General features: G+C 44.9%; 93 protein-coding genes and 1 tRNA gene (1 of these 94 only partly in view). 72 read left to right on the top strand and 22 right to left on the bottom strand.

Going from position 1 to position 115,343, the window contains the following annotated elements; genetic code table 11:
* From ACPFYS_RS02880 to ACPFYS_RS02685, 40 genes are all read left to right on the top strand, one after another.
* Nucleotides 1–2,853, top strand: the 3' portion of a protein-coding gene (locus ACPFYS_RS02880) for a hypothetical protein (protein WP_427875835.1). Its footprint begins 729 nt before the window's first position; only the last 2,853 of its 3,582 coding nucleotides appear in the window; the start codon falls outside the window, past its left edge; it ends in the stop codon at nt 2,851–2,853.
* A 437-nt stretch (nt 2,854–3,290) separates the two neighbouring features.
* Nucleotides 3,291–3,584, top strand: a complete 294-nt coding sequence (locus ACPFYS_RS02875) for a metal-sensitive transcriptional regulator (RefSeq protein WP_427875834.1) — start codon at nt 3,291–3,293, stop codon at nt 3,582–3,584.
* A 256-nt stretch (nt 3,585–3,840) separates the two neighbouring features.
* Nucleotides 3,841–4,491, top strand: a complete 651-nt coding sequence (locus ACPFYS_RS02870) for an IMPACT family protein (RefSeq protein ID WP_427877616.1) — start codon at nt 3,841–3,843, stop codon at nt 4,489–4,491.
* A 69-nt stretch (nt 4,492–4,560) separates the two neighbouring features.
* On the top strand, nt 4,561–5,217 hold the full coding sequence (locus ACPFYS_RS02865) for an AbrB family transcriptional regulator (protein WP_427877614.1): 657 nt from the start codon (nt 4,561–4,563) through the stop codon (nt 5,215–5,217).
* A gap of 26 nt (nt 5,218–5,243) precedes the next feature.
* Complete coding sequence (gene malQ / locus ACPFYS_RS02860) at nt 5,244–7,412, top strand: 4-alpha-glucanotransferase (RefSeq protein ID WP_427875833.1); 2,169 nt, start codon at nt 5,244–5,246, stop codon at nt 7,410–7,412.
* A gap of 267 nt (nt 7,413–7,679) precedes the next feature.
* Complete coding sequence (rplM, locus tag ACPFYS_RS02855) at nt 7,680–8,129, top strand: 50S ribosomal protein L13 (protein ID WP_427875832.1); 450 nt, start codon at nt 7,680–7,682, stop codon at nt 8,127–8,129.
* 18 nt (nt 8,130–8,147) lie between these two features.
* Nucleotides 8,148–8,636 carry a 30S ribosomal protein S9 gene (rpsI, locus tag ACPFYS_RS02850; RefSeq protein ID WP_427875831.1) on the top strand — a complete coding sequence of 163 codons (489 nt, stop codon included), beginning with the start codon at nt 8,148–8,150 and terminating at the stop codon, nt 8,634–8,636.
* A gap of 338 nt (nt 8,637–8,974) precedes the next feature.
* Complete coding sequence (gene adhE, locus ACPFYS_RS02845; RefSeq protein WP_427875830.1) at nt 8,975–11,683, top strand: bifunctional acetaldehyde-CoA/alcohol dehydrogenase; 2,709 nt, start codon at nt 8,975–8,977, stop codon at nt 11,681–11,683.
* A gap of 491 nt (nt 11,684–12,174) precedes the next feature.
* Nucleotides 12,175–12,483 carry a 30S ribosomal protein S10 gene (gene rpsJ / locus ACPFYS_RS02840; protein WP_003808013.1) on the top strand — a complete coding sequence of 103 codons (309 nt, stop codon included), beginning with the start codon at nt 12,175–12,177 and terminating at the stop codon, nt 12,481–12,483.
* A 16-nt stretch (nt 12,484–12,499) separates the two neighbouring features.
* The gene (gene rplC, locus ACPFYS_RS02835) at nt 12,500–13,150 is read left to right on the top strand and encodes a 50S ribosomal protein L3 (protein ID WP_427875829.1); all 651 of its coding nucleotides are present in this window, start codon (nt 12,500–12,502) and stop codon (nt 13,148–13,150) included.
* Between the two features lie 4 nt (nt 13,151–13,154).
* Complete coding sequence (rplD, locus tag ACPFYS_RS02830) at nt 13,155–13,820, top strand: 50S ribosomal protein L4 (protein ID WP_427875828.1); 666 nt, start codon at nt 13,155–13,157, stop codon at nt 13,818–13,820.
* A 5-nt stretch (nt 13,821–13,825) separates the two neighbouring features.
* On the top strand, nt 13,826–14,122 hold the full coding sequence (rplW, locus tag ACPFYS_RS02825; RefSeq protein WP_427875827.1) for a 50S ribosomal protein L23: 297 nt from the start codon (nt 13,826–13,828) through the stop codon (nt 14,120–14,122).
* Between the two features lie 35 nt (nt 14,123–14,157).
* On the top strand, nt 14,158–14,988 hold the full coding sequence (gene rplB, locus ACPFYS_RS02820) for a 50S ribosomal protein L2 (protein ID WP_427875826.1): 831 nt from the start codon (nt 14,158–14,160) through the stop codon (nt 14,986–14,988).
* Between the two features lie 15 nt (nt 14,989–15,003).
* Nucleotides 15,004–15,282, top strand: coding sequence for a 30S ribosomal protein S19 (rpsS, locus tag ACPFYS_RS02815; RefSeq protein WP_004114357.1), 279 nt, complete (start codon nt 15,004–15,006; stop codon nt 15,280–15,282).
* Between the two features lie 16 nt (nt 15,283–15,298).
* Nucleotides 15,299–15,658 (top strand): 50S ribosomal protein L22, encoded by a 360-nt coding sequence (rplV, locus tag ACPFYS_RS02810; RefSeq protein WP_427875825.1) that lies wholly within the window; start codon nt 15,299–15,301, stop codon nt 15,656–15,658.
* Nucleotides 15,659–15,660: 2 nt separating this feature from the next.
* Nucleotides 15,661–16,476 carry a 30S ribosomal protein S3 gene (gene rpsC / locus ACPFYS_RS02805; protein WP_427875824.1) on the top strand — a complete coding sequence of 272 codons (816 nt, stop codon included), beginning with the start codon at nt 15,661–15,663 and terminating at the stop codon, nt 16,474–16,476.
* 4 nt (nt 16,477–16,480) lie between these two features.
* Nucleotides 16,481–16,900: a 50S ribosomal protein L16 gene (gene rplP / locus ACPFYS_RS02800; protein ID WP_075523715.1), complete on the top strand. Its 420-nt coding sequence runs from the start codon at nt 16,481–16,483 to the stop codon at nt 16,898–16,900.
* Entirely contained in the window at nt 16,900–17,151 is a 252-nt protein-coding gene (gene rpmC / locus ACPFYS_RS02795) for a 50S ribosomal protein L29 (protein WP_004129054.1), read from the top strand. Before rplP ends, rpmC begins: the two co-directional genes overlap by 1 nt.
* A gap of 2 nt (nt 17,152–17,153) precedes the next feature.
* A complete protein-coding gene (rpsQ, locus tag ACPFYS_RS02790) occupies nt 17,154–17,420 on the top strand; it encodes a 30S ribosomal protein S17 (RefSeq protein WP_004114365.1) in 267 nt (88 codons plus the stop codon).
* A 92-nt stretch (nt 17,421–17,512) separates the two neighbouring features.
* Nucleotides 17,513–17,881 carry a 50S ribosomal protein L14 gene (gene rplN, locus ACPFYS_RS02785; RefSeq protein WP_004114366.1) on the top strand — a complete coding sequence of 123 codons (369 nt, stop codon included), beginning with the start codon at nt 17,513–17,515 and terminating at the stop codon, nt 17,879–17,881.
* Between the two features lies 1 nt (nt 17,882).
* Entirely contained in the window at nt 17,883–18,218 is a 336-nt protein-coding gene (gene rplX, locus ACPFYS_RS02780) for a 50S ribosomal protein L24 (protein WP_427875823.1), read from the top strand.
* Nucleotides 18,215–18,787 carry a 50S ribosomal protein L5 gene (gene rplE / locus ACPFYS_RS02775; RefSeq protein ID WP_427875822.1) on the top strand — a complete coding sequence of 191 codons (573 nt, stop codon included), beginning with the start codon at nt 18,215–18,217 and terminating at the stop codon, nt 18,785–18,787. Before rplX ends, rplE begins: the two co-directional genes overlap by 4 nt.
* A 1-nt stretch (nt 18,788) precedes the next feature.
* Nucleotides 18,789–18,974: a type Z 30S ribosomal protein S14 gene (locus ACPFYS_RS02770; RefSeq protein WP_004114370.1), complete on the top strand. Its 186-nt coding sequence runs from the start codon at nt 18,789–18,791 to the stop codon at nt 18,972–18,974.
* Nucleotides 18,975–19,061: 87 nt separating this feature from the next.
* The gene (gene rpsH, locus ACPFYS_RS02765) at nt 19,062–19,460 is read left to right on the top strand and encodes a 30S ribosomal protein S8 (protein WP_427875821.1); all 399 of its coding nucleotides are present in this window, start codon (nt 19,062–19,064) and stop codon (nt 19,458–19,460) included.
* A gap of 16 nt (nt 19,461–19,476) precedes the next feature.
* Nucleotides 19,477–20,016, top strand: coding sequence for a 50S ribosomal protein L6 (gene rplF / locus ACPFYS_RS02760; RefSeq protein WP_427875820.1), 540 nt, complete (start codon nt 19,477–19,479; stop codon nt 20,014–20,016).
* Nucleotide 20,017: 1 nt separating this feature from the next.
* The gene (gene rplR / locus ACPFYS_RS02755; RefSeq protein ID WP_427875819.1) at nt 20,018–20,389 is read left to right on the top strand and encodes a 50S ribosomal protein L18; all 372 of its coding nucleotides are present in this window, start codon (nt 20,018–20,020) and stop codon (nt 20,387–20,389) included.
* On the top strand, nt 20,386–21,114 hold the full coding sequence (rpsE, locus tag ACPFYS_RS02750) for a 30S ribosomal protein S5 (RefSeq protein WP_427875818.1): 729 nt from the start codon (nt 20,386–20,388) through the stop codon (nt 21,112–21,114). Before rplR ends, rpsE begins: the two co-directional genes overlap by 4 nt.
* Complete coding sequence (gene rpmD / locus ACPFYS_RS02745; RefSeq protein WP_427875817.1) at nt 21,114–21,296, top strand: 50S ribosomal protein L30; 183 nt, start codon at nt 21,114–21,116, stop codon at nt 21,294–21,296. The genes rpsE and rpmD overlap by 1 nt, the downstream gene beginning before the upstream one ends.
* Before the next feature lie 2 nt (nt 21,297–21,298).
* Nucleotides 21,299–21,754, top strand: coding sequence for a 50S ribosomal protein L15 (rplO, locus tag ACPFYS_RS02740; RefSeq protein ID WP_427875816.1), 456 nt, complete (start codon nt 21,299–21,301; stop codon nt 21,752–21,754).
* 201 nt (nt 21,755–21,955) lie between these two features.
* Entirely contained in the window at nt 21,956–23,296 is a 1,341-nt protein-coding gene (secY, locus tag ACPFYS_RS02735; protein WP_427875815.1) for a preprotein translocase subunit SecY, read from the top strand.
* A gap of 109 nt (nt 23,297–23,405) precedes the next feature.
* A complete protein-coding gene (locus ACPFYS_RS02730) occupies nt 23,406–23,966 on the top strand; it encodes an adenylate kinase (RefSeq protein ID WP_427875814.1) in 561 nt (186 codons plus the stop codon).
* A gap of 165 nt (nt 23,967–24,131) precedes the next feature.
* Nucleotides 24,132–24,350: a translation initiation factor IF-1 gene (infA, locus tag ACPFYS_RS02725; protein WP_004129021.1), complete on the top strand. Its 219-nt coding sequence runs from the start codon at nt 24,132–24,134 to the stop codon at nt 24,348–24,350.
* Nucleotides 24,351–24,371: 21 nt separating this feature from the next.
* Nucleotides 24,372–24,485, top strand: a complete 114-nt coding sequence (gene rpmJ, locus ACPFYS_RS02720) for a 50S ribosomal protein L36 (RefSeq protein WP_003842636.1) — start codon at nt 24,372–24,374, stop codon at nt 24,483–24,485.
* A 133-nt stretch (nt 24,486–24,618) separates the two neighbouring features.
* Nucleotides 24,619–24,996, top strand: coding sequence for a 30S ribosomal protein S13 (gene rpsM, locus ACPFYS_RS02715; protein ID WP_427875813.1), 378 nt, complete (start codon nt 24,619–24,621; stop codon nt 24,994–24,996).
* An 84-nt stretch (nt 24,997–25,080) separates the two neighbouring features.
* Entirely contained in the window at nt 25,081–25,479 is a 399-nt protein-coding gene (gene rpsK, locus ACPFYS_RS02710; protein ID WP_075523699.1) for a 30S ribosomal protein S11, read from the top strand.
* Nucleotides 25,480–25,558: 79 nt separating this feature from the next.
* Complete coding sequence (locus ACPFYS_RS02705; RefSeq protein WP_427875812.1) at nt 25,559–26,554, top strand: DNA-directed RNA polymerase subunit alpha; 996 nt, start codon at nt 25,559–25,561, stop codon at nt 26,552–26,554.
* A gap of 81 nt (nt 26,555–26,635) precedes the next feature.
* Nucleotides 26,636–27,070: a 50S ribosomal protein L17 gene (gene rplQ, locus ACPFYS_RS02700; RefSeq protein ID WP_427875811.1), complete on the top strand. Its 435-nt coding sequence runs from the start codon at nt 26,636–26,638 to the stop codon at nt 27,068–27,070.
* 239 nt (nt 27,071–27,309) lie between these two features.
* Nucleotides 27,310–28,689, top strand: a complete 1,380-nt coding sequence (locus tag ACPFYS_RS02695) for an Mbeg1-like protein (protein ID WP_427875810.1) — start codon at nt 27,310–27,312, stop codon at nt 28,687–28,689.
* A 67-nt stretch (nt 28,690–28,756) separates the two neighbouring features.
* Nucleotides 28,757–29,659 carry a tRNA pseudouridine(38-40) synthase TruA gene (gene truA / locus ACPFYS_RS02690; RefSeq protein ID WP_427877612.1) on the top strand — a complete coding sequence of 301 codons (903 nt, stop codon included), beginning with the start codon at nt 28,757–28,759 and terminating at the stop codon, nt 29,657–29,659.
* 91 nt (nt 29,660–29,750) lie between these two features.
* Nucleotides 29,751–29,836: transfer RNA gene (locus ACPFYS_RS02685), tRNA-Ser, on the top strand.
* A gap of 192 nt (nt 29,837–30,028) precedes the next feature.
* Here ACPFYS_RS02685 and ACPFYS_RS02680 read toward each other — a convergent pair.
* The 4 genes from ACPFYS_RS02680 to ACPFYS_RS02665 form a co-directional block, all read right to left on the bottom strand.
* The gene (locus ACPFYS_RS02680; RefSeq protein ID WP_427875809.1) at nt 30,029–31,291 is read right to left on the bottom strand and encodes an ATP-binding protein; all 1,263 of its coding nucleotides are present in this window, start codon (nt 31,289–31,291) and stop codon (nt 30,029–30,031) included.
* Nucleotides 31,292–31,790: 499 nt separating this feature from the next.
* Nucleotides 31,791–33,254, bottom strand: a complete 1,464-nt coding sequence (locus ACPFYS_RS02675) for a hypothetical protein (RefSeq protein WP_427875808.1) — start codon at nt 33,252–33,254, stop codon at nt 31,791–31,793.
* A 137-nt stretch (nt 33,255–33,391) separates the two neighbouring features.
* A complete protein-coding gene (locus tag ACPFYS_RS02670) occupies nt 33,392–34,519 on the bottom strand; it encodes an extracellular solute-binding protein (protein ID WP_427875807.1) in 1,128 nt (375 codons plus the stop codon).
* Nucleotides 34,520–34,880: 361 nt separating this feature from the next.
* The gene (locus ACPFYS_RS02665) at nt 34,881–35,801 is read right to left on the bottom strand and encodes a hypothetical protein (protein ID WP_427875806.1); all 921 of its coding nucleotides are present in this window, start codon (nt 35,799–35,801) and stop codon (nt 34,881–34,883) included.
* Between the two features lie 234 nt (nt 35,802–36,035).
* On the opposite strand from ACPFYS_RS02665, the gene nusA reads away from it, so the two are divergent.
* The 5 genes from nusA (at nt 36,036) to ribF (ending at nt 43,330) form a co-directional block, all read left to right on the top strand.
* Nucleotides 36,036–37,103 (top strand): transcription termination factor NusA, encoded by a 1,068-nt coding sequence (gene nusA / locus ACPFYS_RS02660; protein ID WP_427875805.1) that lies wholly within the window; start codon nt 36,036–36,038, stop codon nt 37,101–37,103.
* Nucleotides 37,104–37,446: 343 nt separating this feature from the next.
* Nucleotides 37,447–40,305 carry a translation initiation factor IF-2 gene (gene infB, locus ACPFYS_RS02655; protein WP_427877610.1) on the top strand — a complete coding sequence of 953 codons (2,859 nt, stop codon included), beginning with the start codon at nt 37,447–37,449 and terminating at the stop codon, nt 40,303–40,305.
* 2 nt (nt 40,306–40,307) lie between these two features.
* On the top strand, nt 40,308–40,844 hold the full coding sequence (gene rbfA / locus ACPFYS_RS02650; protein WP_427875804.1) for a 30S ribosome-binding factor RbfA: 537 nt from the start codon (nt 40,308–40,310) through the stop codon (nt 40,842–40,844).
* Between the two features lie 25 nt (nt 40,845–40,869).
* Entirely contained in the window at nt 40,870–42,051 is a 1,182-nt protein-coding gene (locus ACPFYS_RS02645) for a tRNA pseudouridine synthase B (protein ID WP_427875803.1), read from the top strand.
* A gap of 31 nt (nt 42,052–42,082) precedes the next feature.
* Nucleotides 42,083–43,330: a bifunctional riboflavin kinase/FMN adenylyltransferase gene (gene ribF, locus ACPFYS_RS02640; protein ID WP_427877608.1), complete on the top strand. Its 1,248-nt coding sequence runs from the start codon at nt 42,083–42,085 to the stop codon at nt 43,328–43,330.
* A gap of 99 nt (nt 43,331–43,429) precedes the next feature.
* Here the strand turns inward: ribF and ACPFYS_RS02635 are convergent, their stop codons facing one another.
* The 7 genes from ACPFYS_RS02635 to radA all read right to left on the bottom strand — a co-directional run bounded on the left by ACPFYS_RS02635 (nt 43,430) and on the right by radA (nt 51,902).
* On the bottom strand, nt 43,430–44,188 hold the full coding sequence (locus ACPFYS_RS02635) for an amino acid ABC transporter ATP-binding protein (protein WP_427877606.1): 759 nt from the start codon (nt 44,186–44,188) through the stop codon (nt 43,430–43,432).
* Between the two features lie 56 nt (nt 44,189–44,244).
* Complete coding sequence (locus tag ACPFYS_RS02630; protein ID WP_427877534.1) at nt 44,245–45,156, bottom strand: amino acid ABC transporter permease; 912 nt, start codon at nt 45,154–45,156, stop codon at nt 44,245–44,247.
* Between the two features lie 214 nt (nt 45,157–45,370).
* The gene (locus ACPFYS_RS02625) at nt 45,371–46,216 is read right to left on the bottom strand and encodes an ABC transporter substrate-binding protein (protein WP_427877533.1); all 846 of its coding nucleotides are present in this window, start codon (nt 46,214–46,216) and stop codon (nt 45,371–45,373) included.
* A 237-nt stretch (nt 46,217–46,453) separates the two neighbouring features.
* On the bottom strand, nt 46,454–47,005 hold the full coding sequence (locus ACPFYS_RS02620; RefSeq protein ID WP_427877531.1) for a cupin domain-containing protein: 552 nt from the start codon (nt 47,003–47,005) through the stop codon (nt 46,454–46,456).
* A 50-nt stretch (nt 47,006–47,055) separates the two neighbouring features.
* Nucleotides 47,056–48,471 (bottom strand): amidohydrolase family protein, encoded by a 1,416-nt coding sequence (locus tag ACPFYS_RS02615; protein WP_427877604.1) that lies wholly within the window; start codon nt 48,469–48,471, stop codon nt 47,056–47,058.
* A 142-nt stretch (nt 48,472–48,613) separates the two neighbouring features.
* Nucleotides 48,614–50,158: an adenosylhomocysteinase gene (locus ACPFYS_RS02610; protein ID WP_427877529.1), complete on the bottom strand. Its 1,545-nt coding sequence runs from the start codon at nt 50,156–50,158 to the stop codon at nt 48,614–48,616.
* 148 nt (nt 50,159–50,306) lie between these two features.
* Nucleotides 50,307–51,902, bottom strand: a complete 1,596-nt coding sequence (radA, locus tag ACPFYS_RS02605) for a DNA repair protein RadA (protein ID WP_427877527.1) — start codon at nt 51,900–51,902, stop codon at nt 50,307–50,309.
* A gap of 114 nt (nt 51,903–52,016) precedes the next feature.
* Here radA and ACPFYS_RS02600 point away from each other — a divergent pair, with 114 nt between their 5' ends.
* Nucleotides 52,017–52,628: a hypothetical protein gene (locus ACPFYS_RS02600; RefSeq protein ID WP_427877525.1), complete on the top strand. Its 612-nt coding sequence runs from the start codon at nt 52,017–52,019 to the stop codon at nt 52,626–52,628.
* A 127-nt stretch (nt 52,629–52,755) separates the two neighbouring features.
* Entirely contained in the window at nt 52,756–52,845 is a 90-nt protein-coding gene (locus tag ACPFYS_RS02595) for a 30S ribosomal protein bS22 (protein ID WP_004268639.1), read from the top strand.
* A gap of 427 nt (nt 52,846–53,272) precedes the next feature.
* Here the strand turns inward: ACPFYS_RS02595 and rpiA are convergent, their stop codons facing one another.
* The 4 genes from rpiA to ACPFYS_RS02575 form a co-directional block, all read right to left on the bottom strand.
* Entirely contained in the window at nt 53,273–53,971 is a 699-nt protein-coding gene (gene rpiA / locus ACPFYS_RS02590; RefSeq protein WP_427877522.1) for a ribose-5-phosphate isomerase RpiA, read from the bottom strand.
* A gap of 316 nt (nt 53,972–54,287) precedes the next feature.
* The gene (locus ACPFYS_RS02585) at nt 54,288–55,298 is read right to left on the bottom strand and encodes a ribonuclease H family protein (RefSeq protein ID WP_427877520.1); all 1,011 of its coding nucleotides are present in this window, start codon (nt 55,296–55,298) and stop codon (nt 54,288–54,290) included.
* Between the two features lie 34 nt (nt 55,299–55,332).
* Nucleotides 55,333–57,006 carry a phosphoglucomutase (alpha-D-glucose-1,6-bisphosphate-dependent) gene (gene pgm / locus ACPFYS_RS02580; protein WP_004121470.1) on the bottom strand — a complete coding sequence of 558 codons (1,674 nt, stop codon included), beginning with the start codon at nt 57,004–57,006 and terminating at the stop codon, nt 55,333–55,335.
* Between the two features lie 31 nt (nt 57,007–57,037).
* Nucleotides 57,038–58,135, bottom strand: a complete 1,098-nt coding sequence (locus ACPFYS_RS02575; RefSeq protein WP_427877518.1) for a diacylglycerol/lipid kinase family protein — start codon at nt 58,133–58,135, stop codon at nt 57,038–57,040.
* Nucleotides 58,136–58,364: 229 nt separating this feature from the next.
* Here ACPFYS_RS02575 and ACPFYS_RS02570 point away from each other — a divergent pair, with 229 nt between their 5' ends.
* From ACPFYS_RS02570 to ACPFYS_RS02550, 5 genes are all read left to right on the top strand, one after another.
* A complete protein-coding gene (locus ACPFYS_RS02570; RefSeq protein ID WP_427877516.1) occupies nt 58,365–59,321 on the top strand; it encodes an alpha/beta fold hydrolase in 957 nt (318 codons plus the stop codon).
* Between the two features lie 217 nt (nt 59,322–59,538).
* Entirely contained in the window at nt 59,539–61,290 is a 1,752-nt protein-coding gene (locus ACPFYS_RS02565) for a L,D-transpeptidase (RefSeq protein WP_427877514.1), read from the top strand.
* Nucleotides 61,290–62,699, top strand: a complete 1,410-nt coding sequence (locus ACPFYS_RS02560) for an App1 family protein (protein WP_427877512.1) — start codon at nt 61,290–61,292, stop codon at nt 62,697–62,699. The genes ACPFYS_RS02565 and ACPFYS_RS02560 overlap by 1 nt, the downstream gene beginning before the upstream one ends.
* A 168-nt stretch (nt 62,700–62,867) precedes the next feature.
* Nucleotides 62,868–63,587 (top strand): Crp/Fnr family transcriptional regulator, encoded by a 720-nt coding sequence (locus tag ACPFYS_RS02555; protein WP_427877511.1) that lies wholly within the window; start codon nt 62,868–62,870, stop codon nt 63,585–63,587.
* A gap of 24 nt (nt 63,588–63,611) precedes the next feature.
* The gene (locus ACPFYS_RS02550; RefSeq protein ID WP_427877509.1) at nt 63,612–65,984 is read left to right on the top strand and encodes a transglycosylase domain-containing protein; all 2,373 of its coding nucleotides are present in this window, start codon (nt 63,612–63,614) and stop codon (nt 65,982–65,984) included.
* A gap of 91 nt (nt 65,985–66,075) precedes the next feature.
* Here the strand turns inward: ACPFYS_RS02550 and ACPFYS_RS02545 are convergent, their stop codons facing one another.
* Nucleotides 66,076–67,233, bottom strand: coding sequence for a quinone-dependent dihydroorotate dehydrogenase (locus ACPFYS_RS02545; RefSeq protein ID WP_427877507.1), 1,158 nt, complete (start codon nt 67,231–67,233; stop codon nt 66,076–66,078).
* 209 nt (nt 67,234–67,442) lie between these two features.
* Here ACPFYS_RS02545 and rpmB point away from each other — a divergent pair, with 209 nt between their 5' ends.
* The 5 genes from rpmB (at nt 67,443) to ACPFYS_RS02520 (ending at nt 73,410) form a co-directional block, all read left to right on the top strand.
* Complete coding sequence (rpmB, locus tag ACPFYS_RS02540; protein ID WP_116439860.1) at nt 67,443–67,637, top strand: 50S ribosomal protein L28; 195 nt, start codon at nt 67,443–67,445, stop codon at nt 67,635–67,637.
* Between the two features lie 160 nt (nt 67,638–67,797).
* Nucleotides 67,798–70,188 carry an ATP-dependent DNA helicase RecG gene (locus ACPFYS_RS02535; RefSeq protein WP_427877505.1) on the top strand — a complete coding sequence of 797 codons (2,391 nt, stop codon included), beginning with the start codon at nt 67,798–67,800 and terminating at the stop codon, nt 70,186–70,188.
* A 109-nt stretch (nt 70,189–70,297) separates the two neighbouring features.
* Nucleotides 70,298–71,446 (top strand): PfkB family carbohydrate kinase, encoded by a 1,149-nt coding sequence (locus tag ACPFYS_RS02530; protein ID WP_427896797.1) that lies wholly within the window; start codon nt 70,298–70,300, stop codon nt 71,444–71,446.
* A gap of 210 nt (nt 71,447–71,656) precedes the next feature.
* Nucleotides 71,657–71,947, top strand: coding sequence for an ACT domain-containing protein (locus ACPFYS_RS02525; RefSeq protein ID WP_427877501.1), 291 nt, complete (start codon nt 71,657–71,659; stop codon nt 71,945–71,947).
* 98 nt (nt 71,948–72,045) lie between these two features.
* A complete protein-coding gene (locus ACPFYS_RS02520; RefSeq protein ID WP_427877499.1) occupies nt 72,046–73,410 on the top strand; it encodes a PFL family protein in 1,365 nt (454 codons plus the stop codon).
* Nucleotides 73,411–73,429: 19 nt separating this feature from the next.
* Here the strand turns inward: ACPFYS_RS02520 and ACPFYS_RS02515 are convergent, their stop codons facing one another.
* A complete protein-coding gene (locus ACPFYS_RS02515) occupies nt 73,430–74,170 on the bottom strand; it encodes a peptide ABC transporter permease (RefSeq protein WP_427877497.1) in 741 nt (246 codons plus the stop codon).
* Between the two features lie 163 nt (nt 74,171–74,333).
* Nucleotides 74,334–75,020: a tRNA (cytidine(34)-2'-O)-methyltransferase gene (locus tag ACPFYS_RS02510; RefSeq protein ID WP_427877602.1), complete on the bottom strand. Its 687-nt coding sequence runs from the start codon at nt 75,018–75,020 to the stop codon at nt 74,334–74,336.
* Nucleotides 75,021–75,494: 474 nt separating this feature from the next.
* On the opposite strand from ACPFYS_RS02510, the gene rpoB reads away from it, so the two are divergent.
* From rpoB to ACPFYS_RS02470, 8 genes are all read left to right on the top strand, one after another.
* A complete protein-coding gene (gene rpoB / locus ACPFYS_RS02505) occupies nt 75,495–79,061 on the top strand; it encodes a DNA-directed RNA polymerase subunit beta (protein WP_427877495.1) in 3,567 nt (1,188 codons plus the stop codon).
* 77 nt (nt 79,062–79,138) lie between these two features.
* Complete coding sequence (locus ACPFYS_RS02500; RefSeq protein ID WP_427877493.1) at nt 79,139–83,158, top strand: DNA-directed RNA polymerase subunit beta'; 4,020 nt, start codon at nt 79,139–79,141, stop codon at nt 83,156–83,158.
* A gap of 399 nt (nt 83,159–83,557) precedes the next feature.
* Entirely contained in the window at nt 83,558–84,832 is a 1,275-nt protein-coding gene (locus ACPFYS_RS02495; protein WP_427877491.1) for an AMP-dependent synthetase, read from the top strand.
* Nucleotides 84,833–86,078: 1,246 nt separating this feature from the next.
* Nucleotides 86,079–87,872 carry a SpaH/EbpB family LPXTG-anchored major pilin gene (locus ACPFYS_RS02490; protein ID WP_427877490.1) on the top strand — a complete coding sequence of 598 codons (1,794 nt, stop codon included), beginning with the start codon at nt 86,079–86,081 and terminating at the stop codon, nt 87,870–87,872.
* A 526-nt stretch (nt 87,873–88,398) separates the two neighbouring features.
* Nucleotides 88,399–90,003, top strand: a complete 1,605-nt coding sequence (locus ACPFYS_RS02485) for a class C sortase (RefSeq protein WP_427877488.1) — start codon at nt 88,399–88,401, stop codon at nt 90,001–90,003.
* 19 nt (nt 90,004–90,022) lie between these two features.
* Entirely contained in the window at nt 90,023–99,883 is a 9,861-nt protein-coding gene (locus ACPFYS_RS02480; RefSeq protein ID WP_427877486.1) for a hypothetical protein, read from the top strand.
* Nucleotides 99,884–100,288: 405 nt separating this feature from the next.
* Nucleotides 100,289–101,185, top strand: coding sequence for a bifunctional hydroxymethylpyrimidine kinase/phosphomethylpyrimidine kinase (gene thiD, locus ACPFYS_RS02475; RefSeq protein ID WP_427877484.1), 897 nt, complete (start codon nt 100,289–100,291; stop codon nt 101,183–101,185).
* Between the two features lie 272 nt (nt 101,186–101,457).
* Nucleotides 101,458–102,483, top strand: a complete 1,026-nt coding sequence (locus tag ACPFYS_RS02470) for a universal stress protein (RefSeq protein WP_427877483.1) — start codon at nt 101,458–101,460, stop codon at nt 102,481–102,483.
* A 288-nt stretch (nt 102,484–102,771) separates the two neighbouring features.
* Here the strand turns inward: ACPFYS_RS02470 and ACPFYS_RS02465 are convergent, their stop codons facing one another.
* Together ACPFYS_RS02465 and ACPFYS_RS02460 are read right to left on the bottom strand one after the other, a co-directional pair.
* Entirely contained in the window at nt 102,772–104,016 is a 1,245-nt protein-coding gene (locus ACPFYS_RS02465) for a glycosyltransferase (RefSeq protein ID WP_427877481.1), read from the bottom strand.
* A gap of 214 nt (nt 104,017–104,230) precedes the next feature.
* Complete coding sequence (locus ACPFYS_RS02460) at nt 104,231–104,650, bottom strand: OsmC family protein (protein WP_427896795.1); 420 nt, start codon at nt 104,648–104,650, stop codon at nt 104,231–104,233.
* Between the two features lie 373 nt (nt 104,651–105,023).
* Here ACPFYS_RS02460 and ACPFYS_RS02455 point away from each other — a divergent pair, with 373 nt between their 5' ends.
* From ACPFYS_RS02455 to ACPFYS_RS02445, 3 genes are all read left to right on the top strand, one after another.
* Nucleotides 105,024–105,896: a thymidylate synthase gene (locus tag ACPFYS_RS02455; RefSeq protein ID WP_103084893.1), complete on the top strand. Its 873-nt coding sequence runs from the start codon at nt 105,024–105,026 to the stop codon at nt 105,894–105,896.
* 106 nt (nt 105,897–106,002) lie between these two features.
* On the top strand, nt 106,003–106,653 hold the full coding sequence (locus ACPFYS_RS02450; protein WP_427877476.1) for a dihydrofolate reductase: 651 nt from the start codon (nt 106,003–106,005) through the stop codon (nt 106,651–106,653).
* A gap of 46 nt (nt 106,654–106,699) precedes the next feature.
* A complete protein-coding gene (locus ACPFYS_RS02445) occupies nt 106,700–107,248 on the top strand; it encodes a low molecular weight protein-tyrosine-phosphatase (RefSeq protein WP_427877474.1) in 549 nt (182 codons plus the stop codon).
* Between the two features lie 94 nt (nt 107,249–107,342).
* On the opposite strand, the gene ACPFYS_RS02440 is transcribed toward ACPFYS_RS02445, so the two are convergent.
* Entirely contained in the window at nt 107,343–108,710 is a 1,368-nt protein-coding gene (locus tag ACPFYS_RS02440) for a dipeptidase (protein ID WP_427877472.1), read from the bottom strand.
* Between the two features lie 264 nt (nt 108,711–108,974).
* Between ACPFYS_RS02440 and ACPFYS_RS02435 the strand changes: the two genes are divergently transcribed.
* Together ACPFYS_RS02435 and ACPFYS_RS02430 are read left to right on the top strand one after the other, a co-directional pair.
* Complete coding sequence (locus ACPFYS_RS02435) at nt 108,975–109,643, top strand: DUF3043 domain-containing protein (protein ID WP_427877470.1); 669 nt, start codon at nt 108,975–108,977, stop codon at nt 109,641–109,643.
* A gap of 190 nt (nt 109,644–109,833) precedes the next feature.
* On the top strand, nt 109,834–110,619 hold the full coding sequence (locus ACPFYS_RS02430) for a DUF4191 domain-containing protein (RefSeq protein WP_427877468.1): 786 nt from the start codon (nt 109,834–109,836) through the stop codon (nt 110,617–110,619).
* Nucleotides 110,620–110,686: 67 nt separating this feature from the next.
* Here ACPFYS_RS02430 and ACPFYS_RS02425 read toward each other — a convergent pair whose 3' ends face one another.
* Nucleotides 110,687–110,977 (bottom strand): hypothetical protein, encoded by a 291-nt coding sequence (locus ACPFYS_RS02425; protein ID WP_427877467.1) that lies wholly within the window; start codon nt 110,975–110,977, stop codon nt 110,687–110,689.
* A 540-nt stretch (nt 110,978–111,517) separates the two neighbouring features.
* Here ACPFYS_RS02425 and ACPFYS_RS02420 point away from each other — a divergent pair.
* Together ACPFYS_RS02420 and ACPFYS_RS02415 are read left to right on the top strand one after the other, a co-directional pair.
* The gene (locus ACPFYS_RS02420) at nt 111,518–112,129 is read left to right on the top strand and encodes an ECF transporter S component (RefSeq protein ID WP_427877466.1); all 612 of its coding nucleotides are present in this window, start codon (nt 111,518–111,520) and stop codon (nt 112,127–112,129) included.
* A gap of 80 nt (nt 112,130–112,209) precedes the next feature.
* Nucleotides 112,210–115,002 carry an ATP-binding cassette domain-containing protein gene (locus tag ACPFYS_RS02415; RefSeq protein WP_427877465.1) on the top strand — a complete coding sequence of 931 codons (2,793 nt, stop codon included), beginning with the start codon at nt 112,210–112,212 and terminating at the stop codon, nt 115,000–115,002.
* Nucleotides 115,003–115,343: the final 341 nt, after the last annotated feature.

Genomic DNA, 115,343 nt, shown 5'->3' with positions numbered 1-115,343 from the left:
GAGGTTAAAGAGCAAATTACTTTTGATGTAAGTAAAGATAGATTTAAGCCAACTATCGTTTCAAAAGTAAATAAACAAGAGTTAAATGTTGGAGATACTGTAAAAGCTGAAGTTACAGATCTTGTAACAGGAGATTTTAAAACCTGGGATAAAGATACGAAGATTAATGCTCAAGGTTATTTCTTTGTAGGTTCTCTAGATAAAATCATGAAAGCTGCTGAACGTGGGAATGGCGAATCTGCAGCAGATTATGTGAAGCGCATACGTGGTATAGAAGGATTAAAACAGGTAGCGACATCTCAAGCGAATTTCTCGAAAGATAGCGAAACTGTGTCTGTTGTAGCGCATAAATCTGCTGCCGACGCTGATGTTGATGACCCTAAAGCAGAACAATATAAAGTAGGAGCAAATGACGCAGGATTATTTGGATCCTGGGTTTGGGTAATTGACAGTTCTAAGCAGAGTGATAAAGGTAAAAAGCTATTAGAGAGTGATATAACTGGGAAATTAGGCTCTAAAGAATCTACAGTCGCGTATAAAGCTAAGCCAAAATATGTTTCTAAAGTAAAAGAAAATACTGTAGAAGTTGGAAAAGAAATTGTAAACACTATGACAATTTCTGGACTACCTCAAGATTATGGTGAATTTAAAGGCAATGCAGATTATGGGTTTAAATCAGATTCTCAGGCACATATTCGTGCATGGTGGGTTGGCGATGGTGGAACCAATCCTACGAAAGAAGCAAATAATAAGTACAATCCAGCTAGTGAAACTGATGAACCTAAGGCAGATGAACATCATCGCTTGATTAAAGAGTGGACAGTTCCAGCCATGAATGGCGAGTATAAAATCGGCAATGGTGGAATTTCATTCAAATGTAATTCTGAATCAGCTGGCTGTAAGATAAAATCTGCTATTCTTGAAGAAAATGTAAATATTTCTGCGAAAGATAACAGTGGATCTGGATGGTATGTATTTGTTTACGATTTGCCAGACTCGTCACGTGTATCTGCTTTGAAATCTAGGTATAACGATAAAGATAGTAGAGTTTATGTAGCTTCTGCGAATAATGGTTCGAGTGGTGGCGCTCAGTCTGGTGGTGCTCAGTCTGGTGGTGCTGGTACTAGCGGTGCTGGTGCTAGTGGTGCTGGTACTAGTGGTAATGCTGCTCCTGGCGGTACCACGTCTGGTACGCAAAATGGTGGTAATCAAAATGGTGGTTCGCAACCTGGTGGTGCTGTAAAGCCTGGAACTGGTTCTCAGAATGGTGGTTCTCAGAACGGTGGCACTCAGTCTGGTGGTGCTGTAAAGCCTGTGTCTGGTTCTCAGAATGGTGGTAATCAGAGTGGTGGCACTCAGTCTGGTGGAACTCAGTCTGGTGGTGCTCAGTCTGGTGGTGGATCTGCTGGGACTAAGCCTGGTACTACAAATCAGAATGGTGGTGCTCAGAGTGGTGGAGCTCAGTCTGGTGGCACTCAGTCTGGTGGTGGATCTGCTGGGACTAAGCCTGGTACTACAAATCAGAATGGTGGAGCTCAGTCTGGAGGTGCTCAGTCTGGTGGTGTAGCTGGAACTAAGCCTGGTACTGGTAATCAGAATGGTGGTAATGCTGGCAATGCTGCGTCTGGTACGCAGAATGGTGGTAATCAGAACGGTGGTTCTCAGAACGGTGGTTCTCAGTCTGGTGGTTCGCAACCTGGTGGTGCTGTAAAGCCTGGTACTACAAATCAGAATGGTGGTAATCAGACTGCTGGTAATCAGAATGCCGGTAATGTTCAAAATCTAGGCCCTGTTAGTGGCAACGGCAACAGCAACGCAAGTGGTAACACGAGCGGTAACGCAAGTGGTAGCACAAGCGGTAACGCAAGTGGTAACACAAGTGGTAACACAAATAATTCTGGTAGATATTCTTCGGATCAGCCAGATTCAGAAGATGAAAATGATTACGACTATGGCAAGATGAGTATTTATGACTTATTGCGAGAGTTTGAAAAGAGAAGCAAGAATAATCAAGGCAAACAAGATCCTCGTCATAAGAAAGTAAATAGTAATTCGCAAAACGGAGAGTCTCAGTATGGGGAAAACCAGGAAGGTGAAGCACAAAATGTTGCTAATCAGAATGGTGGCAGCCAAAATGGTGGATCGAGTTTAACTAATAATTCAAATAGTGGTAATCAGAGAGGCAATCAAAGCGAGAACCAGAGCGAGAATCAAAGCGAAAATCAGAAAAACTTTGATTTGAACAACGTTACTTTCAACGATATATTGCGCTCGATGGCAGAAACACTGTACAAGTCCGAAAATGCTGAAAATGGTAAATCGTCTAATAAGCATAATTTTGGCAATCGTACCAATTCTGAAATCGCAGCAGAAAATACGTCAAAAGAAGATAACGATAAATCTGGTAAGCGCATAGAAGAAGATTCAGTAAGTGATTCTGAAGATTCTGGTATTGCTATAAATTCTGGTAAATCTTCTGGCGCTAATAAAAATTCTGGTTCCGTAAAGACTGTGAATTCTGTAAAAGCAAATAATAATCAGGACGGTAACTATGCTCAGGATGATGTAAACGATAAGTTTATAGATTCTAATACTAATAATTTTGCGCACGCTTCCAAGCTTGCAACAACTGGTAGTAGCAGTATTGTATTTGTTATGCTCGCAGTAGCATCGTTTGCAATTGCAGCTATTTTGTCAGCAAGTCGAGCAGGTCATTCTAGTCGCGGCAATGTGAGTAGAGGACTACACAGCGGTTCTCGCAATACGTCACACGCTGCTACTCGTCTTAAAAATTGCACAAATGGATTGACATCCGTACGTTGCGCAATGAATAGAGTTATGAATTGCAAATGAATCAGGTAAATAATTTATAAATAGAAATTTCGGCGCTAGTGTACTTAAGTAAATTTATATATTTGCTTAACAGCTGGCGCCGATTGTTTCATATATTAAATTAGTAAGTGTAATTAATTAGTATTCAATAGTGCAAAGTGCAAAGTGCAAATTTCAAATAAAAGAGTAAGAGTCCTCGCTAAAAATTATCTTAAGTAAAATTAAATTCTTTAGGAAAAATATAAAAATAAGAAAAATTTACTGAATTTTATGCTTAGACTCGCAGAAACTGTAATTATTACTATTTTCTTGTAAATAGTAGTATATTTCTGTTCTGCATAGTGTTAAAATATGCAAAAATTGTTATGCATATTGCGCGGCTATAAACAAGGGGGTCGTGTAATTGTATAACATGCAGAACGAACTATATTATTCATAACATTTTATAGAGGAATTAAATGAGTGAGTGCGACGTGGATATTGATAATTTGTTAGTGCGCGTTCATCGTGTGCGAGGACAAATTAATGCTATTGAAGCTATGCTCAATGATGAAGCGTATTGCAATGATGTTCTTATGCAGCTTTCTGCAGCTACAGCAGCTTTACGTTCGATAGCTGTTATAGTTGCCAGGAAGCAAATTGAGACTTGTGTAAAAGATGCAGTAAACGCTAATGATGAAAAGAATACTGATGAAAAGGTTTCGGAAATATCATTGGTCGTTGACAGGCTACTGAGATATGAAAAGTCGTGAAAATTATATATTTTTTTACGAAATAAAGTAATAATAATATAACGTATTTAATAGCATTAATAGATAAATAATAGATAAGTAAAATAGATATATAAGATAGATAAGTAAGATAGATAAACATAAGTGTTGGGGCGCTGTTGTTACTGTCGGATACTTTGCTAAACTGCATCAATTAAGCGCTAATCTACTGAAATAAAGCAAAGGTAGTAAAAGCAAAGCATTCAGATCGTAAAGAGTTGGAAATGACGTCAGGTATATTGCAAGTATGCGTACAGTAACAAACACATCTTTAAAGCCTGCTCACGATGCATTCACAGAGAAAAAATCTGAATTCATAGGTGATATGTGTCATATATCAACATTGGATGAGGCGGCTGAAGTGGTTGCAACAATTCGTGAGCAGCACCCCAAGGCTCGTCATGTAGCGTATGCTGCGGTATGCGGCGATGCAAATGGGCGGCTTTGTGAACGCATGAGCGACGATGGAGAGCCATCGGGAACAGCTGGTAAGCCAATATTGGATGTAATCAGATCAGCTGATCTAACTGACTGTGTAATTACTGTAACAAGATATTTTGGCGGAATCTTGCTAGGCTCAGGAGGGCTTACAAGAGCATATTCGCATGCAGCAAGTTTGGCTTTAAATTCTTCAAACATAGCGGATATAGTTGAGTGCTTCAGGCTAAATTGCGCTGTTGAGTATCAAAATTTGCGTATGCTAAAGCATCTTATTATGAAAGCAGATGGAAGCGTAGAAAATGAGACTTACGGAGTAAATATAAATCTAGATATAATTGTTCCAATAGAGAAAGAAGAAGAATTAGTTACGCAAGTGAAAAATACTTTTGCTGGCACAGTAAAGCTTGTAAATAGCGGTAAGTCGCGTATGATACTTCCAAGAAAGTAACCATAATATAAGCGGAAGGGGATCGGATTGAGTAGCGAAACTAGCGCAACTGTTGAAAATGACAGTAATATATCAGAAACGAAAAATTCGCAAGAATCTGAAGTTCTTTCATCTCAAGAATCAGCAAAATATGATCCTTTAACTGCTGTTTATGAAAAATTAAGACACTCTGAAGATTCTGAAGAACTTCATAAATTTGCTCGCAGAGTGCTTCCGGATCGAAATAATCAAGCAGAATTTTCCAGAGCAACGGCACTTCTAGAGGCTGTGGCGGGTAATTCGTATACTCCGGAAGAAGATAGAATTTATTTAGCAACAACAATGCCATTCCCAAATATTTTGGTGAAACTTTCTGAAGATTCTTCTGACGCAGTAAGGTTAGCTGTTGCGAAAAATACGAATGCGAAAAACTGGCTTGTTGGAAGACTTACTAAAGATAGTTGTCCAGAAGTAAGAGACGCAGCGTTGTGCAATCCAAAAGCATCATGGAAGATGCGATTAGAAGGTGCACAATGTGATGGTGTTGGCGCAAAAACATTGCAATATCTGGCTTCTTTAGGTGTTAGTGAGGAAGAAAATGCTCCTGTAGTTTTAGCAACAATGGTTCGCAGAGCAGTGGCGCTAAATCCTGGAGTATCTCAACAAACTTTACAAACTCTTTGTAACGATAAAGAAGGTGATGTTTATTTAGCTGCTCGCAGTCGTTTCAAGCGTGTCGCGTCGTAGGAATAGCAATAGTTACGATAGAACACATGAATAATAATGTAGAAGAAGAATTCGAATCTTCAACACCATTAAGGCATCTTGCCAAACTTATGGGTATCGGCGTAAAAACCATAGGATCTGATGGTATTGAGCGCGAAGTCAGTGATGATGTACTTGTGTCTGTTCTTAATGCTTTAGGCGTTGATGCAACTTCCGAAAGTTCAATTGAAACTGCAACACAAGAAATTTTGCAATATCGACATGGTCGTCTTGTTGCTCCAACAGTTTTGCATACGGTTGGCCGTGAAGATACGATTTGTGTAAATACTGGTATTCTTGAATATCCAGTAGCTACTTTGACGCTGGAAAATGGCGAAAAATACGAAGGTGAATTAGTTATTAAGCCAAGTAAAGATAGTGCTGCTTTCCCGGTAAATGACACTTTTGTTTCTACGTCTCTTGTTACTATTCCGGCAGATGTACCAATGGGATATCATACGCTCAAGGTTACTGTTGGTGATCGTAGTGAAGAAGCTACTCTTATAAGCGCTCCTGAAAGTATTAAAACCCTGGATTCGTTGGAATCTAATGGTAAGCGTCTTTGGGGATGGATGGCTCAGCTGTATTCAATTCGATCCTCTAAGTCGTGGGGTGTCGGAGATTACGCTGATTTAGCTCAGCTTTTGGTGGAAGCTAAGAAAAAAACTGGCGCAGATTTTGTATTAGTAAATCCGTTGCATGCTGGTGAGCCAGTAGCACCTCTAACTCCTTCTCCTTATTTGCCTGTGGCTCGTTCGATGGTGAATGTAACTTATATTCATCCAGAAAGCATTCCTGAATATGCTGAATTAGATGAAGAAACTCGTAAAGAAATTGATGAGTTGCATAATCAGGTTGAACCATTGAATAATGATGCTCAGATTATTGACCGTGACGCTATGTGGCGTGTAAAAATGCGTGCACTTTGGTTGATTTTTAAGTCAGGTCTCAATTCTGAACGAAGCAAAGATTTCGAACAGTATAAGAAGACTATGGGCGATCGTCTTGAATCTTATGCAGTTTGGTGCCTCTGCTACGACAAGTGGGGTGCTCCTAAGGGGCATGATGATTGGGAAAGTCAACTGCATAAGGATTCTCCAGAAATTAAGGGATTAATGGAAAAGTTCCCAGACACTCTGGAATTCTACCGTTGGCTTGAGTGGATTGCTTTTGCTCAGCTTCATGAAGCTCAAGTTGCTGCTAAAAATGCCGGTATGCGTATAGGCGTTATGGCAGACATGGCAGTTGGTGTTCATCCTGCAGGTTCTGAAGTATGGTGGAACCCAGAGCGATTTGCTCATGGTGCTACTGTTGGCGCTCCTCCTGATTATTTCAATCAGCAGGGTCAGAATTGGTCACAGCCTCCACTTCATCCACTTGAGTTGGAGAAGACTGGATTTAAAACTTATCGTGATATGGTTCATGGCATGTTTGCTTCTGCTGGAGCAGTGCGAATTGATCACATTCTTGGACTTTTCAGATTGTGGTGGATTCCTGAAAATGCAACGCCAAAGAATGGTGCATATGTGTACTATGACTCTGACGTAATGCTTGGAATTCTTGCTATTGAGGCTACTCGCGCTAACGGTGTGGTAGTTGGTGAGGATCTAGGTGTATTGCCATCGAACGCTTTGGGTGCTTTGGCTAAGAAAGAAGTTCTTGGATGCACTGTTGAGTGGTTCGAAGTGGCTGATGGGGTGTTCCGTAATCCAAGTAAGTGGCGTGAGATGACTTTAGCGTCTGTAAATACGCACGATTTGCCTCCTGCTGCTGGTTATTTGAGATACGAGCATGTTGATATTCGTGAACGTTTGCACCTGCTCACCGGTTCTGTAGAAGATTTCCGTGCTGGAGCTGTTGCAGAGCACAGAGCGATGATGAAAATGCTTGTAGAGGGCGGATTCTTGGATGCTGCAATATTGGAAGATGAGAATTCTAATGAGCAGCAAATTATAGAAGCTTTGTACAGAGCTTTGAAAGCTGCGACGTCACGTTTAATTGCGGCATCTATTGTTGATGCTGTTGGCGAGCGTAGAGCGCAAAATCAGCCTGGAACTAACGACGAATATCCAAACTGGCGTATTCCTCTTGCAGATGGAGAAGGTAATCCTGTATCACTGGATAATCTTTTCGATTTGCCGCGATTAAAGTCTCTTTCTGAGATTATGAATGCGTAAGTTTTGAGTATTAAATAATTAAAAAGCTAATTTTCGCCGCTTGTTGACTGTGTATATTGTTTTTTAGTGATTTGCTATAAATAATTTGCTATAGTCTGCAGGCGGCGATATACTTATAGATTGTTGTGTTTCCCTAAGGGGTCCTTCAAAGCGCTTTTCCCACTCGCCATCGAGGACTTTCAGGGAGCCCACGGATTATGAGCAAAGTATTTCCTATAAAACCTAAGGAAACGCAAGCTCGAAACACAATAGAGAAAAGGTACGATTGTGAAGACTTTCACACCGAAACCAGCAGATTTGACTCATGACTGGTACATTATCGATGCCACTGATGTGGTTCTCGGTCGTTTGGCCACTCAGGTAGCCATTTTGCTGCGTGGTAAGAATAAGCCAACATTTGCTCCACACGCTGATTCTGGCAATCACGTTATTATCATTAACGCAGAAAAGATTGCTTTGACTGGCAACAAGTTGAGCAAGGAACTGTATTCCCACTCTGGTCGTCCAGGTGGCCTTCGTCGTGACAGCTATGCAGAGCTTTTGGAGAAGAATCCAAAGCGTATTATCGTGGCTGCCGTCAAGGGCATGCTTCCAAAGAATCGTCTTGCTAAGGTGCAGCTTGATCGCCTCCGTGTATTCACTGGCGCCGAGCATCCACACACTTCGCAGAAGCCACAGGTCTTCGAGATCGCTAAGGTCTCTCAGCAGGCTAAGTGAGATCAAGGAGAATAGATTATGGCAGATAACAACAACTCCGCGGTTCTTGAAAATGAAGAAGAACTGACCAACTACACTACCGAGACTAATGCTGGTGCCGGTACTGGTACTTCAGCTATTGAGCCAGGTTATGGTACTGGTCGTCGTAAGGAAGCTGTAGCTCGTGTGCGTTTAGTTCCAGGCTCTGGCAAGTGGACTATTAATGGCCGTACTTTGGAAGAATACTTCCCATCTCGCCTTTTGCAGCGCGAAGTTAACTCCCCAATTGTTCTTTTGAAGCTTGAGGGTAAGTTTGACGTTGTCGTGCTTGTAGACGGTGGTGGCACTACTGGTCAGGCAGGTGCTATTCGTTTGGGTGTTGCTCGCGCATTGAATGCTATCGATCGCGATGCAAACCGTATTGCTTTGAAGAAGGCTGGCTTCTTGACTCGCGACGCTCGCGTTGTGGAACGCAAGAAGGCTGGTTTGCACAAGGCACGTCGTGCACCTCAGTTCTCGAAGCGTTAAGTTTCGCAGAATTTATATTTCAATGGCTTCTGGCTTTGGCTGGAAGCCATTTTTGTATACGTAACGCAGTATCAATAAATCTGAATGTTAAAAATAGTTCGTAACGCACGAGTAAATATAACATTCCTGCACGTTCATTAGAAAATCTCACATAGAAATTAACAAAATAGCAAAATTAACGAACATAAGGCTACCGCTCTCAATCATAAAAAGCTCAACTCGCTGTAAAGTGGAAATAATACACAAGATCTACTAAATTGTGACCTGTATCACAAAATTGAGTGAGTTGATACTCTGATGTGAATACTCAGGTTCAACATTTGATCAAGGAGGACGCAATGGTTGAGGCGCTGAAAAAAGCCGAAGCAGAAAAGCCCAATGGTGAGCGTGAGCAAGCAGCAACTGATGCACAGAATGAAGTTAATGAACTTGCAGAAAAAGCTAAGCTTGCACTAATCGAATTTGAAAAATTAGATCAAAAGCAAGTTGATCATATCGTAGCAAAGGCCTCTGTTGCAGCATTAAATAAGCATTTAGTGCTAGCAAAAATGGCTGTTGATGAAACAGGACGTGGTTTAGTAGAAGATAAAGCCACAAAAAATATATTTTCATGCGAGCATATTACGCATTACTTAGCAGGACAGCGTACAGTAGGAATTATTCGCGAAGACGATGTTCTTGGAATTGATGAAATAGCAGAACCAGTTGGAATAGTTGCTGGTGTAACGCCTGTAACTAATCCTACTTCCACAACTATTTTTAAGTCGCTTATAGCATTAAAAACTCGTTGCCCAATTATTTTTGGTTTCCACCCGTTTGCTCAGAAGTGTTCATCGGAAGCTGCACGTATCGTTCGAGATGCGGCTATAGAAGCAGGTGCTCCAGAAAACTGCATTCAGTGGATTGAGCATCCTTCTATTGAAGCTACCGGTGCATTAATGAAACATCCTGATATTGCAACTATTCTTGCAACAGGTGGGCCTGGAATGGTTAAAGCAGCATACTCTTCAGGAAAACCTGCACTAGGTGTTGGACCAGGCAACGCCCCAGCATACGTAGACGCAGATGTTGATATTGTGAGAGCTGCGAACGATTTAGTGCTTTCTAAGCATTTTGATTACGGCATGATTTGCGCAACTGAGCAGGCAATTATAGCTCACAAAGACATTTATGATCCTCTTGTACGCGAGCTAAAACGTCGCAAAGCGTATTTCGTTAATGCCGAAGAAAAAGCGAAACTCGAACAGTATATGTTTGGATGCACAGCGTACTCAGGTCAAATGCCAAAATTGAATTCTGTAGTACCAGGAAAATCACCTCAGTTTATTGCGCATGCTGCAGGTTTTGAAGTTCCAGATGATGCAGTTATCTTAATATCTGAGTGCAAGGAAGTTGGCGAAATGGAGCCGCTTACAATGGAAAAGCTGGCTCCTGTGCACGCAATTTTGAAAGCTGAAAATAAAGAAGAGGCTTTCGAAATGTGCGAAAAAATGCTGATTCACGGTGCTGGACATACTGCTGTTATTCACACAAATAATCAAGAACTTGCGCGTGAATACGGAAGTCGCATGCACGCCTGCCGCATTATATGGAATTCCCCAGGATCTCTAGGCGGAGTAGGCGATATCTACAACGCAATCGCACCTTCATTGACGCTTGGTTGCGGTTCTTATGGCGGAAATTCAGTTTCTGGAAATGTACAGGCAGTAAACCTTCTTAATATTAAACGAATTGCACGAAGGAATAATAATATGCAATGGTTCAAGATTCCGGCAAAAACATATTTTGAGCCGAATGCAATACGCTACTTGCGCGATATGTACAATGTAAACCGTGCTGTTATAGTATGCGACAAAGTTATGGAACAGCTTGGAGTAGTTGATAAGATTATCGACCAATTGCGAGCTAGAGAAAATCGCGTAACGTTTAGAATTATTGATTACGTAGAGCCAGAACCTAGCGTAGAAACTGTAGAGCGCGGAGCTAAAATGATGCGCGATGAGTTCCAGCCAGACACAATTATTGCTGTCGGTGGCGGATCTCCTATGGATGCTTCAAAGATCATGTGGTTGCTTTATGAACATCCGGAAATTTCTTTCGCAGACGTGAGAGAAAAGTTCTTTGATATCAGAAAGCGCGCATTTAAGATCCCACCTCTTGGCGCAAAAGCGAAACTTGTGTGCATACCTACATCTTCCGGCACAGGTTCTGAGGTAACGCCTTACGCTGTTATTACTGATCACAAAACTGGCTACAAGTATCCGATTACCGATTACGCGCTTACTCCATCGGTTGCAATAGTAGATCCTGTTTTGGCTCGCACTCAGCCGAGACGCTTAGCTTGCGATGCCGGTTTCGACGCATTAACTCATTCGATTGAGGCTTTCACCTCTGTTTATGCGAATGATTTTACGGATGCTATGGCTTTGCACGCATCAAAGCTTATTTGGGAAAATCTTAACGATTCTGTAAATTCTGAAGATTCTCAGCGCAAAGTTCAAGCTCAAGAGAAGATGCATAACGCAGCAACTATGTCTGGAATGGCATTTGGATCTGCATTCCTTGGAATGTGCCACGCAATGGCTCACACAATTGGTGCTTTGTGCCATGTTGTTCACGGACACACGAACGCTATTTTGCTTCCATATGTGATTCGTTACAACGGTCAGGTTCCTCAAGAAGCTACGAGCTGGCCAAAGTATAATCGTTATGTTGCTCCGGAACGATATCAGCAGCTTGCGAAGAATCTTGGATTGGATACCGGCTCTAGTGCAGAAGAAGCAGTAGAGAAATTAGCAAGCGCAGTAGAAAATTATCGCGATAATGTGCTTGGTATGGATGGTTCATTCAAGGCATGCGGAGTTGACGAAGAATATTATTGGTCGATTCTTGAACAAATCGGTATGCGCGCGTATGAGGATCAGTGTGCGCCGGCAAATCCAAGAATCCCTCAGATTGAGGATATGAAAGATATTGCTATTGCAGCATATTATGGAGTTTCTCAAGAAGAAGGCCATCGTTTGCGCAAAGAACGCGAATCGAAGTAAATGCTAAATAAATGCGAATTAAATGTATTTATTTGAATCGTTTAATTTAAAATATAAATTGCGTTAAATAACGTGTATTTAGTACAAAATGGCAGTAGTTGCACTAATTGTAGCTACTGCCATTTTTGTTTATATTTTTGCCGGCAATTTCTGTTTATATTTTTGCTGGTATTTTTGCTGGTATTTTTGAAAATTGAAAACGTAACGATGATTGTAAAAGGTGTATTGCAATTGCCTAAAACGGTTGAAAAATAGCCGACACGCCCGGTTTTTAATAATCCACATGTGATGGTTTAATTGTTCAGTTGCCTGTTTTTAAGGCTCGCATATTGGAATTAAAAAAAGCGAGCGCGGAAACGGAATTTTTTACGCCGTAAGAAATACCGGTGCTGCGCACTGATGTGGAATGACCTTGAGTGTCTATTCTCTCCGGTGCCCTTATCATACAGGTTGGTAAACAGTAAACGAATCGCTAGAAAGGGCGGACGGCAATGGCGGGACAGAAAATCCGCATCAGGCTTAAGTCCTATGACCATGAGGTCATCGACCAATCGGCGAAGAAAATCGTCGAGACGGTGACGAACGCGGGCGCCACAGTAGTGGGTCCGGTTCCTCTGCCGACCGAGAAGAACGTGTTTGTTGTTATCCGTTCTCCTCACAAGTACAAGGATTCTCGCGAGCATTTCGAGATGCGCACTCATAAGCGCCTCATAGACATCGTCGATCCAACGCCAAAGGCTGTGGATTCTTTGATGCACATTGACCTGCCTGCGGATGTCAACATCGAGATCAAGCTGTAGGAAGGGGGAGAAAGTAATGTCGCAGAATAAGAATCGCACCGCTCTGCTCGGCCGTAAGCTGGGTATGTCGCAGGTTTGGGATGAGAACGGCTTCTTCGTCCCCGTAACTCTGGTTGAAGTTGCTACAAACGTAGTAACTGCTGTAAAAACCGTGGAAACTGACGGCTATAGCGCTGTTCAGCTCGGTTATGGCCAGATCGATCCTACCAAGGTAACCAAGCCATTGGCTGGTCACTTTGCTAAGGCTGGCGTGACTCCTCGTCGTCACCTCGCTGAGGTGCGTACTGAGAATGCAGCAGATTATCAGCCAGGTCAGGAATTGACTGCTGAATTATTCGCTGAGGGTTCTGAAGTAGATGTCACCGGAACTACCAGAGGTAAAGGTTTCGCTGGCACTATTAAGCGTTGGGGCTTCAAGTCCTATCGTCGTACTCACGGCTCACACAAGAACGAACGTCGCCCAGGTTCTGTGGGCGCATGCGCAACTCCGAGCCGCATTTTGAAGGGCAAGCGTATGGCTGGTCGCATGGGTCATGTGACTTCTACCGCGCTCAACCTCACCATCGTTTCTTCGGATGTCGAGAACGGTATTCTCGCCATTAAGGGCGCTGTTCCAGGTCCTAAGGGTGCTATCGTTCTTGTCCGTTCGGCAGTGAAGGGAGCCTGAAGCTATGGCAAACGTAACTCTGAACGTCACTGATACTAAGGGTAATGCCAACGGTACTGTTGAAGCTCCTGCTGAAATCTTCGGCATCTCCAACGAAGATGTGTTGGCTCATGGCCCACTTGTTCATCAGGTCGTTATCGCTCAGCTCGCTGCTGCTCGTCAGGGCACGCACGCAGTTAAGAATCGCGCTAACGTATCCGGCGGCGGCAAGAAGCCTTGGAAGCAGAAGGGCACTGGTCGTGCTCGTCAAGGCTCCATTCGTGCTCCTCAGTGGGTACATGGTGGTGTTGTACACGGTCCAGTTCCTCACAAGTATGATCAGCGTACTCCAAAGAAGATGAAGGCAGCTGCTCTTCGCTATGCTTTGTCTGATCGTGCAAATGCTGGACGTATTGCTGTAGTTGATCTTGGTATTAAGGATGTTCCTTCAACCAAGTCTGCTGTTGCAGCACTCACCCCAGTGACCAAGAACCAGTTCACTACTGTTGTGCTTTCCCGCGAAAACATCAACGAGTGGATGTCTGTTCGTAATATTCCAACGGTGCATGTGATCTTTGCAGATCAGCTCAACACCTATGATGTCATCACGGCTCAGTATGTAGTCTTCACCAAGGAAGGTTTTGATGCCTTCGTTGCTGCTAAGACCGAGCCTGTCGTTAAGGAGGCCTGATTTACATGGTCGCAGTCCATAACCCAGCACATGACGTCATTTTGAAGCCAGTTGTTTCTGAAAAAAGCTATGCAGCTGCAGATCGTGGTCAGTACACTTTCGTTGTGGCTCCAGATGCAAACAAGGTTCAGATCAAGCAGGCTGTCGAAGAAATCTTCAAAGTCAAGGTAACGAACGTCAATACTCTTAACCGCGCTGGCAAGTTGAAGCGCTCTCGCACCGGTTTTGGCCGTCGTGTGAATCAGAAGCGTGCTATTGTCACCGTAGCTGAAGGCCAGACGATCGATATCTTTGGTAACTGAAGGCTAGCCGAGAAAAGTTAAAGGAAGACTATATTATGGCTATCCGCGTTTATAAGCCGACGACTGCAGGCCGTCGCAACGCATCGGTTTCGGATTTTGCCGAAATCACGCGCTCTACGCCTGAAAAGTCGCTGGTACGCAAACTCAGCAAAACTGGTGGTCGTAACTCTTACGGCCGCATGACTTCTCGCCATCGCGGTGGCGGTCATAAGCGTCAGTACCGTCTCATCGATTTTAAGCGTTGGGACAAGGATGGCGTGCCAGCAAAGGTTGCTCATATTGAGTATGACCCTAACCGTTCCGCTCGCATCGCTCTTCTGCATTATGCAGATGGTGAGAAGCGTTACATTATCGCTCCTGAAGGCGTTGCCCAGGGTGATGTTATTGAGACTGGTGCTCAGGCTGATATTAAGCCAGGTAACAACCTGCCTCTTAAGAACATTCCAACCGGTACCGTGGTTCATGCAATCGAACTTCGCCCACTTGGTGGCGCAAAGATTGCTCGTTCCGCAGGTGCAGCCGTTCAGCTCGTAGCAAAGGATGGTGCTTACGCTCAGTTGCGTATGCCATCTGGCGAAATTCGTAACGTGGACGCTCGTTGCCGCGCTACGATTGGTGAAGTCGGTAACTCCGATCACGCAAATATTGAGCTTGGTAAGGCTGGTCGTGCTCGTTGGCTTGGTCGCAGACCAGTCACACGAGGCGAATCCATGAACCCTGTGGACCATCCACATGGTGGTCGTACCCGTGGTGGCAAGCCGCCAGTTTCTCCATGGGGCAAGGGCGAAGTTCGTACACGTCGTCCAAAGAAGGCTTCGAACAAGATGATTGTTCGTCGTCGCCCGAATGGTAAGAATCGCAAGTAAGGGAGTGTCGAATAGATGACTCGTAGCATCAAGAAGGGCCCTTTCGTCGACGCCCACTTGCAGAAGAAAGTCGACGAGCAAAACGACAAGGGCACGCATAACGTCATTAAGACGTGGTCGCGTCGTTCGATGATCACTCCTGATTTCATTGGACATACCTTTGCCGTACACGATGGCCGCAAGCATGTGCCGGTATTCGTTACCGAAGCCATGGTTGGTCATAAGCTCGGTGAGTTCGCCCCGACCAAGACCTTCAAGGGTCATGTGAAGGACGACAAAAAGGCACGCCGCTAAAGGAGAGTTAGGACACATGGAAGCTAAAGCAATCGCTCGTCACGTCCGCGTGACGCCGCGCAAGGCTCGCCGCATGGTCGACCTCATCCGAGGCAAGCGTGCAGTCGAAGCTATTACCATTCTTAAGTTTGCTCCTCAGGACGCATCTTTGCCGGTGCGCAAGGTTCTTGAAAGCGCGATCGCTAATGCTCGCGTTAAGGCTGAAAAAGCCGGTGAACCATTCCGTGAGCAGGACTTGGTCATCAAGGAAACCTATGTGGATGAGGGCGTAACGTTGAAGCGTTTCCGTGCTCGTGCACAGGGTCGCGCTGCGCGCATTAATAAGCGTACCAGCCATATCACTGTTATCGTCTCGCTTCAGGAAGGAGCACGCTAAAGATGGGTCAGAAGATCAATCCTTTCGGCTATCGCCTGGGCATTACAGAGAATCATCGTTCTAAGTGGTTCTCCGATTCCAACAAAGCTGGCGAGCGTTATCGTGACTTTGTCCTTGAGGATGACAAGATTCGCAAGGAAATGAGCCATGACCTCGAACGTGCTGGCGTGTCCCGCATCGTTATCGAGCGTACTCGTGATCGTGTGCGTGTGGATATTCACACTGCTCGTCCGGGTATTGTTATCGGTCGCCGTGGCGCTGAAGCCGAGCGTGTTCGTGAAAAGCTCGAGAAGCTCACGGGCAAGCAAGTACAGCTCAATATCTTCGAAGTAAAGAATGCTGCACTTGACGCTCAGTTGGTAGCTCAGGGTATTGCGGAACAGTTGACGAACCGTGTTACATTCCGTCGTGCTATGCGTAAGGCACAGCAGGACGCTATGCGCGCCGGCGCCAAGGGTATCCGTATCAAGCTCTCCGGTCGCCTTGGTGGTGCCGAAATGAGCCGTTCTGAGTTCTATCGTGAGGGTCGCGTTCCACTGCAGACCCTTCGCGCCCTTATCGATTACGGCTTCTTCGAAGCTAAGACCACTTACGGCCGTATTGGCGTAAAGGTCTGGATCTACAAGGGTGATATGACTGAGCGTGAGTTTGAAGAGCAGCAGGCTCAGCAGGGTAAGCGTGAAGGTCGCCGTGGCGATCGTCGTCCACGTCGTGGTGCACGTCCTGCTAACCAGCAGAAGGCTGCTGAAGCACAGGCTGAAAAGCCAGCTGAAGCTGAAGCTGCTGAAGCTCCTGCCGCAACGGAAACGAAGGAGTGAGCAGATGCTTATCCCAAAGAGGACCAAATATCGCAAGCAGCACCGTCCTACCCGTAGCGGCATGTCTAAGGGTGGAACCGCAATCGCTTTCGGCGATTTCGGTATTCAGGCGCTGGCTCCGGCGTACATCACTAACCGCCAGATCGAGGCTGCTCGTATCGCCATGACCCGCTACATCAAGCGTGGCGGTCGTGTGTGGATTACAGTGTTCCCTGATCGCCCGTTGACCAAGCACCCGCTTGGTGCGCGAATGGGTTCCGGTAAAGGTGCTCCAGAATTCTGGATCGCCAACATTCACCCAGGTCGCGTAATGTTCGAGATCGGTGGCGTTTCTGAGGATATCGCTCGCGAGGCTTTGCGCCGCGCCATCGATAAGCTCCCTATGAAATGCCGTGTTATTGCGCGTGAAGGCGGTGACATCTGATGCCAGTCGGAACTGCAGACTACACCATCAAGAATTTAAACGAGAAGACCAATGCTGAAATTGAAGGCTTCTTGAAGAAGTCCAAGGAAGAGCTTTTTAACTTGCGCTTCCAGGCAGCAACTGGCCAACTCGAAAACAGCGCTCGCCTCAAGGCGGTCAAGCACGACATAGCCAGGATGTATACTGTCCTGCGTGAGCGTGAACTCGGCATCAGCCAAGAGCCGGGCGCCACTGAGGTCAAGGAGAAGTAAGCATGGCTGAGAACCAAGAGCGCAACTTCCGCAAGGTTCGTCGCGGCTACGTCGTGTCCGAAGCCATGGACAAGACGATTGCCGTTGAGTTGGAGCAGCGTTCGACTCATCCACTTTATGGTAAAGTCGTTCGCTCCACCCGCAAGGTCAAGGCCCATGATGAACACAATGAGGCGCATATTGGCGACCTCGTGAGTATTATGGAAACTCGGCCTTTGAGCAAGACCAAGCGTTGGCGTCTCGACTCGATTATCGAGCGCGCCAAGTAAACAAGTTCGGCAAGGCTCCGCACTTCACCCGTGTTTATTCATATGAATATTCACGGGTGAGTGGGGAGAACCAGCTCGGCTAAGGAGAATCAATGATTCAGCAGGAAACGCGGCTTCATGTCGCCGACAACACGGGTGCTAAGGAATTGCTTGCCATCCGCGTGCTCGGTGGATCGAAGCGACGCTATGCCGGCATCGGCGACATCATCGTCGCCTCCGTCAAGGACGCGATCCCTGGCGGGTCGGTCAAGAAAGGCGACGTAGTTAAAGCTGTCGTCGTCCGTACTGTCAAGGAACATCGTCGTGTCGATGGTTCCTACATTAAGTTCGACGAGAACGCCGCTGTTATTCTCGGCTCCGGCCGTGAACCAAAGGGCACTCGTATCTTCGGACCAGTCGGTCGTGAATTGCGCGATAAGCGCTTCATGAAGATTGTGTCCCTTGCCCCGGAGGTGATCTGATATGGTAGCCAAGATTAAAACCGGCGACCAGGTAAAGGTTATCCGCGGTAAGGATCGCGGTAAAGATGGCAAGGTACTTCGCGTACTTGCCGACGACCGTTTGATTGTCGAAGGCGTGCAAATCGTCAAGAAGCACGTTCGCGCTACCCAGCAGGGTCAGCAGGCGGGCATTGTCTCTACTGAGGCTCCAATCCATCGTTCTAACGTTATGGTTATTGACCCAGAGACTAAGAAGCCTACCCGCGTTGGCGTGATCGTCAAGCAAGAGGCTCGTGACGGCAAGGTTAAGACCGTGCGCGTGCGTGTAGCCAAGAAGTCCGGAAAGGAGCTGGCATGACCGATACTACTGTTGAGTTGCCGGCAACTCCGCGCTTAAAGCAGCAATACAAGGACGAAATCGTTCCAGCCTTGGAGAAGGAATTCAGCCACACTAATCCAATGCAGGTGGCTCGTGTAGAAAAGGTCGTCGTCTCTATGGGCGTCGGTGCCGCTGCTCGTGATTCCAAGCTCATTGAAGGCGCGATTAAGGATCTCACCCTTATCACCGGTCAGAAGCCAAAGGTTACTAAGGCTAAGAAGTCTGTAGCACAGTTCCATCTTCGTGAAGGACAGGCTATCGGTGCTTACGTTACCCTTCGTGGTGATCGTATGTGGGAGTTCTTGGATCGTTTGCTCACTCTGGCTTTGCCACGTATTCGCGATTTCCGCGGTATTAACGGCAACCAGTTCGATGGTCAGGGTAATTACAATTTCGGTCTTACCGAACAGTCAATGTTCCATGAGATTGATCCTGACTCGATTGATCATCAGCGTGGTATGGACATCACCGTGGTGACTACCACCAAGGACGATGTGGAAGCTAAGTCGCTGCTTAAGCACCTCGGTTTCCCATTCAAGGAGAACTGAAATGGCAAAAACCGCTCTGAAAAACAAGGCGGCCGCTAAGCCGAAGTTCAAGGTGCGCGCTTATACGCGCTGCCAGGTTTGTGGTCGTCCTCACTCCGTGTATCGCAAGTTCGGTCTGTGCCGTGTTTGCCTTCGTGAGAAGGCTCATCGCGGTGAGTTGCCGGGTGTTACGAAGTCCAGTTGGTAAATATCGACGCTGAAGGTCCACTGCTTAAAGGTTAGAATCCTAAAAACAGGCGGTGGAAACCACGGCGAGAAAGGGCGTTAGCCCAACATGACAATGACAGATCCTATCGCAGACATGTTGACACGTCTGCGTAACGCGAGCGCGGCAAAGCACGATATCGTGGAAATGCCGTACTCCAAATTCAAGGCGAATATCGCTGAGATTCTGAAGCGCGAAGGCTATATTAAAGATTTCGCTGCTAAAGAAGCCAAGGTTGGACAGACATTGGAAATTACTTTGAAGTATGGTTCCAATGGTCAGCGTTCAATTCAGGGCATCAAGCGTATTTCTAAGCCAGGCTTACGTCGCTATGCGAAGTCTGATGCTTTGCCAATGCCTCTTGGTGGTCTCGGTATCGCTATTATCTCGACCAGCTCGGGATTGTTGACTCAGAAGGAATGCCTCGAACGAGGCATTGGCGGCGAAATTGTCGCCTACGTGTGGTGAGAAAGGAGAGCTGAAGATGGCATCGCATATTGGTAAGCTCCCCGTCGACATTCCTCAAGGCGTGGAAGTAAAGATTGAAGGTCAGTCCTTCAGCGTCAAGGGCGCTAAGGGTTCTGATTCTTATGTAATTCCAGAGGGCATCACTGCGGAAGTTGCTGACAATCAGATTGTTCTGACTCCAGTTGATGATTTGCGTCCAACTCGTGCAAAGCACGGTCTTGCTCGTTCAATCATTGCTTCCATGGTGAAGGGTGTACATGATGGCTACACCAAGACTTTGGATATTGTCGGTACCGGTTATCGTGCAGTAATGAAGGGCAAGGGCATTGAGTTCTCGCTCGGTTATTCTCACACTATTACCGTTCAACCACCGGCAGGTATTGACTTCGAGTTACCAAATCCTAACCAAGTAATCGTTAAGGGCACTGATAAGCAGACTGTTGGACAGGTTGCTGCTAACATTCGTAAGCTTCGTGCTCCAGAACCTTACAAGGGTAAGGGTATTAAGTACACCGATGAACGTATCCTGCGCAAGGCTGGAAAGGCTGGTAAGTGATATGAGCGTTAAGATTTTCGGTAAGGGTACCAAAGTCGCACGTTTGCGTCGTCACGCCCGTCTTCGTAAGCGCATTTCCGGCACTTCGGAACGTCCTCGCTTAGTCGTTTCTCGTTCCAACCGTCACATGGTTGCTCAGATTGTGGATGATACCAAGGGTCTTACTCTTGTTAGCGCTTCCACTTTGACTTCGGATTTCGCTGGCTTCACCGGCACTAAGACCGAAGCTGCTACCAAGGTTGGCGAGCTTATCGCGGCTAGAGCGAAGGAAGCGGGCATCACCGCTGTTGTCTTCGATCGTGGCGGTAATAAGTATCATGGTCGCGTCGCAGCTGTTGCTGAAGGCGCCCGTCAGGGAGGTCTGGCACTGTGAGCGACAACGAAAAGGAAACCCAAGTGGCTGAAGAAACTCAGAACACTCAGGCATCCGCCGAGGAGCGCAATGACGATCGCCGTTCTCGCCGTAATAAGGGCGAGGGCAAGCGTGGCGAACGTCGTAGCCGTCGTGAAGAAAATCATAGCGATGAACTTCTGGATCGCGTAGTTACTATTAATCGTGTTTCCAAGACTCACAAGGGTGGTCGTACTTTTAGCTTTGCAGCACTTGTTGTTGTTGGCGACGGTAAGGGCACTGTTGGTGTTGGTTACGGTAAGTCTCGCGAAGTTCCAGCTGCTATCGCTAAGGGTCAGCTTGATGCTAAGAAGCATATGTTTACCGTTCCACGCATTCGTGGCACTGTTACCCATCCGGTAATCGGCCATGATGCTGCTGGTACTGTGTTACTTCGTCCAGCTGCTCCAGGTACTGGTGTAATTGCTGGTGGCGCAGTGCGTGCAGTTATGGAATGCGCAGGCATCACTGATATTCTCACCAAGTCCATGGGTTCTGCGACCGCAGTAAACGTGGTTCGTGCAACTGTGGATGCTTTGAAGAAGCTCGAAGAGCCAGAAGAGATTTCTGCTCGTCGTGGACTTTCCCTCGAGGAAGTCGCACCTGATGCTTTGCTTCGTGAGCGTGCTACCGGTATTGCTGAAGCACGTAAAGCTCGTGAAGAAGCTCAGGCTGCAAAGTCTGCAGAAGCAAAGGATGGTGAGTGATGGCGAATTTGAAGATCACTCTGGTGCACGGTTTGGTTCACACCACCGAGCGTCAGCGCGCAAATGTTCATTCGCTTGGCCTTTATAAAATTGGCCACAGCGTAGTTCGCGAAGACACCCCCGTCAATCGTGGCATGGTCATGGCCGTGCGCCACTTGGTGAGCGTAGAGGAGGTCGACTGATTATGGCTAACGAAGAACCAATGCTGCACATGCACACTTTGCGTCCAGCTCCAGGAGCTAAGAAGGATCGCATCCGTGTGGGTCGTGGTGAAGGCTCTAAGGGTAAAACTTCAGGCCGTGGCGACAAAGGTACAAAGAAGCGTTACCAAGTGCGTCCAGGCTTCGAAGGTGGCCAGCTTCCACTTTACATGCGTTTACCAAAGCTTCGTGGCTTCAAGAGCCCATTCAAGAAAGAGTTCCAGGTCGTTAATGTTGCGGCTCTTGCTGAACTTTTCCCACAGGGTGGCGAAGTTACCGTAGCTGACTTGGTAGTTAAGGGCGCTGTACGTGATGGCTATCCAGTTAAGGTTTTGGGCGATGGTGAGTTAACTGTTGCTTTGACGCTTAAGGGTGTTAAGGCTTCTGCTTCCGCTAAGTCCAAGATTGAAGCTGCTGGCGGCTCTGTAAGCGAAGAGTAGTTTTTACTCTGCTTGAGCGAAATTAAAGCGATATTAAAGCTATATGTAATCCCTCTAGCTTAGTGGCTAGGGGGATTACTTTATTGTTAAGACTCACTGCGGAATAGTTCGGTATGTACCGTGAGATAAACTATTGCCTCAGAGTTTGTTTTTTGCACTGTTTGCGCCTTGGAGTGCGCGAGAAAAGGGAGGAAAACCCAAGTGAAAACGTTAATCCAGGCCTTCAGGACGAAGGAGCTGAGGAATAAGATTCTCTTCGTCTTCGCCATGATTATCATTTACCGCATTGGTTCATTTATCCCGATTCCAGGCGTAGATTATAGAGTTGTTCATGCTTGCACAGTAAAGTTGGCTTCTTCTAACGAAAACTTTATAGGCTTAGTGAACTTGTTCTCTGGCGGATCCCTTTTGCAGCTTTCTATTTTTGCACTTGGTGTTATGCCTTACATCACTGCTTCCATTGTGATCCAGTTGTTGCGAGTTGTAATTCCACGCTTTGAAGCTTTGCACAAGGAAGGTCAGTCTGGTGAGACAAAGCTTACGCAGTACACCCGTTATTTAACCATTGGCTTGGCTATATTGCAGTCCACAACGATTTTGGTTACTGCTCGTTCCGGCGCTTTATTTAATTATCAGTGCGGAAATGTTATTCCAGACGGAAGCATGTGGAGCCTTGTAGTTATGGTTCTTATCATGACTGGCGGCACTGGTCTTATCATGTGGATGGCAGAACTCATTACCGATAAAGGTATTGGCCAAGGTATGTCAGTATTAATCTTCATGTCTATCTGCGCTGGCTTCCTTCCGAAGTTATGGGAGATTGGCTGGGGAACAAACGGCTATAACGGCGATTGGAATAAGTTCGGTATCGTTGTTGGTGTTCTTCTGGTTATTCTTATATTTGTTGACTTTGTGGAACTCGCTCAGCGTCGTATCCCAGTGCAGTACACTCGTCGTATGATTGGCCGCAAAATGTATGGCGGTTCTTCCACTTACTTGCCTCTTAAGGTTAATATGAGTGGCGTTATTCCACCAATCTTTGCTTCGTCTATTCTTGCTGTTCCGACGCTTATCGCACAGTTTGGCGATAAACGTAAGGGCTGGGTCAATTGGATTGAAACTAACTTAGCTAATTCGACTTCTGCCTGGTATATTGCTCTTTATGCATTGATGATTGTGTTCTTCTGTTTCTTCTACACTGAGATTACTTTTAATCCAGATGAGACAGCAGACAATATGAAGGAATATGGTGGTTTTATTCCAGGTATACGTGCTGGAAGTGCCACAAGCCATTATTTGAGCTATGTGATGAACAGACTTAATACTGTTGGTGCTGTTTATCTTCTGTTCGTTGCGCTTATTCCTACAGTCTTGATTATGTCCTTGCACTTAAACATGAAGCTTCCATTCGGCGGTACTACAATTCTGATTATCGCCGGTGTTGGTTTGGATACTTTGAGGCAGGCAAAGGCTCAGACTGAACAGTTCCAGTATGCTGGATTCTTATTTAATCATGCTGAGACCGAAAAGTCTGCTAAATAGTAATCAAGTTCACGAATAGTGACCATTAATTAAATAACATAATGTATTCGCATGTGCGCAGGCTGCATAGTTTGCGCACATGTTGATGTAAATACTCAAGGAGTTCAATATGCGATTGCTGATTATGGGACCACAAGGTGTTGGAAAAGGTACTCAGGCTGCTCTTTTAAGTGAGCACTATGGTATCCCAGCTATCTCTACTGGCGATATTTTCCGTTACAACTTGAAGAACCATACTGAACTTGGTAAAAAAGTTCAGGGCTATCTCGATAAGGGAGAGTTAGTTCCTGACGAGTTGACTAACAGTATTGTTAAGGATCGTCTTGCACAGGATGATGCAAAGAACGGTTGGATTCTTGACGGTTATCCTCGTAATGCTTCCCAAGTTCAGGCTTTAGATCACATGTTAGAGGAGCTTAATACTCCACTCGATCACGTTGTGGCTCTTGAAGCTGAGCGTGAAGTGCTTCTTGAGCGTATGCAGAAGCGTGCTATTGAACAGGGTCGTTCTGATGATACTCCAGAAGTTATTGCTAAGCGTTTGGACACTTATGAAAAAGAAACCGCTCCTTTGCTTGACATTTATGAGTCTCGCGGTCAGCTTGTTTCCGTTGATGGCGTCGGCGATATCGATGAGATTAATGGTCACATTATCGATTCTTTGAATTAGTACTGTTCTGAAATCATAAAATCAGCAGAGCTTTTGATAATTTAACTGTTTAAATGCGCTATTGCGACACGCCGAGTGTTGTATATAGCGCATTTACTGTATCATAAAAGATTGGCGTGTCTTCGGATACGTGAAGTAGTATGTCCAGGGAACGGAACGAGGCTCATGGCAAAAGACGGTGTGATTGAAGTCGAAGGCAAGGTAGTAGAAGCACTACCAAACGCGATGTTTCGTGTTCAGCTTGAGAACGAGCACATTGTTCTTGCAACGATTTCGGGCAAAATGAGGAAGAATTATATTCGTATTTTGCCGCAGGATCGCGTTGTGTTGGAGATGAGTCCTTACGATTTGAACCGTGGACGTATTACGTACCGTTATAAGTAAAGGTACAAGCAAAGGAAAACCATGAAGGTCAGCCCTAGCGTGAAGAGGATCTGCGAAAATTGCCGTGTGATCCGCCGTCACGGCCGCGTCATGGTGATCTGCATCAACCCACGTCATAAGCAGCGTCAGGGCTGAGTAGATTCCCAGCGCGGAATATAAAGGAATAAGGCGCTGAGTCGCAGCGAAAGCTGAACCCTGGGTGCGCAGGCCCAGGCCGTAAATTACGGAAGACTTGGTGCACGACCTGCGTAACAGTAAAGGAATTACAATGGCACGTCTTGCCGGAGTAGATATTCCCAATGAGAAGCGCATTGAGATTGCCCTCACCTACATTTTCGGTGTTGGCCGCACTCGCGCTAAGGAAACGCTTGCCGCGACCGGTATTAATCCGGATACCCGCGTCAAGGATCTTACGGATGAACAGCTGATCACTTTACGTGATTATCTCGAGGCTAATTACAAGATCGAGGGTGATTTGCGTCGTGAAATTGATGCAGACATCCGTCGTAAGATTCAGATCAACTGCTATCAAGGCCAGCGTCATCGCAAGGGTCTTCCTGTGCGTGGTCAGCGTACTAAGACTAATGCTCGTACCCGTAAGGGCCCGAAGCGTACTGTCGCCGGGAAGAAGAAGGCCACCCGATAGTAGTCGGTGGTCGGCTCTAGGCCACGGGATGATTTCCCATCGTCTAGACATACCAACTCATTCGTCATTAGGAAACGAGGGTCAATGGCAGCTGCAAAGCAAGCCTCGCGCAAGCCGCGTCGCCGGGACCGCAAGTCGGTACCGGTTGGGCAGGCGCATATTAAGTCAACATTCAATAACACGATTATTTCCATCACTGATCCATCCGGTGCAGTCCTTTCTTGGGCTTCCGGTGGTGATGTCGGCTTTAAGGGTTCCCGTAAGTCGACTCCTTACGCCGCTGGTATGGCAGCTGAAGCTGCAGCTCGTAAGGCAATGGAACATGGCCTGAAGAAGGTCGACGTGTTTGTTAAGGGTCCTGGTTCCGGTCGTGAAACCGCTATCCGTTCCCTTCAGTCCGCGGGTCTTGAAGTTGGTTCTATCACCGACGTCACCCCGCAAGCGCATAACGGCGTACGCCCACCAAAGCGTCGCCGCGTCTGAGCACTCTTACGAATCCATCCATCCAACCCGCTTATGGGCGGCGAGTGCACCACCGACCAGAAGCTGAAAGGATACCAAAGTGCTTATCGCACAGCGTCCGACACTTACCGAGGAATCACTGAATCCCCAGCGTTCTCGCTTTACTATTGAGCCGTTGGAGCCAGGTTTCGGCTACACGCTCGGCAATTCGCTGCGTCGTACCTTGTTGAGCTCTATTCCAGGTGCTGCCGTTACTTCGGTTCGCATCTCCGGTGCTCTACATGAGTTTACGACTCTGCCAGGTGTTGAAGAGGATGTTACTGAAATCCTGCTGAACATTAAGGGCATCGTGCTCACTAGCGAGTACGACGAGCCAGTAGTGATGTATCTACGCAAAAATGGCAAGGGTGAAGCTACTGCTGGAGATATTACTCCTCCAGCTGGTGTCACAATTGCTAATCCTGAGATGCATATTGCCACACTTGCAGAGGACGGTGAACTTGAGATTGAGTTCACTGTTGAGCGTGGCCGTGGTTATGTACCAGCTCAGATGAACAAGCAGGAGAACAGCGAAATCGGCCGCATTCCTGTGGATTCGATCTACTCACCAGTTTTGAAGGTGAGCTATAAGGTCGAAGCTACCCGCGTGGAACAGCGCACGGACTTCGATAAGCTCATCCTGGATGTGGAAACCAAGCCGTCTATTTCACCACGTGATGCAGTCGCATCTGCAGGTTCAACTCTTGTTGAGCTTTTCGGCCTTTGCCGTGAGCTTAACGTTGACGCCGAAGGTGTGGAAGTTGGACCAGCTCCATCACAAGATGAAGCTGATTCCCAATTGGCTATACCGATTGAGGATATGAATCTTACCCAGCGTAGCTACAATTGCTTGAAGCGTGAGGGTATTCATACAGTCGGAGAACTGGTTGTTCACACTGAGCAGGATTTGCTCGATATTCGTAATTTCGGCATGAAATCAATCGATGAAGTTAAGGAAAAGTTGCAGTCCATGGGATTGTCTTTGAAGGCTTCACCGCTTGGCTTTGACGCCAATAATCTCGAAGGTGGCACTTTCTTCTCGCCTGAAGACGAGTAAGATACAGCCATCGCCAAGCGTCACGGTTTTCGGATGTTCGGGTTGATGCCCACCTGAATTCCGTGGCAATAAGGAGTAATAATGCCTACACCGAAACAAGGCCCTCGTCTGGCTTCTAGCCCAGCGCATGAGCGCCTGATGCTGGCCAACATGGCTACCAGCCTTTTCCAGCACGGTCGTATTGTGACGACATTGCCAAAGGCAAAGCGTCTTCGTCCACTTGCTGAGCGTTTGGTTACATTCGCAAAGCGTGGCGATTTGCATTCACGTCGTCGCGTATTGCGTGTGATCCGCGACAAGTCCGTGGTTCATGTGCTATTTACGCAAATTGCTGAGCAGATGAAGCAGCGCGAAGGCGGCTACACCCGCATCGTTAAGATTGCTGCTCGCCGTGGCGACACCGCACCTCAGGCAATTATCGAGCTCGTTACTGAGCCGGTAAGCCCAAAGAAGGCTGTCGTTAAGGAAGCTGAAGCAGCAACTAAGGTTGCAGCTAAAGAAGAAGCTGCTGAGTGAATCAAATCAGCTTTATGCATCGGTAAGGTGAGTATTTGAGTAGAGCTTTTCGAAAGTATCTGCTGTATTAATCTCACTGAAACGGGTCGGAGTTTTATCTTCGACCCGTTTTTGTATTTTGTACAAACTATTATGCTGCTATTTTCTGATCGTTCTTTGATAGTTCGTTCTTTGCTAGTTCGTAGTTTGCATGTTTAAATATTATATTTTCAATATTGTGAATCAATTATTATTAAGTTATGCCGAATATTCTTGATTTAGTGAGCAGTGATTTTCAAACTTTCGCGCAGAGAAAGTTTAATGCCGTAGATGCTCTGGTATTTTGTGAACTTGCGTATATTTGTATGCCGGATTTTGTACCAAAATATGATGCTAATTCAAAAAATTTGTCTACTATACCAATTTCTGATTTGCTTCGCGCTGAGAATTTTCCATCAATGTTTGTTTTCGGTTCCGAAAAAATTGATGATTTTCGCAAAAAATTACTAATTGCTGTTGCTTCAAGCCCAAGATATAGGGGATTAAGAGTAGGCGAGGTACTTGAACGTTTTGATGATTCTAAAGTGGATGAAAATAGTGAACAGCAATTTGCTGGAGTTACCTTCGACCTTACTGATTGCTATGGTATTAATTCTTCTTTTGATTCTTCCTTTAATTCTTCCTTTAATTCATTAAAAAGCGAAGTGAATCTTAGCGAATCTGCTAGCGAATCTTCTAGCGCATCCTCTAGTGAAAATCTTTTAAAAGATTCTCGTACTCTTGTAGTCGCATTTAGAGGAACCGATAATACTCTTGTTGGCTGGAAGGAAGATTTTAATATGGCTTTTCAGTGCCCAGTTCCGTCTCAGGAGTCTGCTGCAGAATACTTGTCTTCTATTGCGAAACGTGCTTCACGCTACTCTTTGGCTAATAAAAATTTCCTGCAAAAATCTTTAACTAATTTCTTTACTCATCTTTTTAAAAAACGCTTGCACGCAAATTCGTGTGAAACAAAGCAGAATCAGCATAGCCGCTACTATAGCGACAATCCCAATCTACTTGTAGTAGGCCATTCAAAAGGCGGAAATATGGCAACTTACGCGACTATGAGATTAGATGCGGAAGATACTCAACTAGGAAATTTGGTTTCGAAAATATATTCTATGGATGGACCAGGTTTTGCATCTGATGTGGTTGATTCTAGTGTTTTCTCTCATGTAATAAACCGAGTTGAAAAAATAGTTCCACAATCCGCTTTTATAGGGCTACTTATGGATAATGGCACTCCATACAAAGTTACAGCAGCAGAATCTATTGGAGTTATTCAACATTTTGGTATGTGCTGGCAGGTTAAAAACGGAGATTTTGACTACTGCAATGCGCCTTCCGCTCGTTCTGTTGGAATTGCGAAAGCTGTAAATAGTTGGATGCAAGATTTGCCGTTTGATGAACGAAAACGCAGAATCGAGACAGTATACTGCGAATTAACGAGTCTTGGATACCCTACTTTTGATCAAATGGCAACTCATTGGTCTGAACTGTTGCCGAAAATTTTGGGTATGGCTGCACATTTAGATGCAAAATCCTACGATCTGATTCGTCGAATTGTGAGTGCAGCTGCCGGCGTTGGTGGAAAATAGTATGCTTATTTTGTAACCGGTGAGGAATAAAAGTAGCATTATGTGTGATATTGCGGAAGGTTGTGTGATGCGACTTCGTTTTGACTTAGCTTATGATGGTGGCAAATTCTACGGTTGGGCTAAACAGCCTGCTTTGCGTACTGTGCAAGGAGAAGTAGAAGATGCGCTTCATAAGATTTTAAGAGTGCCGGTTTCAAGCGCTGAAGAACCTTTGCGCTTAACTGTTGCTGGGCGTACTGATACAGGAGTGCATGCTTCACACCAGGTTTGTCATATTGACGTTTCTGAAGACGTTTTGATTCGCTGTGTAGGCCACACAGGACTTGATTGCGTTTCGGCGCTAGAGTATAGGTTACGTCATGTTCTTCCGGAAGATATTTGCATACATAGTGTGAGTGTTGCTCCAGAAGGATTTGATGCTAGATTTTCTGCTCTTGAACGTACATATGTGTACCGTTTAGCTGATGCACATTCAGTAGTTGATCCTCGTATGCGTAATTTTGTTTTTCATGTTGACAATGCTCTCGATATTGATGCTATGAACGATGCTGCAAGCCTGATTATTGGCTTGCATGATTTTGGTTCTTTTGCTCGTCCAAATCCTGGCGGTACTACTATACGAGATGTTAAAAGCGCAAATTGGGTTCGTATAAAAGATGCGACTTGCAACGTGCTTAGTACAGGATGCGTTCCGCAAGTTGAGCATGGCCTACTTGAATTTACTATTGTTGCGGATGCTTTTGCTCATAATATGGTTCGTTCTCTTGTACAAGCTTGCGTACAGGTGGGTAGTGGGAAAAGAAGTGTTGAGTGGTTCTCTCAAAAAATACGTGTTCCTCTTCGTGAGGGGTCAACTGGTCCGATTGCGCCTCAAGGTTTAACTCTTGAGTATGTGGCATATCCGCCTGATAGTGAGTTAGGTGCGCGAGCTGAGAAGATTCGCGCTCGCCGTGATTCTGCCGAGTTGTAGCGTTTCAACGCGCCATAAATTTATATTCGCAGCATGGTTTACAATTGAAAAGTTGCGTTTGTGCACGCTTTTGTTGTGACAAATCGCAAGTGGATGAATGTCCGAGCGGTCTAAGGAGCACGCCTCGAAAGCGTGTGAGGGTAAAATCCTCCGCGAGTTCGAATCTCGCTTCATCCGCGAATTAATCAAGCTTCAAGTTGCTTTTTGCGCTTGAAGCTTTTTTGTTGTTAGTGCAGAAAGCGTACTGCGCGAGTGTCCCAAAACGGGCAGAATGAGACGCTAGTGCAGTTTGCGTACTGCGCGAGTAACGTATAAATTGCAGCGCGTTCGTGAGGTAGTTTCGTTACGGTTGAACAGTCAGTGCCGTTTTTACTCAGCGTTAAACGCACTGTCTTCCCACAGTGCGCTTAGCGGTATTGCCCACAAATTATCCGCCCACTGCATAATTTTTTGCCCCAAATATACAACGTATCCACGCTTAAATTCAGGTTTTTGTGCAAGAGCTACAAGCCCCTTAAAATCGTTGCGATTCACCATGCTCGAGCTTTTCACTTCCACACCGATTAAGCTTCCGCGGAAACTTAACACAAGGTCAACTTCTTTAGGGCTGCTACCAGTTTCGCGCCAGTAGAAGCAGTCCGGATGCGTTTTAGACCATTGCACAGCAGGCATAATCTGATTCACAACAAAACTCTCTAGCAAATTCCCATACATAACGGGATTTTCCGAAGGATTATGCCCCTTGCTAATCATTGTTTGAACGCTTAAAGATGTATCAATCGGATGTATTTTTGCTCTAGCAAAAGTTTGTCGATTTGGCGCAGTTTTTATATTCGGTAGAGCGTTTATTAAGAATCTGCGTAAGAATACGCTAATGTAACGTTCAATTGTTCGCCTGTCTAAAGCAAGATCCTGACCTATTGAACTCGTGTTAAGAATTCCGCCGGGAGAGCACAGCAACTTATTGAGTATGCTAACGGCCATGCTTCTGTCTAATCGTTCTCCCGGAAGAATAGTATCTCCTAATACTGCAAGAATATCGCTTTCAACAAGTTCTTCGCGTACCCAAGTTTCGTAAGAATCGTATGATTGATGGTATTCTGGGAAGCCGCCAGCAGCCATCATTCTGTATATTTCTTCTCTGCTTATTTCTTTTTCATATTTAAGATTTGGATTACTTTCTATAAGACTATCCACTATATTTGTATTATTTTGATTAATTTCGCACTGTGTAAATGGGCTTATTGTAAAGTGTTGAGCGCGTCTAGCGAGAGGATCTTGGCCGTCTAGTCCATTGCGATTTATAAGTGCGCTGCCTGTTAAAACGTACTGCAGACTGTTTTCTGTTGAATTGTCTACTGTTTCTTTTATTGCAAGCGGCAAGTTTGATAGTCTTTGTGCTTCGTCAATAACAACTGGAGTACTGAGATTTTTTAACCAACCATACAAATCTGTTGAGGCGAGCGCAAACGTATTTTCATCCGCGAGACTTACGTAAAAGAAGCCTTTAGGCACAAGTTGACGCTTTGACATCATAGTTTTACCCACGGCTCTTGCGCCTTCGAGAATTACGACTTTTCGTTTTGCTTGAAGAATAGTGTCAGCAATTGGTCTAGGAAAATATGCGCTCATAAAGATAAGTATACATAAAAGTCGTGGTTTTTGTACGTTCAATGTACAAAAAATTGTACATACGATGTACAAAAAATACGTTTTGGGTTTAGTGAGTTGTGTTTGAGGAAGTATGATTTGCGTCTGGGGGAGGGGTACCCTTCTACGTAAGGATTGCATAGTTGCATTCTGTTTTATTTGCTGATTTTCAGCTTGTTTGAGAGGAATTGTTATGAAGGATTTTGGTTTTGGGTGTATTGCGTAGTTTGCGCTTGAAGCTTTTTTGTTGTTAGTGCAGTTTGCGTACTGCGCTAGTAACGAATAAAGTGCAGAGCTAGGGCGGCAAGCGTGTAAGCAGTTTATGCCGTATTCAAGCGCGCGACATCAGAGAAACTACGTTTTTTGACTATATTTATCTTTACTAGCATATATATCTATTTTGAATATAAAAGAGGCCTACTAGCTATTGCGTAGTAGGCCCTTCTTGGATTATCGCTTGTTATTGAGCAGTGTAGCTAATTTAGGCTTCTGGCTGCTCGTTTGTTGAAGGCGTTTCTGGATAGCCAGGAGTTTCCGTATAGCCAGTAGCTTCAGTATTTGCAGTAGTTTCTGGATATCCAGTAGCTTCAGTATCTGCCGGAGTATCAAAACCGCCTTCAGGTAAATCAGCGTAAGCTGTATTGCCTTCAGATGCGTTGCCTTCAGAAGCGTCTGCTGCAGTTACACCATTTTCAGCTGCGTCTACTTCAGCACCGCCTTCTGCTATGTCTTCTGCGCCTTCTGCGTCTGCAGTGTCTACAGTGCCTTCTGCGTCTGCTGCACCTTCTGCGTCTGCAGTTCCGTCAGCTCCTGCAGCTGCTTTATTGGCAATAGTTCTCTTCCTGACCAGGCTGAGTCTTACCAGGGTCACAACGCATGTTGCTACAAGCACCACTACCACTAGAACAGCAATAATAAACAACGCTGGGTTCTTTTTGAAAGTGTGCTCCACCATCAACAGTATGCCAGAAGTTTTTCCTGATGCGTTTTTAGCAGTTTCCTTATCGCCATCTTTACCATTTTTGTTGGAATCTTTTTTGTTTTTTCCAAGTGAGCATTGTGACGGCGGATCTTTTTTCGTTGTCGTAAAGGTTGGCACCTGTACAGCATTGTTGTTGAAGTAGATTGAGGTACCGTCTTTATAATCCGCATGAAGACCAACATAAGTAGAGCTAACGTCAATATCTATGGCCTTGTCTCTATTACTACCATCAAAGCTGTCGACCTGCTTAGCTATCAAACGTATTAATTCTGGTGTGCTAGTAAACGGCTTAATAGGCTTCTTTATATTGCCATTTTCAACACGAACTACTCCATCTACATAGCCAACACCTTCCGTATTTGTGTATGTAGTTGTTGGCTTAGTGGTGACTATAACTTGCGCATGTCCTTTTTTCTTTGTTGGAAGTTTCTTTGCAAAATCGTAGTTGTAGTAATCTAGTCCGCGAACATATCCTCCAGGTGTATCGCTAAAGAAATGTATATTAAACTCTTTTGGAATGTAATCACCATTTTCGGAATCTTTTTTCTTATCTTCGTCTGTTTTGTTATCTTGAGGATCAGGAGGATCAATATCACCCTCATCGTAAGATAACGAACGACCTAAAAGAGTATCTGCAGTTACCATTATTTTGGAGTATTTCCTTACGGAAACAATGAAAGCAAGCCTCTTAAGATCTTTGACATTAAAGAGTTCATAGTCAAAGGATACTTTTGCGCTGTGAGCTGCGATATCTGTAACTTTCACGTTACTGATTTTTGCAGCGTCATTTTGCCCTAGCCAGTATCTGTATTTTGAGTCTTTGTCTATGTCCATCATTGATGAGATAACATTTGGTTTTGGCTCTTGTTCGTCCCCTTCATCAGCATGCGCAAAAGCAGGGATCCCTATTACAATGCTTGCAGCGCATGCGAAGGTCAGAAGTGCTTTAGTAAAACGCTTCATAATAGCCTTCTTTCGTTCATGTATAAATAACGTTATGTATAAGTTTTGAGCAATACAATAAGGTTATTTTATTGTTAATACAGCTAATTAGGTTGATAGTTTCTATTTATTTGTCTGTTTAAATTTGCTATACAAGACTATTGATCATTTGAGTTTTCTTTTGATTTGTTTAACAGCTGATCATTCATATTGTCTTCAATGTTTTCCGTCATTTCATAGATGCTTTCATCAGTACTCTTTCTGTATAGTGAATCACCTAGATGATAGAAAGTGTATGAAATCGTGTGAAGCTCGTCATCGCTGAGTGGTTGCGTTATTGAAGCTTTTTCCACAGTTTGCATTTGAGCACTTGTGGCAGGATCTTTAGCTACGAAACTCTTCAAAGATTTATCGCTTGGTACGATTTGCTGCAGTTCATACGCCTTTTTCTGGGATTGAGTCGATCCAAGGAATACGGCGAATTTTTCTGCTAAGTCGCGATGTTTTGAATTTGCATTATAGCCAATAGCTTGAGAATAAACGTTTTGTTTCATTTGATACTCGACTGGTTCGCCAACATATTCTTCGGAGTCATTAATCATATCCGTGCGAACTTTAGGCAATGGTGCAGCAGCAAAGTTTTTACCTAAAATCTTTTTGACTTCTTTAGCGTCCCAAATTCCAGAGAAATATGCTGCAGCGCTTCCATCCTTTAAAGCATTAATACCGGTATCCTCTACGGCATTAATAAAGTTTGGCTGATTAGAAAGGACTCTAAGGAATTTAGTAATAGAAGTACAGTTCTCGTTAGAGCTTGAACCATTTGTATTATTCATTCCTGGGTTAGAATGAAGGAAAGTAATGCATGAATCAAAATAGAAGCTTGAAAGAAGGGTGTTATTCCTTAGATTGATAGCAACTTTCTGCTTTTCCAATATGGTGTTGAGAGATTTCATATCATCTTTTGAGAGCTTAGACTTGTCGTAGTACATAAACCAAGCATCACTTGTGTACGGCACGCCATAATACTTGTTAACCTCTAATACTGAGTTAAGTAATGGCAGAGGATTCTGTTTTTTGATCTGCTCTTCACTTTTTTCACTTAATTCGCCAAGAATTTTTGACTTAACCAAGTCACCTGTTCTATCACTTTGGAACAGAAAAACGTCGGCTGAGATTTTTGAAGAATTCTTATTACCTGAAGACGAATTTGGATCATTAAATTGCTTGATAGGTGTATTTTTAAACGAAACGCCTGGATTCTCTTGGCTGAAAGCAGCTTCCATAGTTTGAATCCATCCACCCTTTTTCAAGAGTTTTTCAGGTGCCTGAATGTTTAGACTTACTTTTTACCAAAGTTCATGGAGCTTGAACCACATGAGGAGCAGCCTAACAACATGACAGTGGCTAAGCAAGCAGTTATTGCTTTTTTCATAGTCACCATTATTGCCTCCCAGTATATAGAGTTTTGACATGTATTTTGGTGATATGAGCGATCAATCTTGTTTTACTGCGCAACTGTTTTGCGCTGCACAATAGCATAACAACAAGGTTCATGCGTCTTTGAAAGTATATAGCTACATTAATACATTCAAGAAGTTAATATGTTTCAAAAGTTTAGTTTTGTGTAGTCAACTTTTTAATTTCTTACTTCAAAACTAATTTTGCGTCTGTAGGATATCCGAGTTCGTAAGCGCGCAATAAGCGTGAAGTGATCAGTTTTATTACCGCGTCTTTGAAATCATTATTCGCTTGATTAGTAGAGTGTTCGTAGTTTGTTTCGCTATTATTTTTTGCGTCGTTTTTTGGATTATTTTCTTCAACAACTATTACTTGATTAAAAGCAGCGAGTTCTTCTCTTGCGCAATCCATATAGGCTATTGCCGCAATCGGCAAATCTTTTCCGCTTGCTATATCTTTTGCTATACCACTTTGTAAAGCTTGCTGCGGTATTTCGTAAACTTTTCCGCGTAAATCTGCGCCATTTCCAGCTGCGTGCATAAGAGCATTTGCGTTACTTGCAGCCATATCGCTATATTTTAGTGACATATTTTTATCTTTTTTAGCTGCCAATGTTTGAAGTATGAATGAGAGTTTGTCTTCTGCTACGGCAGCTTGCGCTAATGGATTATGTGTCCATCGTACATTCTCATTATTTTGCATTACTTCAAGTAGCTTATAGTATGCTTCACGCTCGTTTTCTATAATATTATTATCAGATATTTGGCCGCTTTCTTGAAGATACTGCCAATTGTCTTGAACGCTATAAGTTACTGCTTCAGACAATCTAGTTGGGCATTTCTTCGCAACTGTATCCCAATTTTCTGAAGTTTTTTTAAGAGTATTAGTATCTATTAAATTCTTATTATTTTCCGTGCTTTGTTTTCTTCTAGCATCATCTATTTTATTTTGTTCTTTTTGCGCTAGCCTATATGCTTTTGCGCAACCGTTTTCTTTAATAGTAGTGTGCCTGTTTTGATCTATTCGTACAGATTGCAAAGATTTAATTCCTCCGCAAGCTGTGCACATTGCCATAATAAGAGCGATTAGCATAAGTGCAGATGACATTTTTATAGTGTGCTTTGTCTTCATATTTTTAGCTCTAAAGAAAACAAGAAGTGTCTGCATAATAAACTAAAATAGTCAATCACTATGACCAATGTGGTGTTGCATTTTTAAACCACATGCCGTAGTGTGATTGTTCTAATAGCTAACGTATATTGTTTGTTCTCGTTGGTTTTATTTGGACAATATATTAATAATCATAATTATAAGTGAATTTAAATGGGGAGGATGTGCGCGATGGAACTGGATTTGGCGGGAATGCATCAGCTTGCGGCTCAGCAGGGGATTAATGCCGAAGAGCTTGACGAGGCGCTCGCCGAGGCCTTGCGTCTTGCGTATATGAAGACTTCTCATCCAGCTAAGCACGCTCGTGTTGAGTTGGATGAGCGTGCTGGTGCTTTTACGGTATGGGCACGTGATGAAATACCAGGAGAGTCTACTGAGGATAATCCTCATCCTGCGCCAACTTTAGGTGAGGAATATGATGATACTCCTCACGATTTTGGTCGTTTAGCTGCTGCTACAGCACGTCAAGTTATTAGTCAGATTTTCCGTAAGGCTGAAGATGATCGCGTATTTGGCGCGTTTTCTGGCCAAAAGGGGAAGCTGATTAACGGTATTGTGCAGCAGGATGCTAAAGATCCTTCTAATATTCATGTTGCTGTTGGTGACGTTGAGGCAATTTTGCCTAGAAGAGAGCAAGTTCCAGGTGAACGTTACCGTCATGGTGAGCGTATTCGCGTTTATGTTGTGAATGTTGCACGTGGTCTTCGTGGTCCTGAAATCGTAGTTTCTAGATCTCATCCTGAACTTGTTCGTCGTCTTTTTGAGCGTGAAGTTCCTGAGTTGGTTTCTGGAGCAGTTTCGATTATGGCTATTGCTCGTGAGGCTGGTGCTCGTACAAAAATTGCAGTACGTGCAAATACTGAGGGTGTGAATCCTAAGGGTGCTTTGATTGGTCCTGGTGGTTCTCGTGTTCGTGCTGTTATGGAGAATTTAGGCCAAGAAAAAATAGATATTGTTGATTGGTCTGACGATCCAGCGAAGTTTGTTGCTGCTGCTCTTTCTCCAGCTACTGCAACGCAGGTGCATGTTGTGAGCCAAAAGAATCAGACTGCTATTGCTTTTATTCATGATTCTCAACTTTCGCTTGCTATTGGTAAGGAAGGTCAGAACGCTCGTTTGGCCGCTAAACTTACGGGCTGGAAGATTGGTATTGAATCAGCTGAAGAGCATGCTAAGAAGGTTGCTGCGGCTCAAGCTGCGCAGGAACAGGCTGCTGATACATCTGCTTCTGCTGAATGATTTAGATTATTTTGCAGTTTCTTTAAGCTGATTGTTTTACTAAGCGTCGGAGTATGTTTTACTTCGACGCTTTTTGTTGCGATAGTCAAGAAATTAGTTAATATAAACGACACTCCCGGCAATCCTATGTTTCGAGTATGCTTGCAAGAGGATTCTAGCCGTCCGCAGCTTTTCTATGCCTGTTTACGGTTAGATAGAGACGAGGTACAACATCATGGTCGCACGATGAGATATCGCACGATGAGATATCGCGTAGTAATGCATAGACTCGCAATAATGTAACGTGGCTGCGTACTTAAGCGCTGCCACAAATAGAGGAGAACACTGAGTGGTAAAAAAGCGCGTGTACGAACTGGCCAAAGAATTTGGTGTAGACAGTAAAACCGTGTTGGAGCGTTTGAAGAGCATGGGCGAATTTGTAAAGTCCGCTTCTTCTACAGTTGAGGCTCCAGTAGTTCGTCGTTTGCAAACTGCGTTGGCAGCAGACGGCATGAAATCAGCAAAAGCAAATGATCAAAATTCTGCTAAACCAGCAGCTAAACCGGCAGCAAAGCCAACTGCTAAGCCAACTGCTAAACCGGTAGCTGATAACTCTAAAGCAAAGCCACAGCCTACCGCAGTAGTAAACCATCCTGCGCAGCCTGCACAATCCACTCGTAACGCTTCTGCTAAGCCATCTGCTGAACGTGAGCATGATATTCCTAAACCAAGTGCTGGCGCTCGCCCTCGTCCACAGCATCCTGGCAATGCTGGTGCTCATACACCAAATTCATCTCGTGATTCTAAGCGTTCTGATCGTTCGGAACGTTCTGAGCGTCGTTCTGATCGTTCTCAGCAGATGCCGCCACGCCCTCGTCCTCATCAAGGAGCGCAGGGTGCCGCTGGTACGCCACGACCAGGTAATAATCCGTTTAGTCGCAAGCAGGGTATGCGAGCACCTACTCCTGGTGATATTCCTCGCCCTCATCCAATGTCACGCCCGGGCAGCGCAGAAGCTGGTCGTGGTGGACGTTCAGGCGCTCAGGGTGCTGCAGCTGGTGCAGGAAACTCTGGTAATGGAAACGCACGCGGCGGACGCGGTCGCGGTGGTCGTTCTGGAGCAGCAAAAGGCGGTCAGTGGAGCGGTTCGCATCGTTCAAATGCTGGAAGTTCCAATTCTCGTCAGTCAGCTGAATCTCGTTTTGTTGGAGCACAAGGCGCTAGCTTCCAGGCTGCGGCTGCAGGTGCGCCAAATGGTGGCCCATCGCGCGGCGGTGGTCGCGGTCGCGCAGGAGCAGCAGGCGCATTCGGACGTCAGGGAGGCAAGTCTTCTAAGGCTCGTAAGAATCGTTTAGCAAAGCGTCGTGAATACGAAGAGCTTAAAGCACCAGTTATTGGTGGCGTGCGTATTCCTTCCGGGAACGGTGCTACGATTCGCTTGCGTCAGGGCGCAACTCTTTCTGATTTGGCAGAAAAGATTGATGTGAATCCAGCAGCTTTGGTAACTGTTCTCTTCCACCTGGGTGAGATGGCAACTGCTACACAATCTTTGGATGAGTCTACATTCCAGATTTTGGGTGAAGAAATCGGATGGAATATCAGTATTGTTTCTGCAGAAGAAGAGGATAAGGCTCTTTTGCAGCAGTTCGATATTGATTTGGACGAAGAAGAGTTGCAAGAAGATGACGATTTGCAGCCTCGCCCGCCTGTTGTTACCGTTATGGGTCACGTTGATCACGGTAAAACTCGCTTGCTTGACACTATCCGTAAATCGAATGTTATTGATCGCGAAGCCGGCGGTATTACGCAGCGAATTGGTGCTTACCAGGTGACTGTAAATCTTGAAGGAAAGCCTCGTAAGATTACATTCCTCGATACTCCAGGTCACGAAGCGTTTACTGCTATGCGTGCTCGCGGTGCTGAGCTTACGGACGTTGCAATTCTTGTTGTTGCAGCAGATGACGGCGTTATGCCTCAGACTGTTGAAGCAATTAACCACGCTCAAGCGGCTCACGTGCCAATTGTTGTGGCTGTAAACAAGATTGATGTTGAAGGTGCTAATCCTGAAAAGGTGCGCGGTCAGCTTACTGAATACGGTTTAGTTGCTGAAGAATACGGTGGCGACACCATGTTTGTGGATATTTCCGCAAAGCAGGGTACGAACGTCAATAAGCTTCTTGAAGCTGTGCTGTTGACTGCTGACGCTGAGCTTGATCCTAAAGCAAATCCAAATATGGACGCTCGCGGTGCAACTATCGAAGCTCGACTCGATAAGGGTCGTGGTGCTGTTGCTACTGTGCTTGTGCAGCAAGGCACTCTTCACGTTGGTGATTCTATTGTTGCCGGCACTTCTTACGGTCGTGTGCGTGCAATGCTCGACGAAAATGGTAAGCATTTGCAGAATGCAGCTCCTTCAACGCCTGTTCAGGTGCTTGGTTTGACTTCAGTTCCAACCGCTGGCGACTTGTTCTTGGTGACTTCTGACGACCGTTCTGCTCGTCAGATTGCAGAGAAGCGTGCAGCTACCGAACGTGCAGCTCAGCTTGCTAAGCGCCGCAAGGTTGTGTCTCTTGAAAGCCTTAAGGAACAGTTCGCTAAGTCTGAAGTTGATATGCTGAACATCGTTATTAAGGGTGATTCTTCTGGTTCTGTGGAAGCTTTGGAAGATTCCTTGATGAAGATTGAGGTTTCTGAAGAAGTTGGAATCCAGGTTATTCACCGTGGTGTTGGTGCAATTACTCAGAATGATGTGAACTTGGCAACTGTCGATAAGGCTGTGATTATTGGATTCAACGTGCGTCCAAACCGTCAGGTTGCTGATTTGGCTGAACGCGAAGGCGTGGAAGTTAAGTACTACTCGGTTATTTACAAGGCAATCGAAGATATTGAAGCTGCTTTGAAGGGTATGCTTAAGCCAGAATTTGAAGAGGTTGTCACCTCTCACTCTGAGATTCGCGAAATCTTCCGCTCGTCCAAGTTTGGCAATATTGCCGGCGTTATGGTTCAAGACGGTGAAGTCAAGCGCGGTACAAAGTGCCGTATCTTGCGCAACGGTGTTGCTACTGTAAACGATTTGGAAATTTCCAGCTTGCGTCGTTTCAAGGATGATGTGCAGTCCGTTAGCGAAGGTTATGAGGCTGGTATTAATCTCGGCAGCTTCAATGACATTGAGCTTGGCGATATAATCGAAACCTTTGAAATGAAGCAGATTGAGCGTAAGTAATTATGGCAGGAACAAATCCTAGGGCTGCGAAAATAGCGGCGTTAATCCAACGTGTTATTGCGTCTAATATGGAATCGCATTTGCACGATAAGCGTCTTTCTAGCGTAACTATTACAGAAGTGCGTGTTACGAACGATTTGCAGATTGCAAAAGTTTATTGGACGCAACTTGGTCACGAAGGAAAAGAGCAGGGTGAGCGTCAGCGTGCAGCCCAGGCTTTGCAGCAGGCTCACGGCAGATTGCGCTCGCTTGTTGGTGCTAAAGCTGGCTTGCGTTTGACGCCGCAATTGCAGTTCGTGTATGACGAAGTCCCTAGCGAAGCGCACGAAATTGAGGATATTCTTGTAGCTGCTCGAAAACGAGATGAAGAATTAGCTAAGGCGCGCGAAAATGCTCAGTATGCTGGAGATGTCGATCCGTATAAGAAGCCTCGCGAAGTTGAAGAAACTGATGACGACTTCGAAGACGATGACTTCGAAGACGATGACTTCGAAGACGACGATTTTGATGACTCAACTGAATCTGAAGCAGATAATTAAATTTCGAATAACAGATAATTAACTTATGTGTATACCAGATTCAGGGCTACTACTTGTAGATAAGCCGCAAGGTGTAACAAGTCACGATGTAGTAGCGTGTGCTCGCCATCTTTTGCATACAAAACGAGTTGGGCATGCTGGAACTTTAGATCCTATGGCAACTGGTTTGTTGATTATTGGTTTTGGCTACGCTACTAGGCTCATGAATTACATGCTAGGTCACGATAAAACCTATGAAGCTGTAATTCGCCTAGGAGAGGCTACTACTACAGACGATGCAGAAGGCGAAGTATTGTCTGAAAGAGTAATTGGCTTAGGGCCGGGAGTGAAAATCAACTCGAAAGATAAGTTACTTTCTGAAATATTCGAGACTGATTTTTCTAAAAATAATTTGCAAAATTCTAATACTAAAACTGAACTGTTAAATAAAACTTTTCAACGAATTAAGCAAGTTATTAAAGAAAACTTAACTGGCGAAATTATGCAAGCGCCAACCGCATTTTCTGCAATTAAAATTAACGGTCAGCGCGCTTACGATTTAGCTCGTGAAGGCAAAACTGTAGAACTTGAGTCTAGAGAAATAAACATATACAGTTTCGATATTTCTAATCCGCTTATTTCTACAGGGGTAAGCGGAAGAAAAGTACTAGACGTTATGGCAACAGTTTCTTGCAGCAGTGGAACGTATATTCGCGCTCTAGCACGCGATTTAGGCCGTTTGCTAGGCGTTGGAGGGCATCTAGTAAAACTTCGACGCACAAGTATTGGAGATTTTTCTGTAAAAAGTACGCAAGTTTTGCGTCTTAACTCAGAAACACGTGAATTTACTGATAGAAATGGTATTGTACAAAAGCGTTCGAAAGCTGTTCCGCCTTCAAATTTTGATACTAAAAAAGATTTACCAAAGTCTTTGCTAACAATGATGCAAGCAGCTGAGCACACTCTTCCAACTTTTTTGGTTGATAAAAATCAGGCTCAAGATTTGCGTTTCGGACGTTGGATTTGCCTAAATTCTACTGATTCGTTTAATAATTTAGATTCTTATCCTGCAATTGCATACTCTTATGATGAATTAACAGGCGAATATGATGTTGTAAGCGTGGTAGAACAGGTAAAAAATAAAAATTGTGAGCAAATCAAACCTATTGTGGTATTTCCGGCAGACGAGAAGCCTGGTAAAATAAAGAAGTCTAGTATTTTGCAATAATAATCTCGCACACGCGGATAGTAAGGATATGATGAAGGTCATCGACATTCGACCAGATGCCAACGGCATGATTAATTGGCCAACACTAAGCGCTGAGCGCAAAGCAGTCGTTACCATAGGCGTATTTGACGGTATGCATCTTGGACATCGTGAAGTGATTCGTCGCACGGTAGACCTTGCGCATCGTCATGGCGCATTTTCTGTGGTTATTATGTTTGATCCACGTCCAAGCATAGTTCATGAGGATCCAGACACTTATGATGATTTTGGTGAGCAGGATCCGGAAGTTCCGTACGATCCAGAAGCATTAACAAGCGTAAGGCAACGTTTACGAGTACTTTCTGAGCTGGAAGTTGATCACGTTATTGTAGTGCGATACAGTTTGGCTTTTGCAGCGAAATCTTACCGCTTCTTCTTAGGACAGCTGGTAGGAAAGCTTGGTATGCGAGCGCTTGTTTTGGGAAGCGATGCTGCTTTAGGTGCTCGTAGATCTGGTGATATTAACGCTATTAAAGAGCTTTCTCAGGCTACAGGCGTATTTGAGCTTGTAGTTGTTGACGATTGTGGTCCAGGTGAGGTTCGTATACCAGACCCAATAGTTCCAACAGCTCCTGAAGAAAATGGTGAACCGCAAGATCCTTCAGACGGTATGAATAAGGCTGAATATCGCGCTTGGAGCAAGAGTATTCCTAATCGCAAAGTGCGCGCTTGGAGTTCAAGCAATGTGCGCTGGATGCTTGCTACTGGTCGAGTACAAGCAGCAAGTGAAATTTTGGATCAGCCTCATCGCGTAGAAGGAACGGTTGTTCACGGTGCAGAGCGCGGTCGTGCTATTGGTTTCCCAACCGTAAATCTTGGCGGCCGTATAGACGGTTATGTGCCTGTAGAAGGCGTGTATGCTGGCTGGGTTGTTGACCTCGACGCTGATGACAAGCAGGCTGATTCTGGTATGGCTCACGCAAGTCTTATTCCTAGCGTTGGAATGCTTCGTAGGGATGAGTTGCATTTAGGAATTCACTCTCCATGGCGTTGGCCTGCTGCAATATCTATTGGTAATAAGCCAACTTTTGCAAAAGACGGAGAGAATCCTGAGGAACGCACAGTAGAAGCGTATGCTTTGTGCGATGAGTGGAAAGATTTGTACGGACATCGCGTTTGCATTGAGTTTTCAAGGTTCTTGCGCCCTCAGCAAGCTTTCGAATCTGTTGATGATTTAAAGAATATGCTTGCTCACAATGTTGAAGAAGTGCGCGCTATTACAGACGCAAATCCACGCTAGTATTCTAGTATTAAGTTTTGTATTTGAGAGTGGAAACATTCTCAAATACAAAACGATACAAAACTATACAAAACAAACTTCATTATAGTTTATAGCTTATTAGTGGCGGAAAGAGCGGAAGAAAGCCTGCGTTTCTGGATCATCAGACTCATCCATAACAGCCTGAGGAGTACCATTTTCGGCCACAACACCGTTCCTAAGAAGAACAATTCTATCTGCAGCAGTATGCGCAAAATGCATTTCGTGAGTTGCCATAAGAATCGTAGTGCCTTGAGATTTAAGTTCAGACACCAAGTCCAAAACCTCTCCGACAAGCATAGGGTCTAAAGCTGAAGTAATTTCATCGAGCAAAAGAAGCTGAGGGCTTGTCATAAGTGCGCGAGCAATAGCCACACGCTGCTGCTGTCCGCCAGAAAGCTGATCTGGGTAAGCCTTAGCTTTATTGCTTAGTTTTATACGCTCCAACAATTCCATTGCGCGAGCTTCAGCTTTATCTTTACTCCAATTGTGTACTTTTCTAGCAGCCAACGTAACGTTATCAATCACGTTCATATGCGTGAATAAATTAAACTGCTGAAAAACTACGCCAATGCGTGAACGAATTTTATCTTGGTTTACGCGAGGATCGGTAATATCAGTATCTGCAAGCCAAACTTGCCCATCATCAACGCGTTCCAACAGGTTTATGCACTTCATAAGAGTTGATTTTCCAGAACCGGAAGGTCCAAGCAAAGCAACAACTTCGTGAGGTTCTACGTTGAAGGATATACCTTTAAGAACTTGAGTTCCGTTATAAGATTTACGAATATTATCTAAACGTAGTACAGGCGTATTTTTTTCTTCAGAAGAAGTACTCATATTCAACTCCACGTTTGCGGTTGCGCTTTTTTCATTACTTGCGTTTTGTGAGGGAATCATACTGTTCCTCCGTTTAATTCGCGTTTACGCAAGCGAGCAGTGTACCAATCGTTCAAAATAATAAAAGGTATGCTTAAAGCTATAAAAACAACACTAGCTACAATATAAGGCGTGAAATTGTATGTGCTAGCTACAGAAATTTGTGCAGCTCGTACAGCATCAACTGCACCCAAAACTGATATAAGACCAGCGTCCTTTTGCATAGAAATAAAATCATTCATTAAAGCTGGCGCAACTTTTCTTAATCCCAAAGGGATCACAACAAGCCTTACCGTTTGGCCAGCAGTTAATCCAAGAGATCTTGCTGAAGCTCTCATAGAAGGATGAACATCTTCAAAACCGGCTCTAAGAACTTCTCCAACGTAAGCTGAGTAGCTCATAACAATAGCAATAGTGCCTAAAAGTACCGGAGAAATGCGACCGAAAATTTCCAAACCAGGTATACCAAAGCCAATAATATACAGCACAACCAGCATAGGAATGCCGCGCATAACAGTAGTATAAATCTGAGCTAATGCTCTAAGCGGAAACAGCATAGGAGATATGCTTGTGCGCACAATAGCAATCAAAGTGCCAAAAATAGCAACTCCAACAACAGCAAAGCAAAGTACTTGTAAATTCAGCATCAAACCTTGCAATACTTGTGGCAGAGATAGCATAAAGTACTTGCCCGAAAAGAAGGTTTCGCGCACTCGAGGCCAGCCTGGAGACATTGCCAAAGCTACTATTACAATGCCTATAAGAATAACAGTGCTGAGAATACTTATTCCCACAGAACGCAGGTTTTGCTGTTTTCTTATAAGTCGACGACTCTGTTCTACTTCACTTACGGTATTTGTAGTGCAGATTTGCGCAGATGTTGTTTTATTCGTGCGGGTTTCAGCAGTATTGCCTGTAAGTACTGTCATGGGCGGTAGCCTTAAGCCTTTCGACGCGATGAACATTCCCTAGCTATTGTACTCGAGCATCCAAGTACTTCAAACGCTCGAGTCGTTTAATTAACATAAATGTGCTTTATTTGAAATTATTTAAGCGGTAAATAAAAGTGATTTCACACCTAAATTTACCGCTTAAAATCGAAACTTTTGCACTTACGCAATATTAATTAGCGTAAATTTTGTTTTACTTCAACTCGCGAACTTTAGTAGTAAACTCAGAAAGCCACTTATCTTGCAACTTCTTAAGAGTACCGTCTTTCTTGAGTTCGTTTAGAGCTTTAGTAACATCTTTAGTAAGTTTTGAATTCTTAGGAAGCACAATTCCCATGCCTTCCTTATCCTCAGAACCTGCTATTTGACCAACTACAGTACTGTTTTTTACTTCGTCAGTTTGTACCATTACAAACGCAGAAGGAGTATCTATAACAAGAGCATCAATTTGACCTGAGTTTAAAGCTTGAGCAAGAGCATCATTGTCATTAAAGGTTTGAATATCTCCTTTAATTTTCTTAGCTTCATCGTAGCTTGTAGTTCCAACCATTGCGCCAACAGCAGCAGGCTTCAAATCTGCCAACGACTTAGCTGAAGCAAACTTTCCGTCTTTTTTAACAACAATAGCTTGAGTCGCGTTGTAGTAGCTTGGGGAGAAGTCTACAGCTTTTTTGCGTTCTTCAGTGATTGAGAACTGCTGAATATTGAAATCAAAGTCTTTTGGACCAGGAGTTACAGCAGAGTCGAAAGTGGTACGTACCCACTTAACACGGTTTTTATCGTATCCGAGTTTTTTAGCAACAGCATATGCGACTGCTGACTCGAAACCTTCACCATTTTCAGGCTTATTATCGTGAATCCAAGGCTCGTAAGCAGGCTGAGCAGTGCCAATAGTTAGAACATTTGCGTCTACGGTTTTTTGACCAGCAGGTTTACTTTCACCGCATGCTGCAGTGCCTACTAAAGTTGCTACGCTTAAAATAGCTGTAGCAAACTTTATGGCATTCTTAATCAGCTTTTTACGATTGCGAATAGTCATACTCTCTCCTTTATATCATGCGTATTGGCTGATAATCGCAATATTTTTATTAAAATTTTATACCTTGTGCAGCAGGTACCTGTGGCATCTACGTGCGTTGGTACTTGCAGCAAGCTGCGAAAAACAAGTCTATATGAAGATAGCGGCATAGAAAGCCGAGTCGTTATGTTAGTTACTTATAGCTTGTTATAGAACCGCAGTAAATAAGCGTACTAAGCAAATACGCTACACAAATATTTATGCCAAATTAAAACCAGAAAAAGTAAAACCAGGGCTTACTACGCAAGATACAAGCGTATCTCCATCTCCCGGTATTGTGCGCTGCCACACGTTAGCTGGAACTATAGCGTGGCCGCATGGTGTTTGTAAAATTGAACTGCTGTCTGAAATTCCTGCTCCTAACAGTATTTTCGTACACTTTTCCTCTTCACACGGCTTTTCCCCACATCCGCCAAGTTCAAGAATAAGATTAGATGGGCCATGCCAAAGCCACAGTTCATCTGCATCAACCTTGTGCCAGGCGCTAGAGTCGCCTTTTGGAAGCAAAAAGTATATGAGGGAGGCGAGTGGTCTAGGTTCGCTAGCTGAACAGTTTTCTGAAGAGTGATTTGCGTTTAAGCTTAACAAGTTTTTACTTTCGCAATCAGCCTCGATTTTAGATTTTTGGCTGTAAAGCTCAGTAGCTTGCCAATCTCTTCTGTACCATCCTCCTTCAGGATGTGCTTCGAGATTAAGCTTTTTAACTACGTTAGAAGCCCAACTGCTCATGTCTTCTAATTTGACGCTCATAAAACCTCCATGCGCGTATTTGATTTAGTTAATCTACTTGTATTTTGCGCTTAAAAAGCGTTTTTGTTGTACGCAAGACGACCTGAAATAACAGTAGCTCTAGCAGTACCAGCGCCGTGACGGACGAAAGTGTGAAGAGTTTCCTCAATACCTTGTGGCGAAGAGGCATCAGTAGGAATATCAAAGAAAGCTAAATCTGCAGTGGCACCTGCGTTAATTTGTCCGATTCGCTGCGGTCCTACGTGCAAGCCCATAACGCTAGCGCCACCAAGAGTTAGCATTCGAATAATACGATGTGTTAAATCATCCTTACGATAGCCTTGAGCTGTAGCTAAATCATAAACTTTTGCAGCATCGTCAAGAACATCAAGAGAAGGCGAGCTTGAAAGTGAATCAGTGCCAATAGCAAGAAGATTACCTTCTTCCATGTATTCTCGTATTGGTGCGTCGCGTTCGGTAACAGTAATTCTGTTAGAACGAGGGCACAAAGCTACTCCAACACCACGCTGACGTAAAATTCGTCTATCTTCTCCATCTGCCCAAACGCCGTGCGCAATATGAACATCCGGCCCCAAAGAGCCAAGCTGATCCAAGAACTGAATAGCTGAAGCGGTCATGCCATGAGATTTCAAATCGTTATAACTAGACCACATGCTTGCATTCCAATCGGGTGCGGAATACGTGCTGAGAGTATCAGCATGATTTCCAGCTTCCATAGGAGTTTCAGCCAAATGAATATGAAGACGCATATTCAACTGTCGAGCAATATCTGGCAAATCAACAAAAGGAGCAGTTTCCAAACTGTAAGGAGCGTGAGGGCTTATTCCTATACTAGGAACTTTACCGTCTTTCATCATTTGGCTTAAACGGCTCAGAAGTTCCGAGTATCCGGCTTCCTTCCAATCAACGTTCTTCCAACCCATAACCTCCCAGTACGATATGCCGTGAAGTCCCTGAGAAGCTAAAGCACCAACAGCTTCCAAATCAGTTACAATATCCGCAGCAGCAGTAGTTCCAGACTCAACCATCATTCGTGCGCCACGTTCTGCGGAAGTTTTCCAAATTTGTTCGCAAGGATTCTGCTTTTGCTGGTTCTGCAAATCTTCATACACAACATTGAAACCCTCTTCCCAGCCGCGGAAATTACTGTAAGTTCCGAGACCAACTTCAGTCATATTCGTGTATTGAAGATGAGTATGAGCGTTAATAAGACCAGGAGTCATAACGCCATGCCAATGTTTCTCGTTTGCTTGCATTTTATGGAGTTCTTCTTCAGACATTTCATCTCGAAGAGAATCCAAAACCCAACGTCTTGTGCCAACGTGAACAACTCGACCATCAGCTACAGCAACAGCGCCTTCTGGAATAATAGGACCAGTTACAGGTATTACCATTGAAGCACTATACAAAGTAACATTATTGAGCGGAGTTGGGTGCGCAAGCGCACGTATAGGATCTTGAAGCATAACCTGAAGGTTCCTCACTATTTTTGGTTTATTTTTTGGTTTATTTCTGGCTTATTTAGCTAAAATATCGTGTTTTTATAAATTTCGTTCATACAAACTGAATTTATATAAAATTCTACTTACCTTTTGTAATAAACATGTTTCATGATGCTTCTTCAGCAAAACGAGTAAGATCCCAGTGGTAACCGTTATCTTCTACAGCGCTACTACTGCTGTATTTTCGGCTTTCAAGTGCGATTTTTGCTATCTGCTTATCTGAAGATTCAGGAAGACGATATATGTTTGCAGGTAGAGAAGAATTTAATCTCGAATCTAAAGAATCTAAAGAATCTAAATTAGCATGTTTAATAAGATACTCGAGTGCGCTTATTTGTACAGCAAAACTAAAATCCATAATCTCAATAGGATTTCCGCCGCCGCTAGTGTAATTAGTGCCGTTTCCTTCACTAATAAGTTTTATAGATTTTCCGTTTGGAAGATTTATTTCGCGGATATCAGATCCTGGAATAGGTTTAAAACCGGGAACGTCATCCAATGCTATTTCGTTAGCAATTCCGCCAATAACAGCAACAATAGTTTTTTCTTTCATAGCACAAAGATGTTGCAAAGTAATTGTGTGTCTCACTCCAGTAGCAGAAATAACAATATCGCTTTTTTCAAGAGCTTTTTCAATATCGAGTGCCTCAAAACCGTCAAATACTGCTTGTAAAGCTGCTATTGGGTTAGTGTCGCAAACAATAACTTTTGCTCCAAGCGCGCGCACTCGTAAAGCAAATCCACGACCTACCGGACCGTATCCTACTACAGTTACGCAGGATTTATTAAAAATTTCAGATCCAATAATATTTTGCAAAGTTGTTACGCAAGTTTCGCCTGTTCCGTGACGGTTATCGAAACCGGTTTTCATAATACTATCGTTCACTGCAACAACAGGGTACGTAAGTTTTCCAGCTTCTTGCATCGCTTCAAAAGCGCGAACTCCGCTTGTAGTTTCTTCAGCAACACCAATAAGATTTTTCGCTATTTCTGGGCGTTCTAGTGAAGCTAAGCGAGCAAAGCTTGCTCCGTCGTCGATAATAATTTGCGGCTTAATCGTGTCAAGTAAGTTTAAAGCGCCTTGGTGAGTTTCTTCAGCAGTCCAATTAACATTTGCTTCAACCACAATTCCTTCATTAACAAGCTGATCTGCTACTCGCTGATCAGTTTCTTCAGGCGCGCAAAACACTCCAACTTCAGCTCCAGCTGATTTAAGCTCTCGTAAAAGAACCGCTGTTTTTGGTTCTAAAACTAAGCAAACTGCTATGCGAAGCCCCTGCAAGTTAAGCTTTTTACTGTTTGTAAGATTTTTAAGAAGAGTGCGAGTAACAGGCATATGAGACTGAGCGTAATCTATAGCATCTTTTCCGGAAAGTTTTGTGGCATCTTCCAGAGTATTTCGTAACGTTTCGTGTGAAGTAGTGCCGTCGAAATCTGCTTCTGAAGCAGAATTAACTGGAATCATTCCCCAATTTTGTGCAGATGTTACGAAGCTGTTTTCGTAAGTTTTTTCCGAAAAATCGTTCAAATATATGCGAGATCCAGCTAAAGAACGGTTCGTATGGTGTGAAACAGTTGCAGCCCATTGAGCAAAGCTATTACGGCTATGAGAGTTTTCTGTATTTTTAGCACCTAAATTATCAACGCTCATTTTTACCCTTATGCGATATTTCCAATATTTTGTACATGCTTTTTAGGTTTCTGTACATTTTTATTTTCACTTTTTTGGAGATTAAACTTTAGCTGAAATTTGTATAATTTCTATACTATTTTCATAATTTATCATTCAGGAGCATAAATTATAATCCTAATTCACGCAACGCGTCTTTTATGTTTGCAACTTCCACAATTTGCAAACCTGGAATATGCAGTTTCTTTCTTGAACTGCAAACTACTGCGCGACGATATCCTATACGCGCAGCCTCGCGTAATCTAGGCTCAAGACGAGGAACAGGGCGAACTTGTCCGGTAAGACTTATCTCACCAATAGCGCAAGTAGAGGAAGTAATACTGCGACCGGTTGCAGCGCTAGCAAGAGACGCAACAATTGCGATATCGCAAGCAGGTTCCTTAGCTACAGCTCCGGCAATAGTAGATACGTAAATATCTTTCGAAAGCAAATTAACATTCCCGTGACGATACAAGACTGCGGTAAGCATAGCAATCCTATTTGCATCCGCTCCAGAAACAGCTCTTCTAGGGGAAGGAAGTGCAGAATTAGTAACCAACGCTTGAATTTCTATAGGAAGACTGCGGTGACCTTCTAAAGTAAAAGTCACGCAAGTACCATCATTTTGCTGATTTTCGTTAGAAGAAAGAAAAAGTCCAGAAGGATCTGGTACTTCCTCTATGCCGTCGCCGCTCATATCAAAGCAGCCAACTTCATCAGTAGGGCCAAAACGATTCTTAACAGCGCGAAGTAAGCGCAAAGCAGTTTGAGAATCACCCTCAAATTGGCATACTGCATCTACTAAATGTTCTAAAGTCCTAGGGCCTGCAATAGAACCATCTTTAGTAACGTGTCCAACTAGCAGAACAGGAATATCGTAAGATTTTGCAACGTCTATAAGTGCGCTCGCAACTTCGCGAACTTGAGTAGAACCGCCGGTTATGCCATCAACATCGTTAGACACAATTGTTTGTGCGGAATCAACGATAGCAAGAATAGGCTGATACTGCTCGATTAAAGCTAAAACTGTGTCAAGATCAGTAGTGGATGCAAGAAGTAAATTATCGCTTACTGCGTTAATTCTTGACGCACGTAATTTAACTTGTGCTGCTGATTCTTCTCCGGAAATATACAGAACGGGAGCAGGATATTGTGCTTTTGTTTGTGAATTTGTTTCTGAATTTGCTTCTGAAAGTTTTTGCGTTAAGTTTTCTTGTGCTCTAGCAATATTTCCTGCAGTTTCAAGCAGTAAAGTTGATTTTCCTATACCAGGCTCTCCGGCAATAAGAGTTACGGAACCTGGTACAAGGCCGCCTCCCAAAACTCTATCAAATTCAGAAAATCCGGTAGGAATACGCATACTATCATCCGCTTGAATAGCGCTCATTGGCTGGGCTTGTACGTCAAGTTGCGAAGTACCGCGTATAAAAGAGTTTTCTGAAAACGTAACATTTTTATTATCTGAATTATTTTGAGAATTTACGTTGGTATAAGCGCTAGTTTTAGTGAGAGCAGAGTTGTGTGAAACATTGCGTGGAACATTGCGCGCAACGTTACGCGCAACAGTTTTTCCGGAACGAGTTGATTTAGATACTCCAGATAGACGAATCTCGCGAAACTCGTTAACAGTTCCCCATTCGCCGCATTCTGGGCAGCGGCCATACCATTTTGCTCCACTCCAACCACATTCGGAGCACAAGTAAGTTACGGGAGATTTTGCAGCCATGATTAGACGCTATCTTTCTTCTGCGACAAACGCAAGAATTGCTATTAAAAATCGTATTTCGCAAAATCAACGCGGCTTATGAGTAGAGTCACTGTTATGTGAGAGAATAACAGTATGTCGAATATGAGTACGCAAGATGCGAATGCAGCTTCTCATCGCAATCTTCTAGTAGTAATTACCTCAGCAGGTATCATAGTATTGCTGGCTCTTATTTCAGCATTCGTGTGGCCGGGTTGGGCTTTTAATCACGAAGTGGTTCCAGCTAAAAGTCATATATCGTCTCCAAAGACGCCGTCAATTCCAGCTAAGGCTTTACCAGCAAACGCAACTGTTTTGCTGAAATCTATGCCAGATAGTGTGCTTGATTTTGCGAGAGTTTCCGCGGTACCAAGTGCTAATTGGAGCGATGCAACTCCGTTGGAAGAATATACTCTTAAATACGATACTGGCGAAGCTGATGGAGAGGTTACTTTAACCGTTGCGCAATGGTCAACCCGCGATTCTGCGAACAAGCAGTATGAATCTGCATATGACTCGCTTAAAGGTGACGATATTGTTAGTGGCAAAATTATGATTGCCGATAAGGCTGTTGGTAACTATGTTGTTCGCTCAGACGAAGGTGACAAAAGACGTGCTAAAGCCTTGTGGCAGAACGATACCGCTGTTTTTGAGGTGAGTGGATCTAGACAATCAGTAGAACGCTTCTACCGCACTTTCCCTATGTGATTTACGTGGAGATTATGCGCAAATAGTGCTATCTGATATGAAAATAGTGTATTGCGTTCAGCAAAGTCGTTAAAACGGTGTACCATTAGGCAAGTTGCACACTTTTACATATGAATGGAGGCTTCAGATGGGTTCTGTCATCAAGAAGCGCCGCAAGCGGATGAGCAAGAAGAAGCACCGCAAACTGCTGCGTAAGACTCGTCACCAGCGCAAGTAATTATGCTTATGCGTTGATGCGTGTCTGAACGTTTGGGCACGTAAGACTTTTTAAAAGCGTCGGAGGTTTCCGGCGCTTTTTTATCTCTATTTATTTATTTCGCGGCTTGTCTTGGGACACTGGTGCAGTCGTTGTTCTGCGTGAGTGTCTCATTTTGGTTGTTTTGGGACACTCGTGCAGATTGCGCTCTGCGTTAGGGCCTCTTAATCCCGTTCTTCAGACCCGCGTGCAGTTAGCGCGCTGCGTGAGTGTCTCATTTTGGTTGTTTTGGGACACTCGTGCAGATTGCGCTCTGCGTTAGGGCCTCTGTTTGGCGATTTTCAGATACTCGCGCCACGGCAAACGAAAACTCGCGTTACAGTAATAAAAAAGTAGAGCCAGCAAAATGCTGACTCTACTTGCAATCGCTTAGTTGCGATTAGTTGCGTTACTTATTTGGGTTCGTAAGAGTGCGCGGACCGTTTGGGTCGCCAACGATCACAGTGTCAACCATGTTCAAGAACAGGCCGTGCTCCACAACGCCAACAGTCTCAATCAAATCCTTCGCCAACTCCTGCGGATGGTCAATGCGCTCCATATGCAAATCAACCACAAAGTTGTTCTCGTCGGTGCGCACTTCCTTGCCGTCCGCATCAAGACGCAAAACTGGCTTATATCCGCGCTTTTCGAACTTGCGAATCACCTGCGCGGAGCCAAATGGAATCACCTCAACAGGAAGTGGGAACTTGCCAATCGTATCAACTACCTTGCTTGCGTCAACAATCCACACGATGCGGTCGGAGTTAATAGCCACAATCTTTTCCCAAAGAAGAGCCGCACCGCCGCCCTTAATACCGTTGAAATTCTTGTCAACTTCGTCAGAACCATCGATTGTAACGTCAATGTGATCTACTTCGTTAATGTCGAGAATCTTAATACCGTAGCTTTCTGCCTGCTCTTGCGTGCGGCGAGAAGTGGTAACTCCCGTGAAGCTCAAGCCTTCTTCCTTAACTCTGCGGCCAAGCTCGTCAACCAAGAAGCGCACTGTAGAGCCGGTGCCAAGACCAACCATCATGCCATTTTTTACAATCTTTGCGGCTTCAATGCCTGCTGCCTTTTTAAGCGCGTCTTGTTGTGCTTTATCCATTATTCCTGCTTTCTTGTTTTGTTATTCCCGAGTTCGCCGATGAACTTCCATCGCTATTTGCGGGAGAGGCTTTATGCTTTTATGCGTGCCTCATTTTCGTACATTTCCATATTAGTCTGCGTGCAGATTTTTTGAACTGAGTTAGAACGCTCGCACGCTCCAAAAGTGAGAGAAGTTGCGCGCGTTTGGAGCGCCAGATACATCGAAACCCTCCAAATGTGAGAGAAGTTGCGCACGTTTGGAGCGCTACGCAACGAATAGTCCTCCAAATGCGAGATAGATTTCTCGCGTTTGGAGCGTTACATTAAAAAATAACCTATGAAAGGTAGAAGGCGGTTGGATCAAATCGTAACGTTCCATCTGGTTCAACGTATCCGCTTACGTTAATTGTGCCGGAAATAAAACGCGGCTGGCCGTTAAACGTTGGGCTTGTGTTTGGTGGAGGAGTAAACTGCAGCACGCCAGAAACGCTTAATCCTTTAACTGGCTGCGGCTTTATTTGCGCCTTGTTTTCTGGCTTATTCTCTGTTTCTTCTGTTTTTTCTATACTATCTGTTTCTTCTATACTTTCTGTTTCTTCTATACTTTCCGGTTTTTCTATATTTTCAGCTTCTTGCTTTTCCTGCTTATTGTTGATTTTCACGAATTCTGGATTCGTATCTTCTCCAACAGAGCGGCCAATATGATACTCTTCGCAAGAAATCTTATTTTCCATAAGCGCTTTTGCATCTTCTGGAACGTCAGTTCCACTTGCGTAAGGCGAAGAAAGTAGCGACTTCCAACCTTCTAAAGGCAAGTATCCGCTTTTCACGCCGCTTCGGCAATCTTCTGCGTATGTGCGCGCTAATGTATCAACTTTCTCGTTGCCAGCGTTTCCAGCGTGCCCCTTAACCCACACGAATTTTACGGAACCTTCGCGTTTAGTAAGTTCCGCGTCAATTGCGCGAATCAAATCAGCGTTTTTAACAGGCTCGTTTTTAGAGTTCTTCCAACCGTTCTTCTTCCAGCCGTGAATCCACGTAGTTGCGCAGTTGATAGCGTATTGCGAATCACTTTCGATTGTTAGCGGCTCGCTTCCAGGATGCGCTCGCAAAGCTTCCAAAACTGCGCATAATTCGCCGATTTGATTCGTGCCATTAGTAGCGCCTCCGGCATCCGCGTTGCCGGAATGATGGTGTTCGTGAGCGCTGCCAGACTCGTCAGTGTGATCTGCCCAAGCCCAACCCATTGAGCCGTTTGGGTTTCCAAGCGCTGAACCGTCGGTAGAAACAACAATCATTACAAAACCTTTCAAAAATGCGCCGGCTGCAGATTGCAACCAGCGCAATTAGTAGATTCTTTACTTACGAAAGATTATTACGTTACGCTAAAGCCTTATCTACTACGGCAGTAGCTTCCTCAAGAACCTTGTCAAGTGCTTCTGGAGAAACGAAGGACTCAGCGTAAACCTTGTAAATATTCTCGGTACCAGATGGGCGAGCAGCGAACCAATTGTTCTTAGTCGTCACCTTCAAGCCGCCAATCTTTGCGCCGTTTCCAGGAGCTTCCGTAAGTTTTGCGGTAATATCTTCGCCTGCAAGCTTAGTTGCTTCAACATCGTCGCCGCTCAAAGCTGCAAACTTCTGCTTCTGCTCAAGAGTGGTTGGAGTATCAACGCGCTTGTACCAGCTTTCGCCAAAGCGAGCAACCTGATCCTGGTGAAGCTGAGCTGGGTTCTTGCCAGTCTTTGCAGTGATTTCCGCAGCGAGCAAATCAGGAATCAAACCATCCTTATCGGTGGTCCAAACGCGACCATCCTTGCGCAAGAAGCTCATTCCGGAGCTTTCCTCGCCGCCGAAAGCAACTTCGCCGCTAAAGAGTGGGTCAACGAACCACTTGAAACCAACAGGAACTTCCACAAGCTTAGCGTTAATAGAAGCAGCCACGCGGTCAATCAAGGAAGAAGACACAAGCGTCTTACCAATAGCGGTATTCTTTGGCCAATCTGGGCGAGCGCCGCCGAACAAGTACTCCACGCACACTGCAATGTAGTGGTTCGGGTTCATAACGCCCCAGTTCGGGCACACAATACCATGGCGATCAGCATCTGGATCGGTGCCGCCGACCAAATCGTACTTATCCCAAGCGCCAGCGTTAAGCTGATCAACTAAGCCCTTCATTGCGTAAGGGGAGCTTGGATCCATACGAATCTTGCCATCGTGGTCAATAGTCATGAATCGCCAAGTTGGGTCAACTTCTGGACGCACAACGCCAATGTTCAGGCCGTACTTTTCGTTCATAAGTGGCCAGTAGTTTACGCTTGCGCCGCCGAGTGGGTCAATTCCCAAACGTACGCCGCTGGAACGAATCACGTCGAAGTCGATTACGTTTGCCAAGTCGCTTACGTAATGTTCGCGGTAATCGAAGCCTTCAACCAAATCAGACTTGATTGCTTCTTCGAAAGGCACGCGCTTAACTGACTTGTAGTTGTCAAGCAATTCATTTGCGCGGTTTGCAATCGCATTAGTTACGTCTGCAGGTGCAGGGCCGCCTGTTACAGGATCGTACTTAAAACCACCGTCGGTTGGAGGATTGTGCGAAGGAGTGACAACAATGCCATCAGCCAAGCCGTCTCCGCTAAAACGCTGAGTGCCGTCGGCTGCGCGATTATGAGTCAAAATAGCCTGAGAAACAACAGGAGTTGGCACGAAATCGCCGCGAGAATCAACGCGAACGTGAACTCCGTTAGCAACCAAAACCTCAATAGCAGTTTTTTGAGCAGGCTCAGAAAGAGCGTGAGTATCGCGACCAATATAAAGAGGGCCAGTTACGCCAGCCTTCTTGCGATATTCAGCAATAGCTTGCGTAATAGCCACAATATGAGCTTCGTTAAACGAAGTTTTCAAAGCGGAACCACGGTGACCGGACGTGCCGAAAATCACGCGCTGTTCTGGAATGTTGGAATTTGGAACTTCATCATAGTAAGCGCCAACCAAAGCGTCGACGTCGACTAGATCTTCTGGGGTGGCGGGCATTCCCGCATTTTTTGCTACCATAATTTTTTATTTTGCCACGGCGGTGGTATTTTTACTTACTTTCTGGAACTCTTACGCACAAGGCTTGCTTTTCTACAGTGAAACGCAACAGTTTTGTATATCCTAAAATATCGCCGTCTACCTGCACTGGAGCTGCTTTTTCTAACTGAACTTGCGCCCACAATCCTTGATATTGATCAATTTTAGAATTTGTAGAAAGTGGACTTTGTTGAGCTTTTCCAGTAAAAGTTTGATGCAGTACGTCACCGAATACGTTTGCCCAACCTATAATTCCGCCTGTTGTGTCAATAATTTCAAAATCTAACACGCCGTCATCGTATGAAGCGTTCGGCATAAGCGAAAACATTGGGATTTGCCCACAGTTTCCAGCCATAAAAGTGCGGAAATTTACGCCATTTGTTTTATACTCGCTGCCGTCAGTGCGCTTTAAAATAATATTTGCGCGATATTTTGGCATAAATAAGTGTTTTGCACCTGCTACAAAATATGCGAGCCAACTAATATTTTTCTTTAGATGTGGGTTTGTGTCGTCAATCATAAGAGCATCGAATCCGATTCCAGATATGATTAAAAACGCGTGAGCATGATCTTTGTTTACACTATCTAAAAGCGCAACTCTACCAACATCAACTTTTCTTGACCCATGAGAAGTTGCAACTTTAAGAGCCGCGTGGACATCGTTCATTGGTATGCCCATATTACGTGCGAAAAGATTGCCCGTTCCAATAGGAATAATTCCCATTGCATGATCTTTTCCGCTTACTGCGCTAGCAACCGTTCTAACTGTGCCATCTCCGCCAACAGCAACAACAACATTCGCTCCGTGATCTAAAGCTTCTAAAGCACATTCTCTTCCGTCTTTATCTAACTGAGTGTCGATAATTTCGTACGGCAAATTATTCTCTTCGCAGTATTCTTCTATAGTTTTTCTATACTGTTCTGCTTGAGGTTTTGAAGGATTAATAATAAAAGCGTAATGAACTGAGTCACCGTTACGCTGAGACAATTTTTCAGCTAAATGATGCTTTTTGAGCACACGCGAAACAATCATGATGATAAAAGGTGCTAGTACAAGAGCAAAAACAATCACCATGAGTACAAGAGTCGCTTGAGCTGGCATATATTGCATAATTATTATTCTTGCACAATATTAGAAATATTGGGTTAAAACTGATGAAATATTTAACATTTTATGCACATTTCGTACCTTTTATGCATTTCGTAATTTTAGCTTATATTTTCTTTTATAATTCTTTTTCTAGAAGTTGATTAAAATCGTTTTTTCTTTCTTTACGCGGTTGTAGGATTAGTAGCGTTTTAAAAGCTTAAAAAATCAACAAATAAAGAGATTAACGAATATGGAACTTGCGAAAAATACAAACGAAAACAGCGGCTCAAGTAATATCACCGCTTTTTCACGCGTGCCGGTACTGCACAATACTATTTACAGAAATGCAAATACTGATCGTTTCAGTAAAAAAGAGCAAGTAGTTCCAATAGTTCTTATTCACGGATTCCCTGTTGATCACAGAATGTGGGATGATTGCGCTCAAGAACTTAATAAACTTATTGATAATGCAGTAAAATCCGGAACACTAAACTACGATACTCCAATATTCGCTCCAGATATGCCGGGAGCTGGGTTGAGTGAAATTCCTTCTTCGGAACAAACAGGCGCAATCGCACAAGACGGCGCATACACTGAAGCTTTAGATAAAGTTGCTGCAGCATACGTAAAACTAATTTTAGATTCCGGGTACAAACGTGCTTTTTGGGTTGGTCTTTCTATGGGAGGTTACGTTGCGCTCGCTATACAAAAACTTTTCCCAGACTCTGTTGCAGCAATCGCATTATGTGACACAAAATCTACTGCAGATAATGCTGAGCATAGAGCTGATCGTATTCGTATAGCGCATATTTGCGAGCAGTTGCACACTTTTGATCCTGTTATGCACTTTGCGAAAGCAAAGGAAACTGATTCATCAATAAAGAAAACTGCCGACTTTTGTAAACGTTTTGAAAATTGGATTACTCAGCAGCCAACCGCTGGTATTGCGTGGCGTGAGAGAATGGCAGCAGGACGTGAAGATTTAACTGATCAACTTGCGAAAATTACGGCACCCGTTGCGATAGTAAGCGGTAATTTAGATCCTTCCAGCTCTCCTACAGTTATGAAGCCTTATGTTAAAGAAATTAGTGCTTCTAGTAACGTATCTTTTACTGAGATCGACGATTGTGGACATTTTAGTGCTACAGAGCATCCGGACGAGGTTGCAAAAGCCTTATTCGACGTGCTAGCACAGGTGCGTCGCTAGTGGTAAACTGTGCGAGTGCGTGTTTCACATGCGTTCACTATGCAGAGATTAAGTATGGGAGGATTGCATCATAAACTTCTAAGTTTTTGTTGCGAATCTTGCTGCTAGTCTTTTCAAGAACGTTACTTGCACAGTTACTTGCACAGTTACTTGCAGTTACTTGTGATAATGCGCAGTATGAAACCTAAAATTCATACAAACCGTTTCGTATTCATTTATGGTGGAAATTAAAATGACTGATGATCATAACTCTGAAAAGAGCCTTGAAGAAAATTTAGGCGATGTTTCTGACGCTGATGTTAGCGACTACGCTGATACAGGCTCTTTCGAAGTGAATGGAGTAAATAATTCCACCTACAGTAGTGCAGCGAATCCTGCGTACCAATATCAGTCAGCAAATGCAGTTCCAGCTGAAGCAGCAGACGAAACGGTTGCAATGAATATTGTAAAAGCCAACAATGCCGATTACACTGCAACCACATCGTTTAAAGAAATATCGGACGATTATAAAGGCAAAAATAGCGCTAAGCATTCAGCTTTAGCATTGTTCTATTCGGTTCTTGTTGTTGTGATTCTTTTGATTGCAGGATTTTTTGCTTCACTCTGGTATTTCCACGATCGTGTAGCTCCTGGAGTTAATTTTGGTGTTGCTGAGATTTCTCAAAACATTTCAGGACATCAAAGAGATGATGTTGAGAAGGCTGTTAAAAGGGCAGTTTATCAGTCTTTTGTTAAAGTTACTGACGACCGCGGCAACACTATTACAGCAAGCTTAGATCAGTTGGGTGTAAAAGTTGATACCTCTTCTACAGTAGATAAGATTATGAGCGCTAAGCGTTCAAATATTGCCACAATGCTAATGCCGTGGGTGAATAAGACTATTAATCTTGAAGCTCATCGTGAAGATTCTGATATGGATGCGTATCTTGTTAATAAGTTCGTCCATAAAAGAGATCGCGCAATGCCATACACTGCAGTATTTGACACTAAATCTTCATCTTTCGTAGTTAAAGATGGTGTTCCTGGTAGAAGTGTTGAAACTATGCCAGTTAGGGAGGCTGTTAAGCGTTTAATTGAGAAGCCTGGTAACACAGTATCTGTTTCAATCAGTTCTAGACGTACGGATGCTCCAATTAAAAGAGAAGCCGCTCAAAAGATTGCTGACACTTTAAACGAAGTTTTAAAGAAAAAAATTAAGTTAGATAACGGAAATGGTAAAGATTTTACAATACCAAAAGAAGTTGTTGCATCTTGGATTAAAGTAAAAGCTGATATCGTTCACAAAAAGCTTTCGTTTGCTATAGACGAGCAGATTGCTGACAAATGGCTTTCTAGCGAATTGCCTAAGAAACTTAATGAGCAAAAAGTTGATCAGGAAGATGCTGTTGACAAGGATGGGAAAGTAATTTTCACAACTATCAAAGGCAACGACGGTATAGAAATTAAGTATTCAAACGATATTTTGAAGAAGATTTCCGACGCTGTTAATAATAACGCTGATGCGAATATTACAGTTCCTACTAAAGTTACTAAATTTAGTGTAGTGCGCAATCTTGTTGATATGCGAATCGTAGTAGATAAGTCAACGCAAACTGCTTCTGTTTACAAGGATGATGAGCTTGTAAAAACTTTCCCAGTTTGCACTGGACGTACAGGATTAGGTGAGTCCCATAGCGGAACTTTCTTCATCTACTTGCATTACGATATTCAAGATATGCGCGGAACTAATTTTGACGGTTCTCCTTACTTGACTCACAACGTGCGTTGGGTTAGCTACTATCATGGCGGAGAAGGCTTCCACACTGCTTTGTGGAATTATGCTGGTATAGCTTCTGGAGATCCAGCTAATCACGGCTCTCACGGTTGTATAAACATGTATGAGCAGGATGCTCGTTGGATTTACGATAATTGTCCGCGAGGAACTATTGTGCAGGTAGTTGGCGATACGCCAGACGGTCCGGTGCGTTAATGTCTAATTCTAAGAAAACTTTCTTTTCTAAAACTGCTAGTTCTGCGGATTCACAAGATTCTAGCCAGGTTAGCCAGGTTAGCCAGGTTAGTGCAGCTAGTACGGCTCGTCGAGTAAGTAGCATGCCAATACCTGTTCATGTTACTTCTACTCTTTTTGATGCTCCTGCACCCGATGAGCTTATTGATAATAAGCCTTACATAGTGCGTTGCGCTAGGCGTGGTGTTACTGCTGTTTTTGGATTGTGGATGCGCGTTGCTAGTTATGTGGCTCGTCGTGCTGGTTGGTTTCCTAGTGTTGAACCGTATATTGGTTATGGAACTGACCGTTACGCTAGGCTTATTTGCCGCACAGTATACGCTCCTGCAAGAGGGCATCATTCTGCATTAAAGCGCGGTATTTACGCAATGCTTGTAGTTCCTGCAGTTCGCGTAAAAGTTACGTTATCAATAGATGGTATACCGCTTGAAAAAGTGCAGGTTGGCGACTGCGAAACCTACGATAAGGTTGAGTCTGCTGGCGTATCTTCAGTAGATTACTGCATTTCTGATCGCGCAGGTTATTTGGATTTGGTAACTGAAAGAGCGCTTTGTGCAGGTCAACACACTGTTTCTTACACTGTGAATAATCGTGATGCTGTTAAATCTAGCTTATTTGCAATATCTTCTTCTGCATCAATTGGTGTTATTTCAGATGTAGATGACACTATTATGGTAACTCAAGCGCCTTCGCCTATTCGTGCAGCATATAATCTTCTTATTATGAACCCAGCTCACCGCTCGAGAGTTCCAGGAATGGCTTCATTATTTGCTGCTATTAAAGATTTTTCTGAAGACTCGCCGTTTTTCTATCTTTCTACATCTCCTTGGAATGTTGAAGCTTCAATTCGTCATTTTATTGATAGAGAAGGTTTTCCGCAGGGACCTTTGCTGCTTCGAGATCTTGATCCGCGACCAAAAACTTTTGTTCCGAACGGCCCTCAGCACAAAATGGAGTTTGCTAGCCAGCTAATGGATGATTTTCCAGATATGCGTTTTGTGCTTATAGGAGATGACGGTCAGAAGGATCCTTTAACGTACGCGAATATTATTAGAAAATATCCTGGTCGTGTGTTGGCTGTTGCTATTAGACAATTACATTCTGACGATACTGTTGATCACTTTAGAAAGCATTGCATACGCGATTTTGGAATGGCACTAAGCTCATCTCATACCGCATACACTTTTGCTGGTAGTACTGAAGATGATTTTGATTTAAAGGAAGATTCTAGCGTAGAAAATTTGCGCACTATTGAGGTTAAAAATTGCGTTGGAACATTACATGGAGTTCCGTTTTTTGTGTCTCCTGATGGTGAGGGCTTAAAAGAAGCAATACTGCCTTATCTTTCGGAAGTTTTTAAAAGATCGTAAAGTTTTGAGATTTTCATAGTTTTGTTTTAGTCTGTTACACTTGTATGCTAGATAGCAATGCTGAATGTACTGTTTTGCATGATTCGCGAGTGTACTAGTTAGTCAGCACTAGTTATTCAGCATTTATGTAGCACGACGATGAGCTACCAATGCGTGGGGGAGGCCTGTATGACTAAGGTTAAGACGAGCGACTGTTCGAAAGACAATATGACGCTCATTCATACAGCTCTATTTAAGCAAGTTCCTGTAGATCAAGCAAAAGAGCTTATAGTACATTTTAAAGAAGTAGAGTTTAAAAAAGGTCAAGCAATTTTTAACGAAGGTGACACTGATCACCGAATGTATATTTTAGATCGCGGCCGTGTAAAACTAGTTCGTCATTCCAGAGATAACAGAGTGCAGTTGTTAAGTATTCACACTTATGGCGAAATTTTGGGAGAAATACCAGTTTTTGATCCAGCAGGAGGTCCTCGCACAGCTTCTGCAATAGCAATGGAATCGCACACTCATCTTCTTGTGTTAGAGCATACTGCGCTTTTTAGTTGGTTAGGTAAGCATCCAAGTGTTGCTATAGACATGCTTCAAGTTTTAGCGGCTCGCATGCGCGCAAATAATGAAAGAATAGCAGATTTAGTATTTATGGACGTGCCGGCACGTTTAGCAAAAATGTTACTAAACTTAGCTTCACGATTTGGTAAGCCTGTTCATGAAGGTTTACTTGTGAAGCATGATTTAACTCAAGAAGAGCTTGCGCAACTAGTTGGATCTTCAAGAGAAACAGTTAATAAAGCCTTAATGGATTTTGCTAATAGAGGTTGGATTAAGCGTCAAGGGCGTTCAATTATTATTTACGAACCCGGTATGCTTATTCGCCGCGCTGAACGGTAGAGGCGAACCTTTAGAATAGGTCGCATGCCGAAAAAGAATTCTCTTACCGTTCGACGCGTATTAGCGCTGTTTCTTACGTACATTACATTATGCGTTGCTGGCGGTGTTGCAGCAAGCGTACTGTTTGTTCCTGGCGTTATGACAGTGAACAGTGTTATTAAATCAGTCGTACCTTCTTTAAGAGTTGACGGTATTGATTTTGATGTTACGGCTTTGCCGCAGAAAACGCATCTTTACGCTTCTGATGGGAAAACTATTATTGCTACTTTCTACGCTCAAAACCGCACTGTTGTGCCATTGCGTAGTATTTCAAAATATATGCAGCAGGCAATGGTAGCTCGAGAAGATCGTCGATTTTTTGAACATTCAGGCGTAGACGTTCAAGGTGTTATGCGAGCATTTGTGCAAACATTCGTTAAGAAGAACGATATGCAAGGTGGATCGTCTCTTACACAGCAGTACGTTAAAAACGTTCTTATGATTAAAGCTCATGAAGATAATGATCCTATTGCTGAATATCATGCTTCGGAGAGCACAATAGTTCGTAAGTTGCGAGAAATGCTTATTGCTATCCAAATGGAAAAGAAGTACTCAAAGCTTGAGATTTTGCAAGGATATTTAAATATCGCACAGTTTGGTAGCAATAATTTGTATGGTGTAGAAACTGCAGCTCACAGATACTTTAATACGAGTGCTGCGAAACTTAATCTAGTACAAGCTGCAACTATTGCTTCAATAACTAAAAATCCTTCTCACTATGATCCTTCTATTGAAAGTAATCAGAAGGAATCAGAAAAGCAGAGGAATATTGTTCTTGATCTTATGCTCAGGCAGAATTTTATTAATAAACAAGAGCATGATAGTGCTGTAGCAACACCTCTTAAAAGTACTTTAAATATTCAGAATGAAGTTTCAAAAATTGGTTGTCAGGCTGCTGGAGATGCGGCATTCTTCTGTGACTACGTAACCAAGAAAATACTTAATTCTCCTGAGTTTGGAAAAACAGCAATGGCACGTCAGAAGCTGTTAAACGAAGGTGGCTTGGATATTTATACCACAATGGATTTGAAAGCCAGCGCAGCGGCTATGAAAGCGGCTCGTGAGACTATTCCTGTAAACGATAAGAGTGGTTTCGAAGTTTCTATTGCTGCTATTAAACCTGGAACTGGAGAGGTTCTTGGTTTTGGTAGCAACCGTATTTATGATGCTACAGATACTGCAAGGCTTGATCCTACACATACGGCTTTGAATTACGCTGTAGATGAGCGAGACGGTGGTGGTATTGGTTGGCAGATTGGTTCCACATGGAAGCCAATTAACCTTGTGGCTTGGATGATGGCAGGAAAGTCTATTAATCAGCCTATTCGCAACGCTACGCACTATAGCAACTCTGAGTTTAATTGCGCCAAGTATAAGGGATTCGGTTCCTGGTCAGTACAGAACTCAACCGGAGCTTTTTATAGCTCAGAATCTCCTCTTCAGGGTCTTATACGTTCTCACAACACAACTCAGGCTGCTATGGCATCACAAATAAAGTTGTGTGCAATTGCAGATGCTGCTAAAACTCTTGGATACCATAATTCGCCTTTAGGTCAGGAAAGCGTTTACTCTGCTAATTCTCTTAACCCTCCTATGACGATTGGTTCTGTTCAGGCTTCTCCTCTTACGGTTGCTAACGTTTACGCAACAATAGGTGCTGATGGTGTAGCATGCGATCCAATAGCGATTAAACGAGTAATCGATAAAAATGGTAAGAAGTTGAAGGTTCCTAGCGCTCACTGCCATCAAGCAATTCCGAAGGAAGTTGCGCAAACTGTAGCATACGCGCTTAATCAGGGTGTTGTACGCCCTGGAGGTGAGGCTGCAACAACACAGTTAGATGGCGGTCGTAAAACTTTTGCAAAAACTGGTACTAACGAAGATAAGTACATGTTGACTGCAGGTTTTGCTCCTCATCAGGTTGCTGCATTCGTTGCGGTTGGTAATGCTGAAGTTCAGAAGAGCTTTAAAAATATGACGATTAACGGCCGTCAGATGCGCACTTGGTACGGTATGTATATTGCAACTCCTGCATGGAAGTCGTTTATGAATACGTATCTGAAAGATGCAAATATTCCTAACGATGATACGTACGGCACTCCAGATCCAAAGTATATGACTGGAGGACCTATGTATGACGACGAAAGCTCTTCGCCGGCAGAAGGTAATACTGCTAGAGAAGATCAAGATAAGCGCGATGAAGATGCTCGTAAGGAAGCAGCTAAAGAGCAGCTCGATCAGCTTAGCCAGCAGAAGGATCAGTACGGTCAGTATAATTTCCCTCGCAAGGATGATTCTACAGATAGCAACTCCACGAATACTAATGCTGGAAATGATGAAAATACTGATGGTAATTAAATAAGAAATTAAAGAATTTAAATAAAAGTTAAGGCTGGTGGTTCTTGAATGAATCCCAGCCTTAACTTGTTTTATAGAATCTACTTAAATTTTAAATATTTGCGTCTATGCCAACAGCTTGTGAAACGTTGTCAAAACCGTCTTTTTTAAGCAAATTAGCTAAACCGCGTTTAAGAGTAGTAATCTGCTGCGGTCCGCGATACATAAGAGAAGTAATAAACATAACTAAATCTGCTCCGGAACGGATTTTTTCGTAAGCCTGCTCAGGAGTAAATACGCCACCAATTCCAGCAATAGCAAACCTATCGCCAAACGCAACGCGAGTTCTACGAATAAGCTCGTTACTTGCGCGGTAAGTAGGGCCTCCAGAAAGTGCACCAGGTAAATCTTTAGGAACGTCTAAGCCGCTTCTATTCTTGCACAAGTTAGCAATACTAACGCCATCAACCTTATGTTCAGCAAGAACATCGAGAAGGGATTTAAACTGCTCCCATCCTCCTGGAAGATTAAGCGGCATTTTTACCAAAGTTGGTTGCGGACGCTCAACTTTATCAAGCTCAGTAAACAGCTTATCCAATGCTTCAGGTTGGCTAAATGGCTCGCCAACCATAGTGTTAGGGCAGGAAATATTCACTTCGATCATAGAAGTGCGTCCGACTGCGCGCTCAAGAGAAATTCGATAATCTTCAATTCCTTCCTGAAGATCTCCGCACAAATTATCATTCGTGCGCGCAATCGAAACAGACATATTCATGTGCTTAGCACGAGTCCAAGCTTTCTCTGCGCGTTCAATAACAACGTCGCTTCCATAATTAGCAAGACCAGCGTGAACAAGTATTGAATCGTATTCAGGGAAACGATGATACCAAGGTTTTGCGTTACCTTCGCAAGGCCTAGAAGTAGTAGAGCCTACAGTTTCGAAACCAAAGCCAGCGCGGTCAAGAACAGTAGCCATATCGCAATTTTTATCGAGTCCAGCGCTTAAACCGAAAGGATTAGCAAAATCTACGCCCATAACCTGAGTTTCTAAAACAGGATCTGTGTAATTTAGCATCGAGTCGAGAAGGAACATAAGGCCTGGAATGCGCTCGCTTACTTTGCAGAAGGAAAGCATACGCTCGTGAGCTTCATCTGGCGGAATGTTAAAAACAAAATGTGGCTTAATTATGTGCTTGTAAGAGAAAGTGAACAAATCTGTAGTCATTTTGTTCACAGCATTGTGCAAAGAATTATTAGATACATATGACATATATATAGTATTGCATCATTTACGATTTTTGCATAATAGCTTTTATAAGAGTTTGTAAATTAAAATTATGATTACAACGCATAAGATATGTGATTGTCGTGGTGAGTGATATACTTGTGTAGTTGTGCGTTCAGGCATGTTTATTTGTTTATGCGATTTGCGTGGCTGAATGACGCAAGACTTGCAAGTCAAAGAATTAGGAGTCCATTATGGCAGCTCGTTGCGCAGTATGTGGCAAGGGACCTCAGACCGGTTTCTCTGTATCACATTCCCATATCCGCAATAAGCGCACCTTCCGCCCGAATCTTCAGCCGGTTCGCACTACCGTTGATGGCGAAAACGTTCGCCTCCGCGTGTGCGTAAAATGCATTAAGGCTGGCAAGGTTCAGCGCGTTGAGGCGTGAATCGCGTAGTAGTAAAGGCCCTGAGCAGTGCTCGGGGCTTTTTGTTTTTGAGCCATAGCAATCTGTCTGATGATATTATTGCCTTAAACAAGAGTCTTATATAAGCGCGAATTGGAATAGATAACGGATAACAAATAACGGATAACGGATTGGGGGAGTTATGAATAATTTAGTAGTGCCGCAAGTTACTCTAAATACCCCTTTATCTTCGATAGTAAGCAATAAAAGACGAGTTTCAGCACTTAAATCTCTTGGTGTTATAAGCGTAAAAGATGCCTTCACATATTATCCGTTTAGAGTTACTAAACCTCTAAAAGTAGTGAGTTTAGATGAAGTAAAGTTGGGTGAAGAAGTTGCGTTTTCTTCCACTGTACAATCTTTTAATATTGTGCCAATGAATGCTAGGCGAGGTTTTAGACTTGAAGTAAACGTAACACAAAATCAGATTTCTGCGCAGCTTATCTACTTTTCAAAATGTATGCGGTATGCTAGGTGGCTTTCTTCAAAGCTGAGAGTTGGGGAAACTATTGTAGTTGGTGGAATGTCAAGTGCTTTTAATGGAAGATTGCAATTTACTCATCCGCAGATTCTAGTAGTAGCGAATAATGTTGATTCATTAGAGATTACAGATGAGAATATTGCAGACCCGTTGTTAAACATTACAAATGATGTTGTTAGAAGCGTTGATGAAGGTTTGCAAAAGCTTAGTGCTCCTCGACCTGTTTATCACGCAACTTCTCGTATTTCTAGCGAGCATATTCACGAAACTATTATTTACGCTCTTAGTTTGATTAAACGAAGCGTTGCGGAAGATGCTACAGAAGATGCTACAGAAGATGCTGCAGAAAAAGATTTATCGCTATCTAAAATAATTCCAGACGTTTTGCCGGAATTTGTGCGAGCAAAACGCAATCTTATGCACCGTGCAGAAGCTTTTAGCGAACTGCATAATCCAACTTCAACGCAATTATTTAGTAAAGCGTTACAAACTCTTCGCTACGAAGAAGCGTTTATATCACAAATTACGGTTCTTAAATCTCGAAATAGCGCAAAATTAGATTCCGCAATGAAATGTAGTGAGTCTGAACTTCGTGAAAAGTTTATAAAAAGTCTGCCTTTCCCATTAACAGGCGGGCAGAAGCAAGTTATTTCTGAAATTACAGAAGACATGCTTTCTAATCACCCCATGCGTCGTCTTTTGCAAGGCGAAGTCGGTTCAGGAAAAACAGTAGTAGCTGTTAGCGCAATGCTTCAAGCAGTTGGCTCCGGCCATCAAGCTGTTCTAGTAGCACCAACGCAAGTTCTTGCCTCTCAGCACGCACAAAATTTGCGAAACATGATTTACAAAGCTGGACTGAGCGTAAAAATTATTATGGTAACCGGCGGAATGAAATTAGCTGAACGTCGTCGCGCTTTAGCTAGTGTTGCAAGCGGTGAGCCTTCGCTGATAGTGGCAACGCACGCGGCTTTTTCCGCCAGCTTTAAGCCTACTAATTTGGCTCTTGTGATTATAGATGAGCAGCATCGCTTTGGAGTGCAGCAGAGAGATGCGCTTATGCATGCAGTATCCGATAAGCTTGAGTCAAGCTCTCCTCACCTTTTAGTTATGACAGCAACACCAATACCTAGGTCCGCTGCAATGACTTGGTTTGGAGATTTGGATGCATCGTATTTGACTGAGCTTCCAGGAGGGCGTAAGCCTATTAGAACCTTCATTGTGGAAGAAAAAGATACTAATACAATGTCACGAATGTTTTCGCATATTCGCGCTCGCATAGACGCAGGAGAGCGTGCGTACGTTGTGTGTCCGCATATAGAAGATGAAGAAAATTATGAAAATGTAGATAGTGTAGATAGCGTAAATAGTAGTGAAAATAGTGATTTTGAAGAAGTAAATGTTAATTCTTCATACGATTCTGATTCAGAAAATTCCGTATCTAGAAAGCTTCACACTGTGAATGGAATATTGCAACGTTTGCAGGCTCTTGCACAGTTTAATGGCGTTAAATTTGCTAAACTTACCGGCAGAGACGATGATGAAACTAAAAATGCTACTATGGAAAAATTTGCCTCCGGTCAGGTGCAAATTCTTGTTGCTACAACAGTAATCGAAGTTGGTGTGGATGTTCCTCAAGCTAGTTGCATAGTTATTTTTGATGCGGATCGTTTTGGTTTGGCTCAATTGCACCAGTTGCGTGGTCGAGTTGGTCGCGGGGGTACTAATTCTTGGGCTTTTCTTATTTCATGCGCTGAGCCTGGAAGTCTTGCGCAACAACGTTTGCAGGTTGTTGAGAAATCTTTAGACGGTGCTGTGATTGCTCAAAAAGATTTGCAACTGCGTAATGTTGGCGACGTTCTTGGAGATAGTCAATCCGGTGGACGTTCTAGTTTGAAGCTTCTTAGAGTTGTAGAAGATGCTGATATGATTGCTGATGCTCGCGAAGATGCTAGCGAAACCTTAGGAAAAGATTTGTCTCTTCTTTCTTATCCGGAACTTGCAGGAGCTGTTCTTGACTTTACTCGAACTGGAGTTTCTCTTATAAGCAATTAGCTAAATGTAAAAAATAGTATATTATTTTGTTAATTTGCGTGCGAAATTTAAACATTTTGAATATTCTAGAAGTGTAAGTCTTGTATAGGGATATCGAGATGAGGAAGAAATGACTGAACGAGAACAACAAATTTTATCTTGGATTCAGCAAAATCCTATGATTAGCCAACAGGAACTTGCCAATTTAGCAGGTATTACGCGCTCCGGTGTTGCAGCGCATATATCAAATCTTATTAAAAAAGGCTATTTAAGAGGAAAAGGTTATATAGTAACACCACCGAGTTATGTAACAGTTATCGGTGGCATTAGCATGGATGTTCTTGGAATTGCTTGCGGCGATTTGATGGATTACACTTCTAATGCTTCACATGTTAGATACATGCTCGGCGGCGTAGGGCGTAACATTGCTGTTGCGCTTGAAAGGCTAAATATTCGAACTAGCATGGTGTCGGTGTACGGTGGAGACCACAACGGCGAACTGTTTAAAATAGATGCTTCCGCTAATGGTTTGGATATTGGTTATTCTAGGCAGCTTTCAGACTGTATGCCAGCTTCATACATGTATGTTGGAGATGCTTCAGGTCAGCGTTTGCTCGCCTTGGATGATATGAGTATTTACGATCATATGACTGTTGATTTTCTGCGCGAACGTCTTTCTATTATTGAAAACGCAGACATGATTGTTATGGACACTAATATTCCACAAAAGTCACTTGAGTGGGTTTGTGACAATTACAAACGTCCGATTATTGTGCGCGCTGTAACAGACGCAAAAGCTCCACGAGTGCTCTCTCGACTTAAGAGTATTGATACGCTCATATTAGACATGGCGGAATCTCAAGCTTTAACTGGTATTAGTGCTGTAGATGAGCGTAGTGCTGTGCGCTGTGCGAATGTGCTGCTTAAGCGTGGCGTGAAACATGTTCTTGTTAATGCTGGAAGATCTGGTGTTGCTTATGGAATTGCCGATGAAGGTGTTGCGTTCTATCCAGTTCCAGTCAAGCGAGTACAGCGTATGATGCTTTCTCGAGGAAACGGCAGTGACGGAGTTAAAGCAGTCGGCAACGATAACGGTTCTAGTGATGCTGCAACAGCTGCGCTGATTTATGCACGCTACAACGACTTTGATAATTCCAAAACTGGACGTTTTGCTGTAGCTGCAGCCGCTTTGAATACAGAATCTATACAAGCTGTGCACGAGTCACTCGATCCTCGACTTGTGTTTGAACGTATGGAAAATATTCACGAACGCGCATAACTTTACGTTTTAGATTTTCTTACGTTTAGTGCTTTTTAATTACTGGAGATTTTTCTTAAAAAAAGAGAAATTGATAGTAAAAGTGAGTAAAAGTGCGCAAAAATGCGCGTTGCTGCAAAATTGCCAAAGTGTACATGTTATGCTTACAGTAGCTTATGAAATATTTTGACAAAATTAATTTAAATTTTGTAAGTGACACCAGGAGGGAAGATGAGCGAAAATACGGCAGTAAGTAAAGCTGTTATTACCGTAGTAGGACGAGATACAGTCGGTATTATTGCTGGCGTTACGCAGTATCTTGCAGAGCGAGAAGTCAACATTTTAGATATTTCACAAACTATTGTTGACGGATTCTTTAACATGATGATGATTGTTGATATTTCAGGCGTAGAAAATGAATTCGATAATCTAGTAAATGGATTAAATGAAGTCGGTAATTCTATAGGCGTAAGTATTCACTGCCAAAGAGCCGAAATTTTCACAACAATGCATCGCGTATAGAAATGCATCGCATATAGAAAATGCATCGCATATAAAAGCGAAAAGTAAGTTTAAATAAGCAAGAAGTAAGTCTGAAGAAGTAAGTACGGGAGATAACCATGTTAAATATGCTGGAAGTCAGCGAAACCAACTCAATGATTGAGCAGGAAAAACTTGACGTACGAACTATAACAATGGGTATCAACCTACTAGACTGCGCTTCTAGCGATATTAACGAAGTATGCGAGAAGATATATAACAAAATTACGAAACTCGCAAAAAACCTAGTTTCAACAGGAAAATCAATTGAACTAGATTACGGCATACCGATTGTAAATAAACGCATTACAGTAACGCCTATAGCCTTAGTCGGCGCGTCTGCGTGCAAGAAGCCGGAAGATTTCGTAAAAATTGCTCACTCACTCGACAAAGCTGCAAAAGAAATTGGCGTGGACCTCATAGGAGGATATTCTGCACTTCCAGCAAAATCTATGACTGCAGCCGACCGGATGCTTATTGAGTCTCTTCCGCAAGCTTTAAGCGAAACAGACATAGTCTGCTCGTCAGTAAACGTCGGTTCCACGCGCACAGGCATTGACATGGATTGTGTTGAACTTTTAGGACGCGTTATTAAAAAAATTGCTTATGCTACTAAAGACAATGATTCGTACGGTTGCGTAAAATTTGTTGCTTTTTGCAACGCTCCTGACGACAATCCATTCATGGCAGGCGGTTTCCACGGAGTTACTGAAGGCGACGCTGTAATTAACGTTGGTGTTTCTGGACCTGGAGTAGTTTCCAGAGCTTTAGACGAAGCTAAAGGAAAAGACTTTGCTTTCCTTTGCGAAACAATTAAGCGTACTGCTTTTAAGATTACTCGAGTCGGTCAGCTTGTAGCTCAAGAAGCTTCTCGACGTCTTGGAATTCCTTTTGGAATCATAGATTTGTCACTTGCTCCAACTCCTGCTCAAGGAGATTCTGTTGGCGAAGTTTTGGAGAAAATCGGTCTAGCTCAAGTCGGTGCTCCTGGAACAACTGCGGCGCTCGCCATGCTTAACGACCAGGTTAAGAAGGGCGGAATTATGGCAAGCAGCTATGTTGGCGGTTTGTCTGGAGCGTTCATACCAGTTTCGGAAGATGCGAATATGATTGATGCAGCAAAATCTGGTTGCTTGAAGATTGAAAAACTTGAGGCCATGACTTGCGTTTGCTCTGTTGGTCTTGACATGATTGCTATTCCGGGTGCTACTAGTGCCGCAACGATTTCGGGTCTTATTGCCGATGAAGCTGCTATTGGAATGATTAATCAGAAAACCACTGCTGTTCGTGTTATACCTGTTGAAGGAAAAGATGTCGGAGAGATGGCTAATTTTGGCGGTTTGATGGGCTATGCGCCTATTATTCCGGTTAATCAGACTAGCTGCGAGGCTTTTGTTACGCGAGGTGGAAGAATTCCTGCACCTGTGCATAGTTTCAAGAATTAATCCTAATTTTTGCAGTAAATTACTTAACTGTTACTACTACTGGGTCACTGTGCAAATTAGGTACGGTTTTATGATTTAAGCGCAGTATGTAAGTTCCTCGGTTGACTTTAGGTAAGTCCTCGTCTTTAGGGCAAGGTTTTGCTTCGTTATTTCCGCCATTTTTATTAGGATTAGCGCCAATATTATTACTCGTATGCCAAATAAGCTTTTTCTCGTATTTGTCGCCTTTTGCCATAAGTAACGGATTCAGCTTATACGCGCACTCGTTAGAATTCCAGACAGGCGTTCCTACTGCGTTTTGATCATTTGTTTGATCATTTGTTTGATCATTTGTTTGGTTTGTTTGGTTGTTTTGATTGTTCTGGTTGTTTTGGTTGTTTTGGTTATTCTGATCAGAAGTGCTGCTTACCGTAAGAACTGCATTAATATCAGAAGCGTCAATCAAACACGGAGAAGTGCCGTCATAAATAAAACGTTCCGTAATCTCAACTTCTCCACCCATAGGCACAATCTGCGAGTTAGTAGAAATTTCTAATCGCATATTTTTTGCATTGCAGTGAGGAGTTGTGCCAACCGGACGAGGATCTGGCACAGCTTTCCGCACAATATTAACTTGATTTCCAGAAAGCGAATGGCCTATAGCGGAAATCCCTTTAATCAAACTAATTATGCAAAAAACTATAAGCGAAAGTACAAGAAGTAAAGCTATGCAAACAGCTATGCGGCGACGGCGATACATGCGTCGTTTTGCTTCACTCATACGAGCTTTTTTGCTCGCTGAGTTGCGCGAGATCAGTGAATCTGCATCTCGGCGCGTTTTACGTGGCGTCATAGCTGGTATTGGCATATTTACTATTGTAATGCAAATAGAGATTGGTGCGATTTAGAATGAAGTGTGGCTTAGTTAGTGGCTTAGTTAGTGCTCACCTTCCGCCTGGAAAACCGAGCTGTCGCCACGCTTCGTAAACGGCAATAGAAGCGCAATTCGTAAGATTCAAACTGCGAAGTGAGGGGCGCATAGGAAGACGCACTTGCTCAGCTACGTGCGGGCCGGACATAATATCCATAGGATCAGGAATATCTCCTGGTTCCGGACCAAAAAGCAGAATATCGTTCGGTTTATACTCAACTTCAGTGTAAAGTTTCGTAGCGTTCGCAGTAAACGCAATAATTCGCGAATTTGGCATCGACTCAACTAAATTATCAAAATTCGGGTGCAAAACAACGTGAGCCATATCGTGATAATCCAAGCCTGCACGACGCAACTTTGTATCATGCAAATTAAAACCAAGCGGCTCAACTAAATGCAAAATCGTGCCGGTTACAGCGCAAAGACGAATAGCGGAACCTGTGTTGCCTGGAATGCGCGGGGAGTAGAAGCAAAGGTGAGGAGTTTGAGTTTCGGCGCGCGCGGCATCATCGGCACTAAGCATAGCGTCCATAACGCTAATTGGATTTCCGTGAGCATCAGTTACAAGCTCGTCGGGACCGTAATTTGACTTTCTGTAGCCGTACTCGTACATTTGCTCAACGCGATTTACTGCGGTTTCTGCTGCGTCTTTTGTTGCGGTTTGATTTTCGGCTTCCTGCTTCTGCTCGCTTTTATCCATATTTTCCTCGTAACTCAAGTTTTGCACTAATAACTTATTTAGTTTACTCATAAGCTGCACATTACGATTTTTCGTTCTTCTTGCAGTACGCTTTCTGCGCGCGTAACGCATTTTGCCGGTTTTTCGTTATTGGCGCAGTACGCGTTCTGCGTTAGTAACGCATTTTGCCGGTTTTTCGTTTCTCCTGCAGATTGTGTTCTGCGCTAGTAACGATGTGCGTAGTTGATGAGTTGATTTTGGTGTGGCGCGAGTGTGAGTTGCGTGTGAGGGGCGGGTGTTGATTGTATCGCAGCGCAAATAAGTCCGGAGTTTTCGCTAAAATAGACAGTCTGTATAAGGTGTGTCATATAGCGGGCATACTCAAGGAACCGAAGAAGGCGCCCGCGAACAAAAAATGCTTATAAAGCTTTTAGTTTGCTGTGATTTCTAAGCTCCCAATGATTAATTAACTAGCTAGTGATAAAGGAACGTCCATTGGCTGCTGAACAAGCTACGACGAACACCACGAAAGTCATCGCACGCGCTGACGAGCACGACATTAAGTTGCACAAAGCGTCAGATCGTGTGAATTTTGGCTCTATTTGTGAACCTATTGATGTGCCATATCTTCTTGGCGTACAAACCGACAGCTTCGATTGGTTGATCGGCTCAGAGCGCTGGAAGAAGCGCGTTGCAGAAGATGAGGCAAACGGTACGCACACCGTTCCTCACGTTTCTGGACTCGATGAAGTCTTCCAAGAGATTTCCCCAATCGAAAACTTTGCTGAGACAATGAGTCTCACCTTCTCCGACCCATATTTCGAAGAGCCACGTCACACCGTACTTGAGTGCAAAGAAAAGGATTACACCTATTCTGCACCTTTGTATGTGAACGCTGAGTTCGAGAACAGTGAAACTGGCGAAATTAAAAGCCAGACTGTATTCATGGGTGACTTCCCATTGCAAACCCCTCACGGTACGTTCATTATCGGCGGAACCGAGCGAGTAATCGTATCTCAGCTCGTGCGCTCCCCAGGCGTGTACTTCGACCGCACTCAGGATCGCACATCCGACAAAGATGTATTCGGTGCGAAAATCATACCAAGCCGTGGTGCATGGTTGGAATTTGAAATCGACAAGCGCGACGTTCTAGGCGTGCGAGTAGACCGCAAGCGTAAGCAGTCTGCAATCGTATTCCTTCTCGCAATCGGCATGACAAAAGACGAAATTGCCGACGCATTCCAAGGATATCCTCTTGTTCTTGACGCTTTGGAAAAAGAGCCAATCGATACGCAAGAAGATGCACTTACAGATTTGTATCGTAAAATCCGTCCAGCAGATACGGCAACTCCAGAAGCTGGCCGCAATCTTCTCGACTCCTTCTACTTCAACACGAAGCGTTACGATTTGGCGCGAGTTGGCCGTTACAAGATCAACCGCAAGCTCGGACTTGAAGCAGACTACAACGATCGCAGCTTGAACCGCGAAGACATCATAGCCACAATCAAATATTTGGTTACCTTGCACTCTGGTGAGAAAACCTTCCCAGGAAAGCGCGATGGTCAAGATGTTCAGTTGAGAGTTGACGTAGACGATATCGATCACTTCGGTAACCGTCGTATTCGTCAGGTTGGCGAGTTGGTGCAGAATCAGCTTCGTACAGGCTTAAGCCGTATGGAACGCGTAGTGCGTGAACGTATGACAACTCAGGATGCAGAGGCAATTACGCCACAGTCCTTGATTAACATTCGTCCTGTAAACGCCACCATTAAAGAGTTCTTCGGTACTTCTCAGCTCAGCCAGTTTATGGATCAGAACAATCCTTTGGCAGGAGTTACAAACAAGCGCCGTCTTTCCGCACTCGGCCCTGGTGGTCTTTCTCGCGACCGCGCTTCCATGGAAGTTCGAGACGTGCACCCATCCCACTTCGGTAGAATGTGCCCAATCGAATCCCCAGAAGGTCCAAACATTGGTCTTATCGGCTCTTTGGCAACCTTCGGACGAATCAACCCATTCGGCTTTATCGAAACTCCTTATCGCAAGGTGATTAACGGTCACGTAACCAACGAAGTTGAATACATGACAGCTGATCGCGAAGCCGAGCACGTTATTGCTCAGGTAAACCAAGATCTTGACGACAACGGCAACTTCGTTGGAACTCAGGCACTTGCGCGAGTCGACGAAGAAGAAGCAGTCGATGTGCCAGTAAGCACTGTCGACTACATGGACGTTTCTCCACGACAAATGGTTTCCCTCGGCGCTTCCTTGATTCCATTCTTGGAGCACGATGAAGGCCACCGTGCATTGATGGGTACGAACATGCAGCGTCAGGCCGTGCCGCTTATCAAGTCGGAGCGACCATTAGTCGGAACTGGTTCCGAATGGCGTGCAGCAGTCGACTCAGGCGACGTAATTTTGGCAGAAAAGCCGGGTGTAGTAACCTACGTTTCCGCAGATATCATCCGAGTAATGAACGACGACGGAACTCAATCAAGCTACAAGCTTTCCAAGTTCCAGCGTTCAAACCAAACTACCTGCTACAATCAAGTACCTCTTATCAAAGACGGTGAACGCGTTGAAGCTGGTACTGTTTTGGCAGATGGTCCTGCAACAGAAAAGGGCGAGCTTGCATTAGGTAAGAATTTGCTCGTTGCATTCATGCCATGGAACGGTTACAACTACGAGGATGCTGTTATTATTTCCCAGCGTCTTGTGCAAGACGATACACTTTCTTCAATCCATATTGAAGAATACGAAATCGACGCTCGCGAAACTAAGCTCGGTTCCGAAGAGATTACTCGCGATCTTCCAAACGTTGGTGAAGACGCAATCGCAAACCTCGACGAACGCGGTATTATTCGCATCGGCGCAGAAGTAGAAGCCGGCGATATTCTGGTCGGTAAAGTAACACCAAAGGGTGAAACTGAGCTTACTCCAGAAGAGCGTTTGTTGCGCGCAATCTTCGGCGAAAAGAGCCGCGAAGTTCGCGACACCTCGCTACGCGTACCACACGGCGAAACCGGTACTGTTATTGCAGTTAAAGAAATCACTCGTGAAGACGCAGAAGACGACGGTGACGAGCTTCCAAACGGCGTAAACCAAATGATTCGCGTTTACATCGCTCAGCATCGTAAGATTACGCAAGGCGATAAGCTTTCTGGTCGACACGGCAACAAGGGTGTTATCTCCCGAATTTTGCCAGAAGAAGATATGCCGTTCTTAGCTGACGGTACTCCAGTTGACATCATGCTTAACCCGTTGGGTGTGCCATCTCGAATGAACTTAGGCCAGGTGCTTGAGCTTCACTTAGGTTGGATTGCTCACGCAGGCTGGGACATCAACTTGGATCCAGATCTAAAGGCAGCTTGGAAGAAGTACGTTCCTGAAGGAGCAGAACACGGCGATCCAGGTACTCCTGTAGCAACACCAGTATTCGACGGTGTGCGTCCGGAGACCTTGAACGGTTTGCTTTCAACAACCCTTGCTGATCGCGATGGCAATAAGCTTGTTGGTTCAGACGGTAAGGCAACGTTATTCGACGGTCGAACCGGCGAGCCATTCCCGAAGCCAATTTCCGTAGGCTACATGTACATCTTGAAGCTGCATCACTTGGTTGATGACAAGATTCATGCACGCTCTACTGGACCTTACTCCATGATCACCCAGCAGCCATTAGGTGGTAAAGCACAGTTTGGTGGCCAGCGCTTCGGCGAAATGGAAGTTTGGGCTCTCGAAGCTTACGGTGCAGCATACACTTTGCACGAAATGATGACCACAAAGTCTGATGACGTTGACGGCCGCGTGCGCGTGTACGGCGCTATCGTGAAGGGACAGAATTTGCCGCCTGCCGGTATTCCAGAATCCTTCAAGGTGTTGCTTAAGGAAATGCAGTCGCTCTCCTTGAATGTTGAGGTTCTTAACGCTGAAGGCGTTGCAATCGACATGAAGGATGAAGAAGACGATCCAGTTTCATCATCTGAAGACCTTGGTTTCAACATTGGCGCTCGACCAGACTCGTCCGCAAAAGAAGACCAGGTTGCTGTTGAACCTGAATACCAGTGATTCGGTAACGAACGATTCGGTAACGAACACTAATTTAAGAAACGTTAGAAAACAATTTCACAGACAGGACAATAAGAGTGCTGGACGTCAACGCATTTGACAAACTGAGAATTGGCTTGGCCACTGCCGACGATATCCGTAGCTGGAGCCACGGCGAAGTTAAAAAGCCAGAAACAATTAATTACCGTACCCTAAAGCCAGAGAAAGACGGTCTGTTCGGTGAGCAGATATTCGGCCCTACTCGCGACTGGGAATGCGCTTGCGGAAAATACAAGCGCGTGCGATTCAAAGGCATCGTGTGCGAACGATGCGGCGTGGAAGTAACCCGCAGCCGCGTACGTCGTGAGCGCATGGGTCATATTGAGCTTGCAGCACCAGTAACGCACATCTGGTTCTTCAAAGGCGTACCAAGCCGCTTAGGATACTTACTTGATATCGCTCCTAAGGATCTCGAGAAAGTAATCTACTTCGCAGCCTACATGGTTACGAAAGTCGACGAAGAGCAGCGTCACCAAGACCTTCCGGACTTGCAAGACGAATTTGATACCGAAATTACAAATCTTCGACGTCGTCGCGATAACGAGATTGAAGCTCGCGCGAAGAAAGTTGAAGAAGACTTGCACGAACTTGAAGAGTCGGGCGAGACGAAAGGCAGCGTAAAATCCAAGCTGCGCGTAAGTGCAGAGCGCGAAATGGCTGCTATTCGTCAACGCTACGACGATCAGATTCAGCGTTTGAACGCAGTATTTGACCGCTTCAAAGGTTTACGAGCCGGAGATATGGAAGGCGACGTGGACTTGTGGCGCGAGATGGAAGATCGTTACGGCGACTACTTCGAAGGCTGCATGGGCGCTGAAGCTATTAAAAAGCGTTTGCAAGACTTCGATTTAAAGTCTGCAGCAGAAGAGCTTCGCGCAGAAATCGATAACGGTACCGGACAGCGTAAAGCTCGCGCTTTGAAGCGACTGAAAGTTGTAAACGCGTTCCTAACTACCGGAAATAAGCCGGAAGCAATGGTGTTGGATGTAATTCCAGTAATCCCACCAGATTTGCGACCAATGGTTCAGCTCGATGGCGGCCGTTTTGCAACTTCCGATTTGAACGATTTGTATCGTCGTGTAATCAACCGTAACAACCGTTTGAAGAGACTTCTTGAGCTTGGCGCTCCTGAAATCATGCTTAATAACGAAAAGCGCATGCTTCAGGAAGCAGTCGACTCGCTCTTTGACAACGGTCGTCGTGGACGCCCAGTAACTGGCGCATCTAACCGACCATTAAAGTCGCTTTCCGACATGCTAAAAGGTAAGCAGGGTCGATTCCGCCAGAACTTGCTGGGTAAGCGAGTTGATTACTCTGGTCGTTCCGTAATCGTCGTTGGTCCAAGCCTTCGCATGCATCAGTGCGGTTTGCCAAAGCCAATGGCATTGGAGCTTTTCAAGCCATTCGTAATTAAGCGTTTGGTAGATCAGGGATTCGCGCAGAACATGAAGAGCGCAAAGCGTTTGGTTGACCGCGGAGACTCCGAAGTTTGGGGCGTTTTGGAAGAAGTTATTTCCGAGCATCCTGTACTTCTTAACCGTGCACCTACACTTCACCGCTTAGGTATTCAGGCCTTCGAGCCAATTCTGGTCGAAGGTAAAGCAATTCACCTGCCACCACTTGCCTGCGCAGCATTCAACGCAGACTTCGATGGTGACCAGATGGCAGTGCACCTTCCGCTTTCTGCAGAAGCTCAGGCTGAAGCTCGTACTTTGATGATGGCTTCCGACAATATCTTGAAGCCGGCAGACGGACACACCGTTACAATGCCATCTCAGGATATGATTCTTGGTCTTTACTACTTGTCTACTGTTGTTGACGGAGCAAAAGGTCAGGGACGAATCTTCTCATCGCTTGCTGAAGCTGAAATGGCTCTGGATAAGCACGAGATTGATATGCAGGCTAAGGTACTGATTCGCGTTCCTGCAGATTTCGTACTGCCGAAGAATTGGGAACCGGGCGAACTTAAGGTAGTTGACCCTGAACCAGGCTGCCCAGACGTAGTACACGAAGAGCGTTTCAAAGACGGTACTGTACTTTTCGCAACTTCCTGCGGACGTATTTTGTTCAACGGAACTTTGCCAGTAGACTACCCGTTCGTAAACGAGCAGGTACCAAAGGGAGTGCTTTCAAAGATCGTCGACGATATCGCAACTCGCTATTCTACAGCGCAAGTCGCGGCATCTTTGGATGCTTTGAAGGATCTTGGCTTCACGCGAGCACCATGGTCTGGTGTAACAATGGCATTCTCCGATATTGTGCTTCCTTCCAACCGTGAACAGATTGCGCAAGATTACGAAGATCAAGCTGCAAAAGTCAACTCTCAGTACGATATGGGTCTTCTTACAGACGAAGAACGTCGTCAAGAGTTGATCAACTTGTGGACCGAATGCACGGATAAAGTTGCAGACGCTATGCGCGAAAACTTCCATGATGATAACAACGTGAACATCATGGTTCAGTCAGGAGCGCGTGGTAACTGGATGCAGATTCGTCAGATTGCTGGTATGCGAGGCCTCGTGGCAAACCCTAAGGGCGAGATTATTCCTCGACCAGTTAAGTCCAACTATCATGACGGCCTTTCCGTGTTGGAATACTTCATCTCGCAGCACGGTGCTCGTAAGGGATTGGCAGATACCGCACTTCGTACTGCAGAATCTGGCTACTTGACTCGTCGTCTTGTGGACGTTTCTCAGGAAGTAATCGTTCGTGAGGAAGACTGCGGAACTAAGCGCGGTCTTATGATGAAGATTGCTGATCGCGACGAAAACGGCAACTTGACACTTGTTAAGGCTGCTGATGGTGGCCCATACTCGCGTTTGCTTGCTGCGGATGTGATCGATCCTGCTGACGGCACAACAGTTTTGGCTAAGTGCGGCGATGCGCTTTCTATGGACGTTTTGCGCGATTTGGTTGCGCACGGCGTTGAGGAAGTTAAGGCGCGTTCTGTGCTTACTTGCGAGTCTAAGCGTGGCGTTTGCGCAAAGTGCTACGGATGGTCTTTGGCTACTAGCCGACTTGTGGATGTTGGTGAGGCTGTTGGTATTGTTGCAGCACAGTCCATTGGTGAGCCTGGTACGCAGCTTACGCTTCGTTCCTTCCACTCCGGTGGTGTTGCTTCGGCTTCTGATATTACGCAGGGTCTTCCTCGTGTTACGGAGCTTTTCGAGGCTCGTACTCCTAAGGGTGAGGCTCCAATCGCTGAGTTCCCAGGCGTTGTGAAGGTTGAGGATACTGACCATGGTCGTCAGGTGACCTTGACTCCAGACGATACGACCGTTGAGCCAATCGTTTACCCTGTTACGCGTCGTGCGCCAATGTTGGTTAAGGATGGCGAGCATGTTGAGGTTGGTACGCAGCTGATCGAAGGTTCCGTGGATCCTAAGAAGATTCTGCGTATTCTTGGCCCGCGTGCGGCTCAGGTGAATATTGTGGAAGAGGTTCACAACGTGTACCGTTCGCAGGGCGTTGATATTCACGATAAGCACATTGAGGTTATCGTGCATCAAATGCTTCGCCGTATTACAGTTATTGACTCCGGTGACACGAACCTGCTTCCAGGCGAGCTTGTGGATCAGGCAAAGTTCCGCGAGGCAAACTTGGAGGCCGTGAAGAACGGTGGTAAGCCTGCTGCTGGTCGACCAGAGCTTATGGGTATTACGAAGGCTTCTTTGGCTACGGATTCTTGGCTTTCGGCCGCTTCCTTCCAGGAGACTACACGTGTGCTTACTGAAGCTGCTTTGAGCCAGAAGGAAGATGACCTTAAGGGCTTGAAGGAGAACGTAATTATCGGTAAGCTCATCCCAGCTGGTACCGGTTTGGCGCGTTATCGTAATGCTAGTGTGGAGCCGGATCCTCAGGTGCGCGACTCCATTTATCCGAACTTCGGTTTGGGCGGTGCGGATAGTACGCCTTCGAACTTCGGTGAGAGCGATATGGGCGATGTTGACTTCTCCAACATTGACTTTGGCGATATGAAGCTCGGTGACGATTTTAATCCTGATGACTTCCTTGATGATCAGGGCGGTCAGGGTGATTATGGTGACGACGCTGAGTGAGCTGAGTGACGGCGCTGAGTTAGTTGAGTGATTGCGGCGCTAGTCTGATATGAAATGGGGCTTCAAGCTTTCGGGCTTGAAGCTCCTTTTTGTTGCTCCTGCAGTCGTCGTTCTGCGTTAGTGTCTCATTTTGCTTGTTTTGGGACACTGGCGCAGTCGTCGCGCTGCGCGAGTGTCTCTAGTTGGCAGTTTTCGGACACGCGTGCAGTTGGTGCGCTGCACTAGTGTCTCATTTTGCTTGTTTTGGGACACTGGCGCAGACGTCGCGCTGCGCGCGTGTCTCTTGCGTAGTGTTACGTAATCTTACGTAACTACTTATTTTCGTGCACTTAATACCCTATATCCACAATGTATTAATTTGCTTGCGCAAGTATTGTCAAGTCGAATAGCCTCAGTCGTATGATTGCAGCAAGTACCAGTACTATCAGAATGATTTCAAACGCTGAACAAGAGCGTACGTGTATTCGGCCAGTTACTAATGCGCAAAAGCAGTATCTAAAGAAACGCGTGAAAAGCGGCATTTTTTTGCGCACTTTTCGCAATCTTTACGCGCAAACTGAGTACTGGCAGAAGCTATATACGTCAGAACGAATACGTCATATAGCGCTTTCTTTGATGGATCTTTATCCGGATTGGAAATTTACCGGCTCTACTGGGGCAGCGTTACTTGGATATAACGTCGTAGAGAATTACGATGCGTCGTTTGCTGGTGACGATTGCGCTTCGCAGGGTATTAATTTGCAAACGCTTCCAACGCAGATTTATGTTCGCTCAACAACTAACAAATCTACGCACGATAATCCGCAATTGCATCGTATTCGCGCAATCGGAAGGGAGCAGGACGGCACAAGCGACGACGTGCGCATTGTGCAGCCGAGTCGCAAGTATGACGGTCGGCTTATTACACTTCCGCATTCAAGCGACAGGGTAAGTTATGAGATTAGAAGTCGTGTTGTTGATAAAAGTACGATGCTTTTTGATGTTGCGAATACTATGAGTTTTAGGGCTGCTTTGCCGATTTTTGATTCTGCTGCGCGCGATAACGTGAATTTTAACAAGGTTCTTGAGATTTGCGGAAGAAGATACGGCGGAATCAGTGTCGGAGACGGCGGTGGAATCGGAGGCTTTGGTAGTGGCTTTTCTGGCGGCTTTGGTGTTAGTGGCGTAGTTTGTGCCGATAGCAATGCGGATTCGCTTTTTAAATTGCGCCGTCTCTGCTGTTTTGCGAACGGATTAAGCGAGAACGGCGGCGAGTCTTTCGCGCGCGGCACGATGATTGATCTTGGGTTTATGGTGCCGGAGCTACAGCACGAATTCGTTGCGCCTAATTCTGGGGTTAAGTATAGGTGTGATTTTTTGTGGCAGCTTCCGGGAGGCGGGCTGATTGTTGGCGAGCTTGATGGATATGGCAAGTATTTTGTTGATTCAACTAATGCGGCTCATGCGAATATAGATTTTAATTCGTCTACTGATAACCAAATGTTGCGTAATTCCTACAGTCAGGCCGCTATTAACCGCAATATTGATAGGCAGGCGGAGCGTGAGTCGGTGCTTTTTAGGGAGTGCGGCGTGAGTAAGATTGTGCGTTTTAATTTTGCGGATGTTATTGGCGTTAAGAATATTGAGCGGAAGCTTGTTGATGCTGGTGTGCCGCGGATTATGCGCGTTGGCTGATAACGAGCGCTTAGAGCGCACGCTGCGGTTTTGGTACACTGGCGCAGACGTCGCGCTGCGCGAGTGTCTCTAGTTGGCAGTTTTCAGACCCGCGTGCAGTTGGTGCGCTGCACTAGTGTCTCATTTTGCTTGTTTTGGGACACTGGCGCAGATTGCGCCCTGCGCGCGTGTCTGATTTCGCCTATCTTCAGACATTCGTGCAGATTGCGTTCTGCGTTAGTGTCTGATTTTGGTGTGGTGCGATATTGAGATTGGTGTGAGGGGTGGGTGTTGCTTGGTCGAGCAATATAAAAGCGGAGCGATGTTAATAGTCTTATTGATGAATAACTGTTTTTGCAGGGAAAGTAAGTAAAGAAACTAAACTTAACTATGCAACTGTTAAGTCTAAGTAAGGTATAAGAGCGCAGCGCTGTCCTCACGGCTAATCGCCGTTCGGCTGAGCTTGCACGGAAAGTCCACTGGACTTTCCGTCTGAGCAAGCTCACGCTCCGAGTTGCTTTCGCGCGCGCAGTGCTGCGCGAAAGCAGGTCGTCGCGCATGCGAGGAGAGAAATCCCCCCAAACTCGCGCCACCTAAAGCAAGAACTTTCGCTCGCGCTGCGGTTGTTTGTTATTGGCGCAGTACGTGTTCTGCGCTAGTAACGCTCTCTACTGTTTTTTCGTTCTTCCTGCAGTACGTGTTCTGCACTAGTAACGCATTTTGCCGGTTTTTCGTTTCTCCTGCAGTGCGTGTTCTGCGCGCGTAACGTATAATGTCGATTTTTCGTTACTAGCGCAGTTGGAGCTCTGCGCGAGTAACGGAGTGCGTAGTTACTGAGTTGCTCTTGGGGTGTGGAGATGGGAGAGGGAGAGGAGATGGAGGGCGCGCGACACGCCGATGATGTTGGTGCTAAAAAATTTGGGAAAGCGAATTTTGGGGGAAAAACGGCAATTTTGCATTTTGACACTCAATAAAACCGTTGATTCTCAAGGGATTTGCACCGGGGGGGGGGGGTAACATGTTCAAAAGTATAAACAATTGTTTATGATACAATTTTGCATTTTTTAGTCCTTAGCGTGTTTAAACTGATATGTACTCAAGGTTGAGCGCGTGCGCACAACTTGCTTGCGAACAGCCGGGTGATATGGATATGCAGAGCTGCATTAAGTGGTTGTTATGATGTTATTTCCTTATCATCGATGTCTCTTCGCATGTGACAACAAAATATCGAATAAAAAGGTTCGCTTATTGTCAGAAGAGAGGAAATATGCGACTAAAAAATATTTCATGGAAGCGTTCCGTGGCACTCGTAGCCGCGGCGTGCACACTTGGCACCTGCTGCGTCGCCGGATCCATCGCGTGGGCTGGTGATCAAGGTGATACACCTGCTCAAGGTGAAAACACCGCGAATATTAAAGCTAATCAGAGTACTTCTATTACTATTTACAAGTATGAAGGTCCTGAATCTGCAACGGTCAGGAATAATGGTAAAGAGCAGACTATTCCAGCTACACAAAAACCAATTTCTGGCGTGAAATTCAAGCTTACTCCAATTCTTGATTCTAGCGGCAACAAGATTGATTTGTCTCAGACGTCTGGTTGGAAAGCCATCGAGAAATTAGAGACTGAAAATAAAACTGCTGCTCAGGCTTTGACTGATGCTAAGTTGAAGGTTTCTGAGACCGCTGGTGATGTTAAAGAACAAGCAACTGGTGATGATGGTTCTACAAAATTCGACCTTGGCAAAACATACGGCTTGTACTTGGTTGAGGAAGACTTGGCTAATAGCAAGCCTATGAAAGATGGCAAGCCTACTAAGGTTACTAAGCAAGTTAATCCATTCCTTGTAACGGTTCCTCTTCCAAACACTACGACTCATGAGTGGATTTACAATGTAAAGATTTATCCAAAGAATGATGTCAGTGAAAGCAAGGTTGAGAAGAAAGCTCAGTCTGCTCCAAGCCAGTTGTTCATTGCTAGTAAAAAAGATGCTGCGAAGACGACTATGGGTTGGGATATTTCCATCCCTCTCACCGCTATCAAAGATCGTGGCGATAAATATACTAATGTTTCCTTCACTGATCCAATTAACACAGACTTCTTGAACTATAGCAAGGTTGAAAATGTGAAGGTTGTTAGTAAAGATGGGAATACATCTGAAAATATAAATGCAGACGAGTACGAAGTTGAAGCTTATTCTTCAATTGGTACCAGCCCTACGAAGATAGACAGTTTGACTGATGAAAATATAAAGACAGTCAAGTGGATTCGCGTTAAGCTTGTCGGCAATGGTTTGACTAAGGCTTCTGCCAAAGTTGGCGGTAAACTTACAGCAACAGTTGTAACAACAGTTATTAATCCTGGAAATATTAAGAACTACATAAACACTGACGTAGATGGAGTTGCAACCGGTGAAGGAGATAAAACTCCTGGCTGCGTTCCAACTAAGAAAGTTCCATGTAAGGAAGATCCAAACAATCCTCACGAAGGTGAAGACACCACTAATTTCGCTACACTCACCATTGATAAGATCGGCTTGAGTGAAGAAGAAACGAAGGAAGGCAAGACTACTTCTAAGGACAATGGTAAGCCTTTGGAAGGTGCAGTATTCAAGGTGTATAAAGCTGTTGATAGTGCGACATTAACTGATTTTACTAATAAAAAATTAGCTGATGTTAGTGGTAAGTTAGTGACCACTGAAAATGACGTCCGCGAAATGGCTCCTACCGGTAAAGATGGTAAGACTTCGGATTCCTTCTTCGTTGGTAATGGTGATAAGACTTCGCACATTTATTGCGCAGTTGAAACTAAGGCTCCAGATGGATTCAATCTTGATGACACGCTTCACTGCAAGAATCTTACTGCTGGTGACGATAAAGTTAAAGACAATACCATGACGATTAACAACAAGCAGTCTAATGCCTTGGATAAGATTCTCGCGGCATTGCCTATGACTGGTGCTCGCGGCTTGGTGATTTTGACGGTTTGCGGCATTGTTGGCATCGTTGGCACATTCTTCTACATCGTGATGAAGCGTCGCAAGGAGCAAGAACAGGAGTAAAACTCACTCGGCTGGTTGAGTGACTGGTCGGTTGAGAGACTTGGACGATTTGCTCAGCTGATTTGCTCTGCCGGTTGCACAGTTTGGTTCCAAGCCAAGCTGCGCAACCGGTTTGAGCAGATTAGTTGTGAAAGCAGGTTGTCGTGTGCCAGAGAACACTATCGGTTTATTGGTAGTGTGGGATAGGAATTGCTTGTCGAGCAATATAAAAGCGGAGCGATAGTAATAGTTTTTTGATGAATACTATTTCTGCAGAAAAAGTAAGTAAAAAACTAAACTTAACTATGCAACCGCTATGTCCAAGTAAGGTATAAGAGCGTAGCGCTGCGAGACAAGTAATTCCTATCTCACACATCCACTCCATAAGCCTAAATCTACGAACTTACGTAACGCTCACGCTCAAGCAGGTCGTCGCGCATGCGAGGAGAGAAATCTCCACAAACTCGCGCCACGGCAAGTGGGATTATCTGAAACTCGCGCCACGAGTTGCTCTTGCACACGAATGCTTTCATTAGGATTTGCTAACATGTTTAGGTTTTTTGAGAGTCGCATTGTTGCAGTTAAGCCAGATCGACGCGATTATCGTAATGAACACGGTCATCGTGACGCTCGGTCTTATCCAAGTGACGGCGGCACAAACCTCATCAAACCTAAAAAGCACCAAAAACCTAAAGCAACCAAAGCAACCAAAGTAAACAAAGCAAACAAAAAATCCAAAAAACCACAAAAAACCAAAGCAACCTCTAACCGCAGAAAGTGGCGATTTTCTAAATCCTGCATAATTCCGGCGTTGCTGCTGATAGCGTCGTTCGCGTCGCTTATCTACCCGCACGCCGCAATGTGGTTAAGCCAGTATCGTATGTCGCAAGTTGCAGCAGAGTACGCGAGCCTCATCACACATGCGGTTCCTGCACCTCACGAGCAGCTCCGCCGCGCACGCGAGTACAATAGCAAGCTTTCGTCGGGTGCTATCTACGAGGCAAACACAAACATTCCTACTTCTCACGGAGCTACTTCCGATGTGAGTCAGGATTATTGGGATCAGTTGAAAGTGAACGACGACGGGCTGATGGCTCGTTTGCGAATCAAAAAAATTGATCTTGATTTGCCTGTGTACCACGGCACAGAAGATGCCACTCTTCTGAAGGGTCTTGGTCATTTGCGTGGAACTTCGCTTCCGGTTGGCGGCAAAGGCACACGCTCAGTTATAACCGGCCACCGAGGTCTTGCGAGTGCGGAAATGTTCACCAGGCTGGACGAAGTCGACAAAGGTGACACTTTTACGATCGAAGTTTTTGACGAGATACTTACTTACAAAGTCATTGACAAGATCGTTGTGAATCCGGACGAGACGAAGAAGATTGCGGCCGTTCCTGGTAAGGATTTGGTGACGCTGATCACTTGCACGCCGCTTGGTATTAATACGCAGCGCATTTTGGTTACTGGTGAGCGCGTGGTACCAACGCCTGCAGCGGATAAGGCGCTTCGAGGTAAAAAGCCTGATATTCCGCGATTCCCGTGGTGGATTGTGTGGAGCGTGGCAAGCTTTGGTATTGTGTGCGGCTACATTTACTGGGCTGGTTTGCCGGTTGTTAAGAAGAAAAAGAAAGAAGATGAGGCTAACGACGATACTGCTGAGTTTGCGGTGACTTCTGCTTCCGTGCTTACTAGGCAGGATCAGGCTTCGTTGCGCTACCGTTCGCGTATGCGCGAGGCTCGTGCTGCTGCTGATGGTGAAAGCGGTGGCGTGTTTGACGGATCGGCAAGTATTGGAGATTTGTTCAAGCAGCGTGGTCGAGTTGGCTCCGCCGGAAGTGCTGGAAGTGCTTCCGGTCGCGGTAAGTCTGGTTTGACTAGGACTTCGATGGCACTCGAAGATTTGGAGTCTGCTGAAGCTCAGGCGATTGAGCAGATGCCTCTAAAAAGACCAAAAGCGAAAAGCTTGAAGTCGAAGAGACTGAAGTCACGAAGCTTGAAATCGAATAAGTCGAAATCAAATGCTTCGAAAGACTTTGCTCAGAAAGATTTTGACGGTCACTTTGACGGTCGTATCAAAGCGAGTGGCAAAATAACGCGTCGTAAGAAGCGTGAAAAAACTTTCGATTGGCTTATGGACATACTCGGTTTGTGAAACGTATAAACGGGTTGGTGTGGCAGTTCATCTTATAGATGTTTTGCCGCGTAAAAAAACAAATCAAAACACAGTACAGGGACACTGCGTAAAAATGGTTAAGAAGAATTTAGGTGGAATAATGAGTGATATTTGGGCGATTTTGCGTAATGCTGTCGTCTGGATTGGGCGATTTGCTGTGCGTGCAGCTAAGATTGCGCTTATTTGCGTGATTTCGGCGGCGATGTGGTTGCCGACTTGCATCAGCACTAGTACTGCTGTAGCTTTTGAGCCTGTTCACTCTGCTTCTGCTAGCGCTTCTGCCGGTAATTCTGCTGGTAATTCTGCTGGTAATTCTGCTGGTAATTCTGCTGGTAATTCTGCTGGTAATTCTGCTAGCGCTTCTGCCGGTAATTCTTCTGGTAATTCTTCTGACGATGATTATATTGACGAGAATGGCGTTAGGAATCCATTTAAAAAGCTAAGGGCTATGCAGAATAATAATAGCCAGTCGAATAAAACGCCTTTTGAAAAATTGCTTGAGAGCAGTGGAAACCAATACAATTACGGCGGCAATGGTGCTGCCGGTGCTGCCGGTGCTGCCGGTGCTGGTGTTGATGGTGCTGCCGGTGCTGCGAACAGAGATTACTACAATAGCTTGCCTCCATTTATGCAATTAGGTGCCGGTAATCGCGCAAATGACTTGGACAAGATATTAGGGAACTCTGGTTCCGCTGGTTCTTATGGTTCTGCTGGTTACTATTCTGCTGATTCTTATGGCTCCGGTTCTTATGGCTCCGGATTATACAATTCGGATAAGCAGTCTTCAGACGACGCAAGTAAACCAATTATTGAACGCTTACAAGAACAAAAAGCCAAAGAGCAAAACCGCGAGGCACAAGAACGCAGTGGTGAACGTGATTCTTACGAAGTGTATCATCCTGGCTGCGGTAAGGATTATGCTCGCGGCGAATGCTTTACTGTCGAAGGCGATGGTGCTGGCGCTCGTGCTACAAACGGCCACGATTTGGATGTAAACGCTAAAGGTTACATGCACAATTCTGGAACAGTAAACGGTGCTGTTGATTATCCTCGTGGACATTATGAGAATGGCTCTGTGCCTGAAGATCCTTCCGGAACTAACCACTTTGGTAAAACGTACTTCACGCCGTACCCTAGAGGCACGTATATTATGAAGCGTTTGCGCGATATGACTATTAGCCCGCAAGGTAACGGCATGGATGTATATAAGTTACCTTTGGATGATGTTGCAGACTTTGTGTTCGTAAAGCGCACGCCTAAGCTTTCCGGCGGCGGCTTCGTGTGGGACATAATCTTTAACATGGGTGGCCGCACGCAGGGTGCAGCTGATGCTCTTAACTACTTTACGGTTCCAAAAGGTCAGACTTTGGACAAGGGTAGCGAAGGTGGAAGGCAGTACATTCAGCGAGTCCTGTACACGGGTAGGGAAGAAACTGCAATGTACAAAAAGGAGGTACAGCATATTGCCAACCCTCCTCGCGAAACTTGCTCATTCTCGTGGGATAATCCTAACGGTTTGTGCAGCAAGGAAGTGAAGAGTAGCGATTTTGCTCCGGGTGATGATCTTACCGCAGCTTGGGATAAGATGAGCGGCAGTGACGACAGTCAAAACGGAAACTATTCTAGACTTCTTCCTCAATCCATAAGTAGTGATGACTTAAATAGCGATAAAGTTATTGGTTCTTGCCGAGATGGATCTGGTTTAGTTTGCATTAGTTCTTCGAGTTATGCGGCTCCGGATGATGGCGTCCACAAGATTGCACCTAAGACAGAAGGTAGTTACGGGCGAGGATACTCTCCTGCGTACATGGCTATCGTAAAAAATCTTTACAAGTCTATAGAAACTGATACTCAGCGCGTCTTTAGTTTTGTGAATGAAGTTCATAAGGAATCTGGCGATTATGAAGTTCCTTACACTTATAAGATTCATTTCACTACCAGTACTCAGCCTGGGCACGAGAACGATTCGTTCTTCTACGCTGCAGGATCTTACTACGGCAGAAGGAATAATACTGCTTTTTACGGTCGGACTGATCCGTTTGGGAATAATTCTAAGTATTCGTTAATAAGTTTTGGCCGTAATCGTGGTAAGTATATGTATACCACTATGTACCAGCAGTGGTATGGTGCGCCGCGAATTATGGATGTTCAAGCTCCAAGGTGGCACTTCCTTAAGGGAACTGGTTTGGGGCCGTATAACAGCAATAATGGTAACTACCTTTCTAATTACGGTATTACGTTCTCAAGTGTTCTTCTGAATTTAGTAAATAAGCCTTTATATGATTCTCCTGCTATTCAAGTGAATGATAATATTCGTCTGCTCCCAGATTATTATTCTCCTAATAACGGTTACGCTCGAGGCAATCAGTGGTTCCGTACTCCTGGTGTGGGGGATCACAATACTGTTGATTCAACGCCTGGAAGGCATAAGCTGCAACTAAAGTACAGTAACGACTATTATCGCATTAGTGAAACGCAGGATTTGTGGTATAGGATTATTACGCAAACGGACGTGTTTAAGCCTTTGCAAACCGAGGAGTGGATTGACGATAAAACAAGTCCAACTGCTCCAAAGTATTACAATTACGATAAGCCGCTTCCGAATCCTAAGACTTTCGTGCAATTTGTGAAAAATAGGGCGCATTTATACAAGCAGGTAATGGCTTTTGACCCTAACTTGTTCCTTCCTGTAAATACGAATATGTACGGCACTAACATAAAGTATGGTTCCGTACGGCAAGATTCTGGCAAAACTACGGCGTATCCTATTGACGAAACTTACAAAGATTCTAAAGACAACGACGCTAACGATAATCTTCGTAAAAACGCTGTGTACAACGTTGAATGGACCGACCAATGGGGTGAGCAGCCTCGTAAAAACACGTTGGAAGATGCGGATGTAAAAATTGCTGCAAAAGTGCCTGTTGTAAGTGTGCTAAATCCTTGCGCTCACTCTAAGATTTTGGATGAGCATAAGGATGAAATGAATAGGGATAGGTCCGCATCTAACGGTGATAGGTCCGCTGTTGACGCAAGCATGCGTTCGGCTAATACTGAGCGGTCTGCGGACGTTGAAAACCGTGACGCTGCAACGTCTGCGTGCTGGCCTACTCCTCAGGATGCTACGAAACGCAATATTTGGTATATAAGTAACGCTCCAAAAAATGCAAAGCAGGGGGATGAATTAACAGACGAAGACAAGCAGGATGTTATAAAGAAAATCAATAGGCAGTACGGCACTTGGATGCGCAACAAGTATAGTGCGCAGTTGCAAGATGGCCAGGAACCTACAGTTTTGCCAAATGTTGTGTTTGTAAAGTACGCGAAGATTACGTTCTGGGATAACTCAACTACTGTTATACCTGTTGTGTTTGCTTATGTTGACTATGAGGATCCAAAGCTTGATGTAAAAGTGAGCGTAAATAATGGCGATGCTGAAGAAGTGCCAGAAGATGGTATGAGAATTGCTGTTGGAAGCAAAATTAAGTTCTGGGTTAAGGGTCATGACGATACGAAAATACTTCTTGGCGTTATGAAGCCGGATACGGTTAAGAAGTATGTTGGAGATAAGTTCCGTGATGACTTCAAGATGATTAATGACCCTAAGGTTGACGAAGACGATGACCCTGATCATAAAGGCGGCGGCCACTTTAAGACTATACAATACGACGATTTTAATCATGGTAGTAGTATGCCTCACACTGATAAAGATCAAGAAGGCTGGGTTCTAAAGAAAGATTTGGAAAAGGATAATAATCCAGCTCAAGGTTCGCCTACGGTTAAAGATCAGGATCAATCTGACGGTATTCACGATCTTATATTCCACGGTTGGGATGCTGCAGGAAACTCAGTGTTTAAGAAGATTAGGCTGATTATTGTTTCTAAAGATTACGGTTTGCCAAACGTTTGGTGGGATAAGCGCACGAAGGAAGTTGGCAATAACGTAGATAAAAACGGACGTAGGGATACGAGTAAAGACTACAAGTATTACGTTGGGCGCGTAAAGCCGTGGGATGGTGATAAGCGCGTGCGCTCGATTATGGTACGCATTTGGGCGCGTGGTAAAAACAAGCCTGTAGTTGACCCTGTACTAAGTAAAAAGCATAAGAGTTTTGATGAAAAGTGTCCTTCAGATGGTAGCTGCTACGGCATTATTATTCAGAGAGACGGCTTAGGAAAGCCGTGGCATCAGGTGAATACTGATGGTAGAAGTAATACGCCGAAGTTGGTAGGCTCTCGACGCGCTAGGTCGGTTGATGCAGATAGGGCTGCTTTAGAGGACAGAGATGCAGCTGAGGATAAAGTGGCCGATGACAAGTCGGCTGACGGCAAGGAGAAAGCTGACGACAAATCGACTGGCGGTAAGGCTGCTGGCGGCAAGGCTGCTGACGGCAAGGCGAAAGTTGACAACAAAGCTAAAGCTGATAGCGAAAAAACTGATAATACTAAACCAGGGGAGAACTCTACCCAAAATCAGCAGGGTAAGCAGGATCAGCAAGGTCAGCAGCAGAAGTCGCAGAAGTCAGAAAATAAGCAGGATAAGCAGGATGAACAAGCTAATAAGCCGCAAACTAACAACAAGCCTGCTTCTTTGAAGATTTCTAAAGCGACTAAGAAGAATGCTAAGAATAAGACAGCTAAGAAGCGTTCTAAGAAGAATTCTAAGAAGCGTAATGTTCCTGGAAGGCGCGGTAGTGTAAAGCTTGCTGTGCTTAAGGAGAACGACGGCAAGAACGCTGGTAGTGCCGGTAATAAACCTGAAGATTCGCAGAATGCTGAGCAAAAGTCTGAGCAAAAGTCCGAGCGTAATGACGAGCGTAATACTGAGCAAAAGGACGAAAAGAATTCCGAAAAGCATGCTGAGCAGAAGCAGAACGAAAAGCAGAACGAAGCAAGCGATTCTAATGCGCCTGAAGAGGGAAATAAAGACGCTGAAAAACAGGATCGAGATGCTGACGACGACCGTGCTGCAGGAAATCCAAGTGATACGCAGCTCAAAGAAAAGTACTCTAAGCGAGTGATTACGGATCTAAAAGGCAAGATTCCTGGTTGCGACCCGGCAAAAGCTCCGGACGGAAGCTGCGAAATTACGTTCGATCCACAAACTGGCGATATTACGATTCCGGAATACTTTGCGGAAATTGGCTCCAGAATTTATGTGGATGCTGGCATAACGGGAGCCTCGGCAAAAGCTATGGACGAGATTAAAACCAGTCTTTGGCAACTCACCGGAGTTTCGGAAGAATCCGACCCACTTCCGTTGAAAATTACATGGCCAAATGGCTTAGTGCAAGTAAGCCCGTACGAGTTAAACGACGCAGAAAAGGGAGCATTGCTTACTTGGATGCGTCACGACCCTAAGAATTACAGGCTTTTTGGCTACCGCGAGGAAGAAATCGGCATTAAAGGCGAAGATAAGTACGATAAATACGACAAGTACGATACTTCCCACTCTCTTACTTACGCATACGGTGAATCGAAGCATAAGTATTCTTGCAAGGCGGATGACAAGCATAGTAGCGACTTGCAGTGGAAGCTGTGCCTAGACGGAGTTATGGAACGCGGTCCAGATCCTAAAATGGATAACATTTCTAATATGGACTATGCGAAGAAAACGCTTGTTTTTGAAAAGCTAGAAACAAGCGATAAAACTGAGCTGAACCCTGTTATGAATAAGGTGACGCGCTTCGTAGACATGCGCAAAGATTATACGTGGGAACTTAAAGGTACAAAGGTTGGTGGAAGGGAAAGTGACCCGGGCCTCGAAATGCGAGGAAACCAACAATACGGTACGCAGTATTTAGTGTACAAGTGGAATATCAACACTGGTAAAAGGCTTAACACGGATGCTGTGCTTAATTTAATTAAAGGCGTACCAAAAGCTCAAGATCCAAATAAGCCGCAACCTTCGCTTAGCAAAGTTCTTGACGGTTCGAAGAATAAGCATGATATTCTGTATGGTCCAGAAGGTAACGGAGGCTGGGACGGTAAGTTGCCAAGACGCGGATTGAGTTTTGGTTATGCTCCTAATGATGATACGTGTACTCCAAGCTGGTATAGCGACGATAATGTTGGAAAATGCCAGTGGGAAAACGTGCTTGATTTAGTTAAGTATACCCCTGATGAGCATGGTGGAAATCCTGGCTCTTTTGCAGACAACGTTGATGTGAACATGATTGATGAGACTGAAGTTCCTATTACGGATAAGCTCATAGACGCCGGAACAAAAGATGAGCGTAGCGAGTACACAATCCGTAAAGACTTCCTTATGCCTGGAGGAAAGTATTTTAACGGTCAAGCAGATAACGAAAACATTGGCGACATTATAACCGAGAATAAAGGCGTTAATTCGGTGAATGATTACGATAATGTGCCATATGTGCCCGGAGAAGGTGATCAGAAAGCTGCAGAAAGATACTTCAACAAGCGACCATTTATGCACGCGCAACTGTTCGTGCGTAACGGCCTAATAATGAACGATCTGCTACTGAGAAATAATGATTTTGATAAAAATGATGTAATACAGGACGTTACCACGAACGTAATTAACGTGTGGTTCATGCCTGTGGACGGCAAAAAGCCGACGATTAGTGCGAAGAAGTATGACAAAAATGGTAAGCCGTGGAATATTCATGGTGATTGCCTGATGAATCAAAACAACCATGGCCAGTGCGGATTGAGAAGTGGCGAAGATCCGCTCGATTTGGACAGAGTATGGTATAACCCGGCTTATAAGAGAGATAGCTACGGTAGTGTAGATAACGCTACTATACACTTAATTGATAATTTGAAGCTGGATGATGACTTCAATGCGTACGACAAGACTATACAGCCTGAATCAAAATATGAGAATGATGAACCGAAACCAAAAGAAGGTAAATCAAGTAAAGTTCTTGAAGATAATTTGCGCGTGAAAATTCTCGTTTGCAAGAGCACGGGCGGTAATAGTTACAATTGCGACGGAGCTAAGAGTCTCGAGTTTGTTAAACGTGGAAAAGAGTATATTAAATCGCTTCAAAGGTTTATTGAATCTAACAGAGGCAATAAACCTGGGGACACTATATTCAAGATGGTTGCTTCAACTACAGATAGCGCCGGTAAAAATAGCGATGAAACTGCTGTAGGATGCTTCAGAGTAACGTGGAAAGAAGCTCCGGGGCCTAGCGTAGTTGCGTACGATGGAAATACGCACGAAAAGCCAACTACTGAGGAAAATTGGCTTTATCAAAATGAAGGAGCTGATACTTCAGGGTTAAATAATGGAGTATTGGTAAAACCGTCGCAGCAAATGTATGGTCGTGAGTATGCTGCAACACGAATGGTTATTTACTTCCATCCTAGGAAGGAATACACCGTTGCGGCCAGCAGTGCAAACGGAAGTACCGGTGGAAGTAATGAGCAGTCCTACGACATTGGTAAAAAAATTGCAATGTGCTGGAGGCATAAAGGTGCGGCTGTTGGTCGTAAATACTGGTTGCCTTGCGAGGGGTACAATCCTGCAAAAGAAATAAGAGGATGGCATGGTGAAGACAAGTATAATACAAAAGGTCCTGGTATATACATTGATGCGTCTAATGGTGATGTTCGCTTCACGCCTAATTACTTGGAACCAGGCAGCGTAGTCCGAGCGCGCAGCCGTACAGGTTGGTATGCAGGGCCGTGGTCCCCAATGCCAGGTTTACGCGACGTTGAAGACTCTGACGACAACCAAGACGCTAGAACTGGTGAAAAATCAGGTAAAGTGCGTTCAAATGGTAAGGATCGTGACGCAGGTAACACAGTGGATCTTGCTAAACAAGAGGATGATGATAACGTCCTGCCAATGGAATTAGCAAAAGAAAAACCAAGTGAAGTGTGCAGGCCAGATAATGTTTCTGCAGACGCATGGTCTAAAGGTCAGCATCCTTCCGACTGCGTGTACTTCGGCGTAGCAATGCACAGGCGTATTGTGCAAGTGCACCCAATGCTGCTAAGCGGCGACGAAAAGCACGCAATCAAAACCGAATTACACAAAGAAAACGGAAGCGGAAACTGGATTAAAAGCGATAGCGAAGTCACTTCAAACGATGAAATAACATTAAGTCCAGGCCAAGCAATGGTGACGTTTAAGGAAAACGACTACGATACTAGCCATAATCCACACGTAGCTAAGCCGAACAACTTCCCTGAAGATAATTACGGAGGCAGAGCCGGGAATATACAAGACGTAGCCGTATTGACGCGCGGTTGGCGAAGCCGCATACTCGTGCCGCTGCCTAGAATCAAGCAGATTACGCGATTTGCTCGACTTCGCGCGCCTGAAAACTTTGACAATACTAATGGCGATAAAGATAAAGCAGCCGACTATTTGGTGACGTGGAATCATCAGTACGTTAATAATCGAAAAGACGACCCAGGATTTAAGCTGTCTCCAGACAGAAAATCGCTGTTCTATCTATTCAACCTCGGCACTAAAGCGCCGTTTACGCTTAACGACCTGCAGTCGGGAATTGTGCTGAAGCCGAATACCGTAAGACTTGAAAAAGAGTGCGGTAAAGGTTACAACTTGTACGACTGCCAGCCGTCGCTGCGCGAAGTAAAAGGTAGCAGCAAGGTTGATGGCGAGTATAAAGAAAACGACGTTATTGTTGGCCGAAACGGTTACAAGATGATTGATAACAACTTCTACGTGTATACGCCGGAAGGTGGCGATACTGGCGGTTCTGTTGGTAACGGCGCTCCTAGCGGTGATAGCGAGCACAACACTTCTCACTTAACGTCATACGTAAACATTATTGACATGACTTCTGCTAATTGGAGAGGTGATGGTAGAGGCCTCAGTGGTGGTGGCGGTGACCGTATTACTGGTGGCGAAGGCAAAACTTACGAAACTAACGGTAGTATAGATGAAACCAGCTTCAATGGCATAGCTGCGTGGGGTAGCTCTGGAGCTATTGCAACAGGCACAGGCAAAGACGACTTCCATATTACAAAGAACGATAAGGTGTTTGCTAATCCGCAAAGCACTCAGCTGATGACTCTAGGTGATAGCTGGGTGAATAATACGCTGCTCAACACGCGCGGACGTAATAAAGCCAAGTACAACGCGGAAGGTGACAGCACCGACGAAGCAGCAATGCGCGTATACGTAATACCTGTTGATAACGTTGGGCCAACTGTTGCTGCAACTGCAGGATCGCTTCTAAGTGGGCACACAGATGCTAAGAATCCTTACGTTGTAGCAATGGATGAGAAGGACTACTCTAAGCTCACGGTTGAGGGTAATCCTGTGTACGACAAGGACGGAAAAGTTTCGAAGTCGGAAAGCAAGGAGAGCGGAAAGACTCTGTTTGCTGATGTTCACGACGACTATGATAGCTTCTCTAGACTCAGTGACCGTAGCTTGGTTGCGTGCAAAGTCAAGAAGGCTGGAGGCGCAACTGATTTTGGCACTTGCAAGTCGATAATGAGCAATGATGGCTCCGTAAACACTGCGGCGTTCAAGCAGCTCAAGATTGACGGCAGTGGAGTTGAGTACGCTTTGTACGGACGTGCAAAAGATAGGTCCGGCAACAAGAGTGAAGACTTTGATAATAAAGATAACGACGGTAAGGGTCGCTTAGTCGGCTACTTCAGCTTCGGATACTTGGTGCGTCCGGTTGCGCTGCCTTACAGCGGTGGTCAGGCTGCAATATGGTTCAGCTTCATGTTCGGCGTGCTGTTGGCGCTGTTCTTGGCATCCGGTGCATTCGGTAGGCGCGGATGGCTTAGTTCAGTGCTTAGCGGCAACGGTTTCGGCGCACTAACCGACAGCAAGCACTGCGACGCTTCGGCTGAAGCGCTTCGAAGCGGCAATCTGTTCAAGTGGCTTCGACGCTGACGCGTAATTGCTGCTGAGTTTGGACTTATAGCGTTTGCGTAAGTCCAAACTCGCGCCATGCCAAAAATCAACTCATAATACGGTTTAAGTGAATATCGTGTGTGTGAGGGGTGGGTGTTGCTTGGTCGAGCAATATAAAAGCGGAGCGATAGTAATAATCTTGTTGGCGAATACTATTTTTGCAGAAAAAGTAAGTAAAAAACTAAACTTAACTATGCAACTGTTAAGTCTAAGTAAGGTATAAGAGCGTAGCGCTGCGAGACAAGTAACACCCACCAATCACAGCCACACAAGAAACCCGCCAGCCAAGCATCAGCCAAAACTCGCGCCACGTTAAACAAAATGTAATATAAACTATACTTTCTCATGAAACTATATTTGCCTGCGACGCAATATAATAAAGTTATGACGTTAGTATCAAGTAAACAGCATACTGAATCGCTTATGCAGCAAGCAGAGCCAATCATTCCGCGCGTTTTAAGCGTAGCCGGCACAGACCCAACAGGTGGAGCCGGAATACAGGCAGATCTCAAATCAATCATGGCGGCAGGTGGATACGGTATGTGCATACCAACTAATTTGGTTGCGCAAAACACTTACGAAGTGCGCGAAGTATTCACGCCGCCTGTCAGCTTTTTCCGCACTCAACTTTCGTGTGTGTACGACGACGTCACAGTTGACGCACTAAAAATCGGCATGCTCGGCTGCACGGAATACATTGAAGCAATGCGAGACTGGATGCGCGATAATCCGGTTCCTGTAAGCGTGCTAGACCCGGTGATGGTATCGACATCCGGAAAAAGACTACTAAAAACCGAAGCAGAAGAAGCAATGCGAAAATTCATAAGCTGCGTCGATATAATAACGCCAAACGTGCCGGAATTAGCGTCATTATGCGGATCTGAAATAGCCGATAGTTTCGCAAAAGCTTGCGATCAAGCAAGAATGTTAGCTGCAAAAAATAATGTAATAGTAATCGTAAAAGGCGGACACTTAACAGGTGAAGACGTAGGAAACACTGTAGTATTTCCAGACGGCTATAAGCAGCACATACCAAGCGAACGAGTTGAAACAAGCACAACTCACGGAACCGGCTGCTCGCTTTCATCCGCGCTAGCTACAAAACTTGGAGCCGCTTTGCGAGCAAAGAAACGTTTATATGATTACGATACTGTAGTACGTGCGCTTAAATGGTCTACAGACTGGCTACATGATGCGATTGCAGCCGGAAGCGAACTGCACGTAGGTCACGGTCATGGTCCAGTGAATCACGCTGTACGATTCATGAGCCGCGGTGTTTAGAACAGCGGTGTTTAGAACTGCGGTGTTTAGTGCTTTCGTAACAACACGAGCGCAACAACACGAGCATTAGACGCGTCGGCTTATCTCGCGTATTCTTGTATTAAAACGTATTAAAACGTATAAAAGCGTAATAAAGCGTGTTGTGTTACAGAATTAAATGTACGCAAAATACGCAATGTATGTACGCAATGTACGCAAAATACGCAGGTGAACAATGTGGTTAGGCCGCAGCTATGCGCAGACGCAGCGCTGAGCGCACGAAGGAGGCTAGTATGGTACAGGAAAAGGCTGTTCTAGTAGGTGTAGACGGCTCCCACGCAAGCTACAAAGCTGCGTGGTGGGCGGCGAATTATGCAAAGCACGCAGGGTTGCAGCTTCAAATTGTGTGCGCGTATTCGCTACCAAGTTATGCAGCAGTCTCATTCGACGCAACTTACACGTCAATTGGAGACGACAATGCTGCACATCGAGATGCGCAAGAAATACTATCAAAAGCAAAAGCAGTAGCGTTAGAACAAGGCGTAGATGCAACAACGCTTATAGTTACAGGAGATCCTTCATCGGTATTCGTTGAGTTATCACGAAACTACCAGCTTATAGTTATAGGCAACCGCGGCAAAGGCGGATTAGCGGAACGGCTACTCGGAACCACAAGCTCGTCGCTACCGGCATACGCATACTGCCCGATAGTAGTAGTGCCGTACACTGATGACGATGGTCAGCGAATACATTTAAATAACACAATTACGCGTGTGGCAGTAGGCTCAGACGAGTCGAAGTGGGGACTTAAAGCGCTAGAAATTGCTGCAGATTTGGCAGACAGTTGGCATGCTGAGCTTGACGTTATATCTGCAGTACCAAGCGTACAAGGCGCTGAAGGTGACACGGCTGTAATGGGATCGTATATGGACGATCTTGAGGAGCGAGTAAAGCCAATTCTCAAGCGTCTACCGGATTTGAATATTCACCGCACTGTAGTACCAGGTTCAGCAGTAGACGCTTTAACTCAAGCAAGTCTAAACCACGATTTAGTAGTAGTAGGTTCGCGCGGACGCGGCGGATTTACAGGACTTCTGCTTGGTTCTATAAGCCAAGGATTGCTGCAACATTCTTCAAGACCAGTGTATGTTGTACCACGCAAGTACGTGGAATTTAGTGCAGCGCAGGTTGCAGAAGCGCAGAAGCAAAGTGAAAAAGCTTCCTTAGATGATATTTCCGGCGTGCGTGAGGTAGAAGTGCCAAAAGCTGGTGTTGATACTGCAAAGGAAATCGAGCAGACAATTGACCCATTAAGGTGAGTGAGTGGATTTAGTATAGAACGTATTTAAAGCGTATTTAATGTAGATCGTATCTACAAGAAGATAGAGCCTGGAATCGTATGATCCCAGGCTCTTTAATGGTTTCAGTGTCAGTTACGTCTATTTGTCTATCTAATCTATTTAGTCTATTTGTCTATTTAGTCTATTTAGTCTATTTAGTCTATTCAGTTACGTCTAAATTTAAACCTAATTTTAAGTTATTAAGGTAAAACAGTATCACGAAACTCGCAAAAAACAATAGCCTTTTTCAAAAAATTATAAATTTTCTTACTTATCGCGTTTTTTCAGCATAAATCGTGCGCGTCTAGCATCGCGCTTGGCCTTCTTTTCAGCGAGCTTCTCCTTATTCATAGCGATTGCGCGCTCATAAATTTTCAGAAGTTCCTGAGCTTGACTCTTAAAATCATTATTTTTAGAATACTCGAGAACATTCGTCTTCAACTGCGCTTGCTCAGACTCGCTCATATTCAAAACTTTAGTAAAAACAGTCTTGAAATCTTCACGCGTATCCCACTGATACCCGTTTTGACCACTAATAATCTGATCTTCGTTAGGCAAATCATGCTTTACAAGCGCGAACAGCCCGGAAGCCATCGCCTCAAGCATAGAAAGCGAGTGCATCTCAGAAAGCGAGGCTGTAGTGTAGTAATCCATTGCGTGTAAATACTTTGGAATTTCAGTATGCGGTATTGGTCCTAGCAGACAAATCCTATCCTCAAAACCATTTTCAGCAACATGCTTACGCAACGATTCCAAATCAGGGCCGCCGCCAATCACAAAAAGTCGAGCTTTATCGCGAGGAAAATCGCAGTACATGAAGTTATCAATCAACTCGGCAATATTTTTCTCTGCGCCTATGCGACCAACAAACACAAACAGTTTAGTCGAGTCAGAAACGCCGTACTTTTTGCGAAATTCCTTGCGGAAAGCAAGACGCTCGGGAGTAGGTAGGAACTTCTTATACTCAACTGCATTGCTGAGCACAATTACTTTTTTATTAACTTTTTGACGATCTATATACGCCTGAGCTTTAGAAGACATGCTCGTAATAATTGTGGCGTTTTTTGAGAATCGCATAAAATATTTCGCTGAAAGGTTACGCGAGAAGTTAGTAAAATGCTTCAAACCGATATAAAACAGGAATTTATCATATTCCGTATGAAGAGTGTAGATTACAGGAACATGCTCTTTTTTCGCAACCTCTAAGCCGATTTCGCCAATACCAAACTCGTTTTGAATATGAATAATATCAGGCTTAAATTTTAGTGGAAGTTGCTTGCGCATGTGGCCAATTGGAAGAGCTACGCGATACTTATAAAGCTTCTTTAGTAATATGCCAGGAACGTAGACAACGCCATCTACAAGCTTTGTTTTGCGCTGCTTTTCGGAGCCGACTGTGACAACAAGAACCTCGTGACCCAGCTCTTCGTACATTTTTTTAAGCATATAAGATTGCGTTGCAACGCCATTAATATACGGCGGATACGTTTCTGTAAAAATCGCGATTTTCAAAGCTTCCTCCGTTTGTATACATGCATACGTGGCGTTGGTATTGCGCAAGTGTATTAGCATCTTTCGTACACAATTGTGCCACAAGTGGCGAATTTTTGGGAGATTTGTGAGTGCGGCGTGTGGGAAGTGGGGAAGCGCGTGGGAAAGCGCATGGGGAAGCGTGTAGAGATGCTCGTTGGGAAGCTCAATGAGACGTGCGTGCTCTTTTGCGCTTTTAATGGCGAACCGTAACGTTTACTCTTACTGCAGCACCTTTTTCTAGAGTATGTTTAACAGTGCAACCCTTAGAAATATGGCGTTCCATACGTTGCTTAAGTGCGTCTGCAGCATCATCGCTAAGAGCTGGCTTTGCGCAAGTGGCATCAAGCGTAACATCTTCCTGAAAACGCAAGTAAGTTCCTTCTTCCGCATCGTAAGTGCCGTTTACAACCACGCGCGCGCCGGAACCAGCGCCGACCGCATGCTCGGCCGCATATTGGCTACTAAGTGCAGTGCAGCCAGCCAACGCAATCTGCAGCAACTCAACCGGAGTAAACATTCCTTCGCCTCGACCAAAACTTAAAACTGCGCCGTCGTCACTTTTAGCTTTCCAAGTGCCATCTTCGTCGCGCTCGACCCATATTCTTCTAGGCATTTTGCTCCTTTGCTGCAATCGTATTTCTTCATATTATCGTAAGGATCGTAACTCTGCTCTCGATTGTCGCGATAATGCAGATTGCGTTCTGCGTGAGTAACGTACATTATCGTTTTTTCGTTACTAGTGCAGTTTGCGTTCTGCGTGAGTAACGTACATTATCGGTTTTTCGTTACTAGTGCAGTTTGCGTTCTGCGCGAGTAACGCACATTATCGTTTTTTTCGTTCTTCCCGCAGTATACGTTCTGCGTTAGGGTCTCTGGTTGACTTGGCTACGTAACGCTCGATCGCAGAAGATAGCGTTTTGCGCGGTAGACATATGTTTTACGAGCGTGATTTTTTAAATTTATTATCGCTTTGTTAACATGACAGTATGGCTTTAACAGAAGAAGAACTTGCGGCAATTCGCGCGCGCGTACCACAAAAACCAGCGTCTAATATTCCTACTCCTTACGAGGATTTAGTGCGAAAAATCCTTACGGAAGGCACTCTAAAATCAGATCGCACTGGCACAGGTACGATTTCGCTTTTCGGCCAGCAAATCCGCTTCGATATTAGCAAATATTTCCCGCTTATCACCACGAAAACCGTGTTTTTCAAAGGACTTGCGTACGAGTTGCTTTGGTTCCTTAAAGGCTCGAGCAATGTGCGCTGGCTGCAAGAAAATGGCGTTCACATCTGGGACGAGTGGGCGGATGAAAATGGCGATTTAGGCCCTGTTTACGGCGTGCAATGGAGGAGCTGGCCGGCGCCGACTGCGGAAAATCCGAATCGCACAATCGACCAAATCGCGAACGTGCTAGATCTTATGAAAAATCATCCAGATTCTCGTCGAATGATTGTTAGCGCTTGGAATCCTGCGGAAGTTGAAAACATGGCCTTGCCCCCATGCCATTCGCTTTTCCAATTCTATGTGGCTGACGGCAAGCTTTCGTGCCAGCTTTACCAGCGTTCTTGCGATATGTTCCTCGGCGTTCCGTTTAACATTGCGTCTTACTCACTTTTGACGATGATGATGGCTCAGCAGGCAGGACTTGAGCCGGGCGAGTTTGTGTGGACGGGAGGCGATTGCCATATTTACGACAATCACGTTGAGCAGGTGCTCGAGCAGCTTTCGCGCGAACCGTACCCGTATCCGCAGCTTAAGATTCGTAAGGCAGATTCGATTTTTGACTACGATTACAGCGATTTTGAAGTGGTAGATTATAAGCATCATCCGACGATTAAAGCGCCTGTTGCGGTGTGATTGGTTGTTGTGTGATATTTACGTGATTTGCGCTGCGTAGTTTTGCGAGTCGTTGCGCGAGTCGCTGCGTGAGATTTTATATGCGTTAGTAGAAAGTGGCGTTAGTATGTCGAATAATTTTCCTGTGCGTCTGATTTGGGGACAAGCGTACGGAACTGACGGAAGAACCGGCGCGATGGGCGTGAACGGTGGCATGCCGTGGCGACTTTCCCCAGATTTGCGCTATTTTAAGGAGATGACTATCGGCTGCCCTGTGATTATGGGTCGCGGTACGTGGGATGCGATGCCGCCGAAATTCCGTCCGCTGCCTGGGCGCGAAAATATTGTTGTGACGCGAAATCCTGATTTTGTGGCGGATGGTGCGCGTAGTTTTACTAGCATTGACGCAGCTTTGGATTACGCGTGCGAATGGCTGGAAAATCAAAAAGCGCTGGAAAATCAGGAAACGCTGGAAAATCACGTAAATCAGGAAGATTTGCCTCAAGATTTGCCTAAAGACGGCCCCGCAATCTGGGTTATCGGCGGAGCTGCGATTTTGCGCGAAATGCTTGCAAATTATCACGCGGACTCAGCTTACGTAACGCAAATCGAAGCGAAAGTTGATGCAGACACGTTTGCTCCCGATATTCAAAATCTTGTAGATGCTGGAAAATGGTGCGTTGCGCGCGAAGGCGAGTGGCAGGAAGCGCCGCTGAAAGTTGGTAGCGAAAGCAATCCTGCACGATATCGTTTTATGGTATATGAGCCTGCGCAGTAACAGTAAGACGTTAGATCACACTAAATCCAAAAGTAAACGAGGAAATATGACTGAAGAATCAAGCAAAATCAAGGTCGACGCGCGTCACCCATACACTGTTATGACAGTTTGCACGGGGAATATTTGCCGCTCGCCAATGGCGGAAATCGTGTTGCGCAATGAGTTTGCGCTTAGGGGATTAAGTGACGTTGTTGCCGTGCGTTCCAGCGGAGTCAGTGACGAAGAATACGGAAATCCGATCGATCGACGTGCGCAAAGGGAATTGACAAAACGCGGATACCACCTTCCAGCAACGCATTTTGCGCACAGAATTGATGCAGACGAGATTGCGGAAACGAATCTGTTTTTGCCAATGACGGCATCGCATATGCGCTCACTTTTGCGATTGCTTCCTGCGCAAAAGCGCGAGCTTGTACACATGTACCGCGAGTTCGATCCGTCGCTTCCCAAGCCTCAGCCTGGTCGCGAGATGATGCTTGATTTGGCAGATCCATGGTACGGAGGTCCTCGCGAATTTGAAGTTGCAATGGATCAGGTTGAAGAGTGCGCGCCTTATATAGCAGACTGGGTTTGCGCTCGCATTGACAGAGCCTAGTTGCAGAGTCGATTGACAGAGCCTAGTTGCAGAGTCAATTGACAGAGTATAGAGCGCGCGCTTAAAACCTAAACCAAAAACTAAAACTAATAAGCTATTCGCCCAATCGATCCAAAAGAAGCGCTTCGGTAACAATATTTCCGCGCAAACCTGGTAACGAAATTGACTCGTTAGGGCTGTGAGCATTAGACTTCGGATCTTCCGGACCAGTTACAAGAACCTGCGCCTTTGGGAAGATGCGCTGAAGTTCCGGAATAAACGGAATCGAACCACCTTCACCCTTATTTACAGGCTCCACGCCGAAAGCATCGCGCATAGAAGCGAGAGCATCCTTCGTTGCAACAGCATTCGGATCCATAGCCCAGCCCATGCCGCTATCAATCGGCTCTGCCGTAACTTCTGCACCAAAAGGCGCGTGAGATACCAAAAAGTCACACAAGGCTTTCTGCGCTTCTTCTGGACGCTGCGAAGGTGCGGTACGAAGCGAAAGACGCAACTTAGTTTCGTGAGCAATCACATTAAAACTGCCCTCAACTGGGTGCGCATCCATGCCGATTACCGTCAAGCTCGGCTTAGTCCACATGCGCGCGGCGAGAGAGCCAGTGCCGGCAAGCTTATAAGAATCGACTACTGAAGCGTCGGCACGCACTTGTGCCTCGTCCAAATCGCGCTGCAAACCGCCAACCGGCTCCTCTGCGGCAATTCCAGGAACAGCTAAATCGCCATCCTTGTTATAAAGCGAAGCAATAAGCATGGAAGCAAGCGTATAAGCGTCCAAAATTGGGCCGCCAAACTGTCCGGAATGCACCTGATGACCAAGTACTTTAACCTTCACGTCCACGTCGGTATTTCCGCGCAAACTCGTTGTAAGACTTGGGATTTCGGCGGACCAGTTGCCGGAGTCGGCAACGATGATTACGTCAGATTCGAACTCGTCTTTATGTGATTCGATGAAAGGAATGAAGCTTGGTGAGCCCATCTCTTCTTCGCCTTCGACAAAGACTTTAATATTTACGCGCAAGTCGTCGCTTAGCGCGCGCAAAGCACCGTAGTGGATTGCGATTCCGCCGCCGTCGTCAGCAGCGCCGCGGCCGTAGAGGCGACCGTCTTTCTCCGTGCCTTCAAATGGGTTCGTGTCCCACTCGGATGGGTCTGGAACTGGCTGCACATCGTGGTGAGCGTAGAGCAAAACCGTTGGCGCGCTTGGGTTTACGATGCGCGAGCCGACCACTTCAAAAGCACCAGGAGTGCCGTCCGGATTCGTGGACTGCTCAACGCGCGCATCCACACCAACCTCACGCAACACTTCAGCAACGTACTGAGCGGACTTGCGCATATGCTCTCCGGAAATTCCCTTGGCAGAAACCGCAGCAAGCGAAATCTTCTTATTCAATACGGAAACAACGTCGTCCCAAGCATTTTGCACGCGTTCGCGCACATCATCGACTGCTAAATCTGCCATAAATCCTCCAAAGTATTTTCCAAAGTATTTTCCAAAGTATTAAATTAAAAGATGTAAGTGTATATAAAACGCGTTAAACGGGTTAAACGTTTTATAACATGTTAGGACGTTTTAGGACGTTCGCGCGTAAAACATTTACGTATAAACTATATCCGCGAGTGTGTAAAGTTAGTGAGAATCAACTTAAGTGCGTTGCGTAAGTGCGTTGCGTAAGTGAATTGAGTATCTAGTAAGTGCGTCGAGTCTGTTGAGTAATCTGCAAACATGACATGGAATCTACTCGCAAAAAAATCAGCTGCTGGCGACGCTGCTAATAACGCTGCAGCGAACGCTTCAGAAAAAGCTGCAGCAAAAGCTGAGATGCAATCTGCAGCAGCACAGAAAACGCGCGAAAAAAACGCACCAACACCAAAACGCAACGCTGTACAAGCGGAAAAACTTCGTCCACTCGTACCAGCGGATCGAAAAGCAAGCGCAAAACGCGCACGTGCTCGCCTCAGAGAGCGAGAAAACGAGCAGTATGAGGCCATGAAATCCGGCGATTTAACGCACATGCCAAAGTCAGAGCAGCTTCCATGGCGCATCTACATTCGCGATTACGTTGACGCGCGCAGAAATCTTACGGAATTCTTCTTTCCTTTTGCAATATTAATAATGGTCTGCCTATTTTTTGCTCAAGGTCTTTTAGGTCAACGATACGTAATCGTGTATTTCGGACTCGCTGTGGCCTTATATGCTTACATACTTTTGTCGATTATCGATCTGATAGTAATGTGGCGAAAGCTTAAGAAAAAACTTATTAAAAAATTTGGTGACGCTCCAGTTCAGCGCGGATCAAGATCTGCGATGTATGCTTTCAGCCGAGCGTTACAGGTGCGTATTTGGAGATTGCCGAAACCAAGCAGCAAAAAGCGTGGAAATTGGCCGAAGTAAATTACTCTTGTAAAGACGGTTCTGTAAGAGCGGTTTCGTAAGAGCGGTTTCGTAAGACGTTTTCGTAAGACGTTTTCGTAAGACGTTTTCGTAAGACGCGCAATTATTGCCACTATAGATTATTATTAGTAGCAACTCATTTACGCTTAATCAAATCTGATTAGCGCAGCGAATATCAGGGGATAAACGCATGGCAAAAGATAAAGCACAAAGCACGAAAAAGAAGGGCATGATTTCACAAATCGTGCGCATCTACAAGTACACGCATTCGGACGACAAACAGCTGCCAATATGGTTGGCAGTTGCGTTTGCTTTGCCTATAGTGATTGCGATCGCGCTTGGGCTGATTTATAGCTGGTCGATTTTATCTTGGATTTTTATGCTAATCACTGCTGCTATGGTTGGTTTGCTGCTGTTTACAGTGGTTCTTACGAAGCGTGCAGACAAAGTAGGTTACGCTAAGTTGGAAGGTCGTTCGGGGGCGGCGGCCGGCATACTTTCCGGCATAAATAAAGGCGGATATTCATTCCCACAGCAACCTGTATGGGTTGATCCGCGAACTAAAGATGCGATTTGGCGAGGAACGGGCTATTGTGGCGTGTTTCTTGTGGGTGAAGGTAATTATGATCGCGTTATGCGAGCGATGGACAGGCAGGAGCATGCTGTTAAAAGTGTAACTGCCGGGTCAAATATACCTGTGTATCGTATTGCTGTTGGAAGTGGGGAGAAGCAAATTAAGCTTAAGGAATTGCGCGGAAAGGTTTTGAAAGCTAAGACGTTGCAGCCTATAAAACATAAGTTTGCGTTTATGGATAAGATTCATCCGAATCGCAGATTCTTCCTCACTAAAGCGGAGCTTGCGATTTTGAACGAGAGACTGCGCACATTGCAGGGCAAGAACGGATTTGGGATTCCTAAGGGGATTGATCCGACGCGTCCGCAGCGAGTTAGTCGACGTGCGATGCGCGGTAAGTGAGTAGGCTTGCGGTGCGGTAAGTGAGTAAGCTTGCGGTGCGGTAGGTGAGTTTTTGAAAATAAGATGATTAGCGTGCGTAAGTGCCGTTTGTTCGGTGCTTGCGCACGTTTTTTATTGTGTCGGTTGGAGTATGTCGTCGTGCCTCGATTTTTTGCAGCTTACTTAAAATTGTCGAAAACACATAATCGTTTGGTGAAATCGACAAAACACGGTGTGATTTTGTCGAAAACACCAAATCAACTGGTGAAATAGACAGAATACGAGTCGAAATTGTCGAAAACATATAATCGTCCGATGTTTTCGACAAAACGCAAGACAAAACTGTCGAAAACACCAAATCAACTGGTGTTATAGACATTTTCTATTAACTGCCAAAATTATTTGCATGTTGTTCATTGCTCCATTTGCGAGAGAGTTGTCTCGCATTTGGAGTTGTTGATTAGATTATTTGCTCCATTTGCGAGAGAGTGTTCTCGTAATTGGAGCTGTCTACCTTACTTTTTGCTCCAAACGTGAGAGGATTATCTCGCATTTGGAGGGTTTGATTCTACTGAATGCTCCATTTGCGAGAGAGTTGTCTCGCATTTGGAGGGTTTATAGTCGTTTTCTGCTCCATTTGCGAGAGATGGTTCTCGTGAATGGAGGGTTGGAGGGTTGTGCGTCGACGCGGTGCCGTACAATCGTCAATCGACACGGGTGCTTTTGGTTGACGCGTTACTAGCGCCGCAAGAGCTGAGAGAAAACCGCTTGAACGTGAATCCGGGTAATACCGGCGCACGGAGGTCAATTTTCCCGTGCCTGGAGAGGTGTTGCAAGGTTTCTTTGTAACGCAAAGTATTGCATGTAACGCATCAAAATGTAACGCATTGCAATACATAACAAGAAAGGCACATTTTTTATGTCAGAAGAATTAAAAGAGAAGGCTAAGATTAATTGGCGCTGGACCGTCGCTGATATTACTGTTACGGTAGTTATTGGCGTTGCTTCCGGTGTAATTTTCTGGATTGGCTATTTTACTCATCATTTCCTCGATATTCCATTTGCTGCAGTTCCTGGTTTGAATTGCTTGTACTATGGTTTGTTCTATTTCCCTGCTTGCTTGGCCGCAATTATTGTTCGTAAGCCTGGAGCTGCATTCTTAGGTGAGTTTGTTGCTGCACTTACCGAATTTCTTATTGGTACCAGCTGGGGTGCAACTGGAGTTTTGATTCCAGGTTTAGTTCAGGGTATTTTTGGTGAGATTATTTTCCTTTGCTTCCTATATCGCGTTTGGAATGTTTGGGTTGCTACTCTTGATGGTGCATTCACGGCATTTGGTGGCACTGTGATTTCATACATTCTTTGGGGTGAAGGTGCGTCAATCTTTAGCGATTACATGATTATCAGCACAATTTCTGGACTCATCTCTGGTGCGATTATTTCGGGCTTGTTGATGTGGTATTTGTATAAGGCAATTTGCTTAACTGGCGCGTTGGATCGTTTTGCATCTGGTCGCGTAGCTCGTGCTTAGTTGCAAATTTGCTAAATAGCGAAATTAAAAATTAAATATATTAAAAATTAAAAATCTATCATTGCCATAAAGGATTTACTATGCCTGATGCTACTAAATCGCAAGAATCTGAAACTTTCCTTCCAACAGATTTAAGTGATCGCAAGAGTATCAGCAACGCTAGTGACGCTAGTAGCGACGCTATTAATAACGCAAATAACGCAAGTAACGCAAATAACGCTGAACTTCGTTTTGAGAATTGGGGTTATCGTCATGCTTCCCGTCGCGCTTTTGCGGTACGCGGGTTGGACCTCACGATTAAGGCGGGGCAGCGCGTGTTGCTGCTTGGTGCATCAGGCATAGGTAAATCTACTATTTTAAGCGGTGCGGCTGGTCTTATTGGTAATGATTTTGTGACAAAAGATAGCGTAAAAAACGCGAAAGATAGCGTAAAAAACGCGAAAGATAGCGCAAAATCCCAGCAAACCACTCTCGTCGAAGATGCCGATGGTGGAGTGAGCGAGGGTTGCGTTTTAGTTGACGGCGTGCCGGTTCGACGTGCGCGCGGTCGTGTTGGTTTGGTTTTACAAGATCCGGATGCGCAGGCGATTTTCCAGCGTTTGGGTGATAACGTTGCGTTTGGTCCGGAAAATATGAACGTTCCGCGCGGTGAGATTTGGGATCGCGTGCGCGAAAGTCTTAAAAAAGTTGGGTTGGATGGCTTGCAATTGCATCGCTCAACATCGCATTTAAGCGGCGGTCAGATGCAGCGTTTGGCGCTTGCCGGCGCGCTTGCTATGCAGCCGAGCGTGCTGCTTTTGGACGAGCCGACCGCGAATTTGGACCCGGATGGCACGCAGCAGATTGTGGGTGCGGTGCGCGCAGTTCTGGATTCGACGCGCGCCACGATGGTGCTTGTGGAGCATCACGCGGAGCCGTGGATTGATATGATCGACCGCGTGGTTGTGCTTGGGCTTGAAAGTGATGAAGCTGCTTATAGAGACGTTGCGGACGGCGAAACTGTTCACGACGACGATATCGCGCGCGCGGCTTCTTCTCGCACGGTGATTGTGGCCGACGGCACGCCTGACGAGGTTTTTACGCGCGCCGATTTGGACTTTGAAGATCTTGGAATTTGGCTTCCTGAGCGTTACAAGAAAAATACGAATTCTTCCGCAAGTAATTCTTCCGCAAACTGCGATCCAGCAGAAGGCTACGGAGAAGTGCTACTTTCCACGAAGGATCTCGCAATCAGCCATAATAGCGAGCCGATTGCGCAACACATCAATCTTGAGTTTAAAGCAGGACAGATTACGGCTTTGGTTGGCGCGAACGGTGCTGGAAAATCAACGCTTTCGCTCACTTTGGCAGGTCTTTTGCCGGCAGTAAGCGGCGAAGTTGTGGCGAGTGATGCTCTTTCTAAAGGCGCGAACGGCACGAATCCAATGAAGTGGAAGTCGCCTGATTTGGCGAAGCGAATTTCGTACGTTTTTCAGAATCCAGAGCATCAGTTTGCGTGCGGTTCGGTGTTGGATGAGGTTATGTTGGGGCCGCTTCGCACGGGGGTTTCGGCGGATGAGGCGCGTGCGAAGGCGGAGGAGTTGCTTAAGCGATTCCGTTTGGCGCGTTACGCGAAGGCGAATCCGTACACGCTTTCGGGAGGTGAAAAGCGTCGTCTGACTGTGGCAGCGTCGCTTGCTGCGGCTCCGCGTGTGCTGATTTTGGACGAGCCGACTTTCGGGCAGGATCGCAAAACTTGGTTGCAAATTATTAAACTTATCGCAAGTTTGCGCAGTGAGGGCGTGAGCATTATTGTGGTGACGCACGACCGCGAGCTGGTCGAGGCGTTGGGTGCGCGCTTGGTGGAGCTTGTGCCGGATGTGAAAACTGAAGCTGCTGAAGCTGCTGAAGCTGCTGAATCTGCTGAATCTGCTGAAGCTGATTGTGCTGCTGAATCTGATTGTGCTTCCGAAGCGCTTGCTGTGAAATCTTCCGAAACTAAATCTACCGAAACTAAATCCTCCGAAGTGAAATCTTCCGAAGCGCTTTCCGCAACTACCGGCGCAACAGACATTTCGCGTATCAAAGTGAGCGCTGTGAACAATCGCGACGAGGAAGCGAAACTTTCCAGTAGGTCGCCACTTCTTGCGTCAATTAACCCAGTATTTCGTATTTTCGGAGCGTTCGCAGCTTCGATTCCGCTGCTTTTTACGCTTGATTGCGTGTCGGCAACTGCTGCGTTGGTGATGGAATTTGTGATTTTTGCGTGCATCAAACTTCCGCCGTGGCGCGTGATTCGTCTTTCGTGGCCTGTGTGGGTGGGTGCGCCGACATCCGCGCTAACCGTGCTGCTATACGGCAAAAGTGGCGGAAATACTTGGTTTCAGTGGTGGCTGATGCATGCTACGGACCGTTCGGCTATGCTGGCTGTTGCAACTTCGCTTAGGATTTTGGCGATTGGCGTGCCGTCGATTGTGATGGTTATTGGGCTTGATGCTACTGATTTGGCGGATGCTTTCAGCCAAGTGTTGCATTTGCCGGATCGATTTGTTTACGGCGGTTTGGCTGGAATTAGGTTGTTTGGCGTGCTGCAGGATGATTGGGCGGCGCTGACTGCGTCGAGGCGTTCGCGCGGTTTGGGTGATGAGCATCGCGTGAGGGCTTTCTTCCCGCAGTCGTTTGCGCTGCTTGTGCTTTCGATTCGACGTTCGACGACGCTCGCCACGGCTATGGAAGCGCGCGGTTTTGGGGGAGTTGGTGCGCGTTCGCATGCTAGGGTGAGCAGTGTTCGTACGCGCGACTGGTGGGTTTTGGCTGTTTGCGCGATTGTGCCGTTGGTTGCTGTTGCGGCGGCGCTTTACTGCGGTACTTTCGCTTTCCTCGGCGGCGCGTGATAGCGTCTTGTGATAGCGTCGCGTGATATCGGCGCGTGATAGCGCTACGAATTATTTGCGCACTGCCCGATTTTTTTTGCAGCTTGATTGGGATTGTCGAAAACACATAATCGTTTGGTGAAATAAACAGAATGTGAGTTGGGATTGTCGAAAATACCAAATCGTTTGGTGAAATAAACATAATTCGAGATGAAACTGTTTAAAACACATAATTGCCCGATGAAATCGACAAAACGCAAGTCAAAACTGTCGAAAACACATAATTGCCCGATGTTTTCGACATTTTCTATTGACTGCAAAAATATTTAACGCGCTGACGATTTGCCTTAGCGCTGTTTTTT

Source organism: Gardnerella sp. 2492, from assembly GCF_050320365.1.
Classification (GTDB): domain Bacteria; phylum Actinomycetota; class Actinomycetes; order Actinomycetales; family Bifidobacteriaceae; genus Bifidobacterium.
This window is presented reverse-complemented; position numbering and strand designations above follow the sequence as displayed.

Coding starts and splice junctions, on each gene's coding strand:
- ACPFYS_RS02520 (WP_427877499.1), top strand. CDS start 72,046: ATGTTAAATATGCTGGAAGTCAGCGAAACCAACTCAATGATTGAGCAG.
- ACPFYS_RS02460 (WP_427896795.1), bottom strand. CDS start 104,650: ATGCCTAGAAGAATATGGGTCGAGCGCGACGAAGATGGCACTTGGAAA.
- ACPFYS_RS02470 (WP_427877483.1), top strand. CDS start 101,458: ATGGTACAGGAAAAGGCTGTTCTAGTAGGTGTAGACGGCTCCCACGCA.
- rpsH (WP_427875821.1), top strand. CDS start 19,062: ATGACAATGACAGATCCTATCGCAGACATGTTGACACGTCTGCGTAAC.
- ACPFYS_RS02620 (WP_427877531.1), bottom strand. CDS start 47,005: ATGAGCGTCAAATTAGAAGACATGAGCAGTTGGGCTTCTAACGTAGTT.
- rpsS (WP_004114357.1), top strand. CDS start 15,004: ATGACTCGTAGCATCAAGAAGGGCCCTTTCGTCGACGCCCACTTGCAG.
- ACPFYS_RS02565 (WP_427877514.1), top strand. CDS start 59,539: ATGGTGGAAATTAAAATGACTGATGATCATAACTCTGAAAAGAGCCTT.
- rplE (WP_427875822.1), top strand. CDS start 18,215: ATGACCGATACTACTGTTGAGTTGCCGGCAACTCCGCGCTTAAAGCAG.
- ACPFYS_RS02425 (WP_427877467.1), bottom strand. CDS start 110,977: ATGTCTATAACACCAGTTGATTTGGTGTTTTCGACAGTTTTGTCTTGC.
- nusA (WP_427875805.1), top strand. CDS start 36,036: ATGGAACTGGATTTGGCGGGAATGCATCAGCTTGCGGCTCAGCAGGGG.
- ACPFYS_RS02515 (WP_427877497.1), bottom strand. CDS start 74,170: ATGAGTGAAGCAAAACGACGCATGTATCGCCGTCGCCGCATAGCTGTT.
- ACPFYS_RS02645 (WP_427875803.1), top strand. CDS start 40,870: ATGTGTATACCAGATTCAGGGCTACTACTTGTAGATAAGCCGCAAGGT.
- rplF (WP_427875820.1), top strand. CDS start 19,477: ATGGCATCGCATATTGGTAAGCTCCCCGTCGACATTCCTCAAGGCGTG.
- ACPFYS_RS02435 (WP_427877470.1), top strand. CDS start 108,975: ATGACATGGAATCTACTCGCAAAAAAATCAGCTGCTGGCGACGCTGCT.
- ribF (WP_427877608.1), top strand. CDS start 42,083: ATGAAGGTCATCGACATTCGACCAGATGCCAACGGCATGATTAATTGG.
- ACPFYS_RS02420 (WP_427877466.1), top strand. CDS start 111,518: ATGTCAGAAGAATTAAAAGAGAAGGCTAAGATTAATTGGCGCTGGACC.
- malQ (WP_427875833.1), top strand. CDS start 5,244: ATGAATAATAATGTAGAAGAAGAATTCGAATCTTCAACACCATTAAGG.
- rpmJ (WP_003842636.1), top strand. CDS start 24,372: ATGAAGGTCAGCCCTAGCGTGAAGAGGATCTGCGAAAATTGCCGTGTG.
- ACPFYS_RS02675 (WP_427875808.1), bottom strand. CDS start 33,254: ATGAAGCGTTTTACTAAAGCACTTCTGACCTTCGCATGCGCTGCAAGC.
- rplR (WP_427875819.1), top strand. CDS start 20,018: ATGAGCGTTAAGATTTTCGGTAAGGGTACCAAAGTCGCACGTTTGCGT.
- ACPFYS_RS02595 (WP_004268639.1), top strand. CDS start 52,756: ATGGGTTCTGTCATCAAGAAGCGCCGCAAGCGGATGAGCAAGAAGAAG.
- ACPFYS_RS02570 (WP_427877516.1), top strand. CDS start 58,365: ATGGAACTTGCGAAAAATACAAACGAAAACAGCGGCTCAAGTAATATC.
- ACPFYS_RS02485 (WP_427877488.1), top strand. CDS start 88,399: ATGTTTAGGTTTTTTGAGAGTCGCATTGTTGCAGTTAAGCCAGATCGA.
- rplO (WP_427875816.1), top strand. CDS start 21,299: ATGGCTAACGAAGAACCAATGCTGCACATGCACACTTTGCGTCCAGCT.
- ACPFYS_RS02575 (WP_427877518.1), bottom strand. CDS start 58,135: ATGCAATATATGCCAGCTCAAGCGACTCTTGTACTCATGGTGATTGTT.
- ACPFYS_RS02625 (WP_427877533.1), bottom strand. CDS start 46,216: ATGACTATTCGCAATCGTAAAAAGCTGATTAAGAATGCCATAAAGTTT.
- ACPFYS_RS02670 (WP_427875807.1), bottom strand. CDS start 34,519: ATGGAAGCTGCTTTCAGCCAAGAGAATCCAGGCGTTTCGTTTAAAAAT.
- ACPFYS_RS02550 (WP_427877509.1), top strand. CDS start 63,612: ATGCCGAAAAAGAATTCTCTTACCGTTCGACGCGTATTAGCGCTGTTT.
- rplW (WP_427875827.1), top strand. CDS start 13,826: ATGGTCGCAGTCCATAACCCAGCACATGACGTCATTTTGAAGCCAGTT.
- rpmC (WP_004129054.1), top strand. CDS start 16,900: ATGCCAGTCGGAACTGCAGACTACACCATCAAGAATTTAAACGAGAAG.
- infA (WP_004129021.1), top strand. CDS start 24,132: ATGGCAAAAGACGGTGTGATTGAAGTCGAAGGCAAGGTAGTAGAAGCA.
- ACPFYS_RS02430 (WP_427877468.1), top strand. CDS start 109,834: ATGGCAAAAGATAAAGCACAAAGCACGAAAAAGAAGGGCATGATTTCA.
- rpmD (WP_427875817.1), top strand. CDS start 21,114: ATGGCGAATTTGAAGATCACTCTGGTGCACGGTTTGGTTCACACCACC.
- thiD (WP_427877484.1), top strand. CDS start 100,289: ATGACGTTAGTATCAAGTAAACAGCATACTGAATCGCTTATGCAGCAA.
- ACPFYS_RS02535 (WP_427877505.1), top strand. CDS start 67,798: ATGAATAATTTAGTAGTGCCGCAAGTTACTCTAAATACCCCTTTATCT.
- radA (WP_427877527.1), bottom strand. CDS start 51,902: ATGGCTGCAAAATCTCCCGTAACTTACTTGTGCTCCGAATGTGGTTGG.
- ACPFYS_RS02555 (WP_427877511.1), top strand. CDS start 62,868: ATGACTAAGGTTAAGACGAGCGACTGTTCGAAAGACAATATGACGCTC.
- ACPFYS_RS02680 (WP_427875809.1), bottom strand. CDS start 31,291: ATGAGCGCATATTTTCCTAGACCAATTGCTGACACTATTCTTCAAGCA.
- rpmB (WP_116439860.1), top strand. CDS start 67,443: ATGGCAGCTCGTTGCGCAGTATGTGGCAAGGGACCTCAGACCGGTTTC.
- ACPFYS_RS02495 (WP_427877491.1), top strand. CDS start 83,558: ATGATTGCAGCAAGTACCAGTACTATCAGAATGATTTCAAACGCTGAA.
- ACPFYS_RS02525 (WP_427877501.1), top strand. CDS start 71,657: ATGAGCGAAAATACGGCAGTAAGTAAAGCTGTTATTACCGTAGTAGGA.
- rpsI (WP_427875831.1), top strand. CDS start 8,148: ATGGCAGATAACAACAACTCCGCGGTTCTTGAAAATGAAGAAGAACTG.
- rplX (WP_427875823.1), top strand. CDS start 17,883: ATGGTAGCCAAGATTAAAACCGGCGACCAGGTAAAGGTTATCCGCGGT.
- ACPFYS_RS02450 (WP_427877476.1), top strand. CDS start 106,003: ATGTCGAATAATTTTCCTGTGCGTCTGATTTGGGGACAAGCGTACGGA.
- rpsK (WP_075523699.1), top strand. CDS start 25,081: ATGGCAGCTGCAAAGCAAGCCTCGCGCAAGCCGCGTCGCCGGGACCGC.
- ACPFYS_RS02560 (WP_427877512.1), top strand. CDS start 61,290: ATGTCTAATTCTAAGAAAACTTTCTTTTCTAAAACTGCTAGTTCTGCG.
- ACPFYS_RS02695 (WP_427875810.1), top strand. CDS start 27,310: ATGCCGAATATTCTTGATTTAGTGAGCAGTGATTTTCAAACTTTCGCG.
- ACPFYS_RS02445 (WP_427877474.1), top strand. CDS start 106,700: ATGACTGAAGAATCAAGCAAAATCAAGGTCGACGCGCGTCACCCATAC.
- rplC (WP_427875829.1), top strand. CDS start 12,500: ATGTCGCAGAATAAGAATCGCACCGCTCTGCTCGGCCGTAAGCTGGGT.
- ACPFYS_RS02600 (WP_427877525.1), top strand. CDS start 52,017: ATGTCGAATATGAGTACGCAAGATGCGAATGCAGCTTCTCATCGCAAT.
- rplV (WP_427875825.1), top strand. CDS start 15,299: ATGGAAGCTAAAGCAATCGCTCGTCACGTCCGCGTGACGCCGCGCAAG.
- ACPFYS_RS02875 (WP_427875834.1), top strand. CDS start 3,291: ATGAGTGAGTGCGACGTGGATATTGATAATTTGTTAGTGCGCGTTCAT.
- ACPFYS_RS02630 (WP_427877534.1), bottom strand. CDS start 45,156: ATGACAGTACTTACAGGCAATACTGCTGAAACCCGCACGAATAAAACA.
- ACPFYS_RS02510 (WP_427877602.1), bottom strand. CDS start 75,020: ATGGATAAAAGCGAGCAGAAGCAGGAAGCCGAAAATCAAACCGCAACA.
- rplN (WP_004114366.1), top strand. CDS start 17,513: ATGATTCAGCAGGAAACGCGGCTTCATGTCGCCGACAACACGGGTGCT.
- rpsC (WP_427875824.1), top strand. CDS start 15,661: ATGGGTCAGAAGATCAATCCTTTCGGCTATCGCCTGGGCATTACAGAG.
- pgm (WP_004121470.1), bottom strand. CDS start 57,006: ATGGTAGCAAAAAATGCGGGAATGCCCGCCACCCCAGAAGATCTAGTC.
- ACPFYS_RS02770 (WP_004114370.1), top strand. CDS start 18,789: ATGGCAAAAACCGCTCTGAAAAACAAGGCGGCCGCTAAGCCGAAGTTC.
- ACPFYS_RS02440 (WP_427877472.1), bottom strand. CDS start 108,710: ATGGCAGATTTAGCAGTCGATGATGTGCGCGAACGCGTGCAAAATGCT.
- rplP (WP_075523715.1), top strand. CDS start 16,481: ATGCTTATCCCAAAGAGGACCAAATATCGCAAGCAGCACCGTCCTACC.
- ACPFYS_RS02455 (WP_103084893.1), top strand. CDS start 105,024: ATGGCTTTAACAGAAGAAGAACTTGCGGCAATTCGCGCGCGCGTACCA.
- rplB (WP_427875826.1), top strand. CDS start 14,158: ATGGCTATCCGCGTTTATAAGCCGACGACTGCAGGCCGTCGCAACGCA.
- rpsQ (WP_004114365.1), top strand. CDS start 17,154: ATGGCTGAGAACCAAGAGCGCAACTTCCGCAAGGTTCGTCGCGGCTAC.
- rpsM (WP_427875813.1), top strand. CDS start 24,619: ATGGCACGTCTTGCCGGAGTAGATATTCCCAATGAGAAGCGCATTGAG.
- ACPFYS_RS02610 (WP_427877529.1), bottom strand. CDS start 50,158: ATGAGCGTTGATAATTTAGGTGCTAAAAATACAGAAAACTCTCATAGC.
- ACPFYS_RS02415 (WP_427877465.1), top strand. CDS start 112,210: ATGCCTGATGCTACTAAATCGCAAGAATCTGAAACTTTCCTTCCAACA.
- ACPFYS_RS02615 (WP_427877604.1), bottom strand. CDS start 48,471: ATGCTTCAAGATCCTATACGTGCGCTTGCGCACCCAACTCCGCTCAAT.
- ACPFYS_RS02545 (WP_427877507.1), bottom strand. CDS start 67,233: ATGTCATATGTATCTAATAATTCTTTGCACAATGCTGTGAACAAAATG.
- rpiA (WP_427877522.1), bottom strand. CDS start 53,971: ATGGATAAAGCACAACAAGACGCGCTTAAAAAGGCAGCAGGCATTGAA.
- truA (WP_427877612.1), top strand. CDS start 28,757: ATGCGACTTCGTTTTGACTTAGCTTATGATGGTGGCAAATTCTACGGT.
- ACPFYS_RS02730 (WP_427875814.1), top strand. CDS start 23,406: ATGCGATTGCTGATTATGGGACCACAAGGTGTTGGAAAAGGTACTCAG.
- ACPFYS_RS02530 (WP_427896797.1), top strand. CDS start 70,298: ATGACTGAACGAGAACAACAAATTTTATCTTGGATTCAGCAAAATCCT.
- ACPFYS_RS02665 (WP_427875806.1), bottom strand. CDS start 35,801: ATGTCATCTGCACTTATGCTAATCGCTCTTATTATGGCAATGTGCACA.
- rbfA (WP_427875804.1), top strand. CDS start 40,308: ATGGCAGGAACAAATCCTAGGGCTGCGAAAATAGCGGCGTTAATCCAA.
- ACPFYS_RS02635 (WP_427877606.1), bottom strand. CDS start 44,188: ATGAGTACTTCTTCTGAAGAAAAAAATACGCCTGTACTACGTTTAGAT.
- ACPFYS_RS02490 (WP_427877490.1), top strand. CDS start 86,079: ATGCGACTAAAAAATATTTCATGGAAGCGTTCCGTGGCACTCGTAGCC.
- rplQ (WP_427875811.1), top strand. CDS start 26,636: ATGCCTACACCGAAACAAGGCCCTCGTCTGGCTTCTAGCCCAGCGCAT.
- rpsJ (WP_003808013.1), top strand. CDS start 12,175: ATGGCGGGACAGAAAATCCGCATCAGGCTTAAGTCCTATGACCATGAG.
- rplD (WP_427875828.1), top strand. CDS start 13,155: ATGGCAAACGTAACTCTGAACGTCACTGATACTAAGGGTAATGCCAAC.
- adhE (WP_427875830.1), top strand. CDS start 8,975: ATGGTTGAGGCGCTGAAAAAAGCCGAAGCAGAAAAGCCCAATGGTGAG.